This window comes from Pseudochrobactrum sp. Wa41.01b-1, from assembly GCF_019464455.1.
Lineage (GTDB): Bacteria > Pseudomonadota > Alphaproteobacteria > Rhizobiales > Rhizobiaceae > Pseudochrobactrum > Pseudochrobactrum saccharolyticum.
In genome coordinates this window covers 921,660-1,037,002 of sequence record NZ_CP080493.1, presented here as the reverse complement: position 1 = coordinate 1,037,002, position 115,343 = coordinate 921,660, and the positions used below count along the sequence as shown (strand labels likewise).

The window sequence follows — 115,343 nt, the reverse complement described above, 5'->3', positions numbered from 1 at the left end:
TTCCAAAATGCCGGAGAGGATCAGCGAGCCATTATCTTTCACATGGGCGTGCATCTCGCTTGCCAGTTCAATCAGCGGATTGGCAAGAATATTGGCAACGATCAGATCAAATGGCGCACGTGCCTGCATTTCCGGATTGTCAAAGCCGGTGGCGGTGAGGGTGGAAACCCATTTATCCGCACCGTTCTTCTCCACATTTTCCTGCGCCACATCAACGGCAACAGGATCAATATCGGTAGCCAGAACCGGAATATCACGCAGCTTGGCAACTGCAATGGCCAGAACCGCGCTGCCGGTGCCGAGATCCAGCACATTTTTCGGCTCTTCAAGCGCAACAATTTCTTCGATCATTTCAAGACAGCTGGCGGTGGTGCCGTGATGACCGGTACCAAAAGCAAGACCTGCATCGATTTCAATGCCGATATCGCCGTCCTGCAGCTTGTCGCGGTCATGGGAGCCGTGAACGAAGAAGCGACCGGCTCGAACAGGCTTCAGACCTTCGAGAGAATGCAGAACCCAGTCAATATCCGGCAGTTCTTCCACACCGATTTCTTCCGGCTTCAGACCCAGACAAGCGGCCATGCGCGGCAGGGCTTCATCGGCACCGGCTTTGTCTTCGGTATAAAGCGAGATTTCATAAATCTGCTTGTCTTCATCAATTTCAGTATTGGCCAGCGGCAGACCGTCTTCTTCAAATACCGGTTCCAGCAGATCGAAAATCTGCTCAGCCTGATCTTTGTCCCGTGTGAGATATAAGCGGTACTGTGCCATGTGGGGTCTCTGAATTGGAGTTATAAAAAAACCCGCTTACCATGAAGCGGGTTTGATTGGGAGTGCTTAGTAACTTTAATCAGCCTGCTGCCAGACGTTTCAGCTTGGAAATTGCTGTTTCTGACGGTTCGCCATAGGCGATGGTTGAGCGCAGACGGCCGTTCTTGTCGAGAAGCAGGATGGATGCGGTGTGATCCATCGTGTAATTCTCGCCGTCTTCATCAACTTTCTTGGCATAGATATTATAGGACTTCAGCATCGCAGCAATGTCCTTCGGGTCACCGGTAATGCCGGTGATACGGTCGGAGACATTGGTAATGTATTTCTGAATATATTCCGGTGTGTCACGTTCAGGATCAACAGTGACCATATAGCCGCGAATAGCCGCGCCTTCAGGGCCGAGCTCTTTCAGCCAGCTGTCGAGATCGAAGAGGGTGGTCGGGCAGACAACCGGACAATGGGTATAGCCGAAAAACACGACTGAAGGATTGCCGCGCAGAGACTGATCGGTGATCTCACTGCCATTCATAGAGACAAGTTTGAACGCGCCGCCATAAGGGCTCTCTTCGCCGGAGGCCATTTGTTTGTCGCGATAGGCCTGAAAGCCAACAATGCCGATTGTGAAAGCAGCAACAAACAGCACCAGAACGGGAAGATATTTACGCATAAATCAGATCCTCAGAAGCACCATGAAATACCATCCATGAGCATGGTCATGAATATGGTGTCGCTGTAATTCATCCAGCCTGCAAACAAAGCGCCAGCGGCCAGAGCGGTGATTAATACCACGCCGCTAATCCAAAGCAATTTTCTGCTCTCGTGTCCGTTGGCCTGTCTATCAGCTGTCGTCATAATAATGTTATAGCTGGCTTGTGGCAGTTTGGCAAAGGCTGTCTGTGTGATTTTCCCATCTTTTATGAAATTTCAGAAATTTTTGAAATTGAACTTATGCAGGAATAAAATGTGATGAGTGAGGATGTTTTGCAGTTTTCGCGTGATGTGCAGCCGAAAATTCATCCGAGCGCGCAGCTGAAATCCGTTAAACTCGGACAATATACAGAAATCGCTGAGCGGGTGATCCTGCGTGATGTGCAGATCGGTAATTTCACCTATCTGGAGCGCAACGGCGAGGGGATTTATGCTGAGATCGGGCATTTCTGCTCCATTGCTTCCAATGTGCGGATCAATGCGCTGGAACATCCGATGCAGCGTCTGACCATGCATAAAATGACCTATCGGCCGAATGAATATTTTCGCAATATCGGCGTGGATATGGATTACCGTGCGCACCGTTCCTCAAGACGGGTGACGATCGGTAATGATGTCTGGATTGGTCATGGTGCGGTAATTTTGCCCGGTGTGAGCATTGGCACCGGTGCGGTGATTGGCGCTAACGCAGTGGTTTCTAAAGATGTGCCACCCTATATGATTGTTGCCGGTGTGCCTGCAAAAATTCTGCGACCGCGTTTTGATGAAAAGACGATTGAGCGCCTGTTGCAGAGTGCATGGTGGGACTGGCCGGTGGAGCTGATTTATAAAGCGCTGCCGGATATTCAGACCATGGAGATTAATGCTTTTCTCGATAAATGGCTGCCTTTGGCAGAGGATGCGTGAGCCATTCCATATTTGATTCAAATCTGAATGCAGGAGATGTTTATGAAGCAATTTCTGACCGTTACAGCTCTGGGCGCAATGCTGGCCTTGTCTCCTTTGACAAGCGGAAGCGTGGTGCAAGCGGAGGAAATCGGCAAAGTTGGTGTGGACTGGCTCGGCAATGATATTGTGATTGATGCGGTCAGCGATCCGAAAGTGCAAGGTGTGACCTGCCATCTGGCATCCTTCTCGCGCGGTATGATTGACCGGCTGCAGAAGGGGAACTGGTTTGAAGATCCGTCCAATGCATCGATTTCCTGCGAGCAAACAGGACCGATTACCATCGGAGATATCAAGCTGGGTAAAGGCGGTGAGCGGGTATTTTCCGAGCGCACCAGCCTGATTTGGAAGAAGCTGGTGATTACCCGTATTTATGACCAGACCAATAATACGCTGATTTATCTGGCCCATGCCTCGCAGGTGCAGGATGGTTCTGCCAAAACATCACTTTCAACCGTGCCGCTTTATCGCGGGGATGTGATGTGGGAAAAAGGTAAGCCGCAATAAGCGCTTTTTAAATGCCGGTTCTGAAGCGTAATTTTTAAGTGTTAGAGCGACCTTTGTGCGCAATGGGGCGCACGACGCTCTAACCTGCATTTTTTATGCCTGTATTTCCCTGTCACGATACGGGGAATTGTTTTTCCTTGACGACAGGAAAAATCAGGCATTTAGTTGCAAATGAGTTTCATTATCATTTGTGCGCGAAGATTTTTCATGAAGAAAAATGAATTTCCACTGGCAGAAAGTGCTGATAATTCCGGCGCATGGCGTCAGGAACCGGCAGCGAAATCGCTGGCTGAGGTCAATGGTTCCATTGCAGTTCCGCGACATGGCACGCGGTGGAGAAAATTTGCTGCCTTTGCAGGGCCAGGTTATCTGGTGGCGGTCGGCTATATGGACCCAGGTAATTGGGCGACGTCTATCGCCGGTGGTTCGCGCTTTGGCTATACGCTGCTGGTTGTGGCGCTGGTTTCCAACATCATGGCCATTCTGTTGCAATCGCTTTGCACGCGTCTGGCTGTGGCAACGGGGCGCGATCTGGCGCAGGCCTGCCGCGATGCTTATTCTCCGGCGATGGCATGGTTCTTATGGATCGGCGCGGAGATTGCTATTTGTGCCACCGACCTTGCCGAGGTGATCGGCACGGCGATTGCGCTTAATCTGCTGTTTGGTATGCCGCTGGAACTCGGCGTGTTGCTGACCGCGCTCGATGTTTTTGTCGTGCTATATATGCAAAGCAAGGGGTTCCGCTGGATTGAAGCCTATGTGCTGGTTTTGCTTTGCATTATTGCTTTGTGTTTTCTGGTGCAGATTGCACTGGCTGATCCCGATTGGGGCGCTGTAATCCGTGGCTTTGCACCGACAACCGAGATCGTGACCAATCCGGAAATGCTCTATTTGTCGCTCGGGATTATCGGTGCGACGGTGATGCCGCATAATCTGTATCTGCATTCCGGCATTGTGCAAACGCGTAAATATGGCGGTAATTTAGAGGAAAAACGCGAAGCCATTACCTATTCGACATGGGATTCCACCATTGCGCTGATGCTGGCTCTGGCCGTCAATGCATCTATTCTTATTCTGGCCGCAGCGACTTTTCACAAGGTTGGCCGTACTGATGTGGTGGAGATTGAGCAGGCGGAAGCCTTGATCGCACCTTTGCTTGGCAGCACGCTGGCACCAATCCTGTTTGGTGTTGCGCTGCTCTGTGCGGGATTGAACTCGACAGTAACGGCGACGCTGGCGGGGCAGATCGTGATGGAAGGTTTTATCAATTTCCGTATCCGGCCGTGGCTGCGACGGCTGATTACGCGCGGTATTGCTATTATACCGGCGATTATTGTGACGATGCTCTATGGCAATAAAGGTACTGCCAATCTGCTGATCCTCAGTCAGGTGGTGCTGAGTTTGCAGCTGCCATTCGCCATTGTACCGCTAATCTTGTTTACATCAGACCGTAAAAAGATGGGTGCTCTGCGCGCGCCTTTATGGCTGACAGGGGCGGCATGGATTGTGGCACTGATCGTGATCGTGCTGAACCTGAAACTGATCTATGATGTGGCGACCGGCGGATAATAAAAAAGCCAGAGTTTCCTCCGGCTTTTTGTTTTAGGTTGTTTTAAGCAGCAACGCCTTGCGCTGTCAGATGTGAAGGATCGATATCGTCGATATTCTTTTCGCTGTTATAGACAGCCTCATCAAGAATACCTTCGCGCTTGGCAACAACGGCCGGTACCAGTGCCTGACCGGCAACGTTAACAGCGGTGCGTCCCATATCGAGGATAGGGTCAATCGCCAGCAACAGGCCGACACCTTCCAACGGCAGGCCGAGGGTGGAGAGGGTGAGGGTGAGCATCACCACCGCACCGGTGAGACCGGCAGTCGCAGCCGAACCCAGTACCGAGACAAATGCGATCAGCACATATTCCTGAAGGCCGAGCGGCAGGCCGAAATATTGCGCAATAAAGATCGCCGAGATCGCCGGATAGATTGCAGCACAACCATCCATTTTAGTGGTGGCGCCAAGAGGCACAGCAAAAGCTGCATATTCACGCGGCACACCCAGATTACGCTCGGTCACGGCTTCAGTTACCGGCAGTGTGCCAACGGAAGAGCGGGACACGAAAGCCAGCTGGATTGCAGGCCACGCGCCTGCAAAAAAGCGAGATGGTTTCAGGCCGTGGAAGATCAGGATAGCCGGATAGACCACGAACAGCACGATTGCCAGACCGATATAGACGGCTGCGGCATACCAGCTGAGCTGAACCAGTGTTTCCCAGCCATATTGGGCAACAGCGCGGCCAAGCAGACCGATAGTGCCGAGCGGGGTGAGGCGGATAACCCACCACAGAATTTTGCGCACCACAACGAGCAAAGACTGGTTGAAGGCGAGGAAAGGCTTGGCAGTATCACCGGCTTTCAGCGCCGCAACGCCGAAGGTAATGGCGATAACGAGGATTTGCAGCACGTTGAAGTTCAGCGAAGTTGATGCAGCGCCGTTGTTCAGCTTGGTGCTGGCTTCAAGGCCGAGCATATTGGCAGGCACCAGACCTTTAAGGAAGTCGAGCCATGAGCCGGAAGAGGCTGGCGCTTTGGCGGCTTCTGCGGCTACACCGGAGCCGATACCAGGCTGAATAATCAGACCCAGCGCAATACCGATCAGCACAGCGATAAAGGATGTGATGGCGAACCACAGCAGGGTCTGCCAGACCAGCTTGGCGGCATTGTTAAGCGCGGCCAGATTGGCGATAGAGGCCACAATCGCGGTGAAAACCAGCGGCGGCACAAGCGCACGCAGCATCTGCACAAAGATCGAGCCGATTGTTTGTAAGCTTACAGACAGCCAGTTGGCATTGCCGTTGATATCAGGCCCCATATTGCGGGCAACGAGACCGAGCAACAGGCCGATAACCATCGCCGTCAATACCTGAAAACCGAAATTCAGATAGAGTGGCTTGGCCTGCGCAGAAGGTTTTTTCACATGAGCGACGGACATGATTTTTTCTTTCAAAACAAGTGAAGCGAAGGGGCAAATTTGCTCCTTCGCTCGTTGGTTCGAAATTTAACGGAGATTCATGGCTCGGTTAAGCAATGTCATGCTGCGGCGGGCATCTACTTGATGAAGTTATACTCTCATACATATCAATGTTAGAATATTATTTCTAAACTCAGGTATCTGCAGATTTTTATACCCGTTTCACAAAGCTGTCGATGACGCGTTTTTGTCCGGCATGGTCAAAGTCGATGGTCAGTTTGTTGCCGTCAATTGAGGCGACATTGCCGTTGCCGAATTTCATATGGAAAACACGGTCGCCGACCTTAAAGTCTGACGGCGTTGAGGAAACGGATTTTGCCACCAGCTCGCCGTCAATCACTTTGCCTTTGACTGAACCGCGACCGGCACCGAAGCCGGAATCCGTTTCGCCATAGCCGATGCGCTCGACATTGGCACCGGAGCGGGAGCCCCAATTGTTGCGCGTGGCATCGGAGCGGTTTTGCTGTGCCCGCTGCCAGCCCGGTGTGGAATAGGAATTGGCAAACGGATCACCACGTCCCACAGCATCAAAGCGTGATTGACCATAACCGCCGCCATAGGAACTGTCGGACTCCGCAATATCCACATGCTCTTCCGGCAATTCTTCCAGAAAGCGGGACGGGATCGTGGTCTGCCACATGCCGTGAATACGGCGGTTGGATACAAACCAGATATGCAGGTTTTTCTTGGCGCGGGTCAGGCCGACATAGGCGAGGCGGCGTTCTTCTTCCAACCCTGAACGGCCGCCTTCATCCAGCGCACGCTGATGCGGGAACAGGCCTTCTTCCCAGCCCGGTAAGAACACAGTTTGAAATTCCAGCCCTTTGGCCGAGTGAAGGGTCATGATGCTGACAGCATCCATGCCTTCATTCTGTTCCGTATCCATGACCAGAGCCACATGTTCGAGAAAGCCGCGCAGGCTTTCATATTCTTCCATGGAGCGGATGAGTTCTTTGAGGTTTTCCAGACGCCCCGGTGCTTCGGCAGAACGGTCATTCTGCCACATCGCCGTATAACCGGATTCATCGAGAATGATCTCGGCCAGTTCTGTATGGGACTTGTTATCCAGCAGTCCCTGCCAGCGCCGGAAGTTCTCAACCACTTCACGCAGTGCCGAGCGGGCTTTTGGTTTCAGTTCTTCCGTGGCAATCAGATCTTCCGCCGCCTGCAGCATCGGCATATTTTTTGCGCGTGCATAATCATGCACCAAGCGCAGGCTGGCTTCACCAAGACCGCGTTTTGGTGTGTTGACGATACGCTCAAAGGCCAGATCATCGGCAGGTTGTGCTACAACGCGGAAATAAGCCATCGCATCGCGGATTTCCTGACGCTCATAGAAGCGCGGGCCGCCGATAACGCGGTAATTCAGACCGAGTGTTACAAAGCGGTCTTCAAACTCACGCATCTGAAACGAGGCACGTACCAGAATAGCCATATCATTAAGCAGATGACCGCGACGCTGAGCCTGTTCGATCTCTTCACCGACAGCACGGGCTTCTTCCTCTGAGTCCCAAGCCGCATGTACATGCACCTTTTGGTCATCTTCACTCGCAGCCTGCGGCAGCAGTGTTTTGCCAAAGCGCCCTTCATTATGCGCGATCAGATAGGATGCCGCACCGAGAATATGCGGTGTGGAGCGATAATTGCGCTCAAGACGAATAATCGTCGCGCCCGGAAAATCCTTGTCAAAGCGCAGGATATTATCGACCTCAGCCCCGCGCCAGCCATAGATCGACTGATCGTCATCGCCAACACAGCAGATATTAATCTGCTGTGTAGGTTTGTTTGTGCTCACGCTGTCGCCGCTAGCGCGGCTGCGCTCCGCAGGGGCGGCTGAAAAGTCAGCATTGCTTGAATCTGGCGACCAGTCGGTCGCGTTAGGAGCGTTATTGGGCTGTGTTGGTGCTGAGTTGCTTCGCCTTTGCGCCAGCAGTCGCAGCCACATATATTGCGCGGTGTTGGTATCCTGATACTCATCCACAAGAATATAGCGGAATTTCGTGTGATATTCGCGCAGGATGTCCGGATGTTTGCGGAAAATCCGGATCGGGTGCAGCAGCAGATCACCGAAATCACAGGCATTCAGCGTTTTCAGCCGTTCCTGATAGGCATAATAAAGTTCACGTCCTTTGCCATTGGCAAAAGCACGGGCGTCCCCCTCCGAAATTTCAGACGGGCCATAGCCTTTATTCTTCCAGCCATCGATCATCATGGAGAAGGAGCGCGGCGTCCAACGCTTGTCATCCAGCCCTTCAGCCTGAATAAGCTGTTTGAGCAGGCGGATCACATCGTCCGTATCAAGAATGGTAAAGTCAGAACGCAAGCCGGCCAGTTCTGCGTGACGGCGCAACATCTTCACCCCGATAGAGTGGAAGGTGCCGAGCCATGGCATGCCTTCAACCGCACCGCCAAGAAGGTGGCCGATACGCTCTTTCATCTCGCGTGCTGCTTTATTGGTAAAGGTCACGGCGAGGATTTGGCTTGGGAATGCCAGACCCTGCTGAATAATATGCGCAATACGTGTGGTCAGAACACGGGTTTTGCCGGTGCCCGCACCGGCCAGAACCAGAACCGGCCCTTCAGTCGTTTCGACCGCCTGCCGCTGCTCAGGGTTCAGCCCTTGCAGATAATCTGGTTCACCGCGCTGCTGGTTACGCGCCTGCATAGCCCGCGCAGCAATCCCGGCTTTGGGACCAGATTGCGGTTTAGGTGTAGCCGGTACATCCGGCTCCCCGAAGAAGGGAATATCGTCTGGAAAGTCTGACATAGTTCCGAATGTAATGATTCTTAAGCGAAACGCCATAGACCAGAACAAATAAAGTACCTGCAGAGCTTACAGGCACTTCATTCGTTGCGTTTTTAAAGTTTTACAGGCTGGAAAATCCTATTCCATCTGCGTGATACGGCGATCCGTGAAGTTAAGACGATGCGCGGCGAGCGCTTCCACCAGCGGACGCATATCCGGCTCGCGCAGCAGAAGATCGTCCAGTTCTGTCATCTGGTTCATAGCAACAAGGCGCAGAATATCTTCGCGCACAGTGCCGTCCTCACGGCGTGGTAAATGGGCAACCGGCTGGATCAGTTCGACTTTATAACCTTTAAGGCGTGCACGCAGTGACTTTTCGTCCGCATTCAGTGTTTCAACAAAAGCATAAATCCCCACACCTTTTGCAGGCAGGGAATAGAGACTCAGAGACACATCCTTCACACGCGGATCGGATTTCAGCGCCGCAATAATTGCCGGACCTTCATTATCAATACGGTCACCCGTACCTTCACCGTCAGACCAGTTGAAAATGCCGCGCGTAACAAAATTATAGACTTTTTTGCCCGTTGCCAGCCAGATACGCGACGGCAGTGACCGGCGTGCCAGAATGCGCTTTTCCGTTGGTGTCATCAGATCAGGTGCGAAATTGCGCTTCTGTTTGATGAGGTGGCGGAAATCCTCATAGGCCATCAGACGGTAATAGGCGCCACGACGGCGATGCACGGAAGCCAGCTGGAAGTCGATCACAGCGGCTTCGCCTTCCGGCGTCATCAGCCAGTTTTGCGGCTTTTGCAGATCATTATGGGTAACGCCCATGCGGCGCATATCGCGCAGAATACGATGGGCAGACAAATACCATTCACGATGGGACGGGCGTGCCAGATGCAGCGGCGTGCCGTCCGTCCATGTGCGGAACAAGCCGTGTTTGTCTGTTGCCAGAAGCTGAGGTGTGCCTTTGATGCCGCGCACTTTTTTGAGGCCACGGATTTCACGGCGCGCCAGCCACCATGCCAGCGGGCTTGACCACCACGGAGCTGCGCTGACAACGCGGCGGATGATACGGGTTTCCGGCTCGCCGACAAAATAACCTGCACGGGTTTCCGAGAAAATATCCCGCTTGAAAACGGCAGTCTCATAGAAATCAGGAATGGTTTCCATAAGTTGGGAATTGGTCTCGGACGTTGAATAATTCATGATAATGTCACAGATATAAAGTCAATTCGGGTGTGAAGCGTAAGCGGCCGAAGATATGAAAACAAAATGATATTGGCTGTCATGTGACAGCTGTAGCGGTTAGATACCAGAGGATCAAGCCGTGTCCTTATCTTTGGGCACGAGTTTACGGCTCTATTCAGGTGCATACAGCCTTTGTCATGGTGAAATTACCTTGTTGTCGCAGGCTGCGAGCCGCTATGGTGCGCGCTGAAATGTGATTCATAAATGACAATGACTGCAGAGCAGTTTTGTTAGCAGATGGCTGTACTCAGCCGGAGTGAGACTTTGGGGCGTTTGTTCGTTGCTATTGGTGGTTTGCTGGTACTGGTGCTGACCTTGGCGCTGGTCGTACCGCCTTTTATCGACTGGACAGGCTATCGCGACCGTTTTGAACTGGAAGCCAGCCGGATTTTAGGCAGGCCGGTGCATGTGAACGGGACAGCAAAAGCACGGCTTTTTCCGTTTCCGTCCGTTACTTTTTCTGATGTGCGCGTTGAAGGGAAAAACGGTCAAAGTGCCCTGACCATGGATCAGTTTTCCATGGATGCGGAATTAATGCCCTTCTTGCGTGGTGAAATTCTGATCTTTGATATGCGGATGGAAAAACCGCATCTTTTTGCAGGGCTGGACAAGCAGGGACATCTCAACTGGGTTTTACCGGAAAACAGTGATCTGGCCGGTTCCAGAATAAAGCTGGAAAAGCTGACTTTGCGCGACGGGCAGATTACGCTGCAGGATGAAGTGCGCGGGCGTCGTCAGGAGTTGCAGTCCATCAATGCCACCCTGTCTGCGGACAGTTTGATGGGGCCGTGGCGTATCAACGGCACATTGCAGGCAGATGGGCAGGTTTTCAATGTTGATATTAATACGGCCGAGAAAAAGCCGGATAATCCGCTGCGTTTGCGCATCGGTCTGCGCCCCGCTGATCTGCCGCTGACGCTGGATACAGAAGGTGATGTAACGGTTGCTGACGGCAAACCTGTTTATAAAGGGCAGTTTTCCTTTCTTACCTTAAGCGATGAAGAGCGGAAAAAGCAGGGCATTACCTCTGCCGTTACCCTTGATAAATTGCGGCTGACCGGAAAATTCGAAGCACAGAATAGCGGCTTCAATATTGAAGAATTCCGGATGGAGCAGGGCGATGCCGATGCTCCTTATGTGATTAACGGTAAGGCACAGCTTGATCTGGCTGAGAACCCGCATTTCATGATTAGTGCGGATGGCCAGCAGGTCTATCTTGACGGGATGAAGCCGGATGTCAGCCTCAAAGATGAGACTGTTGCACCGACGCAGCCGGTTATGTCTTTCCGGCAGAAAATTGATTTCTTGCAGACATTGCTGGAGCGTATTCCGGTGCCGGATATTCCGGGCAATATTGATCTGCGACTGCCAGCTATTGTGGCAAGCGGAACAACCATCCGCTCTGTGATTATCCGTGCTGAACCGGACAAGGATTCATGGAATATCAGTCAGTTACAGGCTGATCTTCCGGGGCGTACCCAGATTGAGGCCAAGGGCAAATTGCAGCTCGGGGCAAATTTCGGTTTTGACGGCAGTTTCCTGCTGGCTTCGCGCCAGCCTGCCGGATTTGCTTCATGGTTATCCGGCGATAGCGGCAAAGCGCTGGCGGGGCAGGTTCCTGCCGCCGGATTTTCCGGCAAGATTAATCTGAATAAAGATGCCCAGCGTGTCGATGATCTGGAAATTGTGCTGGGTGAGACCGTTCTGCAGGGTAGTTTTGAACGCAGTGGCGGTGAAAGCCGCGCGGCATCTTCGGTACTGAATATTCAGGGCAAGGCTCTGGATGCAGGCACAATGCAGTTGCTGAGCGGGATGTTCCTGCGGGAAGGTGATCTGTCAGCACTTGCCGGTGAAAACCTGACGGTCAATCTCAAGGCAGGCCCCGTTAAATTTTCAGGGCTGGAAGCGGAGCAGCTGGATACCGCATTTCGTCTGAGCAATGGCAAGCTGGATTTTGACAAGCTGCTGGTCAGTGGTTTGGAAGGCGCAACCGTTTCGGCAACCGGATCATTGCGGCCGTTTGATAATTCGGTCAATGCGTCTCTTGATGCGACAATTCTGGCTGATGATCTCAGCCCTGTCTTGCGCCAGATCGATGCAGTTTTCCCGCGTGAGCCGCTTATTTCTGCGCTTTCCGCCAGAGCCAATGCCTATCCGGATTTGTTCTCCGGCACCAAGCTCGATCTGCTTGTGAATGCGGTTAACCTGTTCGGGGACGGAGCGCATGCGCAGAAAACTGACGATGCCGGAACCGAGAAAACGGAAGCAAAAGATACCAAAGCGCGGGGCAGTCGTGTCAAAGCGGGGAGCAATCCGGCCGATGGTGCAAAATCCGATATTGCCGAATTTTCTTTCAGCCTGAATGGTCAGAGCGGCGCGCTGATCCTGTCTGTTGCCGGATCCTCAAAAGGGACACTGGCTGGTTCCGAGCCGATGCAATTATCGCTGACGGCTAATGCCAAAGCGGCCTCGGGAGAAGCTGCCTTGGCACTGCTCGGCCTGCCTGTTGTGCCGCTGGGACTGATGGGAGAGGCGGAGATTAATCTGCAGGCGCAGGGCGCGCCGGTTGCCGGTATGAAGACCGCGCTGGAAATCAGCGGCGATGATGGCAATGCCCGTCTTGACGGTGTGATTACGCTGACCGGCGATGAACTGACGGCCAGCGGTAAAGCTGTGCTGAAAAGCGATGATCTCGAGCCGTTTCTGGCCACCGCCGGTTATGCCCTGCCATTTGGTCGTGGTTTTGGCTCAGGTCTGCCGGTAGATATCGTCAGCGATTTTCAGTTCGGGAAAAATATCGTCCGGTTGCCGAATTTGCAGGGTAAGCTGGATAATGAGACTGTCAGCGCCAGACTGGACGGCTCGCTCAGCGATCAGTCGGTTGCACAATTGCGCGGCGAGATAAAGCTGGAGCGTTTTGATCTGGCTGCATTATTTGCTGCCATGAGTGGCCTGTCGGTTGCAGATATCACCGTTGCTGACGGCAGGAGCTGGTCTGAAACCGGCTTTGGTAACAGAACCAATCTTCCGCTGGGGATGGATCTGAAAGTGAGCGCCGCACAGGCCGCACTGACTGATGCAGCGACATTCAGTGATTTCTCTGCGCGTATCATCAAAAACGACCAGCAATTACAGCTTAGTGAAATTGGCGGTGAGTGGGCCAATGGCAAACTATCCGGCAAACTGGAGCTGAATAATGCCAACGGAACCTTGCTCACCAACGGGGATTTGCGTCTTTCCGGCGGAGATATGCAGATGCTTTATCAGCCGGAAAATATGCAGCCGCCAGTGAGTGGTGCAAGCGATATCAAGCTGGGCTTTACGGGTAGCGGCAAGTCGATGGCTGATCTGGTGCATTCTCTGGCCGGTGAGGGGGCAGTGACTGTTGAGCAGCCTGTTATTGCAGGATTTAACCTCACAGCTTTACCGGATTTGTTGCGACGCTCCGATGAATTATCGGATACGGCTCTCTCTCAGGTTGAACCGAAACAGGCCGAGGCCGAGCGCGGCAAATTGTCGAAAAGCCTGACACAGGACGGACAAATAAGCGCTGCCCGGATTCAGGCTCCGTTGTCGCTTGCCGGAGGGATTATCCGTGCGCCGTCTGTTAAGGCAGAGAATGAAAGAGCCATTGTGCAGGCGGATTTGCAGTTTGACCTGAACCGCTTTCTCTGGGGCGGCAGCGGGCGGCTGGATCTGGTGTTGCCGCAGCATGAGCGGAATGATGTGACCCCGCAATTGCAATTCACGGTTTCCGGCGGATGGCAGCAACCACAATTGCAGTTCGATTATCTACCGATGGTACAGTTCTTGACCCAGCGCGGCTTGTTGCGGGAACAACAGCGGGTAGAGGCGGCGCAGGCTTTGATTATTGAAAAGCAGCGTTTGAAGCGCGAGGCTGATTATTATACTGCGAAAGCTGAAGCCCGCAAACGCGAGCGTATTGAGGCAGAAGAGGCCTTGCGCAGACGTGCGGAAGAAGCTGCGGGTGCAGGAACAACACTTCCGCAGGAAACACCGCAGCAGCCAAATATTACGCCTGATTTCAAACCAAGCCTTGATGAGTTTCTGCAAACTCTGCCCGAAACGCAGTTACAGTAAAATTCCTGCCGGTTTGGGTTTTAGAGCATCTTGCAGCAATTAAGGTGCTTTGATGCTTAGCACCCAATCCAGCGCATAGAGGCGCATGCTGGAAGACAGATTGCTGTTGCGATCACGTTCATCATCAATCATGGCAATGAGTGAAGCCAGCGACTGACCGTTCTGCGCTGCAATCTGCACGATGATGTCATAAAATGCATCTTCGAGCGAGAAGCTGGTGGCATGGCCGTGCAATGTGATCGAATGTTTGCGCAGACGTGCTTTGCTGCGTGCTGCTGTGCTCAATGGCTGACGGGCAGTTTTATCGCTCATTCTTTTTCATCAACAGATGAGGCGGAGCTGCGTGGTTCCAGCCTGTTCTGGTCAAGGAACCGGACTTGCTTATCGTTTTGATTTTTATCGAAAGATTTTTCCGCTTTAGTACGACCGAACAGGATGCGATTGGCATCCGCTTCAACTTCTTTCGTCGCACGGGCTTTGCGTTTTTTGAATTGTTTGAGATTGATAATGTCACTCATGACTATGCCCTCTCAAAATAGAATATTCTCATGAATATATTCCGGCCGCTGCCGGCCGGAATATTGCATCTGTTTATTTTTTGCGGAAAGCATCCAGCGATACAACATCGGCAGAGGGCTTCGGAGCCTCTTCCTTATCTGTAGTTTCGCTGCTGTCTTCCTTGGCCGTTGTCTTGCTGCGGTCAGCTTTTTTGGCTGGCTTTTTAGCAGGCTTGGCCGGTGCTTCTGTTTCATCTTCTTCCGCATCATCCTGCAGACGCAGTTCCGATACGATCTCCAGATCATCCGTGTCATTGTCACCGGTCGGCAGCGCAACAGACACATCAAATTCCAGTTCGAAATTCACTGACGGATCGTAGAAGCCGCGGATTGCGGAGAACGGAATGACCAGCTTTTCGGCGATTTCACCAAAGGAAAGACCGACTTCAAAAAACTGCTCGGTAACCACCAGATCCCAATACTGGTGCTGCATAACAATTGTCATCTGTTCAGGATATTTTTCCTTCAGACGAGATGAAATGCGAACGCCCGGTGCCTCTGTCAGAAAGGTGATGAAGAAGTGGTGATTGCCGGGCAGACCGGCCTTGTTCACTTCCATGAGCACTTTGCGGATAACGCCGCGCAGCGCATCCTGAGCAAGAATATCGTAACGGATAAGATCCTGAACCATTAAATCCTTATCCCGCGGATTCGAGGAGTGTTGTCATATATGTTGTCTAAGTCAGCATTGCCGTATGATCAATTGATAATCAAGGATCAGGGCATTTCCGTTGAAATGAAATGCGCCGGTCATTCTGGCCGAGACAATATAATCTGATGGATTGATACAGCAGCTTTTATCGCTTGTGCGAGAAAAATGCTGCAACCCTGTCTCATTTATCAATATACCGCTGTAATGAAAGGTGAAAGAACTTTCTCAAATAATTGCCGTTCAGATCCGTGTGTTAAACGGTAAATCGCCTGAAATTGACGGTTGACCATTTTCCGCTTCACTTCTATTTTTGCGCTCCCGTCAGTCCGGATGATGTGACAAATCCGAATGCGATGACAAGCGGCTGATTTATCTCGTGGATAATGATCTCTGCGCAGAGGCGGAGAAATAATCTGTCTTCATTTTTATTGCGCTTCTGAAAGTTAAACGCATGTCCGCTCGTTTGTACCGCACAGCTCTTGTGCTCGGTTTTATTTCGGCTATCGGGCCGTTCGCTATTGATATGTATTTGCCGGCACTGCCGACAATTGCCAAAGATTTACATGCCAACGATGCCGCCGTGCAGATGAGCCTGATGGTGTTCTTTCTGGCGACGGCTTTGATGCAGATGTTTTGCGGGCCGTTTTCGGATATTTACGGCCGTAAGCTGCCGCTTTATCTGGGGCTTGCGCTCTTTGCTGCGGGCAGTGTCGGTTCGGCAATGGCGACCAATATCGAGATGCTGATCTTCTTCCGCTTTATTCAGGGTGTGGGGGCGAGCGCGGGTATGGTTGTGCCGCGTGCGATTGTCCGCGATCTTTATACCGGTGTGGATGCGGCACGGCTGATGTCGATGCTGATGCTGGTTTTTTCGATTTCGCCAATTCTGGCACCCTTGACCGGCAGTTTCATCATTGAAGATTTTGGCTGGCGCGGCGTGTTCTGGGCTGTTCTGCTGGCGGCCATTCTCGGTCTTGCGCTGGTCTTTTTCGCACAGGAAGAGACGCGTCCCGTTGAACAGCGTATATCCGGCGGGGTAGGGCGCGCATTGCGCGGCTATGCTTTTCTGATCCGCGACAGCAAATTTATCGGCCTGACCTGTATCGGTGGCTTCTGCATGGCCGCATTCTTTGTCTATATCGCCAATTCATCCTTCATCTTCATTGAGAAATACGGCCTGACCCCGCGTGAATATTCGCTGGTGTTCTCACTCAATGCGATCTCGTTTTTCGGTGTGTCGCAGCTCAATGGCATGCTGGCGAGCCGTTACGGGCTGGGTAAAGTCGTTTCCTATGCGGTAACCGGCTATCTGGTGACGATGATTATCATGGTTCTTGCAGCCATATTCCTCACACAGAGCCTGTGGATGATTATGACTTTTCTGTTCATCGGCAATGGTTTTCTCGGACTGGTATTGCCGGGCACCAGTGTTCTGGCGCTGGATGATCATGGCGAGATTGCCGGAACGGCAGCAGCTTTGCTCGGTACTTTGCAATTGCTGGTCGCAGCGGCGGCTATGGGACTTAGCTCGTTCATTATGACAGGGAATGTTCTGCCGATGCTGGTCGCCATTGCGCTTTGCGGTTTTTCCGGCTGGGTGCTGACCTATCTGACCATCATGCGGCACGGGCTTAAAAAGCCGTCATCGCATGTGACGGAAATTCACTGAGTGACTAAAATAGGGCATCGGAAATTCCGGTGCCTTTTTCATACCATCTTGTAAAGGGGAGAAGTGGAGGCTTCTGTTGCCAGGTGCCTCCGAACCCCGCCTTAAGGGGCTAACCCTAAGGACTTAGGTTGGGTTTCCCGCACCGCCATTAGGCAGCGAGAGCATAACCCTGAGCTTTGTTGTCATTTGCAACTACTCAATTAGCCCGATAACGGTGGTACAATGCCGAGTGAAAGATCAACCTTTACGCCCTTGTCGATCCTGTTTCGCCCCCGCCACAATACAGCCGTTTCAGTTTAAGCTGTATTCTGGTGGAGGCGCCGGGTACCGCCCCCGAGTCCAATAGGTTTATTACGCAGTCCATTTATCACCATAGCCGGTCAAGCCGACAAGGTTTATATAGGTGGCTTCCGTGCGCTTGAAAAGAGGGGAAAGGGCTTTCCTTATCTTTCAGCTGTGAAAAATATAAAACTCCGGCGATTTTGTCCGGCAATCATTTATTGAAAAAGACTGAAATAACAGTTTGGTGTGTTTTCTGAAAGAATAGAGGTTTTACGGCATTGACAGGTTTTGTCTGCTGGTCAATCTTTCCATAATACAGAGGTAAATAGACTGAATGTCGATTCAGCTATGATATTGAGTAATTGTCTTATTTACTTTTTCTGGTTTAACGGCCGTAAAAGCGGTCAGATTGAAGGAGACTGGTTTCATGACTGATTATCTAGCCGACGTACGCCGTTACGATGCTGCTGCCGATGAGGCTGTTGTTGCTAAAATTGTAAAACATCTTGGCATTGCTCTGCGCAGCCGCGATGCATCGCTGGTTGCTGCATCCGACCCTGAAGAACTGGCGCGTGTACGCACCAGCTGGATCGGCAAAAAGCTCGGTATCGAAGATGCTGAAAAAGCAAATGCGGTTATCGCCAGTGTGGCTGAAACCATGAAGGGTGATCACAGCAAGCAGCGTGTGACCTTCTATTACCTGACTGCAAAAGCACTCGGTAAGCTGGAAAGCCTCTGATAAGTTTAAAAAGCCCCGCATTCAGCGGGGCTTTTTTTATGGCTGCTGCGATCAAATAACTGTGCGTGCCCACATTGTGCATTGCCGCAGATTGCGCGTGATATTTTCGCTGAAAAAGGCTAAAGACCATCTATGCGTACATATCTTGATCTTCTTCAGCATGTTCTCGACAATGGCACTGACCGCGGTGATCGCACCGGTACCGGCACACGCTCGGTTTTCGGTTATCAGATGCGTTTTGATCTCGCTCAGGGCTTTCCTGTTCTGACAACCAAAAAGCTGCATCTGCGCTCTATCATCCATGAATTGCTGTGGTTTTTGCGTGGCGACACCAATATCTCCTATCTCAAAGAGAATGGTGTAAGCATCTGGGATGAGTGGGCAGACGAGAATGGCGATCTCGGTCCGGTCTATGGTGCGCAATGGCGTTCATGGCCGAAACCGGATGGTGCGCATATCGACCAGATTGCGAATCTTATGAGGGATTTGCAGAAGAATCCTAATTCAAGACGTTTGATTGTATCTGCGTGGAATCCGGCGTTGGTTGATGAAATGGCGCTGCCGCCATGCCATTGCCTGTTCCAGTTCTATGTGGCGGACGGCAAATTATCGTGCCAGCTCTATCAGCGTTCAGCTGATATTTTCCTCGGCGTGCCGTTTAACATCGCATCCTATGCACTGCTTACCATGATGATTGCGCAGGTTGCCGGTCTGAAACTGGGGGATTTTGTGCATACGCTTGGTGATGCGCATCTTTATCACAATCATTTCGATCAGGCGAAGTTGCAGCTGACCCGCGAGCCGAAAGCGCTGCCGGTGATGGAAATCAATCCTGATATAAAAGACCTGTTTGCCTTCCGCTTTGAGGATTTCAAGCTGGTTGGCTATGAGGCCGAACCATCCATCAAAGCGCCGATTGCGGTGTGATGACCATGATTATTTCTTTTGTAGTTGCCGTTTCTGAGAATGGTGTGATCGGGCGTGACAATGGCATGCCATGGCGTCTTTCCACGGATTTGCAGCGCTTTAAAAAACTCACACTAGGCAAGCCGGTGGTGATGGGGCGCAAAACATGGGAAACCCTTGGTCGCCCGTTGCCGAACCGCACCAATATTGTGATTACCCGTGATGCCGGTTACAGCGCGGAAGGTGCGCTGGTTGTGCCCTCAATTGATGAAGCGCTGATTGCCGGTGAAAAAGCAGCACGCGAATCCGGTGTCGATGAGATTTGCGTAATCGGCGGTGCACAGATTTATGCGCAGGCAATGGATAAGGCCACGCGCCTGCATGTGACACATATTAAAGCCAGCATAGATGGGGATGCTTTTTTCGGCCCTGTTGATCCGCAGGTCTGGAAGATCACCAGCGAAGAAGACGTGCCGGCGGGCGAGAAAGATAATTACCCGACCCGCTATGTGGTTTACGACCGGCGCTAAACGAAAAGACAGCTTGATAAAAAGCTGTTTTTTACCATGTCGATCAACTATTTTGCCAGAAAATTACAAAAGCGTGATGAATCTGCGTGTCCTGCGTTGAAAGACTGCTTTTGCGTACCTATAAACGGAACATACTGATTGATGAATAGAGGTGTTCCGCCTCTGACATCTGGCACGAGAGGTGAGGATGCCCTGGAGTAATCAAAATGGCGGCGGCCCATGGGGCGGCGGCGATAAGAATGGCGGATCCGGCAACGGCGGTTCCAATAATGGCGGCTCTAATCAGGGCGGACCATGGGGACAAGGCCCTAAAGGACCGCGCGGCGGGCCTGGCGGCTCGGGCGGAACGCCTCCGGATCTCGAAGATATTTTGCGCAAAGGTCAGGATCGCCTTAAAAAGGTGATGCCGGGCGGTGGCGGCGGTGGCGGCGGCCCTGCTTTGTATATTGTCGGTGCGCTTGCGCTCGCCGGTTTCTGGCTGTTCCAGTCCATGTATACCGTGCAGCCGGATGAGCTTGCGGTTGAAATGCGCTTCGGTGTGCCGAAAGAAACCATTTCCGAGCCTGGTCTGCATTTCCATCTCTGGCCAATTGAAACTTATGAAAAAGTTTCGACCGGTGAACGCCAGATCAATATTGGCGGTCAGGGCACTCGCGGTGCCACACAGGGTCTGATGCTGACCGGTGACCAGAACATTGTTAATGTTCAGTTCTCCGTACTTTACCGTGTTTCCGATCCGCGTTCTTACCTGTTTAAGGTACAGGATCCTGACAATATGGTTCGTCAGGTTTCTGAAAGCGCGATCCGTGAAATCGTCGGCCGTCGTCCGGCACAGGATGTATTCCGTGACAACCGTGCGGCAATTGCCCAGTCGGTGCGTGATATTGTTCAGGATACGCTGAACGGCTATGGCGCCGGTATTCAGGTAACTGCTCTTTCCATCGAAGATGCTGCACCGCCGCGTGAAGTGGCTGATGCCTTTGACGAAGTGCAGCGTGCTGAGCAGGATGAAGACCGCTTTGTAGAAGAAGCCAACCAGTATTCCAACCAGAAGCTGGGTCAGGCACGCGGTGAGGCTGCGCAGGTTCGTGAAGATGCTGCCGGTTATAAAACCCGTATGGTTCAGGAAGCGGAAGGTGAAAGCCAGCGCTTTAACTCTGTCCTGAATATTTACAAAGAATCTCCTGATGTTACCCGCGACCGTCTCTTCATTGAGACCATGGAGCAGGTGCTGAAAGACAGCAATAAAGTGATTATCGAAGGCGGCAATAATGTCATGCCATATTTGCCTTTGACTGAACTGATGCGTCAGCAGGGTAAAGCAGGAGGCAACCAGTAATGAATCAGAATCGTTTGCCTTTTATTGTTGGTGCGATCGCTGTTGTCGCATTTCTGGTTTATTCCTCGGTTTTCGTGGTGAATGAACGCCAGCAGGCTATCGTTCTGCGTTTCGGTCAGATCGTTGACGTGAAAACAGAGCCTGGTCTCTACTTCAAACTGCCATTTGCTTTCGCGGAAGCGGACAATGTACAGATCATTGATGACCGTATGCTGCGCTTTGATCTGGACGATATCCGCGTTCAGGTTTCCGGCGGTAAATTCTATGATGTGGATGCGTTCCTCGTTTACCGCATTACCAATGCCCGTAAATTCCGTGAGACTGTTTCGGCAAATACAATGCTTGCTGAACAGCGTCTGCGTACCCGTCTCGATGCGGCTCTGCGTCAGGTCTATGGTCTGCGCGGCTTTGAATCGGCTCTGTCGGAAGAACGCGGCAGCATGATGCGTGAAGTACGCGACCAGCTGCGTCCGGATGCGGAATCCCTCGGTCTGACCATTGAGGATGTACGTATCCGCCGTACGGATTTGACCGCTGAAGTTTCCCAGCAGACCTTCGACCGTATGAAGGCCGAGCGTCTTGCAGAAGCTGAGCGTCTGCGTGCCCGTGGCCGTGAAGCAGCCCAGCGTATCAAGGCTGTTGCTGATCGTCAGGTTGTGGAAATTGTTTCCGAAGCCAACCGCGATTCTGAAGTATTGCGCGGTGAGGGTGAAGGTGAACGTGGTCGTATCTTCGCGGAAGCTGCAAAACAGGATCCTGACTTCTATGCATTCTACCGTTCGATGAATGCTTATCGTCAGTCCTTGCAGGCTGAAGGCACAACCATGGTTCTGTCGCCGGATTCCCAGTTCTTCCGCTTCTTTAAGGATGCCGCCGGTAAACTGCCGCAGCAGCCTGCGAATGCCGGTCAGAGCGTACAGTAAGGACCGGATGCCGCTGTGAGTGACCTGATTACAGCCATAGGATTGCTCCTCGTTTTAGAGGGGCTTCTCTATGGCGGCTTCCCGCACTTTGCCAGACGTATGGCTAAAGACGTGTCGGAAGCTCCGGAAAATTATCTGCGAATAGCAGGTATTGTTGCGCTGGCGCTTGGCGTCGGGGTGATATGGCTGGTCAGAGGCGGATCTGCCGGATAAAATTAAAAAGAGGCGTATGATATTTCATACGCCTCTTTTTTTCAGAATTTGCAGCATTAAATCATAGCGACTGCTTGAGCTTCAAACTTCTGATAATGTGCTTCAGAGCGCCGCGTGCCCGATCGGGCGCACAAAGGTCGCTCTAACACTTTAAAAGCAGAGCATAATGGGTTTAAACCTGAGCGTATTGCATTCAGGCAGCTCATAGAGGCGCTTCGGATTGCAGGTGAATGTATGTTGCGCATATTAAATGAAGACATTTAACTGCGACATGCTCTGGCCGTATTTTGCTTGCAATCCGTTGTAAGTATCAGAGTTGGAGCGACCTTTGTGCGCCCGATCGGGTGCACGGCGCTCTAAGTAACAAAACAGGCGGAGTTTCAGATGGTTCGCACTCAGACTAAAAGCACGGTTTCATTTCCCCTGCGTACCGCACTTGCCGCCTTGTCTGTAAGCACGGTGCTGCTGGGCGCCATGACAGCTCAGGCGCAGCAGCAGACCGCTGCAAACCCGCCGCAGGCACCACAGCCGGCCATTGCCGGCAAGCTGGCGCCGCTCGGACTGGCTGCCGGAACTGCCACTGCGGGGCCTGCTTCTATTGCCGATCTGGCGCAGGGCTTGCTGGATTCTGTTGTCAATATTTCCACATCCCAGACCGTGAAAGATGAAAACGGAGAGAAAAAGGCAGAGCCTGCGCCGCAATTGCCGGAAGGCTCGCCGTTTCAGGAATTTTTTGACGACTTCTTCTCTGAGGAAAATCAAAAAGACGGTGGCAGTGCTGCACGCAAGATGCAGTCGCTCGGCTCCGGTTTTGTGATCGATGCGGAGAAGGGGCTGGTTGTCACCAACAATCACGTCATTGCCGATGCTGATGAAATTGAGGTGAATTTCACCGATGGTAAAAAGCTGAAAGCAGAACTGCTCGGCACGGATACCAAAACTGATATTGCGCTGCTGAAAGTCGATCCGACGAAACACAAGCTAACAGCAGTCGGATTTGGCGATTCAGAAAAATCGCGGATCGGTGACTGGGTGATGGCAATCGGTAATCCGTTCGGTCTTGGCGGTACTGTGACCCTTGGTATTATCTCTGCCCGCAACCGCGATATTCAGGCGGGACCTTATGATAATTTCATTCAGACCGACGCGGCGATTAATCGTGGTAATTCCGGCGGCCCGCTGTTTGATATGAACGGTAAGGTCATCGGTATTAATACCGCGATTATTTCACCGACCGGTGGCTCTATCGGTATCGGTTTTGCTATTCCGTCCGAACTGGCTGTTTCTGTGATCCAGCAGCTGGAAGAATTTGGTGAAACCCGCCGTGGCTGGCTTGGTGTGCGCATTCAGCCGGTAACAGATGATGTGGCTGAGAGCTTTGGCATGAGTGAGCCTAAGGGTGCGCTGGTTGCCGGACTGATTGCCAATAGCGGTGTTGAGAATAAAGAACTGATGCCAGGCGACATTATTCTGAAATTTGACGGTAAGGATGTGGAAAGTGCCCGCGACCTGCCGCGCGTGGTGGCAGAAAGTCCGGTTGGCAAAGAGGTCAGCGTTCTGGTGCTGCGTAAAGGCAAAGAGCAGACTGTGAAGATCAAACTCGGCCGTCTCGAGGATTATGAGAATAAGGATAAAGCTGCGGCTGCCAAGGACAGTACTAAGGCCAAAGAAGCTGAGACAGTAAAGGTGCTCGGTATGACACTTGGCAAGCTGGATGATGCGCAGCGCAAACAGTATGAAATCTCCGCCGATGTGGAAGGTGTGGTGATTAGTGCTGTTGAAGGCAAATCAGCTGCCGAAGAAAAGCGGGTTAATGCAGGCGATGTGATTGTTGAATTCGCGCAGGAAGTTGTGAAAGCGCCTGCGGATATTCAAAAGAAAATCGAAAAACTGCGTCAGCAGGGACGTAAAAATGCATTGCTGATGCTGGCAGCACCAAGCGGTGAACTGCGCTTTGTGACTCTGCGTATCGATTGATCTGACATCAACAAGAATGCAGAAAAGGCCGGAGGATGTGCGCATCCTCCGGCCTTTTTATTTGTAAAAACTTGAATCAGATGAACGGATTAGACGCCGGACTTACCATGTTGATTCAACCATTGCTCTTTGTTGATCGTGTAGAGCACATGGCGTTTCAGCTGCGGATGTGTATCCGGTACTTTCGGATGGTCAAAGTCGCGTTCCGGATTATTGACCATGCCAATGCGCTTCATCACCGATGTTGAGCGGTGATTATTATGCACGGCAAAGGACACAACCTCATCCTGTCCGCGTTTCTCAAAAGCATAAGCCAATGAGGCAAGCGCTGCCTCCGTCACATAACCTTTGCCCCAATAGCGTTGCGCTAAACGCCAGCCGATTTCCAGCACACCCTTTGGTACAAATGGAGGGATATCAGTTTTCATCAATCCGGTGAAGCCGACGACATCACCGCTTGCTTTTTCCTGCACAGCGTAAAAGCCAAAATTGTCTTCCCTGACCATGGCCACAATGCGATCCATCAGTGCATCGGATTCCTCACGGCTGCGCAGGGCAGGGAAGAATTCCATCACCACCGGATCGGAATTGATTTCGTGAAAAAATGCACGGTCATCTTCCTGCCAGTTGCGCAGGATCAGGCGGGGCGTTTCAATAATCGTGGTCATTTTACAAAATCCGTTTTTCGATAGCCCTGAATATAGAGCAGGGCAGTCAGATCGCCATGGTCAATGCGGATGCGCGCCTGCGCGGCGACCGCAGGCTTGGCATGGAGCGCTACGCCGCTGCCAGCATGTTTGATCATCGGCAGATCATTGGCACCATCGCCTACTGCCATCGCTTCCTGCTCGGTAATGCCAAGTTTAGCGCAGATATCATCAAGGCTGATCTTCTTGGCATCGGCACCGAGGATCGGTTCTTCAACCAGACCGGTGAGATGTGCACCATCATCCAGCAGAATATTGGCGCGGTTTTCATCAAAGCCGAGCATAGCGGCAATCTTGGAGGTAAAGCTGGTGAACCCGCCTGAAACCAGAGCCGTATAGGCACCGTGTTTTTTCATGGTTGCGATCAGCTCTTTACCGCCGGATGTCAGAGTGATGCGGTTGGCGATAACCTGATCAATAATGCTGACCGGCAGGCCTTTGAGCAGGGCAACGCGCTCACGCAAGGCTGGTTCAAACGCGATTTCACCATTCATGGCACGGGCTGTGATGCCAGCAATATGCTCGCGCAGGCCGACTTCTTCTGCCAGTTCGTCAATGCACTCCTGCTGGATCATCGTGGAATCCATATCCGCGATCAGCAGTTTTTTGCGGCGGGTATCCTGTTCCTGAATGACAATATCCACAGGGGCACCGCCCAGAGCGGCTCTGATTTTTGCCGTTGTTTCTGCGATATCTGTGCCGGTTTTCAGCGGCAGATCACAAGCAATACCATCTGCCAGCCAGTAAAGGGCTTGCGTATCAGCCGCCTCGCAGGCTTTATGCCCCAATTCAGGTGTCAGAACCGGATTGGCAGGATTGCAGATCAGTGTGGCAACAAGTGAGGCTGGCTGGGACATAATACCGGTTCCGCTTTGTGCGTTTGGAGAATGATGAGTGGTAGAGCAGAGAGACAGGCAAAAGACAATTCTGATCGCGGGGCCGACTGCCAGCGGTAAATCAGCATTGGCACTGCGTCTCGCACGGGATTGCGGCGGCTATATCATAAATAGTGATTCCATGCAGGTTTATGATGTGCTGGATCAGCTGACAGCGCGCCCGCAAGCTGATGATCTGCAAACTGTTCCGCATTATCTTTACGGTCATGTTTCGCCATTGCAACTTTATTCCACCGGCCGCTGGCTTCAGGAAGTGGAAGCACTGCTGGCAAGGCCTGAATTGCAGGGGCGCGTCGCAGTCTTTACCGGCGGCACCGGATTGTATTTTAAAGCGCTGCTCGGCGGCCTCTCGGATATGCCGCAGGTGAAAGACGAAGTGCGCGATTACTGGCGCAACCGTATGGCGCAAGATGGTGCGCCGCTTCTGCATGAGGAATTGCAAAAGCGCGATCCGGCAATGGCGAAACGGCTGAAGGCGGGAGACAGTCAGCGCATTGTCCGTGCGCTGGAGGTTGTCGACAGCACCGGACGCTCTCTCATTGAATGGCAAAACAGTACAGGCAGGGCGTTGATTGATCCCGACAGCGCAGAGAAACTGGTGCTGATGCCGGACAGAGCATGGCTGCGTCAGCGTATTGCTCAGCGTTTTGATCTGATGATGCAGGGTAATGCTGTTCAGGAAGTGCAGACGCTGCTGGGCTTGCAGCCGGATGCGGCTCTGCCGGTGATGAAAGCCATTGGTGTACGCGAGATTGAAAGCTGGCTCAAGGGCGAGATATCGCGCGAACAGGCGGTGGAACTGTCAGTGATTGCCACGCGCCAATATGCCAAGCGGCAGATGACATGGTTCCGTAACCAGTTTGGGGATGGCTGGCGGCGGCTGGAACGGGCAGAAGATTACTTCGCCTGAGCAGGCTTTGTTGTTAACGCAGGTGAAACACTTAAGATTTAATCTCCCACCTAAATCTGTTGTTGTGATACAACGGGTCAACGGGGGGATCATGCGTTATCTGCGGGCTGAACTGTTTTTCATCATCATGATTGTGCTGCTCTGCGGCGCAGGCCTGATGCTGTTTATGCAGTACCGGCTGATGCATGATCTTGGTGAGCCGTATAAATCCGGTTCCCTGTCCGATACGCCTTTGGGCATTGCCTTGCTGTTGCTGGTGGCTGCGGGGGCAGCCGGTGGCCTGATGCTGTTGCCGCAAATCCGTATGCAGGTCAAAAACAAAGGCCAGCTGAAAATCATCACATGGATGATTGCGCGCAACTCCAAAGATTTGGATCAGATCAGCTTCAATGATCCTTTGACGGGCTTGCAAAGCCGTCCTTATTTCGATGCCGCTCTGCACGAATATTTGCTGCAATTCGGCAAAATTAATCACCCTGTTACCGTTTTGCTGATTGGTATTGAGAAACTGCAATTGCTGTGCGAGCAGCGTGGCCGTGATACCGCTGACCGCTTGCTGATGGAAGCGGCTTTATGTATCCGCAATTGCACACGCTATCATGATGTTCTGGCGCATATGGGTGATGGTGAGTTTGCACTGATCGTGCCGGATCTGCAGGAAGGGGATGCAGAGAAGATGGCGGCGAGAATCTGCACGGAGCTGGAAGCCTGCGAATTGCGGATGGGGCATGACAGCCATATTATTCATGCGGTGTCTGCGGTTGCCGAATGGAATGGTAAGGATAAAGCACCGGCTCTTTATAAAAAGGCGCGCGTTGCTTTGCAGAAGATGACCGGCCGCTGATTTTTCTTTAATATGTTTCAATGGTTTGCAGGTCTTGTTTGTCTGTTAGATTCATGAAGGACACAGGCTTGGCATCAAGCGGTGCTTTTCTGCCTGAACCGGCAAAGAAAATAACAAGATTACGTTTTTTGCCATTGACGTGAAAAAAACAGCTGTTTAATCTCCCCTTATGGCTAAGAAAATTATTCTCGTGGTGGGTAAGCGTATGGGCAGGATGGTGTAACCATCCGGCGAAAGCTCCCATGCGCGAAACACAGGCTCCCTCAGGGGGCCTTTTTTATTATCTTCACACAACGAATATAGCTAAACAGTACGGGACTTCCGGTGGATATCAGGGAAGTAATCACCGGAACAGCAGACGGGACATCGAAAGACAATGAGTACAGATACAAGTGGCACCACAGCCGCAGCGCAGAACGAAACCGGCAAACGGGAAATGACCGGTGCGGAAATGGTTGTGCAGGCACTGATCGATCAGGGCGTTGAGCATATTTTCGGCTATCCGGGCGGTGCGGTACTTCCGATCTATGACGAGTTGTTTCAGCAAGAAAAAGTCGAGCATATTCTGGTTCGCCACGAGCAGGGCGCAGGCCATGCGGCTGAAGGCTATGCCCGCTCAACCGGCAAAGTCGGTGTTATGCTGGTGACCTCCGGTCCGGGTGCCACCAATGCGGTAACACCTTTGCAGGATGCGCTGATGGATTCCATCCCGCTGGTTTGCATCACCGGTCAGGTTCCGACCAGCCTCATTGGTACAGATGCGTTTCAGGAAGCTGATACGGTCGGCATTACCCGCCCTTGCACCAAGCATAACTGGCTGGTTAAGGATGTGAATGATCTGGCGCGCGTTCTGCACGAGGCATTCCATGTGGCGCGTACCGGTCGTCCGGGTCCTGTTGTTATCGATATTCCGAAGAACATCCAGTTTGCCACCGGCATGTATACGCCACCGGCAACCAGCCCGCGCACCAGCTATAATCCGGTTCTGAACGGCGATCAGAGCGCTATCCGCACTGCTGTTGAATTGCTGGCTAATGCGAAGAAGCCGGTTATCTATTCCGGCGGCGGCGTTATCAATTCCGGTCTTGAAGCTTCGAAACTGCTGCGTGAACTGGTTGAGATTACAGATTTCCCGATCACATCGACCCTGATGGGTCTGGGTGCTTATCCGGCATCGGGCAAGAACTGGCTGGGTATGCTCGGCATGCATGGTACATTCGAAGCCAATATGACCATGCATGAATGCGATGTTATGCTGTGCATCGGTGCGCGTTTTGATGACCGTATCACCGGCCGTCTTGATGCTTTCTCGCCGAATTCCAAGAAGATCCACATTGATATTGATCCGTCTTCGATCAACAAGACTGTTCGCGTTGATGTGCCGATTATCGGTGATGTTGCCCATGTTCTGGAAGATATGGTGCGTCAGTACCGTGCCTCTGCCCAGCGTCCTGACAAGAAGGACATGAGCGCATGGTGGCAGCAGATCAATAAATGGCGCGCGCGCAACTCGCTGGCCTATAAACACAGCCGCGATGTGATTATGCCGCAATATGCGCTGGAGCGTCTACAGGAACTGACCAAAGATCGTAAGACCTATATCACGACAGAGGTTGGCCAGCACCAGATGTGGGCTGCTCAGTTCATGAAATTCGAGGAGCCGCATCACTGGATGACGTCCGGTGGTCTGGGCACCATGGGCTATGGTCTGCCTGCGGCTTTGGGTGTGCAGATTGCCCATCCGGATGCGCTGGTTATTGATATTGCCGGTGATGCTTCGGTACAGATGTGTATTCAGGAAATGTCTGCGGCCATTCAGCATAATGCGCCGATCAAGATTTTCATTTTGAATAACCAGTATATGGGCATGGTGCGCCAGTGGCAGCAGCTGTTGCATGGTAACCGTCTGTCGCATTCTTATACAGAAGCGATGCCGGACTTTGTTAAACTGGCTGAAGCCTATGGCGGCACAGGTATCCGTTGCTCCAAGCCGGATGAGCTGGATGATGCAATCATGAAAATGATTGAGACAGACGGTCCGGTGATTTTTGACTGTCACGTTGCCAATCTGGCGAACTGCTTCCCGATGATCCCTTCAGGCAAGGCGCATAATGAAATGCTGTTGCCGGATGAAGCGACGGATGAAGCTGTTGCCAATGCTATCGACGCCAAAGACCGTCACCTCGTCTAATACCGGAACAAGGATATTCATTATGAACGCACAAAATGCAGCTTCCGGTTCAGCTTACTTTCTGACCGAAGAAACCCAGCTAGTCGAAACACATACACTATCGGTACTGGTTGATAACGAGCCGGGTGTTCTTGCCCGTGTTATCGGCCTGTTTTCCGGCCGCGGTTACAATATTGAAAGCCTGACGGTTTCTGAAACCGAGCACGAAAAGCACCTGTCGCGTATTACCATTGTAACGCGCGGCACAGCTAATGTGCTGGATCAGATCCGTCACTCGCTGGAACGTATTGTTCCGGTGCATCGCGTGGTTGATCTGACCTATCATGCTCAGCAGCTTGGTCATGAGCGTCCGGTTGAACGTGAACTGGCACTGATTAAAGTGGTTGGCAAAGGTGATGACCGTGCAGAAATGCTGCGTCTGGCTGATGCTTTCAAAGCCAAAGTTGTGGATGCAACGGTCGAACATTTCATTTTTGAAATTACCGGTAAGGGCGCGAAGATTGATCAATTTATCGCGATTATGAAGCCGCTCGGTCTGATTGAGGTTTGCCGCACCGGCGTAGCTGCTATGATCCGCGGCGCAGAAGGAATGTAGTTCTTTCTGATAAGTGATTGAAAGCGGCACCGCTGTTCTCTGTCTGAGACAGCGGTGTTGTTTTTTGCAACGAGAGCGTTTTCAAGATGTTGCTTTCTTATGATGTTTTTATGGCCTTGGTGGTGTTTGCCTTTGTGACATCCATCACACCGGGGCCGAATAATCTGATGTTGCTGGCTTCCGGCGTGAATTTCGGTTTCCGCCGTACCATTCCGCATATGCTGGGAATTGGCATCGGCTTTCTGTCGCTTCTGCTTGGCGTCGGCTATGGTCTGGGTGCTGTGCTCGAAACCGCGCCGGCGCTGTATGTGGGGCTGAAATTCGCCGGTGGTGCCTATATGCTCTATCTGGCCTATAAAATCGCCACATCGACGTCTGTCGGTCGTGTTGATGATGAAACTGCTCAGCCGATGAGTTTCATGCAGGCATGGTTGTTTCAATGGGTGAACCCGAAAGCGTGGGTGATGGCTGTCACAGCAATGGCGAGCTATACGGTGCATGATGCCTATTCGCTTTCCGTGCTGCTGATCGGTGTTGTGTTTGCTGTGATTAATGTGCCGAGCGTGTCGTCATGGGCGGCTTTCGGCAGTTTGTTACGCCAATGGCTGGAAGATCCGGTGCGTCTTAAATGGTTCAATCTGACGATGGCGGCTCTGCTGGTGGTCAGCCTGTGGCCGATGCTGAAGTGATAAACCTTGCTCTTTCGGGACGAATCCGGTCAATGGAAGGCATGATGGCAGAGGCATAATGGAATTTTCACCGGAACAGGACAACGCGCTGCAGGCTGTTGCGCAATGGTTGGCTAAAGGCCGTTCACCGATATTTCGCCTTTTTGGCTATGCGGGAACGGGTAAGACCACGCTTGCGCGCTATTTCGCCGAGCATGTGGATGGTGAGGTGCAGTTTGCGGCCTTTACCGGTAAAGCGGCTCAGGTATTGCGCTCTAAAGGCGCAAGCAATGCACGCACGCTGCATTCGCTGATCTATCGTCCGAAAGGTGAGGAAGCGATTGAGGATGAAACGACCGGCAAAACCTCGATCTCGCCGACCTTTTCGCTCAATCGTCAAAGCCCTGTTGCCAAAGCTGCGTTGATCGTTGTTGATGAATGTTCGATGGTCGATGAGCAACTTGGCCGCGATCTGATGACGTTCGGCACACCTATTTTGGTACTCGGTGATCCCGGTCAGTTGCCGCCGATCAGCGGTGGCGGCTTCTTTACTGAGCACGAGCCGGATTATCTGCTGACAGAAATTCACCGTCAGGCGCAGGATAATCCGATTATTCGCTTGGCACTGGATGTGCGTGAAGGCCGCGAAATCCCTTATGGCGATTACGGTGCTGCGCGCGTTATCAGTAAGGCGGAAGTTAATCAGGAACTGGTGCTGGATGCCGATCAGGTGCTTGTCGGCACCAATCGCACCCGCAAGCGCTATAATCAGCGGCTGCGTGAACTCAAAGGTTTTACGGCAGAATATCCGCAATCCGGTGATAAGCTGGTTTGCTTGCGCAATGATCCGGCCAAAGGGTTGCTCAACGGTTCGCTCTGGAAGGTGATGACATCCTCCAAGGAAACCGTGAAGCCCGGCATTAATTTGCTGATTGCGCCGGAGGATGAAGAACCGGGTCGCGGCGTGGCCAAAATCAAGCTGCTGAAAGCGCAGTTTGAAGATCCTGATGCGGAAATTCCGTGGCAGACTAAAAAGCGTTTTGATGATTTTGACTATGGCTATGCGCTGACCACCCATAAAGCGCAGGGTTCACAGTGGAATAATGTGGTGTTGTTTGATGAGAGTTATGCTTTCCGCGATACGCGTGAACGCTGGCTCTATACGGCAATTACCCGTGCGGCGGAAAAACTAACAATCGTTCGCTAATAAATATAGCAGGGAGCTCGGATCATGGTTGCAACTCTGTCGGTTAATCTTAATGCGGTGGCAATGCTGCGTAACCGCCGTGATCTGCCTTGGCCGAGCGTGACCGGTCTGGGTCGCATTGCGCTTGATGCCGGTGCTTCCGGCCTGACTGTGCATCCGCGCCCTGATCAGCGCCATATCCGTTTTTCTGATCTGGCAGATATTCGTGCATTGATTGATGATGAGTTCCCTCAGGCTGAATTCAATATTGAAGGCTATCCGTCGGAAGAGTTTCTGGCTCTGGTGGAGCAACACGAGCCGGAACAGGTGACACTGGTGCCGGATGATCCGGCGCAGAATACCTCGGATCACGGCTGGGATTTTGCCAAACATAAGGTGATGCTGAGCGAAGTGACCAAGCGGCTGAAATCCCGCGGCATGCGTGTTTCAATGTTTGCTGATCCAATGCCGGATGGTCTTGAGATTGCGAAAGAGACCGGTGCCGACCGCGTGGAGTTTTTCACCGGCCCTTATGGCGGTGCTTATGCTGATCCTAAAACGCAGGCGCATGAATTGGCATTGCTGGAAAAGGCCGCGTTGAAAGCTGCGGAACTCGGGTTAGGCATTAATGCCGGTCACGATCTGACTGTTGCCAATCTGCCTGCACTGGTAAAAGTCATGCCGACATTGAGCGAAGTTTCCATCGGCCACGGCCTGACAGCAGATGCACTGGAATATGGTATGCGCCAGTCGGTGCAGCGTTTTATCAAGGCACTCGGCTAAAATGCTTTTTGTGTTTTGATTCAGTTTTTTCTTGTAATATTTTGATTTTATTTAATTTCTGCCCTGATGAGCTATCCGTATTTGTGATGCCTCATCAGGGCAGTTATGCATTGATGCACATTGTTTTTGTGCAGGATTGAGCATTTATATACGGGCTTTCCGGCAGTTTTCTTTATGTCCGGAACATGGTTATACTGAGCACCGGATCAGCCTGTTTTCTTGTCTTCATATCCGGCTATCTGTGCTCATTCTGTATCAAAAGGTATTTAAAAGGTATTTTATGAATCAGGCGCAGCGTGAAGATATTGCCAATCAGGATGCGCCGGTTAGCGCAGATGAGGAAATTATTGATCCTCATAATCATACGGGAAATCTGAAGCTTTTAATGATGGGCGCGCTTGGCGTCGTCTATGGCGATATCGGCACCAGTCCGATTTATGCATTTCGTGAAGCACTGCACGCTTCTATCACCGACGGCAATTTGCTGCGTACTGAAATTCTTGGCGTGATCTCTCTGATCGTCTGGTCGCTGGCGCTGATTGTGACCGTGAAATATGTGTTGTTTGTGCTGCGTGCGGACAATAATGGCGAGGGTGGTATTCTCTCGCTGATGGCGCTGGTGCGCTCCAGTTTTGCCAATCGTCCGGATATTATTCTCGGGATTGGTATTGTCGGTGCGTCGCTGTTCTTCGGTGATGCGGTGATTACACCGGCAATTTCTGTGCTCTCCGCCGTGGAAGGGCTGGAAATTGTTGCGCCGGATATGACGCCCTATGTGGTGCCGATTACGATCACTATTCTGGTTGTGCTGTTTTTTGTCCAGAAGCACGGTACAGGACGTATGGCGAGTATTTTCGGGCCGGTGATGCTGGTCTGGTTTCTGGCACTTGGTCTCACAGGCTTTATCCATATTTTTGATGATCCGGGCATTCTGGCGGGGCTTAATCCTTATTACGCTTTTGCATTTCTTGGCGGTAATCCGGCTACGTCCTTTGCAACGATCGGTGCAATCTTTCTGGCGGTTACCGGTGCCGAGGCGCTTTATGCCGATCTCGGTCATTTCGGCCGCAAGCCGATTGTGCGGGCATGGCTGTGGGTAGTGTTTCCGAGCCTGATCCTGAATTATTTCGGGCAGGGTGCTTTCATTCTGACCCATAGCGCTGCGGGCGGCGAGGAAGTGCGCAATCCGTTTTTCCAGATGATGCCGCATTGGGCACTGCTGCCAATGGTACTGCTGGCAACTGTTGCTACGGTTATCGCCAGTCAGGCAGTTTTAACCGGTACTTATTCGCTGGCGCGGCAGGCTGTGCAGCTGAATATTCTGCCAAGGCTTGAAGTGCTGCATACATCAGAAACATTGCACGGCCAGATTTATATGCCGCGCATTAATATGCTGCTTGGTATTGCCGTTGTTCTGTTGGTGGTGACCTTCCAGAAATCGACAAATCTGGCGGCTGCCTATGGTATTGCGGTGACCGGTAATATGCTGGTGACAACAACCCTGCTGTTCTTTGTTATGCGTCGTCTCTGGAAATGGAGCCTGCCGGTTGTGGTGCTGACAATTGCCGGTTTCGCTATTGTTGATCTGATGTTCTTCAGTGCTAATCTGGTCAAAGTGCATCAGGGCGGCTGGGCGTCAATTGTTGTGGCCGCGCTGGTGCTGCTGGTGATGTGGACATGGGTGCGCGGCAGCCGCCATCTGTTCCAGAAAACCCGCAAAACAGAAGTGCCGCTGGATATTATTGTCAGCCAGATGGCGCGTAAGGAGCCGGTTATCGTGCCCGGCACAGCGGTGTTTCTGACCGGTGATCCGTCCAGTGTGCCGACCGCGCTGATGCATAGCCTCAAACATTACAAGGTTCTGCACGAGAACAATGTGATCCTGACCGTTGTGACGGCACCACGCCCTTGGGTGGATGAGGATGACCGTGCGCGCGTCTCGCAATATAGCGACCGGTTTATGCAGGTGACGCTGACTTTCGGCTATATGCAGTCGCCGAATATTCCGCGTGCGCTGGGGATTTGCCGCAAGCTTGGCTGGAAATATGACATTATGACCACGTCATTCTTCCTGTCGCGACGCGTTTTGCGTATTTCTCCGCGTTCACCAATGCCGCTTTGGCAGGCGAAATTGTTTATTACGCTTGCCCGCAGCGCATCCGATGCCACGGAATATTTCCAGATTCCGACCGGTCGTGTGGTGGAGATCGGTACACAGGTTAATCTCTGAGTGTCTGGCCAAAAAGACACCGGACATGGTTGCGAATGGCGATATTGGCCTCAGGCATAAACCGGCCTTTGCGGTGTTGAGAATGCTGTATTATTTTCCCCTGCCTGTAGCGGGCAGGGGAAATAGCCTATAAAATTTGTTTCGGCATAAAATCCCTCTTGCATTGTTGGTAAACTGGCGGCATAGTCCGAACCGTAACGTACGGTACGCATGATGAGAATCTCGTTAGGCTGCTGTTCAAACAAGAATTAAGGAGCGTGGAAGCGTGCAGTTGCAGCAACCTGAGAATGTCGTGAGCAATGTCGGAACCGGCACAGATCTGACAGATCGTCAGAAGGATGTGTTGAATGCCGCGCTGGAACTCCTCGTTGAGGGTGGTGACAGTCTTACGATGGCAGGTGTTGCACGACGTGCAAGCTGCTCCAAGGAAACGCTGTATAAATGGTTCACCGACCGTGACGGTCTGCTGACCGCAACTGTGCAGTGGCAGGCGTCGAAAGTGCGTGTTGTGCCGGTGGCGCGGGAAGGGCTGGATGAAGAATCTCTCTTTACCAGTCTGGAGCATTTTGCCCGCGACTGGTTGCTGGTTCTGTCCGGAAGCACATCCATCGCACTGAACCGCTTAGCGGTCAGCCATGCGGGTTCCGGTAAGTCGGATCTTGGTGAGATCGTTCTGAATAATGGTCCGATCGCTATGGCGCGTCGTCTCAAGCCGGTGCTTGAAACCGGACGCGATGCAGGTCTGTTGGACTTTGATGATATTAATGAGGCTTTTGCCTCGTTCTTCGGCCTTGTGGTGCGCGATATGCAGATCCGTCTGCTGCTCGGCGACCGTCATGAGGTCAGTGATGCAGAAATTATCCGTGATGCCAGAACGGCAACACGACAGTTTTTTGCTCTTTACGGAAATAAAGCCGGTGCCTGATTTTGCCGGTGTGGAATAGTGCCGGTTTTGAGGAAAAACGGCACAGACTAATAGCATAGAAGGAAGGGAATATCCTATGCGCGTTTATTATGACAGTGATGCAGACGTAAATCTGATTAAAGGCAAAAATGTTGTTATCGTTGGTTACGGTAGCCAGGGTCGCGCCCATGCGCTGAACCTGAAGGATTCCGGTGCCAAACATGTCCGCATCGCGCTGCGCATGGATTCTGCCACTGTTAAAAAAGCTGAAGCTGACGGTTTTGAAGTTCTCAGCGTTGCAGATGCTGCCAAATGGGCAGACCTGATGATGATGGCAACCCCTGACGAATTGCAGGCTGACATCTATAAAGAACACATCCATGATAATCTGCGCGACGGCTCTGCCATTGCTTTTGCTCATGGTCTGAACGTTCATTTCGGTCTGATCGAAACCAAAAAGACTGTTGACGTTGTAATGATCGCGCCAAAAGGCCCAGGTCATACCGTGCGCGGCGAATACCAGAAGGGCGGCGGCGTACCTTGCCTGATCGCTATTCATCAGGATGCTTCCGGCAATGCCCATGATCTGGCTCTGTCTTACGCTTCTGGTGTTGGTGGCGGTCGTTCCGGCGTTATCGAAACCACATTCAAGGAAGAGTGCGAAACCGATCTGTTCGGCGAGCAGGCAGTTCTCTGTGGCGGTCTGGTTGAACTGATCCGCGCCGGCTTTGAAACGCTGGTTGAAGGCGGCTATGCTCCTGAAATGGCTTATTTCGAGTGCTTGCACGAAGTGAAGCTGATCGTTGACCTGATCTATGAAGGCGGTATTGCCAACATGAACTATTCGATCTCCAACACTGCTGAGTGGGGCGAATATGTAACCGGTCCGCGCATCATCACTGCAGAAACCAAAGCTGAAATGAAACGCGTTCTGCACGACATTCAGACCGGCAAATTCACATCCGACTGGATGCAGGAATACCGTGCCGGTGCTGCACGCTTCAAGGGTATCCGTCGTATGAACGACGATCACCAGATCGAAGAAGTTGGTGCCAAGCTGCGCGGCATGATGCCTTGGATCTCCAAGAACAAGCTGGTTGATAAGGCTCGCAACTAATTTGTTTAGAGGCATACTGGTTGTAAGAACTGCAACCAAACTGGCATTCTAAAATTATGAAGATCAGGCCCGCACAAAGATTTGTTTGTGCGGGCCTGATTATTTCTGGCAGTACTGCTAGAGCGTGTCCCGAAAAGCGGGAGCCGCCTTCGCGGGAAAATCAGTCCGCTGGACTGATTTTTTAATCCCGCTACGATCGGATAAGATACGCGTAAAAATAAAAAGATAGAGCGGTTCTGCTGATTCAATATTAACAGGAACCGCTTTAGCGGGAGGACGGAAAAATGACAGGAATAACAATCCGGCAGCTGGTGCCTGATGATTTTGCGATCATGCGCGAGATCAGGCTGGAGGCATTGCAGTTGCATCCGGAGGCTTACAGTTCGGCCTATGAGGACTGGGTGAAATTCTCTGAAGCTGACTGGCGTGCAAAGTTAAGCACACCGGTTTTTGCAGCTTTTGACGGCGAGAGAGCGGTGGGACTCATCGGCCTGTGGCCGCAGGCTGGTGCGCGAACTGCTCACCGCGCCATTGTTGTGATGGTCTATGTGAAAAGCGAGATGCGCGGGCAGGGCATTGCGCAGAAATTAATGCAGGTTGTTGAAGCCTATGCGCGTGACAATGGCTTTACCCAGCTTGAGCTGAGTGTGCTGGCTGAGAATAAAACAGCATGGCAGCTTTATCTGCGCGAAGGATACACAGAATTCGGCCGCAGACCTAACTGGATTTCTCTCAACGGAGAAATGTTTGATGAGGTGATGATGCTGCGGTCAGTTGCTGAAAATGCATGATTGTTAGTTTTGTGCGGCTGATTTTGTTCGAATGTAACGAAATTATCCGTCAAATCGCAATAAAATGAATAAAGGTCAGTATTGCTGACATATTTTGCTTGTTTTGTTGTGAAATACGCATAAGGTGATAACCAAAGGCACACAGCTTTTAGTTAAGTTTTATGGTCTATTTCACGGCATCTCTTTTGACTTTATGAGGAACCCCCATGCTGGATTGGGAAAAAATATTCGCAACACGTTCATCGCGTATGAAAGCGTCGGAAATTCGTGAATTGTTGAAACTGCTTGAGCGTCCGGATATTATTTCTTTCGCGGGTGGTATTCCTGATCCGAAACTGTTTCCGGCGGAAGAATTCAAAGAAGCCTATGCCGATATTTTCGCCACGGGCAAATCCGATGCCGCGCTGCAATATTCGGTAAGTGAAGGCTATAAGCCGCTGCGCGAATGGCTGCAGGGTGAAATGGCAAAAATCGGAGTGCCTTGCACTGCCGAAAATATCTTCATCACTTCCGGTTCGCAGCAGGCGCTGGATTATCTCGGCAAGCTGTTCCTGTCGCCGAATGATACGGCGCTGGTTGTGCGCCCGACCTATCTCGGTGCGCTGCAGGCTTTCAATGCCTATGAGCCGACCTATGATACATTGCAGCCAAACGGCAACCGTACTCCGGCTTCCTATGAAGAAGCGGCAGAGAAGGCTGGCGGTAAGGTAAAATTTGCCTATTTCTCAGCAGATTTCAGCAATCCGACCGGTGAAACCATTGATCGTGAAGGCCGTGAAAAGCTGATCGATCTGGGCGATGAAATGGATATCGCGCTGATCGAAGATGCTGCCTATCAGTATCTGCGTTTTGACGGCACGCCGATCCCGCCGGTTCTGGCGCTGGAAATTGAGCGCAAAGGCTCGATTGAAAATACCCGTACCATTTATTCCGGCAGCTTCTCCAAGACACTGGCACCGGGGCTGCGTGTTGGTTATGTCGTTGCCAATGCTACCGTGATCCGCAAACTGGTGCTGATGAAACAGGCTGCTGATCTGCATTCCTCAACCATCAATCAGCTGGCCGTGCATCATGTTGCTGCCAATGGTTTTGATGCGCAGATTGCAAAAATCCGTTCTGTCTATTCGCACCGCCGCAATAAAATGCTGGAAGCGCTGGATAAATATATGCCGAAATCGGCCACATGGACAAAGCCTGAGGGCGGTATGTTCGTCTGGGTTAATCTTCCGGATTATATGAATGGTGCTGATCTTCTGGCCGCTGCGATTGAGACAGAGAAAGTGGCTTTTGTTCCGGGTAAAGCATTCCATGCGGATGGCACCGGTGCCAATACGCTGCGTCTCGCCTATTCATGTGCCAATGATGAAATGATTGATGAGGGCATCAAGCGCCTTGGCAATCTGATCCGTGCCCATGAGAAAAATTGAGAATAAGCAATCTCACTGAATGAAAAAAAGCCGGAGCCCGTTGCTCCGGCTTTTTTATATCTTCACGGCCGGAGTTTCAGCTGAAGTATATCACCGTTAAATGGATGTATTTAATTGCGATATGCTTTGGTGCTTAACCTGCTGAATTTACGGCTTTCTTTGCAAAAAGATGCTTGGCTTTGTCCGGCAATCCTGTAGCCTGACCTTGTTATAATTTTATAAATCTGAGTCCTTATACAGCGACAGGATTCAGGCGAAGAGATTGAGGGGAAACTCATGACTATAATTAAAAAATACACGCTGGCTCTGGCCTGCGCGTCGGTGCTTGGTCTGTCAGCGGCTGCTGCACAGGCGGCAACGCCGGCGGATACGCTGGTTGTGGCAATGGCCATTGATGATGTGATTTCTCTCGATCCGGCAGAAATTTTCGAGATCACTACGTCGGAAATTCTGACCAATACCTATGAGCGTCTGGTGACCACAGATCCGAAAGATCCGACCAAGATCATTCCGCAGATTGCGGAAAGCTGGGTGGTCTCGGAAGATGGCAAGACTATTACTTTCAAGGTCAAGCAGGGGCAGAAATTTGCTTCCGGCAATCCGCTGACGGCGCAGGATGTTGTTTATTCCCTGCACCGTGCGATCAAGCTTGATCTCAGCCCTGCATTCATCATCAGCCAGTTTGGTCTGAATAAAGACAATGTGGAAAAGCTGGTGACTGCGCCGGATGATTATACGGTCGTGTTCTCCACGGAAGAAACTTTCGCGCCGAGCTTCGTGCTCAATGGGCTGTCTTCCAGTGTGGCTTCTGTTGTTGACAGCAAGCTGGTTGAAGAACATGCGGTTAAAACCGAAAAAACGGAAGCCAAGCCGTTTGATACAGATTTCGGCTATGACTGGCTCAAGCGTAATTATGCCGGTTCCGGCGTTTACAGCCTGAAAGAGTGGCGCTCGAATGAAGTGATCCTGCTGGAGCGCAATGAGAATTACAGCGGCCCAAAACCGGCTGTAAAACGCGCTATTTATCGTCATGTGAAGGAGAGCGTGTCGCAGCGTCTGCTGTTGCAGGCCGGTGATATTGATGTCGCCCGTAACCTTGAGCCGGGTGATATTGCAGAATTTGCCAAGAACAGCGATTTCAATATTCTCAGTGCTCCGAAGGGGCGCACCTATTATCTGACAGCCAACCAGAATGTGCCGAACCTTGCCAAGCTGGAAGTCCGTCAGGCGATGAAATATCTCGTCGATTATGATGCGATTGAAAATACGCTGATTAAAGGTATCGGCCGCACACATCAGTCCTTCCTGCCGCTTGGTATGTTCGGAGCGATTGATGACAAGCCGTTCAAACTGGATGTTGATAAGGCGAAGCAGCTTCTGGCCGATGCCGGTCTGCAAGACGGTTTCAGTGTGACGCTTGATGTGCGGAATACACAGCCAGGCGTTGGTATTGCTGAAAGCATTCAGCAGACATTCGCTAAAGCGGGCATCAAAGTTGAGCTGTTGCAGGGTGACGGCAAGCTGACGACAACAAAAGTACGTGCGCGCAAGCATCAGCTTTCGCTGGGTATCTGGGGCCCTGATTACTGGGATCCGCATACCAATGCATCGACTTTCTCCTATAATCCGGATAATGGCGATGAAGTGTCAATGAAAACGACAGCATGGCGCAGCTCGTGGGACATTCCTGAAATGTCCAAGGAAACCATGGATGCGGCAAAAGAAACAGACACTGCAAAACGCGAGCAGATGTACCACAAAATCCAGAAGGATTTTCAGGAGACAAGCCCGTTCGTGATGCTCTATCAGCAGATTGAAACGGCTGTTGCTGCCAAGAATGTCAAGAACTTCAATATGGTGGCTGATGCCAACTATATTACCGAAGTCAGCAAAGACTAAATTTAAGCCCCTGCTGTAAATCTTTTATGCCCCTTCCGCGATCAATGGCTGAAGGGGCATATTATTTGAGAAGTAAATTTCAGAACGGCGAATTGCAGGTGGTGCGGCTGCCGGCAAAAGGCTGATATGTATTATCGGACGCACGATATGAGCGGTACTGATTGCTGCACCACTGCATATGATTGATATTGTCGCCCGCATTGGCTGATTTTGCCGAGCCGATGCGTTTAGTAGCACCGCGCTGTACCAGCGGATCGCCGTTTTTATAATGCAGCACGCCGTCTTCCGTATAATAGGCACCGCTTTCTTTGCAGAGTGTGGAGCCGTAACAGTTCCGGCTGGCAGGGTCTGCGCGGTTGCTGCCGGTAATGCCGCCGACAATCAGAAGGCCGGTCGGGTTCAGAGAGGGAATGCCGCCGCTGATCTGGTTGCCGCCTGCATAGGCCGATGCGCCGCAGAGCAGGGCAATGCCCACTGTGAATGCGGTTTTCAGAATGAATCTGGACATAGGGATATCCGTTCGTGAATTTATATATCTTAAGGCTAATATAGTACAAAAATGCTGCCAATTTAAGGGGCAGGCTTTCTGAAAAAAATCAGTTGCAGGCAATATCACTGATTGCAATTCAACATATGGTGTTTAGGTTGAGTTATCGCATGCCGCGGAAAAGTGGGTGCCGGTTTTCCGATAACGGCATGCGTAAACAGGAAATAGAGCGAGCGCTGTAATCCAATCCGGTCGTAAACTGCTCTGGAGCGCCGGTTTATCCTGTAAGCCTGATGTGAACGCAATGATGAGTAGCTTAATGTCTGAGACGGTTCCTACGCAATCAACACCGGTTATGGATAATGTTCAGCCAGAAGGGCCGGTATTATTCACCTTAGCGACATTCAATATCGAAAACCTGATGCGCCGGTTTGATTTTACCGGTTATCGCAATGAGTTGCGTCAGGATCGCTCATTACAACTCTTTGCCATTGATAATGAAACACAATACCGACAGCTCGAACAGGCGCGGATGGTGGCGCATACGGATGATACGCGGCAATTATCTGCTCTGTCGATTGCGCAGACACGGGCGGATATTCTCTGCCTGCAGGAAGTTGATGATCTCGCTGCGCTGAACGCTTTTGAATATGGCTATTTGTTCAAGATGGTGGGGCAGGGCTACAAACATAAATATCTGATCGACGGCAATGACAGCCGCGGTATTGATGTCAGCGTGATGATGCGTGACGTAACGCGCAGCGGCCACACGATTGAGTTGGTGAAGCTGGAGAGCAATGCACATCTGACCTATCAGGATCTGGGTATTTATGATCCGGTACTGTCCTCCGTGGGAATAGAAGCCCATGAGCGGGTGTTTAAACGCGATTGCCTGATGCTGGATCTGCGTATTGGCGGCAAGCCGCTGACAGTCTTTGTTACGCATTTCAAATCCATGGGCGGGGTGCGCTATGGTCAGGATCCGAAATTGACAACGCTGCCGGTACGGCTGGCCGAGGCGCAGGCGGTTCGTATGATTATCGAGAAAAAATTTGGCCGTGACGGTGCTGCGGATGCTTCATGGGTGATCTGCGGTGATTTCAATGATTATTACGAGAAGCTCGCGATAACGGGCGACCAGTGGGACGGCTATGATTTTACGCCGGTTCAGGAGCCGGATAATTGCCTGAATGTGTTTCTCAATGACGGTTTTGCTGTCAATCTGGTGGAGCGGCGGCCGGAGCTCGATCGCTGGACTTTGTATCACACACGTGGCCCGCAGGAGCGCCACCTGTGCCAGCTGGATTATATCTGGGCATCACCGGCACTGGCGCAGCGTAATGCGCAGGCTGTGCCGGAAATTATCCGCAATGGTCAGCCTTACCGCACTTTATTTCCTGAAGGGCAGGATGTGGTGCGTTTCCCGCGTATAGGCTGGGACAGACCAAAAGCAAGTGATCATTGTCCTGTTGCCGTCACACTTGAGCTTTAAGGACAGGCTCAGTCTAACGGAGCAGACGAATGCAAAGCAGAGATCAGAACAGGGTTTATCCTGTCCGTGACGTCAGGATACAGGTTGTTGACGGTGTTCCTGATTATGTTGTCCGGAATCAGAAGGCTATTGATGAAAACTGGCAGCAGGAAGTAGCAAGCAATCCGACACTCTATGACGGAGAAATTTATCTGGCGGCAGAGGCCGTTTTAGCAGACGGTATTTTGCGTGCGCCCTATCAGCGTACCAGTTTTCGCAGTCTGCTTTACTGGCGCAAAGACAAAAGTACGGACAAGCCGTTTCATATTTTCGGCAGTGGCGTCATCGTCTCCTCAGATAATCAGCTATTGCTCGGACAAATGGCCTCACACAACGCTGTCGGCGGCCGGATTTATTTTCCGGCGGGCTCCAATGACGATCAGGATATTGTTGACGGTGTGGTTGATCTTGACGGAAATGCCAGACGTGAAGTGCTGGAGGAAACCGGAATTGATCTGAACCATGCGGTGCGCACCGGCGGCTATAGTCTGGTTATGTGTGATCGCAGTCTGGCGCTGTTCCGTTGTTATTATTTCGACCGCACGGCGAATGAATTGCAGAGGCAGGCGGAGGAATTTATTGCAGCGCAAAGGCAACCGGAATTATCGCGGGTGCTGATGATCGGGCAGGGCGGCATATTGGATGAACGCAGTCCCGATTATATTCGTACTTTCACCGACTGGTATTTTGCGCAATAGTAACGGCATATGATGCGGGCGGCTGAGATTTGAATTGCATATTATGCACTTCATGAATCATTTGAATGTTTTAACCGGCAATGCAAATGTGTTGAATCAGATACGGTACTTTTGAAAGTTCCGGAGCGGGGCGGACATGGATCATCTTAAAGGGCAGGGAATATGAACGGCATGGCTGTACAGGGGCGTTTCTACGAGATCTATGATGTTTTCACAGAGAAAGCTCTAAGCGGTAATCCGCTTGCTATTGTTCATGATTCTGAAGGGCTGGATGATGCCACAATGCTGGCCATTGCCCGCGAGTTCAATCTCTCGGAAACTGTGTTTGTTGCTCCTGCAGTTAATCCGCTGCATACAGCTTCGATACGGATTTTTACGCCGGATTATGAGCTGAATTTTGCCGGTCATCCGACCGTGGGTACGGCGGTTGCGCTGGCCTATAAAAATTGCAACGGACAAAAACCTCAGACCGACCTGATTATGACGCTTGAGGAAAAAGTCGGGCCGGTGCGTGTTGCGGTTCACTGCGCAGGCTCCGGTGACACAGAAGGACAGTCGGCAGCTTTCGCCGAGTTTGACCTGCCACGCCTGCCTGAGCGCGTGAATATCACCGTAGAGAAAGAGCAGGCCGCCGCTGCCTTGCGCCTCAATACACATGAAATCGGCTTTGAAAATCACGTGCCTTCGGTCTGGAGCGGCGGTAAGCCGTTTGTGCTGGTGCCGGTGAAGAATATGATTGCCGCTGCCAAAGTTGTGGTCGATCCGGTTTTTGTGGAGGATCATATGCAGGCTTTTGAAGGTCGTGCGATACCTTTCTACATCTATACCCGTGAGACACGGCTCTTTGAGAGCAATTATCATGCGCGGATGTTCACATCCGGCAAGCATGTCTATGAAGATCCGGCCACCGGTTCTGCGGTTGCCGCCTTTGCCGGTGCTATCAACGAATTTGACCAGCCTGTAGACGGGCTTACGCAGCTATGGATTGAGCAGGGTATTCAGATGGGCAGACCATCGCGCATCCGGCTGGAGCTGGATGTGGCTGCGAAGAAGCTGACCGGTGCGCGTATCGGCGGCAGTGCGGTTAAGGTTGCTGAAGGCTATCTGAAGATTTAGAATATGTTGCATTGCGTGGCTGGTTCTTGATAAAAGTCACAAGATGCAACATTTCTGTATCTGGAGTTGTCTGTGGCAGAAACCTCATCGCAATCTGATCATCAAAATCCGGCTGATGCTCAAAACCCGACCGGGCAACGCATTTTGGCATCGCAGCGTCATGATGAAATTCTGCGCAGGCTGAATGAAGATGGCGTGGCGGGGATCAGTGAGGTTGCGGCGTTTTTTGACGTCTCACGGGAGACAATCCGCCGTGATCTGAAACTGCTGGCACAGCGGGGATTGCTGGCGCTGGTTCATGGCGGGGCAACAAAAATCCAGCTTCATGAACCGGCCTTCGGGTTGCGCAGTCAGGAAAATAGCGGAGGCAAAGCCGCGATAGGTCAGGCCGCCTGTGCCTTGATCCGCCCCGGCATGGTAGTTTTTCTGGACTCCGGCACAACGACTTTGGCTTTGGCGCAGGCTTTAACACAGCAGGATAAAGCACCGGAAAACCTGACAATTTGCACCACAAGTCTGCGAATTGCATTGCAGCTTTGCCATGTGCCGACCATTCGCGTGCATATTTTAGGCGGTGAGATCAGCCCTGAAGAAGAGGCCAGCGGCGGCATTGATGTATTACAGGCGCTGGAGCATTTCCGGTTTGATCTGGCATTTCTTGGCACGGGCGGCATTACTGCTGAGGGCGAGATTACGGACTTTACCCGTAACGGTGCGGAATTGCGCTCACGGCTTGCCGTTGTTGCCGGTAAAGCATGGTTTCTGGCCAGCGCAGAGAAATTCGGACGCATGACGCCGCTGCGTGTTGCACATTATGAGCAAGCCGCAGGCATTATTACAGATCACAGACCGGAGCCGCAGTTTGTGGCAGCACTGGCTGAGAAGGGCCTCCGGTTACATATTTCATGAATGTGATTTTTTGTTGCATTTAATGTTGTTTTTTGTTGCTTTGTTTTTATAGTGATCTCAACCGGAGGGAGTGAGGTCATGACAGAGCATAATGCAGATCATAAAGACAAAGCAGACAGCTTTCCGTCTCAGGCGCGGGTGGTGATTATTGGCGGGGGCATTATCGGCTGTTCCGTTGCCTATCATCTGACCAAAGCGGGATGGACAGATGTTGTGTTGCTGGAGCAGGGAGGCTTGAGTTGCGGTACAACATGGCATGCGGCAGGACTGGTGGGGCAGTTGCGCAGCCATGCCAATATGACCGGCCTTATCCGCTACTCCACACAGCTTTACAGCGAACTTGAGGCAGAGACCGGCTTAGCGACCGGATGGAAAAAATGTGGCTCCCTGTCTGTTGCCCGCAGCAAAGATCGCATGACTGTTTTGCAGCGCACCGCTGCCTCTGCCCGTGCGCAGGGTGTCAATGTCGAGGTTATTTCAGCCCGTGAGGCAGGCGATCTCTGGCCGGTTATGGCCACGGATGACTTACAGGGGGCTGTCTGGCTGCCGGATGACGGCAAGGCCAATCCCAGCGATCTGACACAATCTTTGGCGCGCGGCGCGCGAATGCGCGGTGCCAGAATATTGGAACGGGTTCAGGTGACCGGTATTACCGTGAAAAATGGCCGTGCTTGCGGTGTTGAAACGGATCGCGGGAATATTACTGCAGAAATCGTGGTCAATTGCGCGGGGCAATGGGCACGTAAAGTCGGGCAGATGTGCGGCGTAACGGTTCCTCTGCATTCGGCAGAGCATATGTATATCGTCACCGGCAAGATTGAAGGCGTGCATACGGATTTACCGGTTATGCGTGATCCGGACGGTTATATTTATTTCAAAGAAGAGGTTGGCGGTCTGGTTATGGGCGGTTTTGAGCCGCAGGCCAAACCATGGGGTATGCAGGGTATTCCTGATAAGTTTGAATTTGCTTTACTGGAAGATGACTGGGATCAGTTTGAGCCGTTGATGGAAAATGCTCTGATCCGCGTGCCGCAACTGGCGGAAGCAGAAGTGAAGAAGTTTTATAACGGGCCGGAAAGCTTCACTCCCGATAATAATTTTATTCTCGGTGAGGCACCGGAACTGAAGAATTTCTTTGTCGGTGCCGGCTTTAACTCTATGGGCATCGCCAGTGCCGGCGGTGCGGGACGTGCGCTTGCTGAGTGGATTATCAACTGCGCTCCGACAATGGATCTCTGGCCGGTGGATATTCGTCGCTTTGCCGGATTCAACAATAATCAGCGCTGGTTACATGACCGCGTTAAAGAAACGCTCGGTCTGCATTATGCAATGCCCTGGCCGAACCGGGAGCTTGATACGGCGCGGCCGTTCCGCCGCTCGCCGCTTTATCATTTGCTGGAGGCGAAGGGAGCTTGTTTCGGTTCGAAAATGGGTTGGGAACGCGCGAACTGGTTTGCGGATAAGGGGCAGAAGCCGGAGACGGTCTATAGTTTCGGGCGGCAGAACTGGCATGAGAATGTCGGGCGTGAAATGCAGGCTGTACGCGAGCGTGTTGCTCTCTTTGATCAGAGTTCTTTCGCCAAGTTGCTGATACAGGGGCGTGATGCCTGCCGGGTTCTCAATCATCTCTGTGTCGCTGATATTGATGTGCCGGCGGGGTCGTCGGTTTATACGGGCATGCTCAATGAGCGCGGCGGTTATGAAACAGATCTGACTGTATTGCGGCTTGGTGCGGAGAAATTTCTGATTATTACCGGCTCTGCGCAGGCAGTTCACGATACGGATTGGATTAACCGGCATATTGCTGAAGGCGATTATGTAACGGTCACCGATGTTTCCTCTGCCTATGCAGTGCTGGCACTGATGGGGCCGCAGTCGCGCAACCTATTGCAAAAACTGAGTGATACGGATTTCAGCAATGCAGCATTTCTGTTTGGTCAGGTGCGTGAAATCGGCGTGGGCTATGCAACCGCTTTTGCCAACCGCATGACTTATGTGGGGGAGCTTGGCTGGGAGCTGATTGTGCCTGTTGAATTTGCCGTTGGTGTTTATGAAGCGCTGCAGGAAGCGGGGCAGGAATTCGGCCTGCGTGATGCCGGATATTATGCACTGGAAGCCCTGCGCCTTGAGAAAGGTTATCGTGCATGGAGCCGCGAACTGACGCCGGATATTAATCCCTATGAGGCCGGACTAGGATTTACCGTGGCGATGGACAAGGCCGGTGGTTTTATCGGGCGGGATGCGCTGGTGAAGTTCAAGGCTGATAATATTCTGAAGCGGCGCATTGTGCAGCTGGCCCTCGATGAGGCAGATGCCGTTTTGTGGGGCGGGGAACTGATCCTGCGCAATGGCGTGCCTGCCGGAGAAATCCGTTCTGCCGCCCATGGTCATACATTGGGCTGTGCTGTTGCCTTGGGGCTGGTCAGTCATGCGGAGGGCGTTAGTAAAGACTGGCTGGAGCAGGGGGATTTCGAGGTTGATGTTGCCGGTCAGCGCTATCCTGCGCATGTGCATTTACGCAGTCCTTATGATCCGAAATCCGAACGGGTAAAGATCTGATTTTGATTCAATAATCTGCCGGATGATGTTGTTTTATTTATAAAAACAGATCTTCCGGCGGGCTTCCGATTGTGGAGGCTACAATGTCGGGGCGGCGTGCCGCGACCGCTGTCACGATGGCATCTGCCAGCGCAAAGATTGCTGCCGGAGAATTCGGCAGCAATCGGTTTCGTGCCGGTGCGAAAAAGATCGTATCAGCAATCTGAACGAGCGGTGATGTCGGGCTGTCGGTGATTGCCAGAATCACTGCCCCTTTTTGCTTGGCAGCTTTGGAAAGCTGCACGGTATTGTTGGAATAACGCGGCATGGAAATAGCGATAACCACATCACCTTCATCCACCGAGCGCACAAAATTGTTGGAATATTGGGATGCGCCGCGTGACAGAATATTGGATACGTTTTTCTCCGTATAGAGAGCCAGTCCTTCCTCTAGCAATGTCGCAGCGTAATGGCTGGCGCCGGTGCCGAGAATGATGATGCGTCTGGCATTAATAATGGCTTCAATAAATGCCTCCGATGAAGGCGTATCAATATTGGCAATCGTGTCTTTGATATTGTCGGAACAATCGGCCAGAACAGTATGCAAATAGGCACTTTGCTGACCAGACTGGGTGTTTTCAGCGCTGTTTAATCTGTTTTCTGACGGTGAAAACTGAAAATCCGAGACAATTTTTTCACGGAATTCACCATAGCCGCTATAGCCCGCCGCGCGTACAAAACGGGTGATTGTGGCGGTCGAGCTGCCACTGGCATGGGCCAGTCCTTCAATCGACATTGCCACGACATCCAGCGGTTTTGCCAGAACAAAATCGGCAATCCGGCGATAGGATTTGCTGAAAGAAGGATATGCCGCAGACATGCGGTTGGCAAAATCGGACTTGGGATTCAAAGTTTGCGACATGATGGTTTCCGGTGTTGACGGCATAAAATTTTCATATACTCTATTTTTGAAAATAACCATGTCAAATATAATGACAATCATATCAAAAATGACATTCGTTGGGGAACGGAGACTTTTATGTATAAAAAAATGCTCGTGGCGAGTCTGCTGGGAACAACTCTGCTGAGCTCTGCTTTGATGAGCGGTGCGGCATCAGCTGAAACACTGCGCATTGCGCTCGGATCAGAACCGACTGCAATTGATCCGCATTATCATGATCTGACACCGAATAATGCTTTGGCAGTCCATATATTTGACGGACTGACCCGTCAGGATGAAAAGCAGAATGTACATCCGTCTCTTGCAAGTTCATGGGAGAATGACGGCAAGAATACCTGGACATTCAAACTGCGGGAAGGCGTGACTTTCTCTGATGGTTCACCTTTTACTGCCGATGATGTGATCTTTACTTTCTGCCGCACGCTGAAAAACGAAACAGCGATTGCCGGTTCCTTTGCGGACATTACCGCGAATTTTGAGTCTGTTGAAGCACCTGATGCACAGACACTGGTGATTAAGACCAAAGCGCCTGAGCCGCTGCTTCCGTCCTTTATCGGCACTGTGGGTATTCTGAGTTCCTCAATCGTCAAACATGACAAGATCAGTTTCGCACCGGAGCAGAATTGCGGTGTGACCGGTGCATGGCCGGTGGTTGGTGATTTCAATGATGGCAAACTTGCAATCGGTACCGGCCCTTACAAGCTGAAAAGCTATGTGCGCGGTTCTGCCATCGAGCTGGAACGCAATGATAAATATTGGGGCGAAGCCGAGCCATGGGAAGCTGTACGTTTCCTGCCGGTTCCGAATGCCGGTCCGCGTCTCGCCGGTCTTCTCGCCGGTGACTATGATATTATTGAAAATCCGGCTGCGCGTGATCTGTCCCGTATCAAGGATGACAAGCGTTTCGGCTATACGATCACGCCTTCAACACGCGTGATTTATTACCAGCTTGATGTGGCGCGTGATGAAAGCCCTTATGTCAAAGCTGCTGACGGTAAAAACCCGCTGAAAGATGTGCGTGTCCGTCAGGCTATGTCGCTGGCGATTGACCGTAATGCTATTGTTTCCCGTCTGATGGACGGTGCGGCGGAACCTGCCTATCAGTTCCTGCCTACGGGCATGTTCGGTACGCTGCCAAACCCGCCGGAACTGCGTTATGATCCTGCGGAAGCCAAGAAACTTCTGGCTGAAGCCGGATATCCTGACGGTTTCCAGCTGACACTTTCCACCACCAATGACCGCTATATTAATGACAGCCAGATCACGCAGGCTGTGGCGCAATATCTAACGCAGATCGGCATTAAATCGGATGTGGATGCGATGACCCGCGCGATCTATTTCCCGCGCCGTTCCAAGAAGGAACTGAGTGTGGCGATCGGCGGCTGGGGTTCCACCAGCGGTGAGGCTTCATCCTTCCTGCGCCAGTGGCCGGCAAAACCGAATGAAGAAGGCACTTTGGGCGGCTCCAATTATGGCGGCTATTCCAACCCTGCTTTTGACAAGCTGATCTATGAAGCTGTTGCAACAATGGACGATAATAAGCGTTCGGAACTGCTCCAGCAGGCACAGACCGAAGTGATGAAAGACTATGCTTTCATCCCGCTGCATTTCGAAAGCGGTATCTGGGCGCATAAGGCCAATGTCACTTATACCGGTCGTTCAGATCAGTTCACGATGGCTATGTCTGCCAAGCCGGCCAAGTAACTGAAGGCTAAGCCAGAGCGGTTTACATTCCGGCTGGAATATTGAAACCGTTCCGGATTCTTTCGTGGCCGTATGGCGCAGTTTAATCAGTTCATTTTACTGCGCCATGCTTCGGTCATCCTGACAGAATGATAGTCCGAGAAGCATGTCATGACAGCTTATATTTTGCAGCGACTTATCCAGAGCGCCTTGGTGCTGCTTGCCGTGTCGGTCGCTGTTTTCTTTGCCGTATATGGCATTGGTGATCCGATTGAACTTCTTGTCCCCCCACAGGTGAGTGCTGCCGAACGGCTGGCTCTGATCAAACGGCTGGGGCTCGATCTGCCGGTATGGCAGCAATATTTCACATTTTTGGGCAATGCCCTGAAAGGCGACCTCGGCACATCTTTCGTTCACGGTGTGCCGGTGGTCTCGCTTATTCTTGCCCGCCTACCAGCCACATTTGAACTGGTGCTGCTGTCGATGACGGTTGCGGCCGTTGTCGGTATTCCGCTGGGTCTTCTGGCTGGTCTCAATCCGGACAGCCGTCCGTCGCGTTTCATTATGGCCGGTACGGTCATCGGTTTTTCGCTGCCGAGTTTCTGGAAAGGTATGATGCTGGTGTTGCTGTTCAGCGTGGCACTTGGCTGGCTGCCGACCGCAGGGCGGGGCGAAACAGTCTCGGTGCTGGGCATTCAGACCAGTCTGTTCACCACCAATGGTCTGCGCCATCTGATCCTGCCTGCGCTTAATCTTGCTATTCCGAATATGGCGCTGATGATCCGCCTTGTAGCCGCGGGTACTACCGAAGCGATGACGCAGGATTATGTGAAATTCGCCCGCGCTAAAGGTGTACGCCGCAAGCGCATCGTCAACCGCCATGTGCTGCGCAATATTCTGATACCGGTTGTGACTGTTGTCGGCATTGAATTCGGCAGTCTCGTTGCTTTCTCCACCATTACCGAAACCGTGTTCTCATGGCCCGGCATGGGCAAACTGCTGATCGATAGTATCTACCAGCTCGACCGGCCGGTGGTGGTTGCCTATGTGCTGCTGGCCACGCTGCTGTTCGTCGCCGTGAATTTCATGGTTGATGTGCTCTATGCGGTTCTCGACCCACGGGTCAAACTGTCCGGAGATATGGTATGAATAAGCCGATTATTCCGGATTATGCCAATACACCGCTGCGCCAGAAAGTGATGCGCAGCATCCGCAACAAGCCGACAACACGCGGTGCGGGTATCCTGCTTGGGCTGCTGGTTCTGCTGGCGGTGCTGGCACCCTTTATCGCCCCGCAAGACCCTTATGATCTCGCTTCCCTCAGCGTGATGGATAACCGCCTTGCACCGGGTTCCGCCAGTATGACCGGTTCGGTCTATTGGCTGGGCACGGACGCACAGGGCCGCGATATGGTCAGCGCTATTCTCTATGGTTTGCGTACCAGTCTGCTGGTCGGTCTGCTCTCCACTTTGGGCGCGATGACCATTGGTGTGAGCGCAGGCCTTCTGGCAGCACAACTTGGCGGCGTTGCCGATGCGATCATCATGCGTGTGGTTGATTTTATGCTCGGCTTTCCGTCAATGTTGGTGGCACTGGTGCTGCTGGCCTCTGTCGGGCGCGGCGTTGATAAAGTGATCCTCGCGATTATTCTGGTGCAATGGGCGCAATATGCCCGCCTGATGCGTGCCTCTGCTCTGGTTGAGCGCCGTAAGGAATATATCGAAGCGGCCGTCAATTTCGGCCTGCCGACCCATTATATTATGCTCCGGCATTTGCTGCCGAACTCTATCGGTTCGGTGCTGGTGATTTCCACAATCAGCATTGCCAGCGCGATTACGCTTGAAGCGACATTGTCGTTTCTCGGTGTTGGTGTGCCGGTTACGCAGCCGTCGCTTGGTCTGCTGATTGCCAATGGATTTGATTATCTGTTGTCGGGCGAATACTGGATTGCCGTGTTTCCGGGGATTGCACTGGTTCTGCTGATTATCTCGCTCAATTTTGTCGGTGACCGCCTGCGTCGCAGCTTTAATGTGAGGGGCGTGTGATGACAGCTTTGCTTGAAGTAAAGGGCTTAAGAACCGTATTTCATTTGCTGGGTGGCGCATGGTCGGCAGTTGATGGGATTGATCTGAGCATTGCGCGCGGCGAAGTGCTGTGCCTTGTCGGCGAGTCCGGTTCCGGTAAATCTGTTACCGGTTTCTCACTGGTGCAATTGATTGATCCGCCGGGGGAAATTGTTGAAGGCGAAATCCTGTTCAATGGCGAAAATTTGCGTGAAGCATCCGATGAACGGTTGCGTAATTTACGCGGCGACCGCATTGCGATGATTTTTCAGGATCCGCTTTCCACGCTCAATCCGGTGCTGACCATTGGTGAACAAATGTGTGAGGCCATTCTGGAGCATCGTTCCTGTGGCAAAGCGCAGGCGATGAAAGAGGCGGCGGATGCGCTGGGGCGTGTTGGCATTTCCTCGCCGGAAGTGCGGCTCAAACAATATCCGCATGAGTTCTCCGGCGGTATGCGCCAGCGTGTGGCGATTGCCACTGCACTGCTCAACAATCCCGATCTGATTATCGCCGATGAACCGACCACGGCTCTGGATGTGACCATTCAAAGCCAGATCCTCTATGAAGTGCAGAAGCTGGCACGGGAAACCGGTACTGCCGTGCTGTGGATTACTCATGATCTTGCCGTGGTTGCAGAACTCGCTGACCGTGTGGCGGTGATGTATGCGGGACAGATTGTTGAAACCGGTGCAGTCGATGATGTGCTGGACAGACCGCTGCATCCTTATACGCAAGGTCTGCTGAACTCGTCTTCCGGCATGGTAAAACCGGGGGAACGCCTGCACCAGATCGACGGCAATGCACCGCGCATTGATGACCGGCCAAGCGGCTGTCCGTTCCGCACCCGCTGCGAGCGCGTCAAACCGGTTTGTGCAGAAGTCAATCCCGAGCAGCAGGTTATCGACGGGCGGGTTTTCCGTTGTCACAATCCGGTATCACTGCCTGTCCGTGAGGCATTTGCTCAGGAGGCAAGACCATGAGTGATGCATTTTTTGAAATGCGCGGGGTGAAGAAGCATTTTTACTCCAAATCCACAATGGCTGACCGCATTCTGCGTCTGACAGGGCAGGCTGCACAGGCGCGGGTTTTGCGTGCGGTAGATGGTGTTGATCTCAGTATCAAACGCGGCGAAGTGTTGGGACTTGTCGGGGAATCCGGCTGCGGAAAGTCTACGCTGTCCCGCATGGCAACGGGGATTTATCAGCCGACAGAAGGTAATGTGCTTTATGACGGTCGCGCCGTTGAAAAGCTCAAAGGTCGTGAAAAGCTCGACTTTTTTTTGAAAGTACAGATGATTTTTCAGGATCCTTATGCCTCGCTTGATCCGCGCATGAAGGTCAATCAGATTGTCGGCGAGGCGCTGAAGGTGCATCGCCTGATGCCGAAAGCCGAGATTGCCGGTGCGGTGAACAAAGCGCTTGAAGAGGTGGGGCTTGATCTCGCCTATCGTGACCGCTATCCGCATCAGTTTTCCGGTGGCCAGCGTCAGCGTATCGGCATTGCCCGCGCTTTGTCAGTGAAACCTGATTTTCTGGTTTGCGATGAGCCGGTATCTGCGCTTGATGTGTCTATTCAGGCGCAGGTGATCAATCTGTTTATGGATTTGCGTGCCCGCTACGGGCTGACCTATCTGTTTGTCAGCCATGATCTCGGCGTTGTCCGGCATATCAGTGACCGGATTGCGATTATGTATCTCGGCCGCATTGTTGAGATTGGTTCCGCATCCGCAATTTTCAACAAGCCTGCGCATCCCTATAGCGCGGCACTGATTAATGCCAGCCCGTCGATCAGCCGTCGCAAACGCGATTTTCAGCCACTGACCGGTGATCTGCCGTCACCGCTGGCACCGCCTTCCGGCTGCCCGTTTCATCCGCGCTGCGCCCATGCCATGCCGGTATGCCGCGAGCGCCGCCCCGAACTAAAAGATGTGACAGCCGACCAGAGCGCTGCCTGTCATTTGCATAATCCGGAGACATAATGACTACCACCATTCTTCGTCCAGAAACCGGACGCAGTACGCTGCCGTTTGTTGACCAGTATCATCCGGACAGACCGCTGGAAGTAAACTTCTACCGCCCTGAAAGCTATTGCCCTGAAGATCCGGTAATCATCGTTCAGCACGGTATGCTGCGCAATGGCGATGAATATCGTGATTTCTGGATTCCGGCAGCTGAAAAACACCGTTTGCTGATTGTTGCGCCGACATTTCCCGATGCGCAGTTCCCGATGGCGGAAAGCTATAATAACGGGCTGATCCTTGATGAGAGTGCAGGGTTTGTGCGTGAAAAGCAGGATTGGCTTTATGGTGTGCCTGCGCGTGTTCTTGCAGCCCTTCAGGCCGGTGGGGTAACCACGCAAAAACAAGCACGTTTATACGGCCATTCGGCTGGCGGTCAGTTCTCGCACCGTTTGTTAGCCACGCAGGATCACAGTATTTTCTCGGATGTTGTTGCGGCCAATCCGGGCTGGTACACACTGCCTGATCTGACACGTAAATTTCCGGAGGGCATGGGCGGTATTGGTCTCGACGAGACGCAGCTTGCCCGTTGGTTTGCCTATCCGATGCATATTTTCGCCGGTGATCAGGATATTGATGAGGCTGATCCCAATTTGCCGGATCAGCCGGAAGCATTTGCGCAGGGGCCTTCCCGCTATAAACGGGCATATTTCGTCTATGATTTTGCGAAGAAACAAGCACAAAGTTTGGGTATGCCGTTCAACTGGAAGCTGATTGATGTGGCCGGTGTCGGCCATGACGGCGCTGCCATGTCTCGTGCGGCTGCGGCTTACTGGTTTGAGGGGCGTATCCCGCCCGCATCCGAACTGGTCTTTGAAGAAGCAACCAATCTCTAATTTTATGCAGGAATGATCCAATGAGCATGAATGACCGTCAGGACTTGTGGCAGAAGGTTGAGGATGAAAAGCAGCGCCTCATCGAAATGAGCGACCGCGTTTGGGGAATGCCGGAGGTTTGTTATACCGAAGAGCGCTCTATGGCTGAACATAAGGCCGAGCTGCTGCATCACGGTTTCCGTGTGACCGAGGGCATTGCCGGTATTCCGACCTCTGTGATCGGCGAGGCCGGCGAAGGCGGGCCGGTTATTGCTTTTATGGGCGAATATGATGCGCTGCCGGGTCTCAGTCAGGAGGCCGGTGCCGCTGAACATAAGCCGATCGAAGCGGGCGGTCATGGCCATGGCTGCGGTCATAATCTGCTGGGTGCGGGTGCATTGCTTGCCGCTGTTGCTCTCAAAAATTATCTTGCTGAACATAAAATTCCGGGGCGTGTGCGCTATTATGGCTGCCCTGCGGAAGAGGGCGGTGCGGCCAAGGCTTTCATGGTGCGTGCCGGTGCTTTTGACGATGCCGATGTTGCAATCTCCTGGCATCCTTACAGTTTCTGGGAAGTGGCTCCGGCTTTGTCGCTGGCCAATACCCGTGCGGACTTCATCTTTACCGGTCGTGCTTCTCATGCCGCTGCCGCCCCACATCTTGGTCGCAGTGCGCTTGATGCGGTTGAGCTGATGAATGTCGGTGTCAATTATATGCGTGAACATATGCCGTCTGATGCGCGTATTCATTATGCCTTGCTGGATACCGGCGGCATTGCGCCGAATGTGGTGCAAGCCCATGCACGGGTGCGCTATTCTATCCGTGCAATGGATTTGCAGACCATGCTCTCACTGGTGAACCGCGTGAACAAGATTGCGCAGGGCGCGGCGATGATGACCGAAACCCGTATGGAGATGAAGATCGTCAGCGCGGTTTCCAATACGCTGAACAACAAGCCGCTGGAACAGGCATTGTATCGCACCATGCAGGAGCTGGGCGCACCGGAGTTTGATGATCAGGATCGTGATTATGCCCGCAAAATCCGTGCCACCCTCTCACCGGAAGAAATCTCTTCCGTCTATAATGTGATTGGTATGCCGGAGACAGATGCGCCACTGGCAGAGTTCTTAGTGCCGCTTGATCAGCCGCATAAGCCGCAGATCGGCTCGACCGATATTGGCGATGTCAGCTGGGTAGTGCCGACTGTGCAGGTTCATGCACCGACAGTGGCAATCGGCACACCTTTCCATACATGGCAGGTGGTGGCGCAGGGCAAATCTCCGGCAGCACACAAAGCTATGGTGCATGTGGCAAAAGCGATGGCTGCAACCGGCCTTGCTGTGCTGAGCGATCCGGTGCTGATGGCAGATGCCAAGGCTGCATTGGCGGCGCAGACCGCCCGCACACCTTATATCAGTCCGTTGAGCGAAGGTGTTGAGCCGCCTCTGGATATGTCTAAAGGCTGATGGTCGTTTAAAGTGATTATGAAACGAAAAGGCAGCCTTCAGGCTGCCTTTTTTGCTGATGATTTTGAGTGCTCTCAATCATTAGATTTGGTGCGATACCAAATATATCCGATACCAATGATGGCGATAAATGGTGCGAAAGCCCATAGCAGCGCATTGATGAATACTTTCAGCATCATCAGGATCAGCGCATTCATCAGGAATATATTCTGTCCCATGACGAGATTTTTCAACTCATCCCATACGAGTTTTGAAAACGGGAACATAAGTGTGCAGATTGCAAAATAGAAAAGCGGGGCGAACTGTACGCCGTTTTTTGCCTGCAAAGCTACCGTGACCATTAAGGCGAAGAAACAAGCACCAATTAACCAGGCACGGATCAGATATGTGCGTTCAACACCGTTCAGAATACGCCCTAACATTTTACCTCAGTCATATTTATGAATATTGATAAAGGGGCGTATAACTTTCATGTGTCGAAAAAGTAAACAAATCAAATAATTTGGTATTACGGAGACTATGTTCATGCCCGGTACAGTTTTGAATGTTATTGTGCAACTGTAATTTACGACAGGAAGTCCGGTATGTTTTCAAAATCTATAATTATCGCTTTGGCACTGGCAGTCTTTCCGGTTTCGGCACATGCAACAACAGGGCCGGGTTGTCTTCGCGTTGTGAATGTTGATGCCGGTGATGCGCTGAATGTTCGTGCGAGACCCTCTGCAAAAAGCAGAATTGTGATTTCAATTCCTGCCAATAATTATGGTGTGCTGGCTCTGAAGGGGGAATGCACACCGAAGACAATTCCGTGGGGGCAGCGCTGGTGTCCGGTCAGCTATTCCTATGAAGACGGTACATTGCACGGTTTTGTTAAAGCCCGTTTTGTCCGGGATCAGGAATGCCCGTGATCTTACGAGATGGGAAGGCAGCTATTTATTGGCTGCCTTTTTTGTTGATCGCTGTTTCAGGTGCGGAGGTGTCGGGATCATCTGTCAGAGACTTTCCGTTGGAGAACATCCACAGGGTTAATAGTGCGAAAACCACAATGATGATTGCGACATCAAATGTGCCCATCGCACATGCGATGCCGACTGCGCCGGTGGCCCAAAGACTCGCGGCTGTTGCAGTCCCTTTGACTGAAGTGCTGAGGCGTAAAATTGCACCGCCGCCGATAAACCCCATGCCGGTGATGACACCTTCTATAATACGGGCAAGCGCTTCCGGATTGTCTGCAGTGATGCTTTCAGCTGCCTGAACAAAGCCGCAGCTGGCTACGGCAACTAAGGGGAAAGTTCGAAGGCCTGCACTTCTTTCTTCCCTTTCCCGGTGCCAGCCTATGGGCAAAGCCAATATATAGGCCGCAGCAAGGGCGATAACATGCGGCCAGACATTGAAATTATCGGCGCTGAACGTGGTTGTGATTGCTGCCTGAAACGCTTCCATTCGCTTCCTCGCATTTTTGTGGTGATGAAGAGGAAAACGTGGTGATCTGCAGAATGTTCCAAAGAAGCGATTGTGGCAGAAGCTCTTACAGTGCCGCGCGGATGCTCATTTTCTCAATGTGGCCTTCCCGCAGATATAAGAATAATGGCAGCGCGAAGGATACGCCCGCAGCTAAGCCGATCAGTGCATAATAGCCGGAAGGCATTTTAAGTTTACGGCTCTGATGGATGATAAAGATAATCAGTACCAATGCGGATATAGCGACATCTGCTGCGAAGAAGCGTGAGATATTGTTCGCAAATAAATGCTCAAAAAATAAAACTGAGTTGAACCCGTTTTCGATCAGGAACAGGCAGAAAAAATATAAAGGGAATGCTGCGCCTATAATCATCAATAGAAAATAAATCTGCCGCATTCTGTCCTCTGATTTAAATATTAAAGCCCGAGGAGAATAAAACGCGGCTTCCGGATTAAAGCAAGAGGCGATAGCATGAGGAACTGCAACGGTCAGGCTGGCCAATTAGTTGTCGCGTCTGCCACCAGCATAATAAAGTGCGATTGCCCCGTTTATGGCGAGTATCACAAAAATACATATCCAGAACCCTGCCATATCAATCTCCTGTCCGTGAAGAATGGCAAGTCAGAGGGCGTGTTGCCCAGCTATAATTTTCTGTAGTTTTGTTCGCTGTGAAAGTTTTGTTCTACAGGCAGCTAATCAGTTAAGATCGGTAAGCGAAGGCATGCCGTGCTAGAGCATTTCACAGTCAAGTTGGATCAACTTGACGCCTGTGATAATGCGACCCAATAAAGAATCCAGAGCGAGCGAATGATCCAATCTGGTCGTAAACCGCTCTAGGTATCGGGATATGCATGAAGAGGATAGTTGGGATAAAATGATTTTCAGCCGGTTCTTCGCAGAAGGTGTCGCTCATTTTTTATCTGAGAGAGTGAGCATAGAAGGGGCTACCTGCCTGCTTTGCGCTCTTGCTATCTTTACGCCGGTTTCTGCCCATGCCGAAGGTGTTGCAGACTGGGAAAATATAGCTTCAGGCACTGCATTTATGTCCAGTCCTGCTACTGTTGAATACAAAATCGGCTATAGCAATATTGGTTATGACCACTTCCGTTCGGAAATTATGCTGAACTGGACTGACGGTGAGGCGCAGTCGCAGACTATTTATGAGGGGATTTATGACCGGCCGCCCGCTAAAGTCTGGGGTGCCGGTGACCGTCTCTGTGTATCGATGCAAACCTGCGTACGGTATGAGGATAACTGTATGACAAATATCATAGCCTATCGCTATGATGCTGATGTTAAAATGTTTTCTGAGTTTCCGGCCAGTGGTAATCTATGTCTTCAAGCAAAGAAATAATTGTGCGGTTTCAATATCCGAAGTCAGTTAGAATTGTGTAGAGTGTCTGCTTTGGCGAATAGTTAAACAATCCGGCGGGAATGGCGCGGTGCGATTATTTTTCCGGCATGGGCGGCAATCGCCATTTCAAAACTATCGGCAATGCGGCGCGCCCGATCAATAAAGATAATGGCTGCTTCCTCAGGGAAAATTTCCCGTGCAGTTTGCTCAAACAAGCTGAGCCAGCGGTCAAAATGCTCGCTTTTTAAATCGAGTTTCAGATGAGGCGGCATCGGGCGACCTTCATAACCACCGGTTTTGAGAATGACCGCCGACCAGAATTCCGAAATCTGCGCGATGTGATGATCCCAGTCATACACTGCATCGGCGAAGATCGGGCCAATTAATGCATCTTCACGGGCTCGGCCGTAAAATCTGGCAACCAAAATCTGGATTGACGCTTTGTCGATGGATGGATGCGGTTGATTAATAAGAATAGTCATAACCGATACAGGAAGCGCTGCCCGACGTGAGGGCACGCTTTGTTGTTAGAAGATATACCGGAGTTGTACTCAAGACGGGCATGTTTTGAAAGCAAATTTACGGCTTAATATCTTAAGCCGGTTGCAAGTTACCGAGCCTGTTTTGACTAAACTATTGAAAAACTTGATGCAGACAGCGCTATATATAGGTGAATTTATATTTCATATAACGGTTTCGTCGGCTGGATCAAAAATTGCTTTGCAACCTGCGTAACCTGTTGGGTGAGATTGGTCAGTTCATTCGCTGCCAGATGGTTGACCTGCCAGAACAGAGGAATTTCCAAAGCACTGTCGGGAACCAGTTCAACCAGACGACCAGATTTGATGTGTTCATGCACGATATGAACCGGATTCATACCCCAGCCCATTCCGGCTAAACAGGCATCGATAAAACCTTGTGTTGAAGGAATCCGATGCGTGGGCATATTAATAGTACGCCCCATTGTCCGGTTAATCCATTCCTGTTGCAGTCGGTCTTTCTGATTGAATGAGAGTGCCGGTGCTTTAGCAATTCCTTCTGCAATACCATTGGTAAAATGCTTCTCAAAAAAAGCGGGGGTGGCCGTTGCCTGATAGCGCAATGCTCCCAGCTGCGAAACACGACAGCCCTTTATTGGCTTTGAAAGCGATGTAACTGCCGCAAGCACCCGGCCGCGCTCAAGCCATTCAGCCGTATAGTCCTCATCATCAATCGCAATGCTCAGTAAATAGCCTGTATCCTGCACAAAAGGAGCCATAGCCTTTAGGAACCATGTGCCTATACTGTCTGCATTTACAGCTATGTTGATGGTAATTCGTTGCATCGCTGGGCTGCGCATCTCAGCCAGATTTGGCAAATGCTTGGCCAGCTCGCTTTCAAGCATGCTGACATGTTCCAGATGACGGCAGAGCCATTCACCTTTCTCTGTTGCCACGCACGGGCTTCCTCTCTCGATCAATGAAACACCGAGGCGTTCTTCTATAATTTTCACACGCTGAGAGATTGCAGAGGGTGTTACATGCAGAGCTTTGGCAGCCTGTTCGAAACTGCCGGTTTGTACAACCATCTTGACAGCAAGAGCGGCAGGATAGTCAATCATGCATTAGTTTCCCTTACTTTGAATTAGATTGTTTAATTTTACTAAACTCACGCTTCTGATAACACGGTTTGCAATTCCAGCCGAGTTTAAAATTCAGATATGAGCTTATCAGTATTCATTACAGGCATGACGATGGGGCTGAGCCTGATCGTTGCCATTGGTTCGCAAAATGCTTTCCTGCTGCGGCAAGGCTTGCGCAATGAGCATGTTTTTGCCGTTTCCTTAACCTGCGCTTTGTCCGATGCAATTCTGATCGCATTGGGGGTGGCAGGCTTTGGCACGATTATCGGCATGGCGCCCTGGCTCGATCCGGTCATGCGCTATGGCGGAGCCGCATTTCTTATATTCTATGGAGCGGCTAATATGCGCTCGGCATTGCGATCATCTGAAACCCTTGCATCCGGTAATTCTGCTGAAAAGCAAAGTTTAAAAGCAGCTGTGCTGACCTGTTTCGCGCTCACATGGCTCAATCCGCATGTTTATCTTGATACGGTGATGCTGCTCGGCTCTATCTCGACCCAGTTTTCAGGTTTTGAATTTATGTTTGCTGCAGGTGCAATCTTAGCTTCATTTTTATTTTTCTTTTCACTTGGTTACGGGGCAAAGTGGTTGAGACCTTTATTCGCAAAGCCGTCAGCGTGGAGAATTCTTGAGGCAATTATTGCATTTGTAATGTGGGGAATTGCTGCCCGCCTTCTTATTGGTTCGTGAGTAAATTACCGGAGTTTAACTGAATGCCTGAAGCCCCGTTTATTTCTGAGAAAGTAATGGCAATAGCGCCGGATTTTCGTGCGCTGAGTATCTATGTCGATACCAAAGCGGGTGTCATGAATGAGGCTGATCCTGTTATTTTGGATGATGCGTGTGCTTATGTGCTGGCAGGCGGACCATCATGGGCAGAGGATCACCTCGCTGGTTGGGCAGACATCTATCTGAAATTTGGTGCGAAGCCTAATCGCACCCCATGTTCAGCTCAGGCGCTTAGAAAGCGCGTTTTGAAAGAGGGACGCATTCCTGCAATCAATCCTGTTGTTGATCTCTATAATGCGATTAGCCTGCGCTATGCGCTGCCGGTAGGCGGGGAAAATTATGATGCCTATGTCGGGCGTCCTCAATTGATGCTTGCTGAAGGAACCGAGATTTTTGACACTAAGAATAACGGAGAGGACGTCTTTGAAAACCCTATGCCGGGAGAGGTGATTTGGCGCGATGATCTGGGTGTTACATGCAGGCGCTGGAACTGGCGTCAAGGTAGCCGGACGCGGCTTGACCATGCCGGAGGCCGTATGTGGTTTATATTGGAAAGTTTAAAAGCAATGCCTGCATCTGCTCTTGATGAAGCAGGGGATATGCTTGTGAATGGTATCAAGAAAATGGCACCGAACAGTGAAATACTCATACAAAAAACTACGGTTTAGCCGGTAAGTGCGAGAAATTTTATGTCAGTATTAACCGGACTCTCTGCGTTTCCGATCACGCCTGCCAATGAATATGGCGAAGTCTGCATAGAAAACCTATGTTCGCTAATCGAAAGAATAATTGTCGCCGGAGTCGCTTCAATCGGGCTTCTCGGCAGCACAGGTACATATATGTATCTGAATTATTCAGAGCGGAAAAAGGCAATAGAAGCAGCGCATCAGCAAATTAAAGGCAGGGTGCCGCTAATTGTCGGCGTAAGTGCTCTGCGGACTGATGATGCCGTTAAATTTGCACAGGAAGCGAAGTCTTTGGGGGCCTCCATAGGGCTTTTAGCGCCTGTTTCATACACAGCTTTAACGCAGGACGAGGTCTTTGAGCACTACGCTAGTGTTGCTAAATATAGTCAGTTGCCGATCTGTATCTACGACAATCCGGGAACTACGCACTTTAACTTCTCTGATGCGTTAATAGCCCGCCTTTCCAGAGTGTCGGGGATTGTCGGCATCAAAAATGCTTTGCCTGCAGATAGTAATTTGGAGCAGCATATATTGAAGCAGCGCGCTTCAGTTCCAGCGGAGTTCTCATGCGGCTATAGCGGTGACTGGAAATGCTCCGAAGCTTTACTCAAAGGAGCGGATGTTTGGTATAGCGTTTTGGGAGGCGTTTTTCCTGAGCTCTGTGTAAGTCTAACACGGGCATCTGAAAGAAAAGATATAGAGCTGGCACATAAACTTAACGGGATTTTGCAGCCGGTTTGGTCTTTGTTTCAACGACATGGCAGTCTGCGTGTTGTTTATGAAATACTTAATCAGCTGTCTTTGTCTGACGCTGTACTTCCGCGCCCGTTCTTGCCGCTCGATAAAAGCATTTCTGCGGAAATTGCTGCTGCAATAAGGGCAATCTCTGGAGCCACAGGGCGGGAGTGAATAACAACGGCAGATGTTTTTGGCAGAGCTTTGTAACATGCGGGTCTACCGCTAAAATCATATATAAATGCTCATGGCTTTTATATGTAACTACGTTACTGTGTTCTTGTGAGAAGTAACTAAGCTATTGAAAGGTTTGGGAATACGGCAGTGCGAACCCGTGCTCCATAGATTAGTGGAGGCAAAGGAAATAGACGAACTGTGGTATTGGTTGTGATACGGGAGTTACAAATTAATGAGCGGGCATATTGGGTGGAGCGAAGACGATAAACGGCCTTTTTGATGTCTGGTTTGGTTCCACATATTCTGGGGCAGGACGCCCAATTTCTCCAAGTGACTTCACATATTGATATAATGACCGCAACTCATGGTCAGTCATGGCATTTACTCCGTACCACGGCATAGGTGGACGGGCTTTCATTGTATGTCCGTATTTTACGAACTCATCTTCGCTCATTTTGGAGAGGGTAATACGCAAATTAGCCGGATAAGTCGTCCCCCAAGGCCCTTGAAACCCGATTTGATTTCCTAACAGCGCTTTCTTGGGATCGACTTTACCACCACTTTCAGCGAAGCCTTCTGTGTGGCAGTCATGGCATCCGCCGGTCACAGCGATACGCGCACCTTCTTCCACGCTGGCCTTGTCGGCTGCTATTGCTGTACTTGCAAAAACAATAATGAAAGTCGCTGTAACAAACCTTATCATTTTTCTCTCCGTTTAGCTTGATACCTATGACAGTTAACAAGGCAGCGACGCTTAAGTAAGCTAGCTAAACGGAGTACAATATTAGCCTTTTGATGGAGGGTGTGGGCTAAATACAGAGCAGGATAAGTATTAATGATGCAGTCAAGGATATTATTTGTTGTTGTGTAATCAACGTCTGCTCCGATTATCCAACCTCTTTATCAGAGTAAATCCTGTTAAGCGCAGGAATGTCATGGCTGTTCTCTGCCTGAGTAAAAATAAGATAACCCGCGATGTATCGCAGTAAGCGGTCCGCTGCATAACCGGAACGGTACTATATTTACGGAATAAAATTGCCATAGGACAGTTTCCATAAACAGACTGTGTTGCTAGTGTTGTTGCATCTTTAGCAGCTTTGGGTTTGAAACTGGCCGGTGAGGGCACAGCAGTAATGAATAGCTTTAAAAAATATTTGTGTGGAATTGCGATTGTTCTGAGCGTGGTCTCTTTGTCGTCTTCTCAGACTTTGGCTATGTCTGCAAACTCCGCTGATTTGACCGCCGGAGAGCACGCTGAATTACAGGCTTCCGCAGGTATCACCTGCGATGCCAATAAAAGGGATAATTGTTTGGCCGGTAATGTCGAAAGCGGCGATTATTACAATGTACGCATTTACGGAAGTTGTATCAATGCGCCTTATTTCGGCCGGATAAACGATAAGCCGGTTTCTTTGAGAAAAAGCGTTGCGACTACTGGTACTGAAGGCAAAACAGAGGGAATGCTGGCGCCTGAGCAATTGGTATGCATTCAAGCGGCTGCACAGGTGAATTCGACAGACATGGAATATTTCGTCATAGCACTGCCTTTGGATCATGGGCCGGAATGCAAAGGCGTGGAATTGTGCAAGAAGCCCGAGCTGATTCCGGAGAGCTATCAAAAGACGATGGCCGGCTGTCAGACTGATAGTAAAAAGGATTATGCCGGCTGTCCGCAGGGCTGGATTTTTGCGAATGAAATGGAGGCCTATTCTAACGGGCTGCCTGTTGCGCAATAACTGACATGAGCTGACCACTTATATGAGGGGCATGTCTCGCGTATTTGAGCGAGCCGCATATAATCCTTGATGCCCGAGCCTCTTCGTTCCCTCGACGAGGAGGCATTCTAAGGATCATGATGTCTGGAGAGCAACCACCCACAGTTGGCGAGATCGCTGAGTATGAAGCCAAATTGGCGGAATACAGTGCCCTCATTCACAATACTCGTTTAGACCAGTTTATGGAGTGGGGCGCCTCCCTGATCTTTGCTGCCATTGTTTTAGCAGGGTGGTTTCTATTCAATTCGATCACGCTTGGTTTTCTCATGGCTATTCCATGTACTGCGCTGATCGTTTGGGGACTGTTGGCGATTAATCGTAAGCGCATACGCTTGAGCCATGAATGGCTCAAAGCCAATGCGCACAAATTTCAACAAGAGAAAGATTAAAGAGAAAAGTTATAGGGCGGTGCTATGCGTCACGCATATTACACTTCACGTCCCGAGCTGACGTTCTTTTGCCGGAGTTTAATATTACGAGGAATGTTGTTTTATTGCATTTAATTGAATGCCAGTGGGGATGAGTCTGTGCAAAAATCTGTACCCAGATTTAAAATGCACTGCTTCATTTTTAGGAAAACAACTAAGCTATTGAAAAGCTTGGTGGGTGCGACAGGGATCGAACCTGTGACCCGCTGATTAAGAGTCAGCTGCTCTACCGACTGAGCTACGCACCCACTTTTCTGAATAATCATTCAGTAAGTGAGCGGTTCTATAAAGTGGAGCCGAAGGCCTGTCTAGTCATGAAATTATTTTTTTGAAAAAAATGTGCAATTTTCATGTCTTGTGATGTGAGGCAGGCAAGTTACTGATCCGGATTGTGCTTTTACGCCCGACTGGGATGTTTCGGTTCATAAACCGCAAAACAGGCGGCTAAATAGCCTTGATACGTGATAAATCATTGCACATATAGTTTGCATTGCAGACATATAGGTATATCACGCTGAATTAAGTTTCAGCCTGCATATCGGATTTTTAATAATCTAACAGCTATACAGACTGCTGAATATTGTTGCTGCTGACTGGTTTTGTCATCAGAGTTTTGTCTTTGTGCCATAATTAGGCGCAAAAAAACTGGCATAGCGTCTGCTATGGTTCTGGTTAATCCGCCTTCCGGGCAGTATTAATCATTTACAGGAATGATGGCGAAGCAGCGCGGAAATTTTCATGCTTTGCATGATCTGAGGGTTCAATGGACGGTTTTATCGGCGATCTCGGGCAGTTTATTTCGGCCAATCAGGCTTGGGCCGGACCGATTGTCGGGTTGATAGCATTTGGTGAGTCTCTGGCTGTGATCGGTATGCTGATTCCGGCAACACCAATCATGTTGGCGATCGGCGGTCTGGTCGGAGCCGGTATTATCGATCCTATTCCCGTCATGATCGGCGCTGTTATCGGTGCCGTTATCGGCGATGTTATTTCCTATTTGCTCGGCTGGTGGCTCGGACGTCGGGTTATTCACCAGTGGCCGCTGAACAAATATCGTTCCCATATTGCGCAGGCGCGCCTGCTGTTCCGCAAATATGGTTTTGCTGCCGTATTTTTTGGCCGTTTCTTCGGCCCTGTGCGTTGTACCGTGCCGCTGGTTGCGGGCATGATGTCCATGGATCAGAAGCGTTTTCAGACCGCTAATATTACCTCCGCGCTGGTTTGGGCGCCGGTCATGATCCTGCCGGGCTGGCTGGCCGGTAAAGGGGCGGGCATCTTTGCACGTCTCGATGGTACTGACTGGGTATGGATGGCTGTTGCTCTTACAGTGCTGGCGACAGTTGTCAGTATTGTTGGTGTCCGCTTTATGCGTGCACGCCCTAAACATGAGCGCAGGCGCGGTGCCGCGAAGAATAAAATCTCTGCAACACCGGCTGAATAATAGTTCCTGTCATAAATGTCGGGGCAGTGTCTGATATACACAGACACGTAAAATTGTTGCCGTATTACCAGAGGTTTGGCAAAATAATCACCGGACGAACTTGATTAGATTTGCATTTGTATTCATTATAAATGCAAATTATCAGTCCGACAGACAGCCTTTCATCGTGCAATGGTCTGATTTTTAATAAGCTTTACGCTGAATATGAAATGTTTAACCGCGCAAATTGCGCCTAAAATGGGTCTTTAAAAACTCCGATGCCGGAAGATACTTCTGACGATTCGTCTATTCCGGATTGTTGCCGCTCCGAACTGGTAACAATCCGAAACACAATTTTCCTGCACGCCGCTGGCAGACAAAACAGGTCTTTGACATATCAGACCTCTGTTCCACCGGTTGTGCATGTTTCCCGTCCTGTACAATTTCTGCGTGATAAGACTGCCGGTGCTGCAGCTGTCATCGCCCGCCTGTTTTCTGCAAAGGAGACCGGCCCGCGGGATAAAATCCTTCTGTTTTTCTCGGTGATGTATCAAACCTTATTTCAGGTGCCTGAAGCGGCTCTGAAAAAAGGGATATCTGATCCTGTGCGATCAGCAGGAAATCACACCGCCAATAAGCATGTCCGGTTATCTGATTTCAAAACCGGTAGCGGAACGGAACTGACACGGTTTTTGGTAACCGGATTCAGTGCCGAACCAGTGCTTGCGCGTTTGGCTGGCCAAAAACAGGCTTGCAACCGCATCCCGCAACAGAAATTCTAGGAAACGACAACCCATGGAATGGATTGCCGATCCCAATGCCTGGATAGGCTTGGTTACTCTGATTGTTCTTGAGATTGTTCTTGGTATCGACAATCTTGTATTTATTTCTATTCTTGCCGGTAAATTGCCACCGAGCCAGCGTAATAAAGCGCGACTGCTCGGCCTTGCGCTTGCGCTTTTGATGCGCCTTGGTTTGCTGGCCTCGATCTCGTGGATCGTAACGCTTACACAGCCGCTCTTTACCATTTTCTCTTTTGGTTTCTCCGGCCGCGATATCATCATGATCGTCGGTGGTGTGTTCCTGCTTGCCAAAGGTACGATGGAACTCCATGAGCGTCTTGAAGGTGAAAATGCCGTCAAGGAAGGTAATCCGGTTCATGCGGTGTTCTGGCAGGTTATTGCCCAGATCGTTGTTCTTGATGCCGTGTTCTCGCTCGATAGCGTGATTACCGCTGTGGGCATGGTGCAGCACCTGCCGGTGATGATGATTGCTGTCGTTGTTGCTATGGCAGTGATGATGGTTGCTTCCAAGCCGCTGATGACATTCGTCAACAAGCATCCGACCGTGGTTATCCTGTGTCTTGGCTTCCTGATGATGATCGGTTTCAGTCTGGTGATTGAAGGCTTCGGTTATCACGTGCCTAAGGGCTATCTCTATGCGGCAATCGGCTTCTCGATCCTGATCGAAGCCGCCAATCAGGTCGGCCGTCACAACCGTGAAAAACGCGTGACGACCAACGATTTGCGTGAACGCACTGCCGGTGCCGTGCTGCGCCTTCTTGGCGGTGGCCGCGGCAGCGATAATGCTCTGTCGGAAACTGTTGACGTGATTGCAGAACATACTGCTGCGGCAGATGTGTTCCGTCCGGAAGAGAAGGAAATGATCCGTGGCGTGCTGGATCTGGCTGATCGTCCGGTGCGCTCCATCATGACGCCGCGTAATGAGGTGGAGTGGCTGGATCTGGATGCGAGTGAAGAAGAGCTTCGCAATGAATTGCGCCAGTTTGCTCATTCGCGTGTTATTCTTGCCCGTGGTCAGGTCGATGAATTTGTCGGCGTGGCGCTGACAAAAGACTTGCTGCTTTATCTGGCGGATTCCGCACCGATTGACTGGCAGCGTGCCATGAAACAGCCGCTGGTTGTTCATGAACACAGCAATGTGCTGCGGGTTATGGAGCAGTTGCGCGGTTCTCCGGTGCAGATGGCGGTTATCGTCGACGAGCATGGTTCTTTCGAAGGTGTTGCAACGCCGACGGATATTCTTGAGGCCATTGCCGGTGAGTTTCCGGATGAAGATGGCGATGCTCCGAGCGTCGAGACCGTTGAAGACGGTGTCTGGATTGTCGATGGCTTTACAGATATCCGCCGTCTGAGTGGTATTCTGGATCGTGATCTTGTGGATGAGGATGACCGCTATACGACACTGGCCGGTTTTGTTCTCTGGCATCTCGGACATATTCCGACAGGTGGTGAAAAATTCACTGCCGAAGGTTTCGAGTTCGAGGTTCTGACCATGGAGCGCCGTAACATCGCCAAAGTCAAAATCACAGCTATGCCTGCTTATGATCTTTAAGCAGGCTGATTGAAAAGAAAGAAACGCCGCATCATCTGATGCGGCGTTTTTATATGAAAATGCATTGTCCTATTCTGTGAACACTGTGTCGCAGGAGATAACTTGCAGTTTTTCTGAAACACTTTTAACAGGTGGCTGAAAAGAGGGCGCAGTTATGCCTGTCTGTTTTTCAGCTGAAAAAGGAAATATCCGTGCCAAAGCTTTATACAATCATTTGTGCAACACGTTCTGCGCGTCATGGCGATAAATTTGCCAAATGGTTTAATGATTTTGCAGCCGCAAATTCTGATTTCGATGCAGAGCTGGTTGATCTGGTTGAAGTTAAACTGCCGTTTTTTGATGAATCCACACATCCGCGCGCGCAGAAATATGAGCATGAGCATACCAAAAAATGGAGCAAGCTCATTGATGCCGGTGATGCATTTGTCTTTGTGATTCCGGAATATAACTATTCCCCGCCGGCTGAATTTTTCAATGCGGTGAACTTCCTCAATACCGAATGGAACTATAAGCCTGCAGCTATTATGAGCTATGGCGGTGTGTCCGGCGGTTTGCGCTCCGCTCAGGTTGCCCGTTCGCATCTGAGCACATTGCGTATGATGCCGCTGCCGGAAGGTATTCCGCTGCCGAATTATCCGCAGTTCCTGAACGAGAACGGCGAATTCGTTGCGACTGAAATGGTTGAGGCCAGTGCAAAGACCGTTCTGGCAGAGCTGAAAGTCTGGAATGACGGCCTTCAGACAATCCGCAACAGGTAAGATTTCATTCTATTGATATTGAAAGAGAAACCGCTGCAGCAATGCAGCGGTTTTTTGTTGTTTAGCGCCAAATTAGCAATCTTAAATCACATAAAATTAATGGGATTATTGACAATAGCACTGTATTGGCAGACATTAACGGAATGTTAATTCTGGAGCATTTTCAGTTTATCTTGATCGTAGGAAATGCTCTGTCTCTTTGTTTTTGCGCGTATCTTACCCGAAAACCGTTTCACACTTTTCGGGAAACGCTGGCAATCTGACGATACAGGAGTGTTATTCATGGCTCTATTTCAGTCTCTGAAGGGAATGATGAAACAGCGCGGTCAGGCGTTTCAAAAATTCTGGCAGGAAATTTCTCAGGACGAGAAGACCATTGAACGGCGACGCCAAAGCCGCCTTGCACCTGATCAATCCGAAAAATTCGGCTGCTGGCGTCACCGCGGTATTTGGTAAAACCTTCCGCAAACTGCGATTTTTCAACCATGTTCCGGAAATCAAATTGCGTCATATGAATGGTTGCTAGCAAAATCTTGCTCATTCTTTTTCTGACGTATCATAGATTTCTGATTTTGTTTCTAAAAGTAAATTATCTATTTAAATCAATAATTTAGTATTGATTTCATGCCGCTGCTGCTTAATCTTTGGAGCTATAGATAACTCCAATCATTTGCCTCAGGCAAAGACACAGGCGGCGGGTATTTCATGAAAAAACTTCTGTTAGCGGCCGGGCTTGTGCTCGGTTTGGGAACTTCTTTGACTACGGCACAGGCTGAGGATTCGAAAGAAATCCTCAATGTCTCTTATGACATTGCCCGCGAGCTGTATGAGCAGGTCAACACAGCCTTTATTCCGGTGTGGAAAGAACAGACCGGTGAAACACTCACCGTCAATCAGTCTCACGCCGGTTCCTCCAAACAGGCTCGTTCTATTCTGGAAGGGCTGGAAGCCGATATCGTGACCTTTAATCAGGTGACTGATGTGCAGGTACTGCACGACAAAGGCAATCTGATCCCTGCGGATTGGCAGAGCCGTCTGCCGAACAATTCCTCGCCTTATTATTCACTCCCTGCTTTCCTCGTGCGTGCAGGCAATCCGAAGCAGATTAAAAACTGGGATGATCTGGTGCGTGAAGACGTACAGGTGATTTTCCCGAACCCGAAAACCTCCGGCAATGCGCGCTATACCTATCTGGCAGCAACTGCCTATGCGCGTGAAGCTTTCAATAAAGACGATGCCAAGGTTCGCGATTTCATTACCAAGCTGTTCAAGAACGTTCCGGTGTTTGATACCGGCGGACGCGGTGCGACTACCACTTTCACCGAGCGCGGTATTGGCGATGTTCTGGTGACATTTGAAGCCGAAGTGCTGGGTACGCAAAAGCTGCTTGGCAAAGACAAGTATGAAGTCGTGGTGCCGCCAATCAGCCTGCTGTCCGAGTTTCCGGTGACAATCGTTGATAAGGTTGTCGATAAGCGCGGCTCGCGCAAAATCGCTCAGGCCTATCTCGATTTCCTCTATGCACCACAGGGGCAGGAAATTCTCGCCAGCAATTTCAACCGTGTGCATGATGCTGCAACCATTGAAAAGCACAAAACCAATTTCCCTGAGGTGAAACTGGTGCGTGTGGAAGATGAATTCGGCGGCTGGGCAAATGTCACCAAAGAGCATTTTGCCGAGGGCGGTATTCTCGATCAACTGTTCACGGGCAAATAACGTGACCTGAAAATGACAGCCGGTGCGTCCTCAAAGACGCGCCGGTTTTTCCCGTATCCCATACAGAGCAGACCGGTTATGAAAAGACCAATCTTTAAAGTCAGAAAAACAGTAATGCCGGGCTTTGGTATTACGATGGGCTGTACGCTGCTTTATCTGACGGTGATTGTGGCTCTGCCGCTTTTTGCTCTGATTATGAAAACAGCCAGTCTTGGCTTTGCGGATTTCTGGGCGATTATCAGTTCGCCGCGCGCTGTGGCGACATTCAAGCTGACCATACTCACCTCAGCTGCCGCTACGGTGTTCAATGCTCTGTTTGGCCTGCTGATGGCATGGGTGCTGGTGCGCTATGAGTTTCCGGGCAAGCGTCTGCTGGATGCTGCCGTTGATCTGCCTTTTGCATTGCCGACCGCCGTTGCCGGTTTGGCGCTGGTAACCGTTTTATCGAAGAATGGCTGGATCGGACAATATACTGAACCGCTTGGCCTGTATCTGGCCTATACGCCTGCGGGTATCGTCATTGCTATGGCTTTTACCAGTATTCCCTTTGTTATCCGTACAGTACAGCCGGTTCTTGAAGACTTGAATCACGATGTGGAAGAGGCGGCGGAGACGCTAGGTGCCAATCCGTTGCAGGTTTTTGCTCATGTGATCTGGCCGATGATCCTGCCTGCATTTCTGGCGGGCAGTGCTTTGTCCTTTGCACGTGGTTTGGGAGAGTTTGGCGCGATTGTTTTCATCTCTGCCAATCTTCCATTTAAAACAGAAGTGACTTCGCTGCTCGTTTTTGTGCGGCTGGATGAATATGAATATCCGGCAGCGGCGGCTCTGGCGATGGTGATGTTGCTGATGGCTTTTGCCATGCTGCTGATAACCAATCTGATGCAGGCACGGCAGCTGCGCTATGCGGAGCGAAATTGATATGGCGATTTTGGCTTTTCCTGCTTTAGCTTCTGAAAAATCTTCACCGCAGTTTCGACGCAGGCTTTGGGGGCGGCGTTTCCTGATCGGGCTGGCCGTAGTGCTGTCGCTGATTGTGCTCGGCATTCCGATGGCGGTGATTTTCTCTGCCGCCTTTGGCAGCGGTATGGGGCGCTTCTGGGCAGAAATTACCAAGCCGGATACGATGCATGCGGTATGGCTGACTGTGCTGACGGCGATTGTGGTTGTGCCGATCAATATGGCGTTTGGTGTTTGCGTCGCATGGCTGGTAACACGGTTCCGCTTTCCGGGGCGGCGTTTGCTGATCAGCTTTATTGAGATTCCGTTTTCTGTATCGCCGATTATTGCCGGTACAGCCTATCTGTTCCTCTATGGCGCGCAGGGGATGCTGGGGCCTTTGCTGGAGAGCTATGATATCAAGATCATGTTCACAATTCCGGCGATCTTTCTGGTTAGCCTGTTTGTAACCAGTCCTTTTGTTGCCCGTGAGCTGATCCCGCTGATGGAAATGCAGGGCGGAGAGGATGAAGAGGCGGCATTGTCGCTCGGTGCCAGTGGTTTGCAGACCTTCTTCTATGTGACACTGCCGAATATCAAATGGGCACTGCTCTATGGCGCCGTGCTGTGTAATGCGCGGGTTATGGGCGAGTATGGCGCGACATCGATTGTCTCCGGCGCCATTCGCGGTAAAACCAATACGCTGCCTTTACAGGTTGATCTGTTGTTTCAGGATCAAAACACAGTTGGCGCATTTGCTGCCGCTTCAACACTGGCGGTGCTGGCTCTGCTGACACTGGTGCTGAAAGTCTGGCTGGAACGCAAACAGGTTGATTAAAAAAATAGAGAAGCCGCCTCTGAAATTGATTCAAAGGCGGCTTTTATCTTTTTGTAATTGTTTGTTTTATTGTGGCTGTGCTGCTGCCTTGCGCTGTGTCAGGATCATCACCAGCGCAATTAATATTGTACCGACAATGAAGACGAAAGCAGCGGCGGCAATGGCCGGACTGATATTCTCGCGGATAGTCGAGAACATCTGCCGTGCCAATGTGCGCTGGTTCGGACCTGCCACGAACAAAGTCAGCACCACTTCATCCAGCGAGGTTGCAAAGGCAAAGACCGCACCGGAAATAATGCCGGGTTTTGCCAGCGGCAGCGTCACTTTTTGCAGGACTATATGGGGCGGTGCACCAAGACTTGCAGCCGCCTGTTCCACGCGCCGGTCAACACTTTGCAGTACAGCCAGCACATTGATGACCACGAATGGTACTGCCACAACCGTATGGGCGATAATCACACCGATATAGGAGTTGAGCAGATCATATTGCGCAAACATCAGCTGCATACCCACACCGAGCACCACAGCAGGCACGACCATCGGCAGCAGGAACACTGTTTTGATCGAGTTGAACACAAAGGAATATTGATTGCCGCGCAGACCCAGCGCTCCGACGGTGCCCAGCACTGTTGCAAGTGCCGTGGTGCCGACAGAGATGATCAGGCTGTTGATGATTGAGCGCCGCCATGCGTCCGCCTGCACCAGTTCCTGAAACCAGCGTGTGGAATAGCCTTCCATCGGATAGCCGAGCAATGCCCCGCTGGTGAAAGCCAGCGGCAGAATTGCCACCAGCGGTGCCAGCAGAAAAAACACCACCGCTGCGCCAAACAGAAGTTTGAGGAGTTTGAAGCCGTTCATGAACGTACCTCCTTCTCGGTTGAGAGACGCATATAGATCGTATAGAGCAGAATGGTTGCAATCAGCAGAACCATGCCGAGTGCACCGGCCATGCCCCAGTTTGCAGCGCCCATTGCGTAGAACGCGATGACCGAGCTGATGAGCTGATCTTTAGCGCCGCCGATGAGAGCAGGGGTGATGTAATAGCCAAGCGCTGTCATGAAGACGAGCAACGAGCCGGAGACCACGCCGCGCATAATCAATGGTAACAGCACATGAAAGAAAGAACGCAGCGGATGTGCGCCGAGTGAAGCGGCGGCTGGCATCAGATTTTTCGGAATGCCAATCAGCACGCTGAACACCGGCAGCACCATGAAGGGCAGCAGCACATGGGTCATGGCGATAATTACGCCGGTGCGGTTGAAGATCAGTGCCAGTGGTTCACTGGTAATGCCGATTGCGATCAGCGCATTATTAATCAGCCCCTGATCCTGCAACAGGATGAACCATGCAGCAGTACGCACCAGCAGCGATGTCCAGAGTGGCAGCAGCACCGCGCCGAGCAGTAGCTGGCGTTTCCAGCCTTCAACAGAGGCTGCAACCATAGCGAACGGAATACCTATCAGAATGCAGGCAATGGTGACGCTGAGCGCGGTGATGAAGGTGCGCACCATAATGGTGACATTGGCAGAGGCATCCGATGGCAGAGAGCGGATTTCACCGGAGATGTCGCGTTCCATATCCACGGCTGCCAGCAGATTACGGTCTGTCAGCGTGGTTGAAGCCGCTGAAGCAATGGCCTGCCAGTATTGCTGTTCGCCCCATTTCTTGTCGATGGCGACGAGATCAATCTGTGCATAATCAACCGGCTCTTCAAGCTTGGTCAGCTGATTGCGGGTTTTGCTCATCAAGGTGCGGAAACCGGGCTGCGCACTGTTGAGGCGGCGCACAAGATCACCGAAGAGCTGGGCATCATCATTGTTGCGGATATCTTCCGCCAGTGCGGCTTTCATTTCCGGTGTCGGCGGTGCTTCCGGATTCCAGTCGCTGACAGCCTGTGCCGTGAGCGGTAGGGCTTTGGCGGCCACCGGATCGGACACGGCCTCCTTCATCATCGTCACCAATGGAATGATGAAAAAGACCAGCAGGAACAAAGCCAGCGGTGCCACCAGTGCGAAAGATTTCAGCCGTTGTCGTTGCAGTTCATTCATGCCGCCACCTGAGGATTACGGGCAGGAACTGCAATCGGCCAGCAATCCGCCGGCAGGAAAGACAAGGTAACCGGATCGCCGGCTTTCAAATTATGGAAACTGCGGTCGGCCTTGGTGACAAGGCTCTGGCCTGCAAAGTCCAGTGCCACGCGCAGATGGTCGCCATGATATACAATATCGCTGACGGTTGCTGTCAGATGATTGGCGGCACTTTCCTCTGTATTCAGCCGCACGCGCTCAGGCCGCAGCGACAGGCGGATATCCTGACCGGCATGGAACGGTGCTTCGGCGTCTACACGGATATCCTGACCATTGTTCAGACGGATCTGGGTTTCGCCATTGTGGATGCCGGAGACTTTACCGTCGATCAGATTGGTTTCACCGATAAATTCCGCAACAAATTGCGTGGCAGGATGGTCGTAAATCTGGGATGGCGTGCCGATTTGCTCAATCTTTCCGCGATTAAACACAGCAATGCGGTCGCTCATAGTCAGAGCTTCGGACTGGTCATGGGTTACAAACACGATGGTCAGGCCGAGACGGTGATGTAATTCGCGGATATCGAGCTGCATGCGCTCACGCAACTGCTTGTCGAGTGCGCCGAGCGGCTCGTCCATCAGCACCACTTCGGGTTCAAAAACCAGCGCGCGCGCAAGTGCAACACGCTGTTGCTGACCGCCGGAAAGCTGCGACGGCTTGCGTTCCAGCATGGTGCCAAGCTGCACCATATCCAATGCACGCTTCACACGATCCTGCATTTCAGACTTGGATAGCCCGCGCATTTTCAGCGGGAAAGCCACGTTTTCGGCAATGGTCATATGGGGAAACAATGCGTAGTTCTGAAACACCACGCCCATATTGCGCTTATGCGGCGGGAGCTGATCGATGCGTTTGCCGTCCACGCTGACAGTGCCGCCGGTAGGGCGCTCAAAACCGGCCAGCAACATCAGCAAGGTTGTTTTGCCGGAACCGGAAGGCCCGAGCATGCTGACAAACTCACCTTTGCCGATGGTTAAATCCAGATTATCGACAACTGTCAGGGAGCCGAATGCTTTGCTCACCTTGTCAAAATGAATGAAGGGATTATTCACGCGTAAAACCTCGAATGGAGCGAAGCACCGTCAGACCGTTTTCGGGAGTCAAACAGGACAGTGTTTGCTGTTGTCTGCTGCGGGGCGGCAACAGGAAATGCGCTTTTGAATCGAATGACTGCCGAGCAGTCGGGGAAAAAGATGACTGCTTAGCAGTCAGAAAAATTAAGCTGCGAAGTGCAGCCGTTCCGGAGAATTTGCATCCTTACGGGGGAAGGTATGCAAATTCCGGAACAACTGCATAACCGGTCACATGATTGCCGGTCTTTAACTTCAGCTTACTGGGCAAGCCATGCGTTGAAACGCTGGTTCAGGCTTTCAGAATTATCTGTCCAGAATTCCACGCCAATGGCTGCTGCATCGGTCATATTGGCCGGTGTGGTCGGCAGGTCTTTGCGGTATTTTTCGTCAACGAATTTATCGGCTTCGATATTCGGCAGACCATAGGTGATATATTCAGGTAGTTTGGCCTGATTGTCGGCCTTGCTGGCGAAAGCGATGAAATCCATCGACTCTTTCGGGAAAGGCGTGCCTTTCATGATTGCCCAGCTGTCGACGGCATAGATGCTGCCCGGCCAGACAAAGCCGAAATTCTTGTTCTCGGTGCGGTTGAGTGCATTGATACGGCCGTTATAGACCGAAGCCATTACCACTTCACCGGAAGAGAGCAGCTGTACCGGCTGCGCACCGGCTTCCCACCACACAATATGCGGCTTGATTTCATCGAGTTTTTTGAAGGCACGATCCACACCTTCCGGCGATGCCAGCACATCATAAACATCTTTCGGAGTAACACCGTCAGCAATCAGCGCAAATTCAAGAGAATATTTGGCGCTTTTGCGCAAAGAGCGTTTGCCCGGGAATTTCTTCACGTCCCAGAAATCAGCCCATGATTGCGGGGCATCTTTCATCGTGTCGCCGTTATAGGCGATGCCGGTAGACCAGACGATCGCGCCGACGCCGCAATCATGAACCGCTGCCGGAATGAACTTATCTTTGCCGCCGAGCTGTTCCCAATTGATATTTTCATAAATACCGTCGGCACAACCAAGCTCAAGCTCTTCAGCTTCAACCTGCACAACGTCCCAGTTGGTTTCGCCGGCTTTGACTTTCGCTTGCAGAACGCCGTAGCCGCCATCCCAGCTCTCATCGAGAACCGGTTTGCCCAGCTCTTTGGCAAAAGGTTTGAAATAAATTTCGCGCTGTCCGTCCTGATAGCTGCCGCCCCAGGAGACAACTGTAAGGTCGCGTGCCTGAGCAGAACCGGCTGCGAGAGCCAGACCGCCGAGCATGGTGCAGGCCGTGAATGCAATATGCGTAAGCTTCATTGATTATTCCCCACAGTTTATTGTTATGAAATTTGTTGCAACAAGTTTTCCATAGGAAATGCAGGGGGGCAATAGCTGATTGTGCAGTTGCCATACAATTAATGTCGCATAGTGCAGCTACTAATTTAGCATTGTGACAATGTTGAATGAGAGCCTTTGCGGCAGCTCCTGCGCAAAGAGCATGAAGCATTTCTGCTGCCTCATTGCAGGGAAATGGTCTTGAAATCATAAAACCACAGTAAGAATGATGTGTGTTTTCCTTGGCTTGAAAAGGCTGGCTTCCGTTTACGTCACACAGATATATTACAGTCCGGAAATGGCGGAGTTGATGCGTTTTAGGAATGATTTTGTGTTTAAAATGTATGGGCTGCTGATTTTACTGAGGCTTCCGCGCACCGGAATAAATTAAAAAAATAGTTTTTATCTTTGGGGAGTTGCACTTCCCTGAGAGGATTTTAATGTGGTTCTGCGTTGCTGACGCTGCCACCTTGCCGGAGATTGCTGATGAACTCAGCCGGTTACGGACAAATGCAGCTGGTCGCCACGGGCCGGATTTTGCTTGCAGCAGACTGCCGGATTTCAAATTTGATTCGCATATGGAGAAGTGACATGGGCCAGATTGGTCGTAGCTGGACATTTTATAAAGGCAAATGGCATGAAGGCGATGTGCGCATTCTCGGCGCGTCATCACAGGCAACATGGCTTGGTTCGCTGGTTTTTGACGGTGCACGCGGTTTTGAAGGTGTGATCCCTGATCTGGATCGCCATTGCGCACGCGTTAATCGCTCTGCTGAGGCACTCGGCCTGAAACCGACGAATACGCCTGAAGAAATCATGGAACTGAGCCGTCAGGGCATGACAAAATTCGGCGAGAATGCTGCGGTCTATATCCGTCCGATGTACTGGGCGGAAGAGGGCGAAGCCAATGTGGTTCTTCCTGCTGCTGAAAGCACGGATTTTGCGCTGTGTCTGGAAGAAATTCCGATGGGTGAGCCAACCGGTTTCACCATTACCACTACGCGTTTCCGTCGTCCGACAATTGAGACCATGCCGCTGGATGCCAAGGCTGCCTGTCTCTATCCGAATAATGCCCGCATGATCCGTGAAGCCCGTGCCAAAGGTTTCGGTAATGCGCTGGTTTGCGATATGCTGGGTAATGTGGCCGAACTGGCATCTTCCAATGTGTTTATGGTGCGCGATGGTGAAGTGTTTACACCTGCGCCAAACGGCACATTCCTCAACGGTATTACCCGCCAGCGCGTGATCGGTCTGCTGCGTGATAATGGTGTGTCTGTAACGGAAACTACGCTGAAGGTTGAAGATTTCCGTGAAGCCGATGAAATTTTCTCAACCGGCAATCATTCCAAGGTCGTGCCGGTGATCGGCTTTGACGATAAGCAGCTGAGCTATGGTCCGGTTGCGCAGAAAGCCCGCAAACTCTATTGGGACTGGGCGCATTCGTAAGAGTGTAATCCCTTAACGAAAAAGCCGCGAAACTTAAGTTTCGCGGCTTTTTATATTTTAACGATATTGAATATATAAAATATTATCCTTATATATCAATGGCTTATTGTTATTTTGATGAGCTATATTTTATAGGAAAGTTATATGAAAAGAAAATTTATTTCTGTTTTATTTGTATTAGTTGCTTCAGTTTTTAACACGACAGCCTATGCCCAATATGTGGGGCCATCAACGAGTTCATCAGGCCGATCTATTGCGGATATTTTAAAAAATCCTATCGATGAGCAGAGAGTTGTGCTTGAGGGATTTATCTTAAAGAAAATCGCCCATGAAAAATATCTTTTCACTGACCGGACATCACAAATCCGGATCGATGTCGATGATGATGAAATGCCACTTGGGAAAATTGATGAAAAAACAAAAGTGAAGATTTATGGGGAGGTTGATGCCGACAACTTTGGCGCCCCGCATATTGATGTATCTTCTGTTGTGCTTCAATAAATGAAATAGGGTGGCTATTTTAATAGCCACCCTGTTTTTACAATCATATTTTCTAATTTTGTATTTTGCGCTTTTTGGAGAATTCACTCTTCTCAAAAATCAGCACAACAATCAGAGAGATACCGAACGGTATCAGCAGATAGAGCAGGCGGAAGACAATCAGCGCCGCCAGCACATCGGCCGGATTGAGATTTGGCAGGCCGGTGATGAACAGAAATTCCAGAACGCCAAGACCGCCCGGCGCATTGGAAATCAGAGCTGCTGAGAACGAGATCAGGAAAATACCCAGCACAATCAGGAAGCCCGGATGGTTCACTTCAGGCAGAGCGAAATAGATGATGCCAGCGGCGCCGATCAGTTCCAGAGGGCCGATCAGCAGCTGCCATGACACAACGGACAGGCGCGGATAGGATAGCTGGAATTTTGAGCCGATGCGCAAAGGCCGCAATTGCATGAAGCTGCCAAATACATAAAGCGCAACCAACACGAGAATGACGATACCGGCGGCTATAGCGAGGCTTTCAGGAATATCATTGTTAAAACGCTGGAGAAGCTCCGGCTCAACGAGCAGAACAATAGCACTGAGGATCAGCGTGCCGAGCGCAAAGGTGAAAGAGCAGAAACCGACCAGAACGGCAACTTCCGCTCCGGAAAGGCCTTTGGATGAATAGGCACGGTAGCGGACAACCGCACCGGAAATAACCGAAGCACCGATATTATGGGACAGGGCATAAGCGGTGAAAGAGCACAGGCTGATAAACAGCCATGAGATTTTTTTGTGCAGATGCTTGAGCGCGATGCGGTCGTAACCGGCCAGCGCCATATAGGAAAGCAATGCACAGGAAGCACTCAGCAGCCATTGTTTCATGGTAATCGCTGCGAGACTGTCAATTACATCCTCAAGAGAAATGCTGCGCAGTTCATTATACAGAAGCCATACGGATACAATAACCGCGCCGATGCCGATTGTCGGCCAGATGTAATCTTTCCATTTCATCTATCAGATGACACCCTTTTGTTGTTGGTGTGGTCACACAAGTCATCACCGGAATTCCGTCTTTTAAGGGCGGATGTCTGCTGATTGATTCCACATCACTCATTTGTAACAGGTATTCACATGTTGTCAGTTTTTATACTTCGTCACTTTTAACGATTTTTATGTCTTAATCATTAATTTATGGAACTTAAGGGTTCTTCAGGTGAAGTTTCTGTCAAGTTTTTTACATAATCTGTCTTTGTACCGGAAATTTTTCCGAGAATGCCGCGGGCAATTTCTTCTTCTGCCAGAATAATCGTACCAACCCCGAGATCGCGCAGATAATCGGCCTCAACTACCGATTCAGCACGGGCAATAATGTGAAGGGACGGATTGATCTGACCGGCCTGTGCAATAACACGCGCTGTCTCAAATGCATAAGGCAGAGCGAGGATCAGGCATTGTGCATCTGCAAGACCGGCTCTGGCCAGTGCATCTGCATCGGCAGCATTGCCGAGAATAACTTCGACACCTGTTTCACGTAATTCTGTGGCCGGTTTTTCGGCATTCTCAATCACGACGAGCGGGCGCTTTTCTTCAATCAGTTTGGCTGCAACACGCGAGCCGACCTCACCATAACCGGCAATGATTGTGTGGTCGGTTTGTGTGGTTGCATAGGTGCTGAAATCATCTGCCGCGCTGTCTTTGTCATCAGCGTCGAGATCTGTGACATCTGCGGATTGTTTCGCTCCCAGCTTTCTTTCAATAAACGGGCGCAGTTTTTCAAATCCGATAAAGACCAGTGGATTACAGAGAATGGAAAGAATAGCACCGGCCAGCACCAGATCGCGTGCTTCCGGCGGCATGATTTTCAGCGATACGCCAAGACCGGCCAGAATGAATGAGAATTCACCGATTTGCGCAAGGCTGGCGGAGATGGTCAGCGCGGTGCCTGTCGGATGTTTGAACGCGCGCACAATAAAGAAAGCGGCAGCGGATTTTCCGATCATGATAATCAGCAATGTCGCCAGCAGGGACAGAGGATTATTAATCAGCACCATCGGGTCGAACAACATGCCGACCGAGACGAAAAACAGCACCGCAAATGCATCGCGCAGCGGCAGGGATTCCTCGGCAGCCTGATGGCTGAGTTCCGATTCACTCATCACCATACCGGCAAAAAATGCACCCAGTGCCAGTGAAACGCCGAACAGGTTCGCAGCGCCAAAGGCCACGCCAAGCGCAATGGCCAGCACGCCGAGGCGGAAGAGTTCACGCGAGCCGCTGGCGGAAATCACCTCAAGCACCCATGGCACCACTCTTTTGCCGACAATCAGCATCAATGCAATGAAGACCGCGATTTTGATCAGTGTCAGCAGGATAATACCGGTTATGCCAAGCCCCAGATACGAAGCAATGGGATCTGACGGAACCGTGCCGGAATTGCCATGTAAAAGACCGGCAATGGCTGGCATCAATACAAGCGTCAGCACCATGACCAGATCTTCAACAATCAGCCAGCCGACGGCGATACGGCCGCGATCGGTTTCCATCAGGCGGCGTTCCTGCATTGCACGCAGCAGAACAACGGTTGATGCGGTGGAGAGTGCCAGACCAAAAACCACAGAGCCGGTGAGATCCCAGCCGATAATAAGGCCAAGACCGGTGCCGAGAGCGGTGGCGGCAAAAATCTGTGCCAGTGCTCCCGGAACCGCGATGGCTTTGACCGACAACAGTTCCTTGACGGAGAAATGCAAGCCGACACCAAACATCAGCAGGATGACGCCGATTTCCGCAAGCTGTAGTGTCAGTTCCTGATCGGCAACAAAACCCGGAGTGTAAGGGCCGCAGAGAACACCGGCAAGGAGATAGCCGACCAGCGGAGAAATGCGAAGGCGATTGGCAATAGCCCCGAACAGAAAGGCCAGACACAGACCAACAACAATCGTAGCGATCAGGGGAGTGTCGTGAGGCATAGCGGCTTGTCCTTATAAAACCAAAGTCCGTTGAGTGAAACTCATTGGACTTTGGTTAAGCCCGAGTGGCGATTGAACTTTCCAAGGCGTGATGCGCAGCATCTCAGTGCCTTGCGATAAGCGTCTTTTGCCGTTTGTCTCAACTGCAATCTCGGCGGAATTATGCAGGTTCAGAAAAAGGGCAAGGCAGAGAAGGGGATATCGCGCGGTTCTTAAACCGCGCGATAAGATTATGTACTTGTTACTTAGCAGTCACTGCGTCGTCGGTGTCACCGAGCGAGCGCTTATGGGTACGCTCCCACCATGTGCCGAGCAGCATCAGGATCGGTGCTGCAATGAAGATCGACGATGTGGTTGCAATGAACACACCAAACAGCATCGGGATCGCGAAGTTCTCAACCGCGCTGCCGCCCCAGATTGCCATCGGAAGAACAGCAAGGAAGGTACAAAGCGAGGTGTAGATACAACGGGCGAAAACCTGATTGATACTCAGATCAATGATTTCACGCAGCGGTTTGGCCTTATACATACGCATATTTTCACGCATACGGTCATAGACCACCACCTTATCATTGACCGAGTAACCGACCAGCGTCAGCACTGCGGCAATCGCTGTAAGGTTAAAGTCGAGCTGGGTGATGACGAAGAAACCGACCAGCTTGGTGGTATCGAGTACCAGCGTGGCAATCGCACCCACGGCGAAATACCATTCAAACCGCCACCAGAGATAGATCAGCATCGCACCGGCAGCCAGCACCAGAGCGATAAAGCCGGAACGTGCAAGCTCGCCGCTGACCTTTGGTCCCACGACTTCTGTACGCTCGATCTTCACATCCTTGTCGATCGACTGAACAGCTTCACGAACCTTGTTAACCGCAACAGTCTGCGCTTCTTCACCGCCATCCTGACGCTGAACGCGGATCAGAACATTTTCAGGGCTGCCAGCATTCTGCAATGCGACTTCACCCAGACCAAGTCCGCCGAGCGAGGAACGCAATTGTCCCAGATCAGCCGGTTGGGATGTGGTGATTTCAACCTGAATACCACCGGTAAAGTCGAGACCGTAATTCAGACCTGGTTTGAAGAACAGGAACAGCGAGGCGACCGACAGAACCACAGATACCAGAATCCCGAAATAACGGGCTTTCATAAACTGGTAATTGGTGTTTTCCGGTGCAACACGAACCCAAGGTTCAATCTGCAGAACCTTCAGCTTACGGCGGCGGACCGACCATGCCATGATGATGCGAACGACCGAAACAGCCGTGAACATGGAAATGGCAATACCGAGCATCATGGTGATAGCGAAGCCGCGAACAGGGCCGGTACCGAACATGAACAGCAGAACGGTTGCAATCACCGAGGTGACGTTGGCGTCAACAATGGTTGAATAAGCGGAGTTGAAGCCTTTATCGAGCGCGGCCATAGCGCCCATGCCTTTTTTGGTTTCTTCACGAATACGCTCGTTGATAAGAATATTCGCATCCACAGCAATACCAATACTGAGGATAACACCGGCAATACCGGGCAGGGTCAGCGTTGCCCCGATCAGGGTCAGTGCTGCAAAGGTCAGAACAATATTCAGAAGCAACGCGAAATTCGCAATCATACCCCAGACGCCGTAGAGCATGATGATGAATGCGGCGACCAGAATAAAGCCGAGAATACCGGTATAGACACCCATTTTAATGGCATCGCCGCCGAGATCCGGACCAACAGTACGTTCTTCAATAACTGTCAGCGGCGCAGGCAATGCACCGGCACGCAGCAGGGCGGACAGAACAACAGTATCTTCAACAGTGAACTGACCGCTGATCTGGCCGGAGCCACCGGTGATAGGCTCACGGATTGTCGGCGCAGACAGAACCTTGTCATCAAGAACGATAGCGAAAGGACGGTTCACGTTCTTTGTGGTGATTTCAGCAAACTGACGGGCACCCTGACTGTCAAAACGGAACGAAACAATCGGTTCGTTTGAGCGCTGGTCAAAACCGGCGCGGGCATCGGTCAGGCGTTCGCCGCTGAGTGCGACCTGATCTTCGATCGGATATTTAATGTCCGGATTTTTGGAATCTTCCATAATCGTGACGCCCGGAGGCGGCGGGCTGTTCGGATCTGCATCCGCAACCATATGGAAGGCCATTTTAGCCGTTGAACCCAGCAACTGACGCAGCTGTGTCGGATCCTGCAGACCCGGCAACTGAACCACGATACGGTCACTGCCAACGCGCTGAATGGATGGTTCGGAAACACCGACTTGATCCACACGCTGACGGATGATTTCAAGGCTCTGGGTGAGGGCGCTGTCGAGACGGTAGTTGAAACCGGCCTCTGTCAGCGAGAGACGGATCTGTTCGCCCGGCGTTGTCACATCAATATCATTGATTGGTGTGCCGAAACCGCTGGTCGATACAGGATTAATCAGGGTTTTCAGTGCTGTTACCGCACGGTCACGCTGCGCAGTATCGGCAATGTTGACCAGAACCGCATCGCCGGCCACACGAATGGACTGTGGCTGAATGCGTTCTGAGCGCAGCTTGCTGCGTGCATCATCCAGCAATGTACGCAGACGGTCTTTTTTCAGACCGGCAGCATCCACTTCAAGGACGAGATAGGAACCACCGCGAAGATCAAGCCCGAGTGTGACCTGATTTTTCGGGAACCAGCCGGGCATATTTTCCAGCTGTTGCTTGGTAAAAACGTTCGGCAGGGCAATGAATATGCCCGCCAGAATGATGAGACTGTAAAGATATACAGCCCATTTGGGTGTACGCATGAGAGTAATCCGGTCCGATTGTTTGCGGCAGGAATGGCTGTATTCAGACAGACTGTGCCGTAATGCAGATGGAAATCATAAGACCTGTCAGACAAATAAAGTCCAATAGGGCTTACTTTAAAAGAACTGCCGGAAAGCAGAATTTAAATTTGGAAGAAAGCAGGCGGTGCGCGGGCGCGGATAGCGCTCCGGCGGGCATCGGTCTGCGGGTTATGCTGAATGCGCAGAACAGATGCGGAAATGAAAGCTGCCAGAAGGGCAAATAATGCAGGCACAATGAAAGTGCCGTCAGCGCTGAAAGGCAGAGCCTTGCTGCTGAAATATAGCGCAGGGGTAAGGATTGCCCGAACCGGCGCTGTCAGCGTGCTGTTCGGTGCGCGCCCTGAAGGATCAGTGGTCTGAACGCTTTGGCGATCCTGCACCAGTGCTGCAGTCTGATAGCTGATTGTGTTTTGATCACCGGCAGTAATTAATGCCGATTGCAGAGCCAGCAGTCCGGACAGAAACCACAGCAGGCCGAAAGAATAAAGCACAGTGCGAAGAGACAGCCTATGCTGTTCCTGTCGTGCTTTCCCCGTTATCGCGCTGCAAAGTCTGGATCTGAAAATTGTTCCGGCTCGCTTTTGTCCTGATTTGCGAAAATCATGTCTGACTTGCGTAAATTTGCAGAAGGTCTCCGGCTTATGCAAAAATACTATTTCATCTCATTAACCATTCAGCATCTTAATCACAAGGAAAATAGCTGACATGACACGGCTTTGTTGCATTTTGCTGACAAAAAACAGCTATGTCTGCTGACGACCTGCACGAGAAGATAAACAATATCTCTGTGACATGAAGCTGTGGCCTTAATCTTATTTGCGCCTATATTGTGCATAAGAAAGCAGCGTTTGCGCCCATTTATTTCTATGCTGTTATTTGTGGATTGACGGCTCTGAAAAAGCCCCGGAAAAGTCAATAATATGAATCGGAAGCAGCAGTTTATTGAGAGACAGATTTTGAAACTCCTATCAGCAATCTCCTTAAGGTTTTTATTGTGCTTTGTATTGCTGGTATCGGGCATTGCTGCAGGGAGCGTGACCGGAAACGGCTGGGATATGGCTCAGGCGCAATCCGTGTCGCAAAATCTGGCAGCGCAACAAAAGACGATTGTCGAGGACTTGCGCGTCCAGATTGATGAAATCGGCAAAACTCTCGATAAATCCAAAAGCAATGATGAAACGCTGGCCAATATTAAGGTCAAGCTTGAGGGAATTTCCAAAAAGCTTCTCGATGCCGGTCTCGCATTTCGCCCGCGTCTGAGCGAAATCAATTCACGCCTTGACCAGATGGGACCTCCACCTGCGGAAGGTAAGCCTGCTGAATCCGAAATTGTTGCGACAGAGCGGGAGCGGCTGACAGCAGAAAAGGCAGAGATCAATACGGTTCTCGGTTTTACCGAAGATGCATCGGTACAGGCCAATCAGCTGATTGAGAAAATCGGCTCCATGCGCCGTGACCTGTTTACGCAGACCCTGTCTCAGCGTGTTGATATTAACACGGCGCTGGTGACCGAGGTTATCAATGCGGCCGGTTATGAAACCAAAACATTTTATTATCTGCTGAAGTCGTGGTGGGATTTCACGCTCTATCCGCGTCTGTGGACATTGCTTGGTGTTCTGGCGATTTCCGTTATTCCGGCATTGCTTATTCATTTAAGTGCAAGGCGCTGGCTCGCCGATCTTTATGAACGCGATCCGCTGGAGGACAGACCGAGCTATCTCAGCCGTTTGTCCGTTGCCTTCTGGTCAACAGTCATTCCGTCCGTGGCGATTGTTGTGTTTCTGGGGCTGGTTTATGTGTTGTTCCAGCGTTTCGATCTGCTGCGGCCTGATGTGGCGCAGTTGCTGGCGGCCTTATTTTCTCTTTTCTGTGTGGTGCTGTTTATTTACCGGTTGGCACGGGGCGTGCTTAGTCCCGATATGCCGAACTGGCGCCTGTTGCCGATTGCACCAAAACCTGCGCAAATTCTGATCTGGTTACTGACAGCCGCTGCGATTACGCAGAGTATTGAATATTTTCTGGAAATTCTGAATGGCGTGATGTCTTCGCCCTTGTCGCTGACCGTGGCGAAAAGTGTGATCGGCACAGCAATGGTTGGTGCTCTGCTGCTGGCGATTGCCTTCCTGAAACCGATTCAGAATCCGAGAACCGGTGAATTGCGCGAATGGCCGAAACTCACCAAGATCATTCTGATCGTGCTGGGACTTGTGCCGATTTGTGCCGCGATTTTTGGTTATATCGGCCTTGCCCGTTTTGTGGCGCAGCAGATTGTGGTGACAGGTGCGTTTATCGTCACCATGTATCTCGGCTTTCTGACAGCCCGTGCGATTACCCATGAGAAAGCTTTTGCCAATACCAGCCTCGGGCGGAAGCTGCGGGACAAGTTTAATGCCAATGAGGCCACGCTGGATCAGCTGGGGCTGTTGGCGGGTATAGTCATTAATCTTATCGTCCTGCTGATTGGTGTGCCGCTGGTTCTGATGCAGTTCGGCTTCCAGTGGTCGGAAATGAGCACGAGTTTTGTGCGGATTATGACCGGTTTCCAGATCGGTAACTTCTCGATTTCGCTGCTGAGCATCCTGACCGGTATTGTGCTGTTCATTATGGGCTACTTCCTGACGCGGTTGTTCCAGAACTGGCTGGACGGCAGTGTCATGGCACGCGGGCGTATTGATCCGGGTGTGCGCAATTCCATCAAAACCGTGGTCGGCTATGTCGGTCTGGCTTTATCGGGGCTGCTTGGTATTTCTGCTGCCGGTATCAATCTCTCCAGCCTTGCACTGGTCGCCGGTGGTCTTTCGCTTGGTATCGGTTTTGGCTTGCAGAATATTGTCTCGAACTTCGTTTCGGGTCTGATCCTGCTGGCTGAGCGCCCGCTGAAAGTCGGTGACTGGGTGCAGACAGGCACTGTCAGCGGTTTTGTGAAGAAGATCAGCGTGCGTGCAACGGAAGTGGAAACCTTCCAGCGCGAGACGATTATCGTGCCGAACTCGACGCTGATTAATGACAATGTCGGCAACTGGACACATCGTAACAAACTTGGCCGTTCCGACATGCAGCTTCTGATCGGGTATCGTACCGATGTGCGCCGGATTCAGGCAATGCTGTTTGAAATTGCCAAGGAAACGCCGCTGGTTCTGAAAAATCCGGAGCCGATGGTGTTTCTGATTAATATGACTGAGTTGGTCAGCAGCAATATGATGATGCGCTTCGAGATCCGCATTTTTCTGGCTGATATTACCAGCGCTCTCGGTGTGCGTAATGAATTGCAATTCACGATTGTTGAGCGGTTTGCAGCAGAAGGGATCAGTGTGATGCCTTTGCCGTCTCCGATTCCTTTGCCTGAGCCGCATGTAAATTCAGAAGAGGTCGCTTAGAGCTGATCATGAAGGAAATGCCAAAAAGTTGTTCGATTCTTGTCTGGATTAAGCTTTAATTAACTTCTCATTCAGTTGCGGTTCATCGGCAATGATTATAAATAAGGCCATGAAATGATGCGGTGCAGACTAAAATGTGACTGACACAGAGATTGAAACCGCAGTGAAGTTCAGAGTTTGAGGAGTGCTATGGTGAATATGAAAAAAACCGGATTTGGCAGCCTTGTTATGATTGCAGGCATTCTGGCCGGATCAGCATCTGCTTTGGCAGCATCCGTCCTGAACAGCGACAGCACAGCACAGACGCTTGTGGTGACGGAAGGTTCTTCCAAGCAACAGGTGACAGTGCAGCCCGGTGAAACAGTATCAATCTGCCCGAGCGGCTGTTTTGTGACCTTTCCGAACGGCGACCGCGAGGCGCTGACGGGCAATGAGGCCATCACAATTCTCAATGGCGGCGGTACGCATAAATAACCGCTTCAAAGCGACTGATTTTTTTAAAGCCGCAATGGTCACAACCGTTGCGGCTTTTTCTTATGCTTAAAGCAGCAATCCTTGTTTTAACATTGCCTGTGCGGGTGAATTTACACTGCGGAGAGGCCGCGTCGCGGCGCTTTTCGGCGGTGTCGCAAACAGACCTTACAAGTCACTGAACTGACAGCATAGTAAGCGCAATCTGCTTTGAAACACCGGAAGAGTGGTGCGTCTCAAGGCGGGAGATTTGCGCCCTGCCACGTTATGACCGCACCGGATAAAGGGGCTGAAATAACAGGCTGTATCAGAGTGTTGCAGTGCCGGACCGCTTCAGAACAAGACGCGGCATTGCCGGTTCAGAGGATGAAGTTTCATGAAGACCCATGCCCGTGCGGTGGTTATTGGTGGCGGTGTGGTAGGCGTGTCTACGCTCTATCATCTGGCGAAGAAAGGCTGGGCAGATTCTGTGCTGATCGAGCGCAAAGAACTGACCTCCGGCTCGACATGGCATGCGGCGGGGCTTCTGCCTCTGTTTAATCTGAGCTATTCGGTCGGGCAGATTCACAAATATTCCGTCAAATTCTATCAGGAACTGGAAAAAGAGACTGGTCTGAATGTCGGTTTCAGTAAGTGCACCAATATTCGCTTAGCGCGCACCAAAGACCGCTGGGACGAATATATGTATTATGCCGGTGTGGCGAAGACCATTGGTGTACCGGTGAATATTCTGACACCGGAACAGGTCAAAGAAGTCTGGCCGCTGGCGGAAACGGACGGTATTCTCGGCGCGATCCAGCATCCGGATGACGGTTATATCCAGCCTGCCGATCTCACACAGGCGCTGGCAAAAGGTGCCCGTGATATGGGCGCTACGATTTACCGTTACACCACCGTGACCGGTATTGAACCATTGCCGGACGGCAAATGGCTGGTGAAAACCGACAAGGGTGATATTACTGCTGATCACGTTGTGTCCGCTTCCGGTAGTTTCGCTGCGAAAACCGGCAAGATGGTCGGCCTGACTGTGCCGGTTGTGCCGGTCGAGCATCAATATATTGTCACCGAGCCGCATCCGGCAATCATGGAGCGCAAATCCAAAGGTCTGCCGGAAATGGGCGTGCTGCGCGAGAGTGACAGCTCATGGTATATGCGTGAGGAAAATGGCGGTCTTCTGCTCGGGCCTTATGAAATCGGTGCGCCGGTCTGCTATCAGGATGGCCCGTCTGACGAGAGCGAATATGAGCTGTTTCAGGAAGATCTTGAACGCCTGATGCCATATATTGAAACCGCAATTGCGCGTGTCCCTGCCTTTGGCGAGGTGGGGATCAAGAAAGTTTATAATGGTGCGATTGCCTATACGCCGGATGGTAATCCGATTATCGGCCCTGCACCTGGATTGCAGAATTTCTGGCTCAATGAAGGTCATTCTTTTGGTGTGACTGCTGCGGGCGGTGCCGGCTGGCAGCTGGCCGAATGGATTGTCGAGGGCGAACCATCCATTGATATGATGGGTGTCGATCCGCGCCGTTTCGGCCCTTATGTGACCGAAGGCTATCTCAAAGAAAAAGCGGAAGAAGCTTATGCCGATGTTTTTACCGTGCATTATCCTGATGAGGAACGCACAGCTGCACGTCCGCTGAAGCGCTCGCCGTCCTATGATCGCCAGAAGACTTTGGGCGGTGTGTTCGGTTCCGTCTATGGCTGGGAACGTGCCAACTGGTTTGCGCCGGAAGGCTATAGCATTGATGTTGCATCGCTGGATAAGCCGGATGTGCTGCTGAACCATAACCATCCGGAGCCGGATGCCAATGGCAAGATTCAGGAGCTCTGGTCGTTCCGCCGCTCGAATTATTTTGAACATGTCGGCAATGAGGTGAAAAATGTCACCAATAATGTCGGCCTGCTGGATATGTCACCTTTCGCCAAGATGGAAGTGACCGGTTCCGGTGCGCGCCAGTGGCTGGAAAGCATTCTCGCCAATCGTGTGCCGAAGAAACAAGGCCGCGTGGCACTGAGCCATATGCTGACACCGCAGGGTGGTGTGCAGAGCGAATTCACCGTCTATGAGTGGAAGCCAGGAAGTTTCTATCTGGTGTCTGCCGGTGCCTATGAGAATATCGATCACGATTATCTCTATAAGCTGGCACCAAAAGACGGTTCGGTTATTCTGCGTCCGATCACCCAGAAATATGGTGTGCTGGTTCTTGCAGGGCCGAATAGCCGTAAAGTCTTGCAGAAACTGACCCGCACCAGCCTGTCCAATGAGGATTTCCCTTGGCTGACAGGTAAAGAAATAAGCGTCGGCACTGCAACTGCCCATGCATTGCGCGTTAACTTTGTTGGCGAGTTGGGCTGGGAACTGCATCATCCTATTGAACAGCAGAACACGATCTATGATCTGGTGATGGAAGCCGGTGCTGAATTCGGTATCAAACCGTTTGGTATCCGCGCCATGCTGTCGATGGGGGTTGAAAAATCCTATCGTCTGATTCCACGCGAAATGTCGGTGGAATATAATGCCTTTGAATCCGGTCTGGATCGCTTTGTTCACCCGAATAAAGGCGAGTTTATTGGCCGTGATGCAGCTGTGGCTGCCCGTGAAAAAGGTCTGCGCTGGAATTTTGTGACGCTTGAAATTCACGGTGTTGAGGATGCCGATGCCCGTGGTTCCGAGGCGATTTACAAAGACGGCAAGCTGGTTGGTCGCGCCACCAATGGCGGCTTTGCATGGCGTCTCAATAAGAGCATTGCACTGGCAATGGTAAAGCCGGAACATGCTGCGATCGGGACGGAGCTGGAAATCAATATTCTCGGCAAGAATTACAAGGCGACGATCGTACCGGAATCGCCGTTTGATCCTGAGAATGAACGCCTGAGAGCTTAAAAACTCTCCGTCATTATGAATGACAAAATCACCGGCATTTCCATTGAGATGCCGGTGATTTTTATGCATGGGTAATAAAATAAAAGGCCGGTAAAACCGGCCTTTTATTTTTTAAGCAGCAATCAGCTGTTTTCTGTCGGCACGTTCCTGCTGCGGTGAACGACCGTAAAGTTCGCGATAGCATTTTGAGAAATGCGAAGCGGAGACAAAGCCGCAGGCTACAGCCACTTCAACCACCGGCATAGAAGACTGGATCAGCAGATGGCGGGCGCGGTCAAGACGGATTTCCAGATAATAGCGGGCAGGGGAACGCCCCATTTCCTGACGGAACAGGCGTTCAATCTGGCGGCGGGACAAGCCGACATTACCGGCAACATCCAGCAGTGACAGAGGTTCTGTGAGGCAGCCTTCCATCATTTCAATGATTGAGAGTACCTTGGAATTCTGTACGCCGAGACGGGCACGCAGTGGCAGGCGCTGACGGTCATGCGGTTTGCGCACGCGATCAGTCAGTGCCTGTTCGCAGATGCTGTTGACCAGATTTACATCAAAATCATCGCCGATCAGTTTCAGCATCATATCCAGTGCTGCGGTGCCGCCTGCGCAAGTGTAGAGGTTGCTGTCGATCTCAAACAGATCCGCATAGACCTCAGCCTTCGGGAATGTTTCAGAAAAGCCGGGCAAATTTTCCCAGTGAATGGCGCAGCGTTTGCCGGAGAGCAATCCGGCCGATGCCAGAATATGCGCGCCGGTGCACAGTCCGCCAACGGAAATGCCGCGATTATAGGATTCACGGAGCCATGCCAGTGCAGATTTATTCTGATAATTCTCTACATGGACGCCTGAACAGACAAATACCATGCTGGGGCGGTTCTCGCCGATAAGATTGCGGCGTTCATCATCCAGCGATGTGTTTGCAGCAATTTCAATATCACTGGATGCCATGACAGGTTTACCGTCTGCGGAGGCCAGCCGCCAGCGATAGGCTTCAAAACCGAGCATACGATTGGCAATGCGCAATGGCTCAATCGCCGTGGCAAAAGCAATCATAGAAAAATTCGGCACCAGAAAAAAGACAATAGACCGCTTAAGCCGTGCTTTATCATTCATGGCCATGTTCCCGCATTTTCAGAGCTGTCATGTCGTAAAACAAGATGCTCAATTATTAATTTGTGCAGATCAGATCGGGCCAGAGAAGAGCCGGGTTTATCCTTTAAGGTGCTTTTCCCGTAAAACACTCTCTGTTTTGTCTGAACCGCTTTGTATAGTTTGATCTCTGACAGGCCGGTTTTCTGTCCCACACAGACGGCGCAATCAGGATATCGGTATTGAGACATATTCTTTGGTCTTAGGGAAGTGCGGCCAAATGCCTGTCGCGAAATGGTAATTTTGTATCGAAAAATGGCGCGCAAACGCAAAATTTTTGTAATCTTAGAATTGGTATAAAATGAAATTATGTCGCGAACGCTATATTGTTTGTGTCTTTTGATATTGTGCAAGGCACAGCCGGTAAGGCGCTCAATTATTTCCTGAATTATATTTTAGTGATGCAACCAGAAAGGGGCGTTCCGCGTTCCTTGTCATGAAACTGTTCGTTTTCTGTCAGGAGTGATGCGGTTTCCTAAGGTTATTCTTTGGGGAAACGCCCCGTATCTGACAGGCGATCAGGTTTTGGCTCATGATTTGGGAGATATCTTGATGAAAACTTCTGTATTCGCCCCGCTTGTTATTGTTATCTGTGCGCTGTCGCTGGCCGCTTGTGCCAATACGGTGCGCGGTGTCGGCAAGGACGTGAAAGACACCGGCCGTGCTGTCCAGCAAACCATTGAGTAAATAAGCGCACAAAATACTTTAAAAGCCTGCATTGAGCGATCAATGCAGGCTTTTATTTTGAGGTTTTTATAAATTTAACGGCGTATCATCGCAGCCATAACCGAACTGACAGATGTCTGGCCGATGATGATGCCTTTTTCGCAGCACACATTGACCTGTTCAGTTTTTTCATCCACGAGTTTGCGCATTGCCTCTTCCAGCAGCGTATCAAAACGGATTACCGGCAGATTGGTGTCTGCACCTTGCGGGGGCGTCATAATCGTATCCACACGGATAACCCGCCCGCGATTGACCTCCTGCACAAAGCTTTCAATATAAGCATCTGCCGGATGAAGCACGATATCCTGACCTGTGCCTTGCTGAATGATTTCACCATCGCGCAAAATGGCAATCCGGTCACCCAGCCGCAAAGCCTCATCCAGATCATGCGTGATGAAAACAATGGTCTTTTTGATCTCCTTTTGCAGGTCGAGCAGCACAGATTGCATATCCACGCGGATCAGCGGATCAAGCGCGGAAAAGGCCTCATCCATCAGCAGGATCGGTGCATCATTGGTCAGCGCACGGGCTAGTCCCACGCGCTGCTGCATCCCGCCGGACAGCTGGTTCGGATATTTCTCCTCAAAGCCTTTCAGGCCGACGCGTTCAATCCAGCGATGGGCTTCTTCCAACTGTCTGGCACGCGGCACGCCCTGAATTTCCAGCCCGTAGACGGTGTTTTCCAAAACTGTGCGATGCGGCAATAGCGCAAATTTCTGAAACACCATCGCGGTTTTGTGCCGCCGGAATGCGCGCAATTGCGCAGGCGACATAGTGACCACATCTTCGTCGCCGACCAGAAGTTCGCCGCTGGTCGGGTCAATCAGCCGGTTGATATGGCGGATAAGGGTGGATTTGCCGGAGCCGGACAAGCCCATCACCACCTGAATACAGCCAGCAGGCATATCAATGTTAATGTCGCGCAGCCCCAGAATATGACCATGCTTGTCATTCAGTTCTGCTTTGGTCATGCCTTCTCTGACAAGCTGCACATAGGCTTTCGGATCATGACCGAAGATTTTGTAGAGATTGCGGATGGAGATGCCGGCTGCAGGTGTCTCAGCCGTCGATGCAGACGGATTATTGGCCATGCGTGATCTCCAGATGTTTCTGCAACCGTGCGCCATAGGCCTGACTGATGCGGTCAAAAATAATGGCAATACCGACAATGGCCATGCCGTTGAAAATACCCAAAGTGAAATACTGGTTGGAAATGGCTTTAAGCACCGGCTGTCCCAGCCCCTGTACGCCGATCATCGAGGCAATCACCACCATGGCCAGCGCCATCATGATTGTCTGGTTGATACCCGCCATAATGGTTGGCAGAGCTAGCGGAAGCTGTACATTTTTCAGTTTCTGCCATGGCGAGGAGCCAAAAGCATCGGCGGCTTCCAGAACATCGCGGTCTACCTGCCGGATGCCGAGATTGGTGAGGCGGATAATCGGCGGAATGGCATAGATCACCACAGCAATCAGCCCAGGAACACGCCCGATGCCAAGCAGCATCACCACCGGAATGAGATAAACAAAGCTTGGCATGGTCTGCATAATATCCAGCACAGGGCTGATGACACTTTGCAGGCGGTTGGATTTGGCCATCAGAATGCCGGTCGGGATGCCGACGAGAATGGCGATAACCGTACAGACAAAAATCATCGAGATTGTCTTCATCGTATCATCCCACATGCCGAGATAGCCGATGATAAACAAAGTGATGACAGAGCCGATGGTGATTTTGATGCTGCGGCTGGAGAACCATGCGATTGCGGCAATGAGCAGTAATATGATCGGCCAAGGTGTGCCTGTCATAAAGCGTTCTGCCTGAATCAGAAAATATTGCAGCGGGTTGAAAAAGCCCTCAATGGCATCCCCGTAGGCACGGGTGAAGCTGCGGAATGTCTCGTCAATGGCTTTTTTGAGATTGGTAAGTGTCGCATTGTCGAGATTGGGAAAGCGGTACAGCCAGTCCATGAAGCGTCTGTTCTCCGATTTGCAACTCATTCAATTTTTTAAACACTCCCTGTCCGGCATGATGAGGCCGGACAGGGATTTTTGAAGAGGCTTTGTCACTGATAAAAATCAGTGACTAGAGCGTGTCGCGTTTACTCGTACCCACTGCGTTCGCTCTAGATTCTTTTCATTGTCGCATGTTCGCGGTAGCTCAAATAAATTCATTTGAGCGCGACATGCTCTAAGGATCAGATCGCAGCTTTCACTTTTTCCGCCACATCCGCCGGAACCCACTTCGTCCACATATCTTCCTGTGTTTTCAGGAAGTGGACAGCAGCCTGTTCACCGGTTGCCTGATTGTCGGTCATCCATGCGAGCAGCTTGTTCAGCGTTTCATTCGACCATGACCGGTTTTTCAGATAATCGAGGGCAGGGCCTGCACGATCAGAGAATTTCTTGGTGACCAGTGTTTGCACACGATCTTTCGGCCAGCCGTTTTTCTTCGGGTCCGGGCAGTCGAGCACGGTGTTGCAGCGTTTCCATTCAGCTTCATCAATGTCATAGCCGGTTTTCAGCATGACCATTTCATATTTGCCGAGCAGGGCGGTTGGTGCCCAATAGAAGGCAGCAATCGGCTCTTTGCGCTCATTGGCTTTGGCGATAGCACCATCCAGACCGGCTGCGGATCCGGTATCAATCAGGTTGAAACCGGCTTTTTCAAATTCAAAAGCCTTGTAGAACTGGCTGGTAACAACCGTGCCGCCCCAACCCGGTGCACCATTATAAATAGCGCCCTTGGACGGATTTTCCGGATCAGGAAACAGATCAGGATGCTTCAGCAAATCGTCGAAGGTTTTAATGTCAGGGTTTTTGTCGGCAATATATTTTGGAATCCACCAGCCCTGTTCACCGCCATCGGGCAGGGACTCGGACACGGCAATAATTTTGCCGTCATCAAAACCTTTTTTAACAATATCGGGCAGCAGATCGACCCAGCCTTCCGGAGCAATATCCGGCTGACCTTTTTCTACCATGGATGTGATGGTCGGTACTGTATCGCCGACAACGATTTCCGCATTGCAGCCATAGCCTGCGGTGAGAATGATTTTATCAAGATTGGAAAGCAGTTCTGCGGACTGCCAGTTCATATTGGAAATGGTGACTTCACCGCATTCGGCAGCTTGTGCAGACACAGACATCATACCGGAAGCTGTCAAAAGACCGGCGGCCAGAATAGTTGAAGCAAAGAGCCTCTTCATATGTGTTCTCCTATTCCCCTTGGTACCGGTTGTTATCTGTCTTCCGGTGGTACCGGTGCCGGAGACAGTTAATTTTTTATAATGATATGCAATATTCTAAGCAGCAAACTGTGCGGCTTCACAACGACGATCTGTAACGAATTAGCGACATTCCTATTTAAAGAGTGAAAAACTTTGCCGCTGCCAGTTGTTTTATGACAGAAGAGAAATGGAGTGCTTCAGTTTTAAAAATGTGACTTATTTTGTCATGAAGATTTTGTGGGTAATATTTAGGTTGGTATAAAATCAGATAAAAATAGTGATATTATACTTTGAGCGATTTTAAGTATCACTTTGATAGTAAAGAGATTTTTGGATGACGTAAGCAGCCTGTGCTTCAGGCGCGAAAAAACTCGCTCTGACATAACAGGGGGGGGCAGATTTATCAGAATTTGGAGAGGAGAAAATACAGGTGCAGGCTTGGCTGCAGCTGCACATTGAGAGCAGATACGGCAAAAACCGCGCTATCGCTTTTAAGCTTGCGCGGTGATTGCCAAAATACGCTTGGCTTATCTGCCTCACTCAACGCGGCAGATAAAATACAACTCCGGTACGCAGTACCTGATCCGGAGCGGGAGACATAAATGTCTCTTATCCACTCTTTTAAACACACATCGTTACCGTTCGGTTATCAAGAGTTTAACGGGTGGTAAATATGCAATTTTTTTGATTGTTTTTCTCTCGGGATGCAGATTATTTCTATTGTGCAATACATTAAATGATGAGCTGCGTGACCATTATTGTTAGTAGCATCTGAAAACTCAGAAGATTATTTACAAGAAACGCAGAAGATAAAGTTAAGGAACAAACAATGACGGAAAGCTGGCAATTCTGGGCGCTGGTATCAGCTGCATTTGCGGCACTGACAGCAATTTTTGCCAAGCTGGGTATTGCCGGAATTAATTCGGATTTTGCGACCTTTATCCGTACATTGGTGATTATCGCAGCCTTGTGCCTGTTTCTTACAATCAGCGGGCAATGGCAGAAAACATCCGATATTTCGGCAAAGAGCTGGTTGTTTCTGGTTCTGTCAGGGTTGGCAACCGGTGCATCATGGATCGCTTATTTTCGTGCGCTTAAAATCGGCGATGCCGCGCGTGTTGCACCGGTAGACAAGCTCTCAATCATTATGGTGGCAATTTTCGGCGTGGTTTTTCTCGGCGAAAAGCTCTCCGCGATAAACTGGGCCGGTGTGGTGATGATCGCAGGCGGCGTTATTTTGCTGACCTTAAAAGTTTAAAATCCGATCCAGAGACGCAGCGGATTGCTTGGCTCCATCAGCAGGCGGATTGTCAGCAGGATACAGGTAATAATCAGCAATGGCTTGATGAGACCTGCGCCGACGCGCATTGCCAGATGGGCACCGGCTGTGGCGCCGAACATTTGGGCGACACCCATAACCAGACCGATTTTCCAGTTAATCGCACCGAAGGCCAAAAAGGTCAGGAAGCTGCCGAAATTCGAGGCAAAGTTCAGTAATTTTGTGTGGGCGGTTGCTTTGAGCAGGCCATAGCCTGCCAGAGACACAAAGCACAGCATGAAGAATGAGCCGGTGCCGGGGCCAAACAAGCCGTCATAAAAACCGATCAGCGGCACGATGGTTACGCCGAAGAGAAACGGCTTCATACGCTGAACGCGGCTGACATCACCTGCATTCGGTTTCAGGGCGAAGTAAATGGCGATAGCGATCAACAGAATTGGCAGCAAGCCATAGAGAAAATCACCCGGAATATAGGTGGCCAGCAGGGCACCAAGCACAGCGCCGAGACCGGACATTAAAGCTTGCGGCAATTGCTCCCTGATATTGACATGGCCTTTACGCGCATAGGACAGAGTTGCGGAAGACGAGCCAAACAGCGATTGCAACTTGTTGGTGCCCAGTGCCTCAACAGGGGGAATACCGGCCAGCATCAGCGCCGGGACGGTAATCATACCACCGCCGCCTGCAATCGCGTCAATAAATCCGGCAATAAAACCGGCGAGAGCGAGCAGCAAAAGCAGGGAATCAATGGAGGCGGTCATAGACGCGAACATGGGGGAACCGTTCAGAACTGTGCAGCGGGTCTTGCGGAGAGGGGCAAAGCAGGCGGCGGGCTTTTATGTTGGGAGCAATTCATAAAGACTGCCGGATAGAGGTGCAAGATGGGACAGAACAATAACGGAATTGTTTATTTAAGCTTGTCTTATTTCTAAAGAGTTGCGAGGCAGGGCTTGTCATTTGGCCGCAGTCTTGCCAACACTGCATTTCTTAAAAGACTTGCGTTTTTCGGGGACGATGATGAGTGAAACGATTTTTGAGCGTATCAGCGCTTATCTGAGCAAGAAGACTGCTGTGCAGCGCCTGTCGGAGGATCCGGCTCTGGTCTCCGAATTGCTGCTGCTGGTGCGGTTGGTTTTTGCCGACGGACAGAAAAATCAGGCTGAAATGAATGCATTATTGCGCATCATGCAGCATGATTTTGATATCAAGCCGGAAGAACTGCCTGAAGTGGCAGATTATCTGAAAACCTTCTCCTATGAGACGACCAGTACACAGGCCGCTGCTTTGTTCAGTGAAATGGTGCCGGAACGCCGTCAGTCGCTTGTCGGACATCTGCTGACCATTGCAAAAGCGGATAATGAAATTCATCCGGCGGAAAGTGCATTGATTGCCCGTGTGGTTGAGCAGCTGAATGTTACTCCGGAAGAACTGTTTGAGCGCCGCCAGAATAGCGGACAGGTTGAAGATTAAGCACGCTCCCACAATGGGATAATAAACAAAGAAAGAGCGCGCCCCGACCGGCGCGCTTTTTATTTATTCTCCGGCCATGATCCAGCAGGAGAACAGGTCATGTTCTCTCGGTGCAGCATGATAAACTCCGCGTGCCACAGCGCGTGCCATAGTTGAAGCCGCGGCGGCGCAAAGATCGATAAAATCTTCAACCGATGGTTCAATGCCGCTGGCACCGGTGGCGAGTGCAAAGATCAGATCGCCGTCAAAAGGCGTATGTGCAGGCCAGATCGCGCGGGAGTAACCGTCATGAGCAGCAATCGCCAGACGCTTGGCCTGAGCTTTTGTTAGAACCGCATCGGTGGCAATGGTGCCGATGGTTGTATTTGCCGCAGGCGGCAGTGCAGTGCCGTTGTCACGGAATTTGATGCGCAGGTCTGTTGCATTTGCAGGCATAGGTGAGGGGTAACCAATCCCACCGAATTCATTATCCTGCTCAAATGGTGCAGCCCAGAAGTGCTTTGTATCGCCGACGGTGACAGAACCGACAGCATTGACTGCAACCAGTGCGCCCATCGTCACGCCATTCGCTAGTCTGTGGGAGGCGGAGCCAAGTCCGCCTTTGAAACCGGCGACCAGAGCACCGGCACCGGCACCGTAACTGCCAAGTTCAAATTCTTCTGCCGCATTTTCCGCTGCCAGATAGCCAAGCTCGCGATAGGGCGGGTAACGTCCCCAGTCTTTGTTGCCGCCATTATGCATGTCAAAGAGAATGGCCGAGGGGACAATCGGAATATGATGGCCTGCCGCTTCAAAACCGATTTTTCTCTCGCGCAAGTAAGCCTGCACACCCGATGCGGAATCGAGACCGAATGCCGAACCGCCGGAAAGCACAATCGCATTCACGCTTTGCACGGTATTATGGGGCTCAAGCAGATCGGTTTCCCGCGCTCCGGGTGCGCCGCCCAGCACTTGCACCGCAGCGGTGGTTTCACGGTCACAGAGAATAGTTGTGACGCCGGTTTTGATATGCTCGTCCTGCGCATTGCCAACCCGCAGCCCTGCCACATCCGTAATCAGATTTCGCAGGCCGGAAACAGTGGTGTTGTGGCTGTGGCTCAGCGGCTTTGTCATTTTCTGTCCCCCCATTTTGGTTTTTCCATTTTTGATTTTATTGTACCGGTTCAAAATCCTTGCCGTTAAAGCGCATCAGCCGGTACGGATTTTCCTGCCGCAAACCTGCATGCGTAAAGCTGACGGTGCCACCGGCTGTTTCAAAACGGGTTGAGTATAAAAGCTCGGCAGCGGTTTTTTGCGTTTCTGACGGATCGGTCAGGATCTGTGCGGCAATTTGCAGGGCGCTATAGGCCTCTAATGCATAACCGTCAGCCTTCATATCCTGCGTATCCGGTTGCTTTTCAGCCATAGCGGTAATGGCTTTAACTGCACTTTCTGTCGAAGCCTGTGTAATGGCTTCAGGAATAGCACTCATCAGCAGTCCTGCTGGCAACGGGTTTTGCGGATCAACGCGCAGAAATGTTTCACTGCCTGCAATTGTAAGAGGCCAGTTGGCTGCTGCTGCACTGCGGGCAATGACTGAAGCATCATCCCCTTCACCGCCGAGCAGAATATGGTTGATACCCGCACGTTTCAGCCGTGAGATTAAAGCATTTTGCGAGGTTTGTGCCGGACGGTAAGTGTCGGTCAACGCCGGTTCAAGGCCGCGCGATTTGAAAGCCAGCAGAGCATCGCGTGCAAAGTCACGACCCTGCACGGTTCCGTCTTCAATCAAAGCAAAAGGAGCGGTGCGCCAGAGAGGGGCAAGTGTATCGGCCAGAACTGCCGTTGCGAGCTTACGATCCGGCTGCAACCGGAAAATGCCGAAACTCTGTCTGGTTTCCTGCTCAAGAATTGTTGGCTGACGACTGCCGAGGCTGAGAATGGCTATGCCGTCTCGCGCCAGTACCGGTGCCGCGCCTTCCAGCGATTCACTGCACAGATAGCCGATAACGACTTTGACTTTTGCCTGTCTGAGTTTCTCAGCTGTGGCTGCATCCTGATCCGCTTTGCAATATTCCTGCATATAGACAAGGCTGACCGGATATTGGTTTTGTATTTTGGCCGCTTCTGCACCAAGCATGATCTGTTTTGCCAGCGTGGCATAAGGCCCTTCAAAAGGGGCAACAATACCGATTTGCAGGGGAGAATTATCAGCCTGTGTCTGGCCGTGAGCGGTGCTCATGGTCAGCGCTGATAGTCCGGTACAAAGACAGTAAAGCTTGGCGGCAAGTCTCATGAGATGCGGGTTCAACCTTGATAAGAAAATTCTGACCTCAGAGGTAGAGTGTTCTGCATCTGCTTGCAATGGCTTAGTATCTGATCCAAAACCGCCTGACTTGGCTGCAAATGGCAATTTTCTCCGCTTCCGTACTCACATACATTAAGTACGCTCCGTGCGGATGCTCAAAAATCACCATTTTCGCTTGTGTCAGTCGCTTTTTGATTCAGATACTTAAACTTGTTCTGGCCACACTTACGTAACTGTGCTGATTTTCTGCTGTCGTGTTTAGAATTCTGCTTTTATAGAGTTAAACGACAGTCCTCACTGTCATTTGATTGCTAAAATCGAAGAGTTGGTACTGTAAAGTGGGCACCGGACGTGTAAGAGGGTGTTGAAATCTTATGCGCATTTTATAGTGGTGCACTGGCAGAGCGATATAAATGAATATGGTAAAGTCTATTGTGACGACAAATCAGGCTGTGGATCCGCTGAACTATCGCAATGCGATGAGCCAGTTTGCCGGTGCTGTGAATATTGTGACGACTGACGGTCCGGCCGGACGCCGTGCTCTGACGCTTTCTGCCGGTTGTTCCGTATCGGATAATCCAGCGACTATTTTGATCTGCCTGCAGCGTGTGCATACCGATAATCTGATGTTCATTGAAAACGGTGTTTTTGCTTTCAATGTGCTTCATGCGGGGCAGAAAGATCTCGCGGAGGCTTTTGCCGGCCGCAACCACCTGACCATGGAAGAGCGTTTTGCTTTGGCTGAGTGGGATGTTATGGCGACAGGTTCGCCGGTTCTCAAAGGCGCGCTGGCAAGCCTCGATTGTAAGATCATCTCGCGTCAGGATCATGCCACGCATCATGTTCTGTTCGGGGAAGTGCTGGCCTTACGGCAGATTTCTGCGGAGCAGTCGCAGGTCGAGGGCAATGAAGCGCTGGTTTATCTCAACCGCTCCTATCATCAGCTCAAAATCTGAAGCCTGTTAATTAAACGAGACTTGGTTTGACAAAAAAGCCCGTGCGCAGCACTCTGCGCGCGGGTATTTTTATTATGAGAATGCTCAAGGACTAAAAGGGGAGGCTGCAAAGGGAGATTGCAGTGGGAGTTTTGGGAATTTCATTGCGGCCTGCGGGGGCGCTGGTTCTGGTTGCGGGATTATTCTGCACTGGTGCGGCTCATGCGCAACCGCCGTTACAACCTTTTAAAGACGACTTGTTTTCTGCGCAGACCGTGCTGAAAAGCGCCGATGGCGGCAATTATCTCATCCTCGATTACAATGAAATGCGCGACATCAACGGGCGCGATACCATTGTCGAGAAACGGGTGCAGGATAAATATGTCTCGCTGAAAATACGGGCGCAGCAGAAGGATGTTGCTGTGCCGACTGCAGCGGGCGTGGTGAAGACCTATCAGGTCGGCAAATTGACACCGCAGACCTCCATGATTGTGCTCTATCTTCATGGTAAAGGCGGCAACCGCCATCAGGGTGTGAATGACTTTACATTCGGTGGCAATTTTAACCGGCTTAAAAATCTGGTGGTGCAGGGCGGCGGTGTTTATCTCGCCCCTGATTTTTCGGATTTCGCAGCCAAGGGAACTTCAGAAATTTCCGGTTTGATTGCTGCCATGAAGCAGCAGGCACCACGTGCCAAGGTGATTGTCACCTGCGGTTCAGCGGGTGGTGTGCTGTGCTGGCAATTGACTGCGGATGCAACTGCGGCGCAGCAAATTGACGGGCTGGCACTGCTTGGCTCCCTCTGGGATGACCAGTTCCGCAAGAGCGTTGCGTTTAAACGCAAGGTTCCGGTTTTCCTAAGCCATGGTAGTCGTGATCCGGTTTTTGCGATTGACAGTCAGGAAGCTTTTTACCGGTCTTTGCGCAAAACAAAGGGCGGATATCCGGTAGTGATGCATCGTTATGAAAGCGGCAATCACGGTACGCCGATCCGCATGACAGACTGGCGGGTGGCATTGAACTGGCTGGTTAGCAAGGCTCCATAAAATCTGTTGCGGATAATGGCCGTGCAGGACATTTTGACTGTGGAGCATGAAGGATTGTTGGTCAGTGTGACTGTGCTGCCACTCGACATTTGGGAAAAAGCGAATAGGTTCGGCTCAGAAAAAAGTGACGATTTCACTGCAATAACATCTGTTTTATGAATGAGGCATGGTATGCGCACCAGCACAGGTTCCGCAAAACGTTTTGTACTTCTGGCAATGTTTGCTCCGCTGGTTGCCGCCTGTACCACAACATCCAACACAACTCCGGCTCCGACAACGGCTGCTGCACAGGCGCCGGTTCCGGTTGCTTCGCAAATGCCTAGCTTCCCGCAATTCGTGCGCAGCAATGTAGCGCCTGAACTGGCAAATCCGTGCATTACAGCAGCGGCTAACCGCTACTATATTCCGGAGCGCGTGGTTACTGCTGTAGACAGCCGTCCGGGCGGCGGTGGCAATACGGATGTGATCCTGAAAGTGGATTCCCGTGATGCACGCTGCACAATCAGCGCCAACGGTACTGTGCGTTCGGTTGTTGATACCAGCCCGATGAGTGCCGATCAGCGCGCAGCCAATGAAGCAGCTGCTAAAGCACCTGCAGCAACACCTGCCAAGGCTGCACCTGCGAAAAAAGCCGCAGCAAAACAGAAAAAAGCCAGCTGATTTTTTAGAGCGCCGTGCGCCCTCCCGGGCGTACAAAGGTCGCTCTAACATTTTATAGGCTGAGAAAAAACAAGAAAGCCGCTCTGTAACAGGGCGGCTTTTTTGTTTGAGAAAATGATTCCGATAGTGGTGCTAACCATCTGAAACCATTGTGTGTAAAAAGAAAAAGGCCGCGGTCGTGAGACACGCGGCCTGATTTTTTAATGATGTCAGGAAATCAGCGTTTGAAGCCTTCACTGGCAACCATCAGATTGCGGGTATAGTCTTCTTTCAGATTGCCCTTAGCGAGATCATCAGCTTTGAGTTTCTCAACAATCGTACCGTTCTGCATTACCGCCAGCTCATCACACATATGGGTGATAACTGCGAGATCGTGACTGACCATAACGAAAGTCAGCTTACGGTCACGGCGGATCTGCTCAAGCAGGTTGAGCACTTCCGCCTGAACGGAAGCATCAAGTGCGGAAGTCGGCTCATCCAGCAGCAAAATGCTTGGCTCCACGATGAGAGCGCGTGCAATCGCAATACGCTGACGCTGACCACCGGAAAGCTGGTGCGGATAGCGGAAGCGGAAGCCGGAGCCCAAGCCTACTTCATCCAATGCACGGACAATACGCTTCTCCGTATCTTTGATGCCGTGGATAGCCAATGGCTCAAGCAAGAGGCGATCTACAGTCTGGCGCGGGTGAAGGGAACCGTAAGGATCCTGAAACACCATCTGTACTGTGTTGTAGAAGGCCTTGTCACGCGGGTTTGGTATTGGCTTGCCGTTGACCTCAATCTTGCCGGAAGAGGTTGGTGCCAGTCCTGCAACTGCACGCAGCAGTGTGGACTTGCCCGAACCGGATTCACCGACCAGACCAAAGGAGGAGCCATTTGCAACCGTGATCGAGGCATCTTTCAACGCGTGGAAGTCATTGAACAATACATTGAGATTTTCAATGAATAATGCCGGATGGGCAGGTGTTTTTGTACTGGTACCGGTCATACGCTCCACTCCGCCTGACGTTGCAGGGTTGGCAGCGGATGGCGGTCAGCGCCGATCTTAGGCATGCAGTTCAGAAGCCCCTGAGTATATGGATGTTTTGCATTGGCCAGATCGCTTGCGGCAATTTCCTCAACAATACGACCGGCATACATCACGATAACGCGGTCGCAGAATGAGGAGACCAGACGCAGATCGTGGCTGATAAAGATCAACCCCATACCGCGGTCTGCCACCAGCTTGTCGAGAATACCAAGCACTTCAAGCTGAACGGTGACGTCGAGAGCCGAAGTCGGTTCATCGGCGATCAGCAGTTCAGGCTGAGCAATCAGCATCATCGCGATCATTACGCGCTGTCCCATGCCGCCGGATACTTCGTGCGGATAGAGATCAAAAACGCGCTCCGGATCACGGATCTGTACCGCTTCCAGCATCTCCAGAGCCTTCTGACGGGCTTCGGATTTTTTGACAGGTGCATGAGCCGACAGGGTTTCAATAATCTGGCGACCAATGGTCATAACCGGATTGAGCGAATATTTCGGATCCTGCAATACCATTGCCACGCGGCTGCCGCGTAAAGCACGGCGTTCTTTTGCAGAGATGCCGAGCAGATCAATACCGTCAAATTCCAGACGCTTGGCAGTGATTTTTGCATGGGGCGGTGTCAGCCCCATGATGGCGCGGCCGGTCTGGGATTTACCCGAGCCGGATTCACCCACAATGCCCAGACGCTCACGTCCCAGCGTGAAAGACACGCCGCGAACAGCCTCAATCGAGCCTGTACGGGTAGGGAATGATACCCGCAGATCGTCAACGTAAAGTAACTTGTCACTCATTGGTTGTTGCCTCGCGGATCAAGAGCGTCACGCAGGCCGTCACCAAGCAGGTTGAAGCCAAGGCTGACAATGAGAATGGCCATGCCCGGTACAGCGGCTACCCACCACTGGTCGAGAATGAAGCGACGGCCGGAAGCAATCATTGCACCCCATTCAGGAAGCGGCGGCTGAGCACCGAGACCCAGGAAGCCAAGACCGGCAGCAGTCAGAATAATACCGGCCATATCCAGCGTCACACGAACGATCAGCGAGGACAGGCAGAGCGGCATAATATGACGGATGACGATACGGGCAGGGGATGCGCCCATCAGTTTCACAGCTGAAATATAGTCCGAATTGCGCAGTGTCAGTGTTTCCGCACGGGCAATACGGGCATAAGGCGGCCATGAAGTAATCGCAATCGCGATAACCGCATTTTCAATGCCGGGTCCCAGAGCCGCAACAAAAGCGAGCGCCAGAATGAGCTTTGGGAAGGCAAGGAAAATATCTGTAATACGCATCAGCAGCGCATCAACCCAACCACCGGCATAACCGGCTACAGTACCGACCAGAAGACCGACAGGAGCCGACAGGATAGCCACCAGCAGCACAACATAGAGTGTCCAGCGTGAGCCGAAGATCAGGCGGGAGAGAATATCGCGCCCCTGATCGTCTGTACCCAGCAGATAGCCCGGTGAGCCCATTGGCAGCAGGCGTGAATTGGCCAGATCACCGGAAACCGGTGAATGCGGTGCCAGCCATGGTGCAAAGGCAGCCACAAATACCAGCAGACCGATGATAATCAGGCCGAGTACCGCAAGTTTATTCGCGGTAAAACGGCGCCAGATCATGTAGGAACGGCCGAGTTTGGCCTGTGCACGGGATTGCGGACGCTCAGTGAGCAGCCATTCCCGCCATGTTTCTTTTGGAAGTGTTGTCTCACTCATCGTGCGCGCGTCCGTGGGTCGAGTGTCCGATAGAGCAGATCGGAAAGCAGATTAAGGGCAATAAACACAGAGCCGATGATAATGGTGCCGCCGAGAACAGCATTCATATCAGCGCTTTGCAGAGAATTGGTGATGTACAGACCAAGACCCGGCCATGAGAACACGGTTTCAGTCAGAACCGAGCCTTCCAGCATACCGGCATAGGACAGGGCAATCACAGTCACAAGCGGCACAGCCGCATTGCGCAGGGCATGACCCCAGATGATCTTGGTTTCGCTTAAGCCCTTTGCACGCGCTGCAACGATATATTCCTGATCCAGCTCATTGAGCATGAAAGAACGGGTCATGCGGCTGATATAGGCCAGTGAAAAATAACCGAGCAGCGAGGCAGGCAGAATGATATGCGAGAGAATATTCCCCAGCGCATCCCACTGGCGCTGAATAATCGCATCCAGCATATAAAGACCGGTGATCGGCGTGAAGGTATATTCATAGGCCACATCAATACGACCCGGACCTGCAACCCAGCCAAGTTTGGCGTAGAAAATCAGCAGACAGATCATACCGAGCCAGAAGATCGGAACGGAATAACCGAACAGACCGATAACACGCACCAGCTGATCGATGAAGCTGCCGCGCTTTACAGCCGCGAGCACACCGAGCGGAATGCCGAAGACAGCGCCGATCAGCGTGCCAATTGTCGCCAGTTCCATTGTCGCAGGGAAAACGCGCTTGATATCAGTCATAACCGGATTGGAGGTCAGAACCGACATGCCGAAATCACCGGACAGGGCTTTTTGAACATAAATAATGAATTGCTGCCAGATCGGCAGATTTAATCCTAACTCTTCGCGGGTGCGCTCAATAACATGAGCCGGTGCGCGGTCACCGAGAATTGCAAGAACCGGATCAATCGGAATGACGCGACCAATGAAGAAGGTCACAGCCAGCAAGCCGAGATAGGTTGTGATGACGACCAGCAAGAAGCTCCCGATCCCGAGAGCCCATTTGCTGATCCGGGCGTTTTTGCGCCCGGATGCTGTAATAGTGGTTACACTCATACCGTATTATTTCTTCGATACGTCGTAGACAGAGTTGGTGGTGAAGGTCACGCCCAGCTTGTAGTTTTCGACATTATTGCGGTAAGCGGCAACTTCAGTCTGCTGGAACAGGATGACAAACGGACCGTCATCAAGCAGTTTCTTCTGCAGGTCCATATACATCTGTGTACGCTTCTCAGTGTCGCGTTCCAGAACAGCAGCTTTGGTTTCCTTGGTCAGCTCAGGAATATCCCACGCGTTGCGCCATGCCAGTGTTTTGGCCGATGCATCGTCTTTATTGTCAGGATTGCTGGCAAAGGTGTCCGCATTGGTGTTCGGATCCCAGTAGTCAGTGCCCCACTGACCAATATAGAGATCATGCTTGCGGGCACGATATTTGGTCAGGGTCTGTTTGCCGTCGCCCGGAATGATTTCCATCTTGATACCGGCCTGAGCAAAAGTCTGCTGAATGGATTCAGCAATACCGGTTACAGGCTGGCTGGAACGCACATCCATAGTGATGTTGAAACCGTCTTTCAGACCGGCTTTTTCCAGCAGTTCCTTAGCCTTGGCTACGTCGAGCTTGTACGGTTTTTCATCCGACGCGCCGAGCAGACCCTTTGGCAGGAATGTCTGGTGCTGAACACCGATATGTTTAATCAGTGTTGATTCAATCGCGCTGTAATCAACGAGATATTTCAGAGCTTCACGCACTTCAGGCTTGGCCAGAGTTTCGTTTTTCTGGTTGAGGCTGAAGTAATAAACGGTGCCCTTTGGTGCGGATGCCAGCGAAACGCCTTCAGTCTTGGCAATCGCATCAATGTCGCCTGGCTCAAGATTACGCGCTACGTCGATATCGCCTTTTTCAAGCATCAGACGCTGGGTCGCGCTTTCCTTGACATAGCGGTAAATCGCGCGTTTCAGCGGGGATTTGTCGCCACGGTAATTGTCATTGCGTTCCAGAACAACGATTTCATTGGCGCGCCAGTCGCGGACAATCATCGGGCCGGAACCGGCATAATTGGTCTTCAGCCAGCCATAGCCGTAATCGCCGTCTTTGGCGTTTTCTTCAACCAGTTTCTTGTCAACAACCGAAGCCACGTCAGCGGTCAGGCAGTTCAGCACGAAGCTTGGCGCATAGGACTGGTCAACAGTGATAACCAGTGTATTGGCATCAGTTGCCTTGATCTTCTCTTCCACATTATCCGGCTTGAAACCGAACTGAGTGAGGATGAAAGACGGGCTCTTGTCGATTTTAACAGCACGGATGAGCGAGTAGGCCACATCTTCAGCTGTCAGCGGGTTGCCGGAGGCGAATTTCTGGCCTTCACGGATTTTGAAAGTATAGGTCAGGCCGTCTTCGGAAACTTCCCAGCTTTCCGCAACGTCGCCGATGACCTTGGATGCATCATTCGGGTCGAGACGCAGCAGGCGGTCATAGGTGTTGCCGAGGATTTCACCGGTGGAGAGCTCGAAAGATTCCGCCGGATCCAGCGTAATCATGTCATCGAATGTCCAGCCCAGAACCAGCGTATCGGCCGGTGTTGCGGCCTGCACTGCTGCTGCGCTGACAAATACGCCCAGAGCGGCGGTGGCTGCGAGATAACCAAAACGATTTAATGTTTTAATCCCGTTGGATTTTTTAATCATTATATACCCCATATTTCATCCCAAATGATTGGCCGTTCAACGTGCCTGCGATACTGAAAACACGTGTATCGCACCGTGTTATTTTCTTTCTGCCGAGCTAATCCGGCAGAAAGATTTTTATCTATCATATGATTGAATGGCAGGACTCCGCAAGGAGGCTGACACTTGTCGTCAACTGATTGTTTTTGTGCTTTTTTATGATTGCTCAGTGGTGTTCATGCCAGGCAGAGCGCAGCACACGCAGCCAGTTTTCACGACAGATTTTTGCAAGATCATCCTCGCCATAGCCCGCTTCCCGCAGCGCCTGAACGAGATTTTGTGTACCCGCAGCGTCCGTAATACCTTCCGGTATCGGGCCGCCGTCATAATCCGAGCCGAGCGCCACACCATCGATGCCGACTTTCTTTACCAGATAATCAATATGGCGCACCATATCGCTCATCGGTGTGGCCGTATTCACCTGACCATCTGCGCGCAGCATAGTGGTGACATAGTTCAGGCCGACCAGACCATTGCTCTCGGCAATTGCATCCAGCTGTTTGTCGGTGAGATTGCGTGCAACCGGTGTCAGGGTATGGGCATTGGAATGGCTGGCAATCAAAGGCTGATTGCTGAGTTTGGCCACATCCCAGAAGCCTTTTTCAGTGATATGCGACAGGTCGATCAGGATGCCGAGGCTATTGCAGGCCTTAATCAGCTCTTTACCGGCATCGGTCAGTCCCGGTGCGGTATCAGGGCTCATCGGATAGGAGAACGGTACGCCGTGGCCGAAAATATTATGGCGGCTCCAGACAGGGCCGAGCGAGCGCAAACCGGCCTGATAGAACAGTTCCAGCGCCTTCATATCCTTGTCGAGTGCTTCACAGCCTTCCATATGCAGAACGGCTGCAAAGTCACCGTCTGCAATGGCATTGTCGATATCCTGACCGGTTCGGCAGATTTTCCATCCGCCTGCACGCTCAAGCTTATAGGCAATGTCGATAAATTCGCTGGCGATGTCGAAGGAATAGGTGCGGTCAAGCGGGGCAGCAAGCGGCGTGTCGTAATGGCCATTGCTGTCCGGTTCGTCGAAAATTGTTTCGCCGGTAGCAGGGTTGGGAATGTAAATGGCGCAGAGACCGCCGGCAAGGCCGCCTTTGCGGGAGCGTGGCAGATCAATATGACCCTGCGTGGTTCCTTCGATAAATTCCTTTACCGGATCTTCGCCTTTATTGCGGTTCTCCCAAAGACGAAGCAGCACATCATTATGGCCGTCAAAAACTGCTTGCATGATTAAATTCCCAATTTCCTCAGCTTAACTTTAAAATCAGGGAGCCTGTTCAAGTCAAGCTGCGGGGCACGATCAAGCTGTTGACCGGTTGAGACAGCGCAAAGGCGCGTACAAAAAAGCAGTGAAAATGACGAAGACAAAGAGGAAAATGCATCGAAAAAGTTATTATCCTGACATTAATCAGGTGAGGGAATGCAAAATTTGCATAGATCTATGCTGAAAAAACAAACCATATTCAGAATGGATACGCTTATTCAAGCTTTTGTTTTTTATAATAAAATCAATGTATTTTAGCAAAAAATCTGAAAATATGAAAAAAGCGCCGTATTTAAGAAAATACGGCGCTTTGGTTTGTTTTGTTCAAATAATCAAGAATCAGAAGCGGTAATTAACACCGGCTTTCAGAGTGTGGGTCTTGAGATTGTTTTCATAACGTGTGTCATTCACGCTGGTTTTTACACCATTGTGACGCATATAATTATATTCTGCTTTGACAGAGAACGGACCGGAGAGCTGCTGCTCAACACCAACGCCCATCTGTACGCCGCCAGCCCATTTGCTGTCGGATGTAACATTGTCTTTTGGTTTGAAACGGGTCAGGCCATAACCGACAGTACCGTAAACCAGAGTCTTGTCCATGGCATAACCGGCTTTCACCTTGGCTACACCGCTCCATGACTGCTGCAGACGGCCGCCATCCTGAATTTTATGTTCCGCTTCACCGAAGTTGCCTTCGACTTCACCACCATAAACGAAGTTGCCGGACTGGAAATTCTTACCGGCGACGATACCGCCCATTGCCGAAGTACGGCTGGAGAACGGGCTTGGTGTTTTGGAAGAAGTGGTGCCGAGATGCGCGCCGACATAGTTACCTTCCCATGTCGCAGGCGCATCATAGCTCGATGAGCTGTCATTGTAGTTATAGTCATTATTGAAGGAATCTGCTGCGAAAGCAGAAGCCTGTGTAAGTGCCAGCGCGAGTGCTGCTGTGCTGATAAGTGTAAAGTGACGCATAGTCCGGCTCCGTATTTGCCATGTGAGGCAATCTTGAAATTTGTCTGGCGCCCGAGTCTTTTTAGTCTTGCGCCTTTGAGCCGGTTATGCCGGTTAATTGTGACCAATTTGGTTTGTTTATGTCATGTTTCTGTTAAGCCGGTCTTATTGTTTTGTTTATAATTAATAATGGGTTAACCGGATTTTTGTGCGTAATTTTTCAGATAAGTCCGAGGCCGCGCATACTGATATGGCCGGCTTTTCCGATGATAATATGGTCGTGGACAGCGATATTTAGCGGCGATGCAATTGAGATAATTACCTTAGTCATATCAATATCGGCGCGGGATGGTGTTGCGTCACCGGACGGATGATTGTGGAATAAGATCAGGGCAGTAGAGGACAGTTCCAGTGCCCGTTTGATGACTTCGCGCGGATAGACCGGTGTATGATCGACAGTGCCGATTTGCTGTATTTCATCGGCGATCAGGCGGTTTTTTTTATCAAGAAACAGGATGCGGAATTGCTCACGGTTTTCATAGGCCATTGAGGTCATGCAATAGGCAATGACCTTGCTCCAGGAATCCAGCACATCCTTTTTCATGATTTCACTTTTGCCGGAGCGGCGGGCACAGGCATTGAGCAGTTTGATATCCTGTGCCACGGCTTCACCACAGCCTGCAACTTCCCTTAGTAATTGCGGTTCTGCCCCCAGCACACCGGCAAAACTGCCAAACCGGTTGAGCAGAGCTTTGGCCAGCGGTTTGGTATCTGCCCGCGCAATGGTGCGAAACAACAAAAGCTCCAGCAGCTCATAATCGGCCAGAACGTCGTCGCCATGATTGTTGAAACGCTCGCGCAGACGCTGACGGTGGCCGCTATAATGAGGCTTGTTTTTCTTTGCAGTTGCAGAGGCTTTAACAGGTTGTTCCGGTTGCGGAGGTGTTTCTGCCGTACAAACCGGATGGTTTTCGGTTGTTCCGGCAGGCACAGACAAGCGGCCGGAAGGCTGTTGCATTATGCCAGCCTCGTTGAATATCTGCAGATGAAGTCTCTCATCAGCAGGCGGAAACAGATCTGTCTCATCCGCTGACGCAATTTTATTTGCCATACTGCAACGTGCCCCCGAATGCACAGATGGCTACCGCAGGGATGAGCGGTTTCCGTTTGCAGATTAAACGGAAAATCTCAGAATGGTCTATCGGAAAATAGGTTTTAAGAGGCAGTTTAACAATTTAAGTATTTGATTATATTTCTTAAATTGTTTTTATGGCTGAGCTGATTGCTGTGTTGTGTCTGTCAGGTCCGGCCAGTAAAAAGCATCTGCAGTCGGCCTTGGGCCAAAGATTGCCTGACCGACGCGGACAATATCCGCGCCTTCTTCAATCGCCGCCTCGAAATCACCGGACATGCCCATTGAGAGCTTGGTGATACCGGAATGATGCTGCGCCACCTGATCACGCAGGTTGCGCAGAAGCCGGAAGCATGGACGTACTTTATCAAGATCAGAGCTGAACAAAGCAAGGGTCATCAGGCCGCGGGGTTTCAGACGCGGATAATCGGGCAGGCGCTCGATGAATGGCAGCAGATCATCGGGATGCAGACCATATTTGCTCTCTTCACCGGATGTGTTGACCTGCACAAAGACA

At 51.2% G+C, this 115,343-nt stretch carries 106 protein-coding genes, 1 tRNA gene, 1 other RNA gene and 2 pseudogenes (2 of these 110 cut by a window edge); 61 read left to right on the top strand and 49 right to left on the bottom strand.

All coding sequences use genetic code 11. From position 1 onward, the window contains the following. From K1X45_RS04935 to K1X45_RS15975, 3 genes are all read right to left on the bottom strand, one after another. Positions 1-771 carry the 5' portion of a 50S ribosomal protein L11 methyltransferase gene (locus K1X45_RS04935; RefSeq protein ID WP_220159984.1) on the bottom strand. It extends 108 nt beyond the left edge of the window, so the window shows 771 of its 879 coding nt (coding positions 1-771); its start codon is at positions 769-771; the stop codon falls past the left edge of the window. Between the two features lie 79 nt (positions 772-850). Continuing rightward, the gene (locus K1X45_RS04930; protein ID WP_022711382.1) at positions 851-1,438 is read right to left on the bottom strand and encodes an SCO family protein; all 588 of its coding nucleotides are present in this window, start codon (positions 1,436-1,438) and stop codon (positions 851-853) included. 11 nt (positions 1,439-1,449) lie between these two features. Further along, entirely contained in the window at positions 1,450-1,578 is a 129-nt protein-coding gene (locus K1X45_RS15975; RefSeq protein ID WP_255560626.1) for a hypothetical protein, read from the bottom strand. Between the two features lie 159 nt (positions 1,579-1,737). Between K1X45_RS15975 and K1X45_RS04925 the strand changes: the two genes are divergently transcribed. The 3 genes from K1X45_RS04925 to K1X45_RS04915 all read left to right on the top strand — a co-directional run bounded on the left by K1X45_RS04925 (position 1,738) and on the right by K1X45_RS04915 (position 4,500). Then, positions 1,738-2,385 carry a DapH/DapD/GlmU-related protein gene (locus K1X45_RS04925; protein WP_220159983.1) on the top strand — a complete coding sequence of 216 codons (648 nt, stop codon included), beginning with the start codon at positions 1,738-1,740 and terminating at the stop codon, positions 2,383-2,385. Between the two features lie 78 nt (positions 2,386-2,463). After that, complete coding sequence (locus K1X45_RS04920; protein WP_255560920.1) at positions 2,464-2,931, top strand: CreA family protein; 468 nt, start codon at positions 2,464-2,466, stop codon at positions 2,929-2,931. 207 nt (positions 2,932-3,138) lie between these two features. Next, on the top strand, positions 3,139-4,500 hold the full coding sequence (locus K1X45_RS04915; RefSeq protein WP_220159981.1) for an Nramp family divalent metal transporter: 1,362 nt from the start codon (positions 3,139-3,141) through the stop codon (positions 4,498-4,500). A 43-nt stretch (positions 4,501-4,543) separates the two neighbouring features. Here the strand turns inward: K1X45_RS04915 and K1X45_RS04910 are convergent, their stop codons facing one another. From K1X45_RS04910 to K1X45_RS04900, 4 genes and pseudogenes are all read right to left on the bottom strand, one after another. Continuing rightward, positions 4,544-5,920, bottom strand: coding sequence for a dicarboxylate/amino acid:cation symporter (locus K1X45_RS04910; RefSeq protein ID WP_213598440.1), 1,377 nt, complete (start codon positions 5,918-5,920; stop codon positions 4,544-4,546). A 190-nt stretch (positions 5,921-6,110) separates the two neighbouring features. Continuing rightward, positions 6,111-7,724: pseudogene (locus K1X45_RS16050) on the bottom strand (3'-5' exonuclease); the annotation flags it as partial. Positions 7,725-7,846: 122 nt separating this feature from the next. Further along, positions 7,847-8,726 (bottom strand): annotated as a pseudogene (locus K1X45_RS16045) (ATP-dependent helicase); the annotation flags it as partial. 117 nt (positions 8,727-8,843) lie between these two features. Continuing rightward, positions 8,844-9,920 carry a serine/threonine protein kinase gene (locus K1X45_RS04900; RefSeq protein WP_028233748.1) on the bottom strand — a complete coding sequence of 359 codons (1,077 nt, stop codon included), beginning with the start codon at positions 9,918-9,920 and terminating at the stop codon, positions 8,844-8,846. Positions 9,921-10,199: 279 nt separating this feature from the next. On the opposite strand from K1X45_RS04900, the gene K1X45_RS04895 reads away from it, so the two are divergent. Further along, positions 10,200-14,063: an AsmA family protein gene (locus tag K1X45_RS04895; RefSeq protein ID WP_220159979.1), complete on the top strand. Its 3,864-nt coding sequence runs from the start codon at positions 10,200-10,202 to the stop codon at positions 14,061-14,063. Positions 14,064-14,102: 39 nt separating this feature from the next. Here K1X45_RS04895 and K1X45_RS04890 read toward each other — a convergent pair whose 3' ends face one another. From K1X45_RS04890 to K1X45_RS04880, 3 genes are all read right to left on the bottom strand, one after another. Next, the gene (locus tag K1X45_RS04890) at positions 14,103-14,375 is read right to left on the bottom strand and encodes a ribbon-helix-helix domain-containing protein (RefSeq protein ID WP_220159978.1); all 273 of its coding nucleotides are present in this window, start codon (positions 14,373-14,375) and stop codon (positions 14,103-14,105) included. Next, complete coding sequence (locus tag K1X45_RS04885; protein ID WP_220159977.1) at positions 14,372-14,581, bottom strand: DUF4169 family protein; 210 nt, start codon at positions 14,579-14,581, stop codon at positions 14,372-14,374. The genes K1X45_RS04890 and K1X45_RS04885 overlap by 4 nt, the downstream gene beginning before the upstream one ends. Positions 14,582-14,654: 73 nt before the next feature. Then, positions 14,655-15,251, bottom strand: coding sequence for an SspB family protein (locus K1X45_RS04880; RefSeq protein WP_022711392.1), 597 nt, complete (start codon positions 15,249-15,251; stop codon positions 14,655-14,657). Between the two features lie 472 nt (positions 15,252-15,723). Between K1X45_RS04880 and K1X45_RS04875 the strand changes: the two genes are divergently transcribed. Next, positions 15,724-16,941, top strand: coding sequence for a multidrug effflux MFS transporter (locus tag K1X45_RS04875; RefSeq protein WP_220159976.1), 1,218 nt, complete (start codon positions 15,724-15,726; stop codon positions 16,939-16,941). 62 nt (positions 16,942-17,003) lie between these two features. Here K1X45_RS04875 and ssrA read toward each other — a convergent pair. Continuing rightward, positions 17,004-17,370: a transfer-messenger RNA gene (gene ssrA, locus K1X45_RS04870) on the bottom strand. Between the two features lie 280 nt (positions 17,371-17,650). Here ssrA and K1X45_RS04865 point away from each other — a divergent pair. The 7 genes from K1X45_RS04865 (at position 17,651) to K1X45_RS04835 (ending at position 23,850) form a co-directional block, all read left to right on the top strand. After that, positions 17,651-17,962: a DUF2853 family protein gene (locus K1X45_RS04865; protein ID WP_022711394.1), complete on the top strand. Its 312-nt coding sequence runs from the start codon at positions 17,651-17,653 to the stop codon at positions 17,960-17,962. Positions 17,963-18,094: 132 nt separating this feature from the next. Beyond that, positions 18,095-18,889: a thymidylate synthase gene (locus K1X45_RS04860; protein WP_213598432.1), complete on the top strand. Its 795-nt coding sequence runs from the start codon at positions 18,095-18,097 to the stop codon at positions 18,887-18,889. Next, on the top strand, positions 18,886-19,398 hold the full coding sequence (locus K1X45_RS04855; protein WP_220159975.1) for a dihydrofolate reductase: 513 nt from the start codon (positions 18,886-18,888) through the stop codon (positions 19,396-19,398). Before K1X45_RS04860 ends, K1X45_RS04855 begins: the two co-directional genes overlap by 4 nt. Positions 19,399-19,585: 187 nt before the next feature. Further along, positions 19,586-20,737 (top strand): FtsH protease activity modulator HflK, encoded by a 1,152-nt coding sequence (gene hflK / locus K1X45_RS04850; protein ID WP_075656173.1) that lies wholly within the window; start codon positions 19,586-19,588, stop codon positions 20,735-20,737. Beyond that, positions 20,737-21,660 carry a protease modulator HflC gene (gene hflC, locus K1X45_RS04845; RefSeq protein WP_022711398.1) on the top strand — a complete coding sequence of 308 codons (924 nt, stop codon included), beginning with the start codon at positions 20,737-20,739 and terminating at the stop codon, positions 21,658-21,660. The genes hflK and hflC overlap by 1 nt, the downstream gene beginning before the upstream one ends. Before the next feature lie 15 nt (positions 21,661-21,675). Then, positions 21,676-21,873, top strand: a complete 198-nt coding sequence (locus K1X45_RS04840; protein WP_022711399.1) for a DUF2065 family protein — start codon at positions 21,676-21,678, stop codon at positions 21,871-21,873. A 474-nt stretch (positions 21,874-22,347) separates the two neighbouring features. Continuing rightward, positions 22,348-23,850 (top strand): Do family serine endopeptidase, encoded by a 1,503-nt coding sequence (locus K1X45_RS04835; RefSeq protein WP_220160385.1) that lies wholly within the window; start codon positions 22,348-22,350, stop codon positions 23,848-23,850. 89 nt (positions 23,851-23,939) lie between these two features. Here the strand turns inward: K1X45_RS04835 and K1X45_RS04830 are convergent, their stop codons facing one another. Both K1X45_RS04830 and serB read right to left on the bottom strand, forming a co-directional pair. After that, complete coding sequence (locus tag K1X45_RS04830; protein WP_220159974.1) at positions 23,940-24,518, bottom strand: GNAT family N-acetyltransferase; 579 nt, start codon at positions 24,516-24,518, stop codon at positions 23,940-23,942. Further along, positions 24,515-25,414, bottom strand: a complete 900-nt coding sequence (gene serB, locus K1X45_RS04825; protein ID WP_220159973.1) for a phosphoserine phosphatase SerB — start codon at positions 25,412-25,414, stop codon at positions 24,515-24,517. Before serB ends, K1X45_RS04830 begins: the two co-directional genes overlap by 4 nt. A gap of 37 nt (positions 25,415-25,451) precedes the next feature. Here serB and miaA point away from each other — a divergent pair, with 37 nt between their 5' ends. Together miaA and K1X45_RS04815 are read left to right on the top strand one after the other, a co-directional pair. Further along, on the top strand, positions 25,452-26,363 hold the full coding sequence (miaA, locus tag K1X45_RS04820; protein WP_220159972.1) for a tRNA (adenosine(37)-N6)-dimethylallyltransferase MiaA: 912 nt from the start codon (positions 25,452-25,454) through the stop codon (positions 26,361-26,363). Positions 26,364-26,454: 91 nt separating this feature from the next. Continuing rightward, positions 26,455-27,207 carry a GGDEF domain-containing protein gene (locus K1X45_RS04815; protein WP_220159971.1) on the top strand — a complete coding sequence of 251 codons (753 nt, stop codon included), beginning with the start codon at positions 26,455-26,457 and terminating at the stop codon, positions 27,205-27,207. A 7-nt stretch (positions 27,208-27,214) separates the two neighbouring features. On the opposite strand, the gene K1X45_RS04810 is transcribed toward K1X45_RS04815, so the two are convergent. Then, positions 27,215-27,451 carry a hypothetical protein gene (locus K1X45_RS04810; RefSeq protein ID WP_220159970.1) on the bottom strand — a complete coding sequence of 79 codons (237 nt, stop codon included), beginning with the start codon at positions 27,449-27,451 and terminating at the stop codon, positions 27,215-27,217. Positions 27,452-27,583: 132 nt separating this feature from the next. Here K1X45_RS04810 and K1X45_RS04805 point away from each other — a divergent pair, with 132 nt between their 5' ends. The 6 genes from K1X45_RS04805 (at position 27,584) to K1X45_RS04780 (ending at position 34,860) form a co-directional block, all read left to right on the top strand. Then, positions 27,584-29,398, top strand: a complete 1,815-nt coding sequence (locus K1X45_RS04805; RefSeq protein WP_116087739.1) for an acetolactate synthase 3 large subunit — start codon at positions 27,584-27,586, stop codon at positions 29,396-29,398. 22 nt (positions 29,399-29,420) lie between these two features. After that, complete coding sequence (gene ilvN / locus K1X45_RS04800) at positions 29,421-29,993, top strand: acetolactate synthase small subunit (RefSeq protein ID WP_022711404.1); 573 nt, start codon at positions 29,421-29,423, stop codon at positions 29,991-29,993. Positions 29,994-30,079: 86 nt separating this feature from the next. Next, the gene (locus tag K1X45_RS04795; protein WP_121991430.1) at positions 30,080-30,682 is read left to right on the top strand and encodes a LysE family translocator; all 603 of its coding nucleotides are present in this window, start codon (positions 30,080-30,082) and stop codon (positions 30,680-30,682) included. A 58-nt stretch (positions 30,683-30,740) separates the two neighbouring features. Further along, positions 30,741-31,868, top strand: coding sequence for an ATP-dependent RecD-like DNA helicase (locus K1X45_RS04790; RefSeq protein WP_022711406.1), 1,128 nt, complete (start codon positions 30,741-30,743; stop codon positions 31,866-31,868). Positions 31,869-31,892: 24 nt separating this feature from the next. Next, the gene (locus tag K1X45_RS04785; RefSeq protein ID WP_213598420.1) at positions 31,893-32,630 is read left to right on the top strand and encodes a pyridoxine 5'-phosphate synthase; all 738 of its coding nucleotides are present in this window, start codon (positions 31,893-31,895) and stop codon (positions 32,628-32,630) included. Between the two features lie 385 nt (positions 32,631-33,015). Then, on the top strand, positions 33,016-34,860 hold the full coding sequence (locus tag K1X45_RS04780) for a potassium transporter Kup (RefSeq protein ID WP_225688486.1): 1,845 nt from the start codon (positions 33,016-33,018) through the stop codon (positions 34,858-34,860). A gap of 50 nt (positions 34,861-34,910) precedes the next feature. Here the strand turns inward: K1X45_RS04780 and K1X45_RS04775 are convergent, their stop codons facing one another. Continuing rightward, a complete protein-coding gene (locus K1X45_RS04775) occupies positions 34,911-35,072 on the bottom strand; it encodes a hypothetical protein (RefSeq protein ID WP_213630841.1) in 162 nt (53 codons plus the stop codon). Between the two features lie 80 nt (positions 35,073-35,152). Between K1X45_RS04775 and K1X45_RS04770 the strand changes: the two genes are divergently transcribed. The 5 genes from K1X45_RS04770 (at position 35,153) to K1X45_RS04750 (ending at position 40,998) form a co-directional block, all read left to right on the top strand. Beyond that, positions 35,153-35,785, top strand: a complete 633-nt coding sequence (locus K1X45_RS04770) for a TetR/AcrR family transcriptional regulator (protein WP_238481728.1) — start codon at positions 35,153-35,155, stop codon at positions 35,783-35,785. A 76-nt stretch (positions 35,786-35,861) separates the two neighbouring features. After that, complete coding sequence (gene ilvC / locus K1X45_RS04765; protein WP_220159968.1) at positions 35,862-36,881, top strand: ketol-acid reductoisomerase; 1,020 nt, start codon at positions 35,862-35,864, stop codon at positions 36,879-36,881. A gap of 284 nt (positions 36,882-37,165) precedes the next feature. After that, a complete protein-coding gene (locus K1X45_RS04760) occupies positions 37,166-37,672 on the top strand; it encodes a GNAT family N-acetyltransferase (RefSeq protein ID WP_220159967.1) in 507 nt (168 codons plus the stop codon). Positions 37,673-37,878: 206 nt separating this feature from the next. Further along, positions 37,879-39,099: a PLP-dependent aminotransferase family protein gene (locus K1X45_RS04755; RefSeq protein ID WP_121991425.1), complete on the top strand. Its 1,221-nt coding sequence runs from the start codon at positions 37,879-37,881 to the stop codon at positions 39,097-39,099. A 276-nt stretch (positions 39,100-39,375) separates the two neighbouring features. Continuing rightward, positions 39,376-40,998: an ABC transporter substrate-binding protein gene (locus K1X45_RS04750; protein ID WP_220159966.1), complete on the top strand. Its 1,623-nt coding sequence runs from the start codon at positions 39,376-39,378 to the stop codon at positions 40,996-40,998. Between the two features lie 79 nt (positions 40,999-41,077). Here the strand turns inward: K1X45_RS04750 and K1X45_RS04745 are convergent, their stop codons facing one another. After that, the gene (locus tag K1X45_RS04745) at positions 41,078-41,506 is read right to left on the bottom strand and encodes a BA14K family protein (protein WP_220159965.1); all 429 of its coding nucleotides are present in this window, start codon (positions 41,504-41,506) and stop codon (positions 41,078-41,080) included. Positions 41,507-41,906: 400 nt separating this feature from the next. Between K1X45_RS04745 and K1X45_RS04740 the strand changes: the two genes are divergently transcribed. From K1X45_RS04740 to K1X45_RS04720, 5 genes are all read left to right on the top strand, one after another. Beyond that, entirely contained in the window at positions 41,907-42,977 is a 1,071-nt protein-coding gene (locus K1X45_RS04740) for an endonuclease/exonuclease/phosphatase family protein (RefSeq protein ID WP_220160384.1), read from the top strand. 29 nt (positions 42,978-43,006) lie between these two features. After that, positions 43,007-43,714: an NUDIX hydrolase gene (locus K1X45_RS04735; RefSeq protein ID WP_213598411.1), complete on the top strand. Its 708-nt coding sequence runs from the start codon at positions 43,007-43,009 to the stop codon at positions 43,712-43,714. A 162-nt stretch (positions 43,715-43,876) separates the two neighbouring features. Further along, the gene (locus tag K1X45_RS04730) at positions 43,877-44,830 is read left to right on the top strand and encodes a PhzF family phenazine biosynthesis protein (protein WP_022711417.1); all 954 of its coding nucleotides are present in this window, start codon (positions 43,877-43,879) and stop codon (positions 44,828-44,830) included. A gap of 66 nt (positions 44,831-44,896) precedes the next feature. Next, a complete protein-coding gene (locus K1X45_RS04725; protein WP_370627074.1) occupies positions 44,897-45,739 on the top strand; it encodes a DeoR/GlpR family DNA-binding transcription regulator in 843 nt (280 codons plus the stop codon). A gap of 78 nt (positions 45,740-45,817) precedes the next feature. After that, entirely contained in the window at positions 45,818-48,298 is a 2,481-nt protein-coding gene (locus K1X45_RS04720) for an FAD-dependent oxidoreductase (RefSeq protein WP_220159963.1), read from the top strand. A gap of 37 nt (positions 48,299-48,335) precedes the next feature. On the opposite strand, the gene K1X45_RS04715 is transcribed toward K1X45_RS04720, so the two are convergent. Continuing rightward, positions 48,336-49,199: a MurR/RpiR family transcriptional regulator gene (locus tag K1X45_RS04715; RefSeq protein ID WP_220159962.1), complete on the bottom strand. Its 864-nt coding sequence runs from the start codon at positions 49,197-49,199 to the stop codon at positions 48,336-48,338. Positions 49,200-49,316: 117 nt separating this feature from the next. On the opposite strand from K1X45_RS04715, the gene K1X45_RS04710 reads away from it, so the two are divergent. The 7 genes from K1X45_RS04710 (at position 49,317) to K1X45_RS04680 (ending at position 57,285) form a co-directional block, all read left to right on the top strand. Further along, a complete protein-coding gene (locus K1X45_RS04710) occupies positions 49,317-50,942 on the top strand; it encodes an ABC transporter substrate-binding protein (RefSeq protein ID WP_022711421.1) in 1,626 nt (541 codons plus the stop codon). 150 nt (positions 50,943-51,092) lie between these two features. Next, positions 51,093-52,070 carry an ABC transporter permease gene (locus tag K1X45_RS04705; RefSeq protein ID WP_075656205.1) on the top strand — a complete coding sequence of 326 codons (978 nt, stop codon included), beginning with the start codon at positions 51,093-51,095 and terminating at the stop codon, positions 52,068-52,070. Beyond that, the gene (locus K1X45_RS04700) at positions 52,067-52,966 is read left to right on the top strand and encodes an ABC transporter permease (protein ID WP_220159961.1); all 900 of its coding nucleotides are present in this window, start codon (positions 52,067-52,069) and stop codon (positions 52,964-52,966) included. The genes K1X45_RS04705 and K1X45_RS04700 overlap by 4 nt, the downstream gene beginning before the upstream one ends. Beyond that, complete coding sequence (locus tag K1X45_RS04695; protein WP_220159960.1) at positions 52,966-53,967, top strand: ABC transporter ATP-binding protein; 1,002 nt, start codon at positions 52,966-52,968, stop codon at positions 53,965-53,967. Before K1X45_RS04700 ends, K1X45_RS04695 begins: the two co-directional genes overlap by 1 nt. Then, entirely contained in the window at positions 53,964-54,965 is a 1,002-nt protein-coding gene (locus K1X45_RS04690) for an ABC transporter ATP-binding protein (protein ID WP_220159959.1), read from the top strand. Before K1X45_RS04695 ends, K1X45_RS04690 begins: the two co-directional genes overlap by 4 nt. Next, positions 54,965-55,840 carry an alpha/beta hydrolase gene (locus K1X45_RS04685; protein ID WP_220159958.1) on the top strand — a complete coding sequence of 292 codons (876 nt, stop codon included), beginning with the start codon at positions 54,965-54,967 and terminating at the stop codon, positions 55,838-55,840. The genes K1X45_RS04690 and K1X45_RS04685 overlap by 1 nt, the downstream gene beginning before the upstream one ends. Positions 55,841-55,866: 26 nt before the next feature. Beyond that, on the top strand, positions 55,867-57,285 hold the full coding sequence (locus tag K1X45_RS04680) for a M20 family metallopeptidase (protein ID WP_220160383.1): 1,419 nt from the start codon (positions 55,867-55,869) through the stop codon (positions 57,283-57,285). Between the two features lie 74 nt (positions 57,286-57,359). Here the strand turns inward: K1X45_RS04680 and K1X45_RS04675 are convergent, their stop codons facing one another. Further along, positions 57,360-57,707 (bottom strand): hypothetical protein, encoded by a 348-nt coding sequence (locus K1X45_RS04675; RefSeq protein ID WP_220159957.1) that lies wholly within the window; start codon positions 57,705-57,707, stop codon positions 57,360-57,362. Between the two features lie 162 nt (positions 57,708-57,869). On the opposite strand from K1X45_RS04675, the gene K1X45_RS04670 reads away from it, so the two are divergent. After that, a complete protein-coding gene (locus K1X45_RS04670) occupies positions 57,870-58,193 on the top strand; it encodes a hypothetical protein (protein WP_220159956.1) in 324 nt (107 codons plus the stop codon). A 25-nt stretch (positions 58,194-58,218) separates the two neighbouring features. Here the strand turns inward: K1X45_RS04670 and K1X45_RS04665 are convergent, their stop codons facing one another. Continuing rightward, a complete protein-coding gene (locus K1X45_RS04665) occupies positions 58,219-58,728 on the bottom strand; it encodes an MgtC/SapB family protein (protein ID WP_022709123.1) in 510 nt (169 codons plus the stop codon). 85 nt (positions 58,729-58,813) lie between these two features. Beyond that, positions 58,814-59,248: a DUF2834 domain-containing protein gene (locus K1X45_RS04660; RefSeq protein WP_220159955.1), complete on the bottom strand. Its 435-nt coding sequence runs from the start codon at positions 59,246-59,248 to the stop codon at positions 58,814-58,816. A 346-nt stretch (positions 59,249-59,594) separates the two neighbouring features. On the opposite strand from K1X45_RS04660, the gene K1X45_RS04655 reads away from it, so the two are divergent. Further along, positions 59,595-60,101 (top strand): hypothetical protein, encoded by a 507-nt coding sequence (locus tag K1X45_RS04655; RefSeq protein ID WP_220159954.1) that lies wholly within the window; start codon positions 59,595-59,597, stop codon positions 60,099-60,101. Between the two features lie 62 nt (positions 60,102-60,163). On the opposite strand, the gene K1X45_RS04650 is transcribed toward K1X45_RS04655, so the two are convergent. Together K1X45_RS04650 and K1X45_RS04645 are read right to left on the bottom strand one after the other, a co-directional pair. Further along, on the bottom strand, positions 60,164-60,583 hold the full coding sequence (locus tag K1X45_RS04650) for a group III truncated hemoglobin (protein WP_220159953.1): 420 nt from the start codon (positions 60,581-60,583) through the stop codon (positions 60,164-60,166). Positions 60,584-60,777: 194 nt separating this feature from the next. Continuing rightward, positions 60,778-61,701 (bottom strand): LysR family transcriptional regulator ArgP, encoded by a 924-nt coding sequence (locus K1X45_RS04645; protein ID WP_220159952.1) that lies wholly within the window; start codon positions 61,699-61,701, stop codon positions 60,778-60,780. Between the two features lie 99 nt (positions 61,702-61,800). Here K1X45_RS04645 and K1X45_RS04640 point away from each other — a divergent pair, with 99 nt between their 5' ends. Genes K1X45_RS04640 through K1X45_RS04630 form a run of 3 tightly spaced genes read left to right on the top strand, consistent with a single transcriptional unit; the run spans position 61,801 to position 64,046 of the window. Beyond that, the gene (locus K1X45_RS04640; protein WP_220159951.1) at positions 61,801-62,412 is read left to right on the top strand and encodes a LysE/ArgO family amino acid transporter; all 612 of its coding nucleotides are present in this window, start codon (positions 61,801-61,803) and stop codon (positions 62,410-62,412) included. A gap of 23 nt (positions 62,413-62,435) precedes the next feature. Then, positions 62,436-63,119 (top strand): B3/4 domain-containing protein, encoded by a 684-nt coding sequence (locus tag K1X45_RS04635; RefSeq protein ID WP_220159950.1) that lies wholly within the window; start codon positions 62,436-62,438, stop codon positions 63,117-63,119. A 21-nt stretch (positions 63,120-63,140) separates the two neighbouring features. Continuing rightward, positions 63,141-64,046: a dihydrodipicolinate synthase family protein gene (locus K1X45_RS04630; protein ID WP_220159949.1), complete on the top strand. Its 906-nt coding sequence runs from the start codon at positions 63,141-63,143 to the stop codon at positions 64,044-64,046. A 232-nt stretch (positions 64,047-64,278) separates the two neighbouring features. Here K1X45_RS04630 and K1X45_RS04625 read toward each other — a convergent pair whose 3' ends face one another. After that, positions 64,279-64,752 carry a c-type cytochrome gene (locus tag K1X45_RS04625; protein WP_220159948.1) on the bottom strand — a complete coding sequence of 158 codons (474 nt, stop codon included), beginning with the start codon at positions 64,750-64,752 and terminating at the stop codon, positions 64,279-64,281. A gap of 400 nt (positions 64,753-65,152) precedes the next feature. Between K1X45_RS04625 and K1X45_RS04620 the strand changes: the two genes are divergently transcribed. Next, on the top strand, positions 65,153-65,785 hold the full coding sequence (locus K1X45_RS04620) for a hypothetical protein (RefSeq protein ID WP_255560605.1): 633 nt from the start codon (positions 65,153-65,155) through the stop codon (positions 65,783-65,785). Positions 65,786-65,901: 116 nt separating this feature from the next. Beyond that, positions 65,902-66,213 carry a hypothetical protein gene (locus K1X45_RS04615; protein WP_220159947.1) on the top strand — a complete coding sequence of 104 codons (312 nt, stop codon included), beginning with the start codon at positions 65,902-65,904 and terminating at the stop codon, positions 66,211-66,213. A gap of 211 nt (positions 66,214-66,424) precedes the next feature. On the opposite strand, the gene K1X45_RS04610 is transcribed toward K1X45_RS04615, so the two are convergent. Then, positions 66,425-66,500, bottom strand: a tRNA-Lys gene (locus tag K1X45_RS04610). A gap of 515 nt (positions 66,501-67,015) precedes the next feature. On the opposite strand from K1X45_RS04610, the gene K1X45_RS04605 reads away from it, so the two are divergent. The 3 genes from K1X45_RS04605 to K1X45_RS04595 all read left to right on the top strand — a co-directional run bounded on the left by K1X45_RS04605 (position 67,016) and on the right by K1X45_RS04595 (position 70,785). After that, positions 67,016-67,693 (top strand): DedA family protein, encoded by a 678-nt coding sequence (locus tag K1X45_RS04605; protein ID WP_022709872.1) that lies wholly within the window; start codon positions 67,016-67,018, stop codon positions 67,691-67,693. Between the two features lie 774 nt (positions 67,694-68,467). Beyond that, entirely contained in the window at positions 68,468-70,027 is a 1,560-nt protein-coding gene (locus tag K1X45_RS04600) for a TerC family protein (RefSeq protein WP_220159946.1), read from the top strand. A 191-nt stretch (positions 70,028-70,218) separates the two neighbouring features. Further along, positions 70,219-70,785, top strand: a complete 567-nt coding sequence (locus tag K1X45_RS04595; RefSeq protein ID WP_255560603.1) for an NADPH-dependent FMN reductase — start codon at positions 70,219-70,221, stop codon at positions 70,783-70,785. Positions 70,786-71,065: 280 nt separating this feature from the next. Here K1X45_RS04595 and K1X45_RS04590 read toward each other — a convergent pair whose 3' ends face one another. Continuing rightward, entirely contained in the window at positions 71,066-71,326 is a 261-nt protein-coding gene (locus tag K1X45_RS04590; protein ID WP_220159945.1) for a hypothetical protein, read from the bottom strand. 164 nt (positions 71,327-71,490) lie between these two features. Here K1X45_RS04590 and cysP point away from each other — a divergent pair, with 164 nt between their 5' ends. The 3 genes from cysP (at position 71,491) to cysW (ending at position 74,278) form a co-directional block, all read left to right on the top strand. Continuing rightward, positions 71,491-72,501: a thiosulfate ABC transporter substrate-binding protein CysP gene (gene cysP, locus K1X45_RS04585; protein ID WP_220159944.1), complete on the top strand. Its 1,011-nt coding sequence runs from the start codon at positions 71,491-71,493 to the stop codon at positions 72,499-72,501. A gap of 78 nt (positions 72,502-72,579) precedes the next feature. Beyond that, a complete protein-coding gene (gene cysT, locus K1X45_RS04580) occupies positions 72,580-73,422 on the top strand; it encodes a sulfate ABC transporter permease subunit CysT (RefSeq protein WP_220159943.1) in 843 nt (280 codons plus the stop codon). Continuing rightward, a complete protein-coding gene (cysW, locus tag K1X45_RS04575) occupies positions 73,406-74,278 on the top strand; it encodes a sulfate ABC transporter permease subunit CysW (RefSeq protein WP_255560600.1) in 873 nt (290 codons plus the stop codon). Before cysT ends, cysW begins: the two co-directional genes overlap by 17 nt. A 66-nt stretch (positions 74,279-74,344) precedes the next feature. On the opposite strand, the gene K1X45_RS04570 is transcribed toward cysW, so the two are convergent. The 4 genes from K1X45_RS04570 to K1X45_RS04555 all read right to left on the bottom strand — a co-directional run bounded on the left by K1X45_RS04570 (position 74,345) and on the right by K1X45_RS04555 (position 78,709). Continuing rightward, on the bottom strand, positions 74,345-75,136 hold the full coding sequence (locus K1X45_RS04570; protein WP_075656254.1) for an ABC transporter permease: 792 nt from the start codon (positions 75,134-75,136) through the stop codon (positions 74,345-74,347). Further along, entirely contained in the window at positions 75,133-76,326 is a 1,194-nt protein-coding gene (locus tag K1X45_RS04565; RefSeq protein WP_116087685.1) for an ABC transporter permease, read from the bottom strand. The genes K1X45_RS04570 and K1X45_RS04565 overlap by 4 nt, the downstream gene beginning before the upstream one ends. Next, positions 76,323-77,417: an ABC transporter ATP-binding protein gene (locus K1X45_RS04560; RefSeq protein ID WP_220159942.1), complete on the bottom strand. Its 1,095-nt coding sequence runs from the start codon at positions 77,415-77,417 to the stop codon at positions 76,323-76,325. The genes K1X45_RS04565 and K1X45_RS04560 overlap by 4 nt, the downstream gene beginning before the upstream one ends. A gap of 278 nt (positions 77,418-77,695) precedes the next feature. Further along, the gene (locus tag K1X45_RS04555) at positions 77,696-78,709 is read right to left on the bottom strand and encodes an ABC transporter substrate-binding protein (protein ID WP_255561026.1); all 1,014 of its coding nucleotides are present in this window, start codon (positions 78,707-78,709) and stop codon (positions 77,696-77,698) included. A 645-nt stretch (positions 78,710-79,354) separates the two neighbouring features. Here K1X45_RS04555 and K1X45_RS04550 point away from each other — a divergent pair. Then, a complete protein-coding gene (locus K1X45_RS04550) occupies positions 79,355-80,209 on the top strand; it encodes a branched-chain amino acid aminotransferase (protein WP_075656257.1) in 855 nt (284 codons plus the stop codon). Positions 80,210-80,353: 144 nt separating this feature from the next. Beyond that, the gene (locus K1X45_RS04545) at positions 80,354-80,710 is read left to right on the top strand and encodes a NirD/YgiW/YdeI family stress tolerance protein (RefSeq protein WP_220159940.1); all 357 of its coding nucleotides are present in this window, start codon (positions 80,354-80,356) and stop codon (positions 80,708-80,710) included. Between the two features lie 52 nt (positions 80,711-80,762). Here K1X45_RS04545 and K1X45_RS04540 read toward each other — a convergent pair whose 3' ends face one another. From K1X45_RS04540 to K1X45_RS04525, 4 genes are all read right to left on the bottom strand, one after another. After that, positions 80,763-81,707 (bottom strand): YbhN family protein, encoded by a 945-nt coding sequence (locus K1X45_RS04540; RefSeq protein WP_220159939.1) that lies wholly within the window; start codon positions 81,705-81,707, stop codon positions 80,763-80,765. Positions 81,708-81,880: 173 nt separating this feature from the next. Continuing rightward, complete coding sequence (ybaL, locus tag K1X45_RS04535; protein WP_220159938.1) at positions 81,881-83,662, bottom strand: YbaL family putative K(+) efflux transporter; 1,782 nt, start codon at positions 83,660-83,662, stop codon at positions 81,881-81,883. Positions 83,663-83,903: 241 nt separating this feature from the next. Continuing rightward, positions 83,904-86,438: a protein translocase subunit SecD gene (gene secD / locus K1X45_RS04530; RefSeq protein ID WP_220159937.1), complete on the bottom strand. Its 2,535-nt coding sequence runs from the start codon at positions 86,436-86,438 to the stop codon at positions 83,904-83,906. Positions 86,439-86,581: 143 nt separating this feature from the next. Continuing rightward, positions 86,582-86,971: a hypothetical protein gene (locus tag K1X45_RS04525; protein ID WP_075656263.1), complete on the bottom strand. Its 390-nt coding sequence runs from the start codon at positions 86,969-86,971 to the stop codon at positions 86,582-86,584. Between the two features lie 429 nt (positions 86,972-87,400). Here K1X45_RS04525 and K1X45_RS04520 point away from each other — a divergent pair, with 429 nt between their 5' ends. The 3 genes from K1X45_RS04520 to K1X45_RS04510 all read left to right on the top strand — a co-directional run bounded on the left by K1X45_RS04520 (position 87,401) and on the right by K1X45_RS04510 (position 93,215). Then, positions 87,401-89,857: a mechanosensitive ion channel domain-containing protein gene (locus tag K1X45_RS04520; protein ID WP_220159936.1), complete on the top strand. Its 2,457-nt coding sequence runs from the start codon at positions 87,401-87,403 to the stop codon at positions 89,855-89,857. A gap of 189 nt (positions 89,858-90,046) precedes the next feature. Then, the gene (locus tag K1X45_RS04515) at positions 90,047-90,331 is read left to right on the top strand and encodes a hypothetical protein (RefSeq protein WP_022709852.1); all 285 of its coding nucleotides are present in this window, start codon (positions 90,047-90,049) and stop codon (positions 90,329-90,331) included. A gap of 373 nt (positions 90,332-90,704) precedes the next feature. Beyond that, a complete protein-coding gene (locus tag K1X45_RS04510) occupies positions 90,705-93,215 on the top strand; it encodes an FAD-dependent oxidoreductase (RefSeq protein WP_220159935.1) in 2,511 nt (836 codons plus the stop codon). Between the two features lie 111 nt (positions 93,216-93,326). Here the strand turns inward: K1X45_RS04510 and K1X45_RS04505 are convergent, their stop codons facing one another. Next, the gene (locus tag K1X45_RS04505) at positions 93,327-94,325 is read right to left on the bottom strand and encodes a GlxA family transcriptional regulator (RefSeq protein ID WP_220159934.1); all 999 of its coding nucleotides are present in this window, start codon (positions 94,323-94,325) and stop codon (positions 93,327-93,329) included. A 588-nt stretch (positions 94,326-94,913) separates the two neighbouring features. On the opposite strand from K1X45_RS04505, the gene K1X45_RS04500 reads away from it, so the two are divergent. Continuing rightward, the gene (locus K1X45_RS04500) at positions 94,914-95,048 is read left to right on the top strand and encodes an entericidin A/B family lipoprotein (protein ID WP_075656425.1); all 135 of its coding nucleotides are present in this window, start codon (positions 94,914-94,916) and stop codon (positions 95,046-95,048) included. A gap of 74 nt (positions 95,049-95,122) precedes the next feature. Here the strand turns inward: K1X45_RS04500 and K1X45_RS04495 are convergent, their stop codons facing one another. The 3 genes from K1X45_RS04495 to K1X45_RS04485 form a co-directional block, all read right to left on the bottom strand. Further along, positions 95,123-96,178 (bottom strand): glycine betaine/L-proline ABC transporter ATP-binding protein, encoded by a 1,056-nt coding sequence (locus tag K1X45_RS04495; RefSeq protein ID WP_255560578.1) that lies wholly within the window; start codon positions 96,176-96,178, stop codon positions 95,123-95,125. Continuing rightward, a complete protein-coding gene (locus K1X45_RS04490) occupies positions 96,168-97,058 on the bottom strand; it encodes a proline/glycine betaine ABC transporter permease (RefSeq protein ID WP_220159932.1) in 891 nt (296 codons plus the stop codon). Before K1X45_RS04490 ends, K1X45_RS04495 begins: the two co-directional genes overlap by 11 nt. Before the next feature lie 227 nt (positions 97,059-97,285). Beyond that, positions 97,286-98,296: an ABC transporter substrate-binding protein gene (locus tag K1X45_RS04485; protein ID WP_022709846.1), complete on the bottom strand. Its 1,011-nt coding sequence runs from the start codon at positions 98,294-98,296 to the stop codon at positions 97,286-97,288. Positions 98,297-99,146: 850 nt separating this feature from the next. Here K1X45_RS04485 and K1X45_RS04480 point away from each other — a divergent pair. Then, entirely contained in the window at positions 99,147-99,575 is a 429-nt protein-coding gene (locus K1X45_RS04480; RefSeq protein ID WP_022709845.1) for an EamA family transporter, read from the top strand. Here the strand turns inward: K1X45_RS04480 and K1X45_RS04475 are convergent. Next, complete coding sequence (locus K1X45_RS04475) at positions 99,572-100,357, bottom strand: TSUP family transporter (protein WP_220160379.1); 786 nt, start codon at positions 100,355-100,357, stop codon at positions 99,572-99,574. The genes K1X45_RS04480 and K1X45_RS04475 overlap by 4 nt on opposite strands. Positions 100,358-100,613: 256 nt before the next feature. Between K1X45_RS04475 and K1X45_RS04470 the strand changes: the two genes are divergently transcribed. Then, on the top strand, positions 100,614-101,066 hold the full coding sequence (locus K1X45_RS04470) for a TerB family tellurite resistance protein (RefSeq protein WP_075656273.1): 453 nt from the start codon (positions 100,614-100,616) through the stop codon (positions 101,064-101,066). Positions 101,067-101,129: 63 nt separating this feature from the next. Here K1X45_RS04470 and K1X45_RS04465 read toward each other — a convergent pair whose 3' ends face one another. Together K1X45_RS04465 and K1X45_RS04460 are read right to left on the bottom strand one after the other, a co-directional pair. After that, a complete protein-coding gene (locus K1X45_RS04465; RefSeq protein WP_220159931.1) occupies positions 101,130-102,179 on the bottom strand; it encodes a P1 family peptidase in 1,050 nt (349 codons plus the stop codon). Positions 102,180-102,216: 37 nt separating this feature from the next. After that, positions 102,217-103,287 (bottom strand): ABC transporter substrate-binding protein, encoded by a 1,071-nt coding sequence (locus tag K1X45_RS04460; protein ID WP_220159930.1) that lies wholly within the window; start codon positions 103,285-103,287, stop codon positions 102,217-102,219. Positions 103,288-103,766: 479 nt separating this feature from the next. Here K1X45_RS04460 and K1X45_RS04455 point away from each other — a divergent pair, with 479 nt between their 5' ends. The 3 genes from K1X45_RS04455 (at position 103,767) to K1X45_RS04445 (ending at position 105,994) form a co-directional block, all read left to right on the top strand. After that, on the top strand, positions 103,767-104,309 hold the full coding sequence (locus K1X45_RS04455) for a flavin reductase family protein (RefSeq protein ID WP_220159929.1): 543 nt from the start codon (positions 103,767-103,769) through the stop codon (positions 104,307-104,309). 122 nt (positions 104,310-104,431) lie between these two features. After that, the gene (locus tag K1X45_RS04450; RefSeq protein WP_370627071.1) at positions 104,432-105,334 is read left to right on the top strand and encodes an alpha/beta hydrolase; all 903 of its coding nucleotides are present in this window, start codon (positions 104,432-104,434) and stop codon (positions 105,332-105,334) included. 171 nt (positions 105,335-105,505) lie between these two features. After that, the gene (locus K1X45_RS04445) at positions 105,506-105,994 is read left to right on the top strand and encodes a hypothetical protein (RefSeq protein WP_075656281.1); all 489 of its coding nucleotides are present in this window, start codon (positions 105,506-105,508) and stop codon (positions 105,992-105,994) included. A 217-nt stretch (positions 105,995-106,211) separates the two neighbouring features. Here K1X45_RS04445 and K1X45_RS04440 read toward each other — a convergent pair whose 3' ends face one another. The 9 genes from K1X45_RS04440 to K1X45_RS04400 all read right to left on the bottom strand — a co-directional run. Further along, positions 106,212-106,982 (bottom strand): ABC transporter ATP-binding protein, encoded by a 771-nt coding sequence (locus K1X45_RS04440; protein ID WP_220159928.1) that lies wholly within the window; start codon positions 106,980-106,982, stop codon positions 106,212-106,214. Beyond that, positions 106,979-107,815, bottom strand: coding sequence for an ABC transporter ATP-binding protein (locus K1X45_RS04435; RefSeq protein ID WP_022710891.1), 837 nt, complete (start codon positions 107,813-107,815; stop codon positions 106,979-106,981). Before K1X45_RS04435 ends, K1X45_RS04440 begins: the two co-directional genes overlap by 4 nt. Continuing rightward, positions 107,812-108,741 (bottom strand): ABC transporter permease, encoded by a 930-nt coding sequence (locus tag K1X45_RS04430; protein ID WP_220159927.1) that lies wholly within the window; start codon positions 108,739-108,741, stop codon positions 107,812-107,814. Before K1X45_RS04430 ends, K1X45_RS04435 begins: the two co-directional genes overlap by 4 nt. After that, a complete protein-coding gene (locus K1X45_RS04425; RefSeq protein ID WP_022710893.1) occupies positions 108,738-109,802 on the bottom strand; it encodes an ABC transporter permease in 1,065 nt (354 codons plus the stop codon). The genes K1X45_RS04430 and K1X45_RS04425 overlap by 4 nt, the downstream gene beginning before the upstream one ends. Positions 109,803-109,808: 6 nt before the next feature. Further along, positions 109,809-111,431 (bottom strand): ABC transporter substrate-binding protein, encoded by a 1,623-nt coding sequence (locus K1X45_RS04420; RefSeq protein ID WP_022710894.1) that lies wholly within the window; start codon positions 111,429-111,431, stop codon positions 109,809-109,811. Between the two features lie 205 nt (positions 111,432-111,636). Beyond that, positions 111,637-112,701 carry a dipeptidase gene (locus K1X45_RS04415; RefSeq protein WP_220159926.1) on the bottom strand — a complete coding sequence of 355 codons (1,065 nt, stop codon included), beginning with the start codon at positions 112,699-112,701 and terminating at the stop codon, positions 111,637-111,639. A gap of 375 nt (positions 112,702-113,076) precedes the next feature. Beyond that, entirely contained in the window at positions 113,077-113,715 is a 639-nt protein-coding gene (locus K1X45_RS04410) for an outer membrane protein (RefSeq protein WP_116087651.1), read from the bottom strand. A gap of 199 nt (positions 113,716-113,914) precedes the next feature. Next, positions 113,915-114,685, bottom strand: coding sequence for a DNA repair protein RadC (gene radC, locus K1X45_RS04405; RefSeq protein ID WP_370627141.1), 771 nt, complete (start codon positions 114,683-114,685; stop codon positions 113,915-113,917). A 276-nt stretch (positions 114,686-114,961) separates the two neighbouring features. Then, positions 114,962-115,343, bottom strand: the final stretch of a protein-coding gene (locus K1X45_RS04400; RefSeq protein ID WP_220159924.1) for a YggS family pyridoxal phosphate-dependent enzyme. 422 nt of this gene lie beyond the right edge of the window; 382 of the gene's 804 nt are visible here — the last part of the coding sequence; its start codon lies off the right edge, out of view; its stop codon occupies positions 114,962-114,964.

Coding starts and splice junctions, on each gene's coding strand:
- K1X45_RS04565 (WP_116087685.1), bottom strand. CDS start 76,326: ATGAATGAACTGCAACGACAACGGCTGAAATCTTTCGCACTGGTGGCA.
- K1X45_RS04485 (WP_022709846.1), bottom strand. CDS start 98,296: ATGAAGAGGCTCTTTGCTTCAACTATTCTGGCCGCCGGTCTTTTGACA.
- K1X45_RS04695 (WP_220159960.1), top strand. CDS start 52,966: ATGACAGCTTTGCTTGAAGTAAAGGGCTTAAGAACCGTATTTCATTTG.
- K1X45_RS04705 (WP_075656205.1), top strand. CDS start 51,093: ATGACAGCTTATATTTTGCAGCGACTTATCCAGAGCGCCTTGGTGCTG.
- K1X45_RS04515 (WP_022709852.1), top strand. CDS start 90,047: ATGGTGAATATGAAAAAAACCGGATTTGGCAGCCTTGTTATGATTGCA.
- K1X45_RS04790 (WP_022711406.1), top strand. CDS start 30,741: ATGGAATTTTCACCGGAACAGGACAACGCGCTGCAGGCTGTTGCGCAA.
- K1X45_RS04910 (WP_213598440.1), bottom strand. CDS start 5,920: ATGTCCGTCGCTCATGTGAAAAAACCTTCTGCGCAGGCCAAGCCACTC.
- K1X45_RS04675 (WP_220159957.1), bottom strand. CDS start 57,707: ATGTTAGGGCGTATTCTGAACGGTGTTGAACGCACATATCTGATCCGT.
- K1X45_RS04640 (WP_220159951.1), top strand. CDS start 61,801: ATGAGCTTATCAGTATTCATTACAGGCATGACGATGGGGCTGAGCCTG.
- K1X45_RS04915 (WP_220159981.1), top strand. CDS start 3,139: ATGAAGAAAAATGAATTTCCACTGGCAGAAAGTGCTGATAATTCCGGC.
- K1X45_RS04865 (WP_022711394.1), top strand. CDS start 17,651: ATGACTGATTATCTAGCCGACGTACGCCGTTACGATGCTGCTGCCGAT.
- K1X45_RS04665 (WP_022709123.1), bottom strand. CDS start 58,728: ATGGAAGCGTTTCAGGCAGCAATCACAACCACGTTCAGCGCCGATAAT.
- K1X45_RS04810 (WP_220159970.1), bottom strand. CDS start 27,451: ATGGGAGCTTTCGCCGGATGGTTACACCATCCTGCCCATACGCTTACC.
- K1X45_RS04625 (WP_220159948.1), bottom strand. CDS start 64,752: ATGATAAGGTTTGTTACAGCGACTTTCATTATTGTTTTTGCAAGTACA.
- hflK (WP_075656173.1), top strand. CDS start 19,586: ATGCCCTGGAGTAATCAAAATGGCGGCGGCCCATGGGGCGGCGGCGAT.
- K1X45_RS04635 (WP_220159950.1), top strand. CDS start 62,436: ATGCCTGAAGCCCCGTTTATTTCTGAGAAAGTAATGGCAATAGCGCCG.
- K1X45_RS04895 (WP_220159979.1), top strand. CDS start 10,200: ATGGCTGTACTCAGCCGGAGTGAGACTTTGGGGCGTTTGTTCGTTGCT.
- ilvN (WP_022711404.1), top strand. CDS start 29,421: ATGAACGCACAAAATGCAGCTTCCGGTTCAGCTTACTTTCTGACCGAA.
- K1X45_RS04760 (WP_220159967.1), top strand. CDS start 37,166: ATGACAGGAATAACAATCCGGCAGCTGGTGCCTGATGATTTTGCGATC.
- K1X45_RS04715 (WP_220159962.1), bottom strand. CDS start 49,199: ATGTCGCAAACTTTGAATCCCAAGTCCGATTTTGCCAACCGCATGTCT.
- K1X45_RS04815 (WP_220159971.1), top strand. CDS start 26,455: ATGCGTTATCTGCGGGCTGAACTGTTTTTCATCATCATGATTGTGCTG.
- K1X45_RS04645 (WP_220159952.1), bottom strand. CDS start 61,701: ATGATTGACTATCCTGCCGCTCTTGCTGTCAAGATGGTTGTACAAACC.
- K1X45_RS04470 (WP_075656273.1), top strand. CDS start 100,614: ATGAGTGAAACGATTTTTGAGCGTATCAGCGCTTATCTGAGCAAGAAG.
- K1X45_RS04465 (WP_220159931.1), bottom strand. CDS start 102,179: ATGACAAAGCCGCTGAGCCACAGCCACAACACCACTGTTTCCGGCCTG.
- K1X45_RS04890 (WP_220159978.1), bottom strand. CDS start 14,375: ATGAGCGATAAAACTGCCCGTCAGCCATTGAGCACAGCAGCACGCAGC.
- K1X45_RS04510 (WP_220159935.1), top strand. CDS start 90,705: ATGAAGACCCATGCCCGTGCGGTGGTTATTGGTGGCGGTGTGGTAGGC.
- K1X45_RS04650 (WP_220159953.1), bottom strand. CDS start 60,583: ATGACTATTCTTATTAATCAACCGCATCCATCCATCGACAAAGCGTCA.
- K1X45_RS04690 (WP_220159959.1), top strand. CDS start 53,964: ATGAGTGATGCATTTTTTGAAATGCGCGGGGTGAAGAAGCATTTTTAC.
- K1X45_RS04730 (WP_022711417.1), top strand. CDS start 43,877: ATGAACGGCATGGCTGTACAGGGGCGTTTCTACGAGATCTATGATGTT.
- K1X45_RS04700 (WP_220159961.1), top strand. CDS start 52,067: ATGAATAAGCCGATTATTCCGGATTATGCCAATACACCGCTGCGCCAG.
- K1X45_RS04830 (WP_220159974.1), bottom strand. CDS start 24,518: ATGACCACGATTATTGAAACGCCCCGCCTGATCCTGCGCAACTGGCAG.
- K1X45_RS04590 (WP_220159945.1), bottom strand. CDS start 71,326: ATGAGCAAGATTTTGCTAGCAACCATTCATATGACGCAATTTGATTTC.
- K1X45_RS04805 (WP_116087739.1), top strand. CDS start 27,584: ATGAGTACAGATACAAGTGGCACCACAGCCGCAGCGCAGAACGAAACC.
- K1X45_RS04455 (WP_220159929.1), top strand. CDS start 103,767: ATGAATATGGTAAAGTCTATTGTGACGACAAATCAGGCTGTGGATCCG.
- hflC (WP_022711398.1), top strand. CDS start 20,737: ATGAATCAGAATCGTTTGCCTTTTATTGTTGGTGCGATCGCTGTTGTC.
- K1X45_RS04900 (WP_028233748.1), bottom strand. CDS start 9,920: ATGAATTATTCAACGTCCGAGACCAATTCCCAACTTATGGAAACCATT.
- K1X45_RS04710 (WP_022711421.1), top strand. CDS start 49,317: ATGTATAAAAAAATGCTCGTGGCGAGTCTGCTGGGAACAACTCTGCTG.
- K1X45_RS04495 (WP_255560578.1), bottom strand. CDS start 96,178: ATGGCCAATAATCCGTCTGCATCGACGGCTGAGACACCTGCAGCCGGC.
- secD (WP_220159937.1), bottom strand. CDS start 86,438: ATGCGTACACCCAAATGGGCTGTATATCTTTACAGTCTCATCATTCTG.
- K1X45_RS04685 (WP_220159958.1), top strand. CDS start 54,965: ATGACTACCACCATTCTTCGTCCAGAAACCGGACGCAGTACGCTGCCG.
- K1X45_RS04540 (WP_220159939.1), bottom strand. CDS start 81,707: ATGAAATGGAAAGATTACATCTGGCCGACAATCGGCATCGGCGCGGTT.
- K1X45_RS04500 (WP_075656425.1), top strand. CDS start 94,914: ATGAAAACTTCTGTATTCGCCCCGCTTGTTATTGTTATCTGTGCGCTG.
- K1X45_RS04655 (WP_220159954.1), top strand. CDS start 59,595: ATGCATGAAGAGGATAGTTGGGATAAAATGATTTTCAGCCGGTTCTTC.
- K1X45_RS04420 (WP_022710894.1), bottom strand. CDS start 111,431: ATGATTAAAAAATCCAACGGGATTAAAACATTAAATCGTTTTGGTTAT.
- K1X45_RS04425 (WP_022710893.1), bottom strand. CDS start 109,802: ATGAGTGTAACCACTATTACAGCATCCGGGCGCAAAAACGCCCGGATC.
- K1X45_RS04670 (WP_220159956.1), top strand. CDS start 57,870: ATGTTTTCAAAATCTATAATTATCGCTTTGGCACTGGCAGTCTTTCCG.
- K1X45_RS04520 (WP_220159936.1), top strand. CDS start 87,401: ATGAATCGGAAGCAGCAGTTTATTGAGAGACAGATTTTGAAACTCCTA.
- K1X45_RS04735 (WP_213598411.1), top strand. CDS start 43,007: ATGCAAAGCAGAGATCAGAACAGGGTTTATCCTGTCCGTGACGTCAGG.
- K1X45_RS04490 (WP_220159932.1), bottom strand. CDS start 97,058: ATGGACTGGCTGTACCGCTTTCCCAATCTCGACAATGCGACACTTACC.
- cysT (WP_220159943.1), top strand. CDS start 72,580: ATGAAAAGACCAATCTTTAAAGTCAGAAAAACAGTAATGCCGGGCTTT.
- K1X45_RS04835 (WP_220160385.1), top strand. CDS start 22,348: ATGACAGCTCAGGCGCAGCAGCAGACCGCTGCAAACCCGCCGCAGGCA.
- K1X45_RS04445 (WP_075656281.1), top strand. CDS start 105,506: ATGCGCACCAGCACAGGTTCCGCAAAACGTTTTGTACTTCTGGCAATG.
- K1X45_RS04505 (WP_220159934.1), bottom strand. CDS start 94,325: ATGAATGATAAAGCACGGCTTAAGCGGTCTATTGTCTTTTTTCTGGTG.
- K1X45_RS04480 (WP_022709845.1), top strand. CDS start 99,147: ATGACGGAAAGCTGGCAATTCTGGGCGCTGGTATCAGCTGCATTTGCG.
- K1X45_RS04475 (WP_220160379.1), bottom strand. CDS start 100,357: ATGACCGCCTCCATTGATTCCCTGCTTTTGCTGCTCGCTCTCGCCGGT.
- K1X45_RS04740 (WP_220160384.1), top strand. CDS start 41,907: ATGCGCCGGTTTGATTTTACCGGTTATCGCAATGAGTTGCGTCAGGAT.
- K1X45_RS04885 (WP_220159977.1), bottom strand. CDS start 14,581: ATGAGTGACATTATCAATCTCAAACAATTCAAAAAACGCAAAGCCCGT.
- K1X45_RS04460 (WP_220159930.1), bottom strand. CDS start 103,287: ATGAGCACCGCTCACGGCCAGACACAGGCTGATAATTCTCCCCTGCAA.
- K1X45_RS04720 (WP_220159963.1), top strand. CDS start 45,818: ATGACAGAGCATAATGCAGATCATAAAGACAAAGCAGACAGCTTTCCG.
- ybaL (WP_220159938.1), bottom strand. CDS start 83,662: ATGCCTCACGACACTCCCCTGATCGCTACGATTGTTGTTGGTCTGTGT.
- K1X45_RS04410 (WP_116087651.1), bottom strand. CDS start 113,715: ATGCGTCACTTTACACTTATCAGCACAGCAGCACTCGCGCTGGCACTT.
- K1X45_RS04780 (WP_225688486.1), top strand. CDS start 33,016: ATGATGGGCGCGCTTGGCGTCGTCTATGGCGATATCGGCACCAGTCCG.
- K1X45_RS04600 (WP_220159946.1), top strand. CDS start 68,468: ATGGAATGGATTGCCGATCCCAATGCCTGGATAGGCTTGGTTACTCTG.
- K1X45_RS04440 (WP_220159928.1), bottom strand. CDS start 106,982: ATGACCGGTACCAGTACAAAAACACCTGCCCATCCGGCATTATTCATT.
- K1X45_RS04750 (WP_220159966.1), top strand. CDS start 39,376: ATGACTATAATTAAAAAATACACGCTGGCTCTGGCCTGCGCGTCGGTG.
- K1X45_RS04860 (WP_213598432.1), top strand. CDS start 18,095: ATGCGTACATATCTTGATCTTCTTCAGCATGTTCTCGACAATGGCACT.
- K1X45_RS04605 (WP_022709872.1), top strand. CDS start 67,016: ATGGACGGTTTTATCGGCGATCTCGGGCAGTTTATTTCGGCCAATCAG.
- K1X45_RS04920 (WP_255560920.1), top strand. CDS start 2,464: ATGCTGGCCTTGTCTCCTTTGACAAGCGGAAGCGTGGTGCAAGCGGAG.
- K1X45_RS04775 (WP_213630841.1), bottom strand. CDS start 35,072: ATGCGTACCGTACGTTACGGTTCGGACTATGCCGCCAGTTTACCAACA.
- K1X45_RS04795 (WP_121991430.1), top strand. CDS start 30,080: ATGTTGCTTTCTTATGATGTTTTTATGGCCTTGGTGGTGTTTGCCTTT.
- K1X45_RS04755 (WP_121991425.1), top strand. CDS start 37,879: ATGCTGGATTGGGAAAAAATATTCGCAACACGTTCATCGCGTATGAAA.
- K1X45_RS04545 (WP_220159940.1), top strand. CDS start 80,354: ATGAAAAGAAAATTTATTTCTGTTTTATTTGTATTAGTTGCTTCAGTT.
- K1X45_RS04570 (WP_075656254.1), bottom strand. CDS start 75,136: ATGAACGGCTTCAAACTCCTCAAACTTCTGTTTGGCGCAGCGGTGGTG.
- K1X45_RS04785 (WP_213598420.1), top strand. CDS start 31,893: ATGGTTGCAACTCTGTCGGTTAATCTTAATGCGGTGGCAATGCTGCGT.
- K1X45_RS04435 (WP_022710891.1), bottom strand. CDS start 107,815: ATGAGTGACAAGTTACTTTACGTTGACGATCTGCGGGTATCATTCCCT.
- cysW (WP_255560600.1), top strand. CDS start 73,406: ATGCGGAGCGAAATTGATATGGCGATTTTGGCTTTTCCTGCTTTAGCT.
- K1X45_RS04745 (WP_220159965.1), bottom strand. CDS start 41,506: ATGTCCAGATTCATTCTGAAAACCGCATTCACAGTGGGCATTGCCCTG.
- K1X45_RS04930 (WP_022711382.1), bottom strand. CDS start 1,438: ATGCGTAAATATCTTCCCGTTCTGGTGCTGTTTGTTGCTGCTTTCACA.
- K1X45_RS04555 (WP_255561026.1), bottom strand. CDS start 78,709: ATGCTCGGCGGTCTGGCTCTCGCAGCCGGTTCTGCTCAGGCACGCGAC.
- K1X45_RS04630 (WP_220159949.1), top strand. CDS start 63,141: ATGTCAGTATTAACCGGACTCTCTGCGTTTCCGATCACGCCTGCCAAT.
- cysP (WP_220159944.1), top strand. CDS start 71,491: ATGAAAAAACTTCTGTTAGCGGCCGGGCTTGTGCTCGGTTTGGGAACT.
- K1X45_RS04415 (WP_220159926.1), bottom strand. CDS start 112,701: ATGCAAGCAGTTTTTGACGGCCATAATGATGTGCTGCTTCGTCTTTGG.
- K1X45_RS04880 (WP_022711392.1), bottom strand. CDS start 15,251: ATGGTTCAGGATCTTATCCGTTACGATATTCTTGCTCAGGATGCGCTG.
- K1X45_RS04430 (WP_220159927.1), bottom strand. CDS start 108,741: ATGAGTGAGACAACACTTCCAAAAGAAACATGGCGGGAATGGCTGCTC.
- K1X45_RS04615 (WP_220159947.1), top strand. CDS start 65,902: ATGATGTCTGGAGAGCAACCACCCACAGTTGGCGAGATCGCTGAGTAT.
- serB (WP_220159973.1), bottom strand. CDS start 25,414: ATGTCCCAGCCAGCCTCACTTGTTGCCACACTGATCTGCAATCCTGCC.
- ilvC (WP_220159968.1), top strand. CDS start 35,862: ATGCGCGTTTATTATGACAGTGATGCAGACGTAAATCTGATTAAAGGC.
- K1X45_RS04925 (WP_220159983.1), top strand. CDS start 1,738: ATGAGTGAGGATGTTTTGCAGTTTTCGCGTGATGTGCAGCCGAAAATT.
- K1X45_RS04550 (WP_075656257.1), top strand. CDS start 79,355: ATGGGCCAGATTGGTCGTAGCTGGACATTTTATAAAGGCAAATGGCAT.
- K1X45_RS04680 (WP_220160383.1), top strand. CDS start 55,867: ATGAATGACCGTCAGGACTTGTGGCAGAAGGTTGAGGATGAAAAGCAG.
- K1X45_RS04875 (WP_220159976.1), top strand. CDS start 15,724: ATGTCCGCTCGTTTGTACCGCACAGCTCTTGTGCTCGGTTTTATTTCG.